The following is a 112579-nucleotide window of genomic DNA, read 5'->3' as shown; positions in this document are numbered from 1 at the left end:
ACCGCGGCGACATCATCCTCGACAACCGAACCGACGCCCTGCGCGACTGGACCAGCGTGCGCTACAATTTCTTCGCCCGGCAGTCGCAGACGACCCACGGCAAGTGGGAGCGCATCGTCGCCGCCGGCGCCTGACGCAGCAGCTCCTGGACGATCGATCCGCGCGGGTCAGGTCGGGAAACTGTAGCGGTCGGTGATCCGCCAGATATCGCGGTTTATGTTGGTGAGCGAGGCGATGCTGTCCGAAATGCGCTGCAATTCGGCATCGTCGAGAATCTCGGCCTTGCCGTAGCGCACCTCGTCCTTGCCGTCGACGATCCGCATGAGCTGGGTCATCGACGGCGCGCCTTCCTCGTCGAACGAATAGATGCAGTGATTGTACTTGTTGCGGAGCCGGGCCTCGGCCGATAGCCGGCGGGTGGCGTCGAGCACGTCCTTGCGGCAATCGGCCGGCGTTGCGTGCATCTTGGCGAGCCGCTCGACGAGATCGGTGCGCGCGCGCGTCGTGTTCAAGGTCAGGAAGATGATGATCGCGGTTTCCTTGTCGACCTTGGCAAGGCCCGCGATCATGTGGATGAGAAGGCTCTCGGTATTCGTCCACGTATAGTTGAGCTGGCCGACGAGAAGCAGAATGTCCTTCAGTCGATTGGCGGACATTTCGTCAATTCTGCGATGGCCTGTGCCCGTCGGAGCCGTTCGGACCTGCGACCTGACGCGCGAAGTAGATCGCTGCGGCCTCGGTCCTGTTGTGGACGCCAAGCTTGTTGATGATGTTGTGGATGTGAATCTTGACCGTGTGCTCGGACAGGCCAAGATCATTGGCGATGATCTTGTTCTGGCTGCCCTTGGCCACGTGGCCGAGGATCTGCCATTCGCGCGCCGTCAGTTCGCTCATTGCCCCATCTCTCTTTGTTCGCGCGGCCTGGCCGCTGTCGGCCAGGTGCGATCGAAACACGACCGATGGCACATATTCTCCGCCACTCAACAATATACGCAAGATCGAAAGTAAAATATCGAGGTTGCTGTTGGTTGGCACGACGCCCTGAACCATTCGCTGCTCGACGAGATTTGCGAGCCGGCCGTCCTGGTTCTCGTTCGGATCGGCCAGTACGGCGAACATGGCCTTGGGATGCCATGCGGAAAGATCGCCGTAATGATAGGCGAGGCCGCCGATCAGGCTGCGCTCGATGAGCACGAGGTCGACATTGGCGACAAGCGACGTGCAGGCTTCGTTGAGATCGGGCACGATGTGGACGCGCAGGAAGCGGAACTCGCACTCGATGGCGGCCAGGAGGGCGTTCGAGACGACGCCTGCCGAGGCGACCACAAGAAGTGCACGTTCGCGCGCACCGGTCCGTTGAGATGGAAACAAGTCTTCCGAACGGCTTTCGGAAGCATTCAGACGCACTTCACCGTTTCGACCGCTAAGCATAGCCGATACCCCCTCATTACGCCACTGACGGTTCGCCCGCCTCGTTAGGACTAAGTCATTCGCTTGCGTGACTAGCCCTTAGTTAACGTATCGTAACCGACATGCCATGAATTCGGAATAGACTGAACGGTCTATAATAGTTTGACGGCCTACCAACGAGATGAAAACGTCGTGATTGCGTTAATTTAGACGATTAACAAGTTATAGAAATCGCATCCCGTATTTAACACGCAAAATGCTGAACAGGTATGATTAACGCGTGTTCCAGTAGGATGTCGCAAAGATTTAGACCGATGTGTCATCTTACCGACGTCTGTCTGTCGAAGCACACTTCGATAGTTGATCGCTGGTCTGCTGTATCGTGTCGTCTCGATATGGGTAGCGTGTTCTCGAGATTTTGACCCGCCGATCGTCTCGCGCATGTTCTGCGTACCGCGCGAAGTGCCTGCAAAATCAACGGACGCCGGGTGAAGACTCCAATTAGATGTATGGCGGTCAAGCCTAAGCGTCCTCAACGGAGGACAGGGTAATGGTAACCATGGATCGACCGCATTGGTGGAAGAAGAACAACCAGGATCAGGATCAGGATCAAGACCAGCATCAGGGACAAGGCCAGGGCCAGCTTCAGGGACAGGGCCAGGGGCAGTATCAGCACGGCTCGTCCGAATCCGAAGCCTATTCGGGTGCCGGAGCGGGCGCTCTGGCAGGTGCCGGCGCGTTGTCGGCAAGCATCGGCCATAACGAGAACCACAATGGCAATGGCAATGCGAACCTGAACGGCAACCTCAGTGCCAACCTGAACGGCAACCTGAACCACAACAAGAACGATTCCGAAAACACCAACACGAATTCCAATACGAACTCGAATACCAGCACGACGACCGTGACCGTCGACGTGACCGCAAATCTCGGCCTCGAAGACTACATGCCGACCGATGACGACTTCGTCGATATCGACAATTCGAACATCGACGGTCTCTTCGCGACTGAAATCGACAACGTCATGAACAACGCGTTCCAGGGCGGCGGTACCGATGTCGGTAACGTCATCACCCAGAACGCGCACATCTCCGACAACGACCATCTCAACAATGCCAACCTGCAGAACAACGGGCAATTCCAGCAGAACGGAAGCGCCACGGGTGGCACCGCGACCGCCGATGACGGCATTGATGCCGGTGGCGGTGGCGGTGGCGGTGGCGGAACGGCCAAGGCCAATGGCGGCGATGGCGCCGAAGGCGGCTACGCCGATGGCGGCAAGGGCGATGGCGGCGATGGCACTGGCGGTCTGGCGTTCAGCAAGGCCTTCGGCGGCAATGGCAGCGGCGGCTCGGCGAGTGGTGGCAACGGTGACGGCGGCGACGGCACGTCCGGCTATGCCGACGGCGGCAAGGGCCGCGGCGGCGATGGCGCTGCCGGCGGTACTGCTTACGGCGTCGGTCTCGGACTGGGCGTAGGCCTCGGTGCAGGACTTGCGGCCGGCGGAGCTGGCGCTGCAGGCGGCAACAATGACGCCGGCAATGGCGGCAATGGCGGTAATGGCGGCGGCGGCGGTGACGGCGGCGACGTCAACAACTCCGGCAATGGCGGTTCCGCGACCGCTGGCGACGGCGTCGATGCCATGTTCGCCAAGATCCCGATCCTGAACATCGGTGGTGATACCGGTGCTGCCGGCAATGGCGGCAACCAGGGCACCGGCGGTGGCGGTGGCGGTGGCGGCGGCGGCGGCGGTGGTGCCGGCGGCGCGGCTACGGATGCCGGTGACGGCGGGGACGGTGGTGCTGCCCTCGGCGCAGGCTACGGCGCAGGCAATGGCGGCGGCGCAGGCTGGGCAGTCGGCGGTGCCGGCGGCAATGGCGGCGGCGGGACCGGTGGCGCTGCAACGAGCGGTGCGGCCAATGGTGGCGCCGGGAATGGCGGCCATGCCTGGGCAGAAGGTGGCGACGGCGGTGCTGCGCTCAGCGGCGCCTGGGCTGACGGAGCTGGCGGTGCCGGCTATGGCGGCTGGGCGCTAGGCGGTGCCGGTGGTGCCGGTGGTGCCGGCGGCACGGCGACGACGGGTGCAGGCGGCTACGGCGGGGCAGGTGGAACGTGGGGCTCGGACAATGGCGATGACGGCTACGTCACCGGCACGAGCAGCGCCTCCGCTGACGCCCTGATCGACACCAGTGCCTTCAACCAGTCGATCGTCATGGGTGCCAACCTGCAGCAGAACGCGATCGACATGACGGTTGTCGGCGGGTCGATGACCAACACGTCGTTTGGCGAAGACGGCAATACCGACGACGCCTGAACGGCTTCGTGAACCAAGCATCAAAGGGCTGCGCGGGTCATCCCGCGCAGCCCCAAAGTCAACAAGAAGATGACGAGGGGAGAAGCGTGCCATGTCCATGGACGGCGTCACCGAGATCATCGCGCATTTCGTTGGTCACTTTCACACGCTGATCGAACAAGCGCGCATGCGCGAGGCCTACGACAAGTTCCTGGCCGCTAAAGCCGACCAGCTCGACCACGAAGAACTGCCTTTCATCACAGCTCAGTTCGACGCGCGTTTCCAGTTGGGAAGCTACGTTCCCGAACTGGCCTACGAGCCGCCGGCACCCGAACTCGTGCCGGTCGTCCCATGGTCGTATGTGAGCTTCGTTCCGCCCGATCTGCCCGAACTGACGGGCAAGTTCTACGCGCAGTGGCCGGCTCTGCTTCAACTCGCCCCGGCCTCGATCGCGATCAGCTACATCACGAAGACGATCCTTCCAGATGTCGAGCCGCTTGGCTCCATCGGAAACTATCTCGTCCAGAAGATTTCGCTGACGGACAACGATTACTTCGGTGTCGGCGGCTCGGGCCTCGTCTTTTCGCCCGAAGCAGTCGGCAACGATCTCCTCCTCGACTTTGCCTCCCAGGCCTTGTCGATCTCGCCAATCGCCGACCCGGTCCTGCCGGGCTCCACCGATGCGGTGATCGACTTCATCTCGATTGCGATCGAGGCGTTCGAAAGTTACGACCCGTCATCGGCGCCTGAAGGCGCGAACGTGTTCGTGACGAAATCGACGACGCTCGAAGGCGACTATCTGAATGGCGAACTCGTCGACGAACTGCCGATCCTGAGCGACTATTACGATCCTGCGCTGCCCGGCGAAGAGATCGCGCCGGTCGGACAAAAATACGTGCAGGCCGAGGGAAACGTGCAGATCGAGGCGTCCGTGACGCTCGAAGCCGGCGGCAATGCGCTGGTCAATGCGGCCACGGTGACGAGCTTCTGGACCGCCGCGACGGTCACGGCGGTCGTCGGCAGCCATTTCGAACTGAATGCGATCATCCAGATCAATGCCTGGATGGACGAGGATGCGGTCTGCGAATCCGTTTCGGGCTGGCTCGATCCGGATGCGGCGGCGACCAAGGCCTTCAATCTGGCATCCTTCGCCCGTTACGACACGCATGAAGAGATGCGCCAGCCCGGCGACGACCCGACATTTCCCAAGCACTGGGTGGTCGAGCGCATCGATGGCGACGTGATGATCGTCAATTGGCTGCAGCAATTCGTCTTCATGTCCGACAACGACATCGGCATACTCGCCTCATCGGGCGTGACCACCAGCGTGATCGCTGGCGACAATATGTCGATCAATCAGATTTCGCTGTTCGAAATGGCGTTCGCCTACGACCTCATCGTCATCGGCGGCAATGTCTACGATGCCAACATCATCCAGCAACTCAACGTCCTGTTCGACAATGACGTGATCGGAGCGGTGAACGGGTTCACCACGACGGGAAACGGCACAGCTTCGACGTCCGGAAACCTCCTCTGGAACGAGGCGTCCATCAACAATGTCGGCGGTGCGACCCGGTTCGAGGGACTTCCCGACGCCTACAAGGCATTCGCCGACAGCCTCGCGCTCGGCGGCAAGGGTGCGGCGGGCGATGTCCTGACCGATTCTGCCTTCGCCGGTCTGGGGGCGCTTAAGGTGCTCTATATCAGCGGCGACCTGATCAAGCTCAATTATGTCGGCCAGACCAACATTCTGGGCGACAGCGATCAGATCGCTCTCGCCATGAACGCTCTCCATCCGGTGGCGGACGCCAACTGGACGCTCAAGACTGGCGACAATGCCCTGATCAACGTCGCGGCCATTTCGGACCTCGATTCACTGGGCAAGACTTACGTCGGCGGCGAGCAGTATTCGCAGGACATACTCATCCAGGCGGAGTTCATCTCCGCATCGCCCGATCTCCTCGGTGCGCGCGATCCCAATGCGCTGGTCAACGAGGCGGTCGCCTTCCTGGTGGACGACACGGCCGATGACTATGCCGACGGAAAATCCTCGCTTGACCCGGGCTATCACCCGCAGGATGCCGGTCAGACCGACGGCCTGCAAACCATGCTCGCATGAGCGGGGGGGACTGAGACATGACGCAGGAAGATCACGCAGCGCGTCCGCACCGGTCGGACGCGGAAGACGGGCGCGGCGAGCATTCTGCCGGCCGGATGCCGCATCTCGACGAGGTTGATCGTGCGATCGAGCGGATCGAGAAGAATGCCGCCGATGTCCAGCAGGCAGCCGCAACGGTGACGATCGAAACGCCGTCCGACCGCCCCGCGGGCAGGACGGAGGCGCCGCGCAAGCCCTCAGGAATGGTAACGATCGAGGCCGACAACGGGCCGATCGCCGCAGCGCCGGCACCGGGCAAGATCGCGGCGAATACCAACCGCTCGGAAGCCGGGTTCCACAAGCGCCTCGGCCCCGTCGACTTTGCCGCCCAGCTCAAGAACGGCATCAGCGCGGTCCGGCGGAACCTTGCCATCGTGATGGTGTTCACCGTTGCCAGCAACGTCCTGGTCCTCGCGATCCCGATCTATCTCTTCCAGATCTCCGACCGGGTTCTGACCAGCCGCTCGCTCGATACGCTCACGATGTTGACCATCGTGATCGTCGGCGCCGTCGTCCTTCAGGCCATCTTCGACGCGATCCGCCGCTTCATCCTGATGCGGACGGCCGTGGAGGTCGCGGCCCAGCTCGGCTCGCCCATCCTGTCGGCAGCCGCGCGCGCCTCGCTGACGGGGAACGGCAAGGAATATCAGACGCTGGGCGATCTTGCCCAAGTCCGTTCCTTCCTCGTCTCGCGCACGCTGATTTCGTTCCTGGATGCACCGATCGCGCCGATTTTCCTCCTCGCGGTTTTCCTGATCCACCCGCATCTGGGCTTCATCGTCGTGGGAACGGCCCTCCTTCTGCTGGTGATCACCGTCCTCAACCAGAAGGCGACGTCGGCCCCGTTCGGCGAGGCCAACACCGCGCAGGTGAAAGCCAACCTCCATCTCGATTCCATGTCGCGCAACTCGCAGATCATCAATGCGCTCGCGATGATCCCGGAGGCGGTGCGGATCTGGGGCAAGGACACGGCCGAATCCCTGCGCGCCCAAGTGGTCGCCCAGGACCGGAACATCATGTTTTCGGCCCTCTCCAAGGGGGCACGTCTGCTGACCCAGGTCGGTATGCTCGGCTGGGGCGCATATCTCGCGATCGAAGGCCAGATCACCGGTGGCATGGTCATCGCCGCTTCCATCATCGCCGGCCGCGCGCTGGCGCCGATCGAGGGCGCGATCGAAGGCTGGAACCAGTACACGCAGTCGAAATCCGCCTATGGGCGCATCACCGCGCTTCTCAATGCCTCGCCGCTGAATTTCGAGCGCCTGAACCTGCCACGGCCGGAAGGGCGGCTCGATGTGGAGCGCCTTCTCTACGTCCCCCAGGGCACCAAGCGCGTCGTTCTCAACGGGCTGACCTTTTCGCTCAACCCCGGCGATTCACTCGCGGTGATCGGCAATTCGGGCGCCGGCAAGACGACGCTCGGCAAGATGCTCGTGGGCTCCATCCTGCCGACATCGGGCAATGTGCGGCTCGATCTCATGGATTTGCGCAACTGGGACCAGCGCCAGTTCGGCGAAAACATCGGCTACCTGCCGCAGGACGTGCAGCTCTTCCCCGGTACGATCAAGGCGAACATCGCCCGCATGCGTGAGGACGCGACGGACGAGCAGATCTACGAAGCCGCAGTCCTGGCCGATGTGCATGAGATGATCTCCTCCCTGCCGCATGGCTACGAAACGATGGTCGCGGCCGACGGCACGCCGCTTTCGGGCGGCCAGAAGCAGCGCATCGCGCTCGCCCGCGCCTTTTTCGGCGGCCCGCGCCTCGTCGTGCTCGACGAGCCAAATTCCAACCTCGATCAAGCCGGCGACAACGCGCTGAAGCGGGCGCTCGAACACGCCAAGCGCGAAAAGATCACCGTCATCACCATCACCCAGCGTCCCGCGCTCCTGCAGAGCGTCGACAAGATCCTGCTGCTCGTCAACGGGACCGTGGCGCTGTTCGGCGTCCGCCAGGACGTTCTTTCCGCCCTGCAGACACGCGGCATTTCCGTCGAGCTCGGCTCGTTCGGCCACCAGTTGCAATAGGATCGCACCATGTCGGACATCGCCTCGGTTCATGACATTCAGTGGTATGCGGACGTCCCGCGGTCGATCTGGAAGCATACTGTATTCGGCATCGCGCTTCTGGGCGTCACCTTCGGCGGGTTCGGCGCATGGGCGCTGACGGCGCCTCTGGCCTCGGCGGTGATCTCGCAGGGCAGCTTCGTGGCCACCGGGCAGAACAAGATCGTGCAGCATTTCGGCGGCGGCGTTATCAAGGAACTGCTGGTGTCCGAAGGCGATGTCGTCCAGGCCGGCCAGCCTCTGGTTCTGCTGGACGAGACGGCGGCGCTGGCCAAGGATCGCGAACTGTTCCTTCGCCGCGCCCGCCTCGAGGCGATTGCCGCGCGGCTCTTGTCGCAATATCAGGGGCTCGATCAGATGAGCCTGCCCGGCTTTCTCGACGACCATCTCGGCGAGCCGGAGGTGATCGAGATCATCGAGAGCCAGAAGCTCAATTTCGACGCGCAGCGGATGAAGATCGAGGGCGAACTCAGCATCCTCGAACAGAACATGTTGTCGCTCGAATTCCGCGCCGAAGGCTACGACCGGCAGAAGGCCTCCTACGAACAGCAACTTGAACTTCTGCGCCAGGAGCATGAAGGCAAGGCGTCGCTGTTCGAGAAGGGATTGCTGCGCGGCACCGAATTGAAGGCGCTCGAGCGTGCCATGGCGGATGCCGAGGGACAGATCGGCCGCCTCGATTCCGAAATCGACCAGGCGACGGCGCAGGTCGAGCGCACGCGGCAGGAAATCACCCAGGCCGAAAGCGTCTATCGGGAAGATGCTCTCGACCGGCTGCAGGGCATTCAGGGCGAACTCGACGTGGTCCGCGAACAATCGCGCGAGGCCGAGAACGTCCTCCAGCGCGCTTCGATCGTCGCGCCCGTGTCGGGCACGATCGTTCGGGCCCACTATCACACCAATGGCGGCGTGATCGAAAGCGGCAAGGCCGTGATGGAGATCCTGCCCGACGACGTGCCGCTCCTGATCGAGGCGCAGGTGCCGCGCACGGACATCGACAGCGTGCGCGTCGGCCAGCCGGCGACAATCCGTCTCGTCGCGCTGAACCAGCGCACCACGCCGGTCCTGGAAGGTCACGTGATCTACGTTTCCGCCGACGCGCTTTCGGACCAGCAGTCGCCGGGCAGGTCACATGACGTCTACCTGGCGCGCATCGACATCTCGCCACGCGAGCTTTCGCGCGTCCGCGGTTTCCAGCCGACGCCGGGCATGCCCGCGGAGATCATGATCCAGATCGAGGAACGAACCTTCTTCAACTACCTGGCCAAGCCCATCACCGACTCGATGGCCCGCGCTTTCACCGAACGGTGACCTTGGTCCTACCCGCGGCGGTGGACAAGGCAGCACACATTTCGCCGCCGCCCATCAACTTGCCGCATTGGGGGTTGACTATTCCGCCCGCCCGGATAAAACGCGCCCACATCAGCGCGCTGCAAGCGCGTCGGTCTTGGGGAATAGGTTAACGGTAGACCCACGGACTCTGACTCCGTTAGTCCTGGTTCGAATCCAGGTTCCCCAGCCAATCTCTAAATCCCTGGAATCGGCAAGTTTTTCCGACTGCGCCGGCATGAGCCGTTGACACCTGTCTCTTGTGCCGCTCGCATTTTCCGTGATGTCGGCCCCGGCCGCTAGCGCCTGACTGCTCGACCGAGCCAGATCAGGATGCAGGCGCCGATGAACCCGGCGATGAGATAGCCGAGCCAGCCGCCGAAAGAGACGCCGAGAAAGCCGAAAAGAAAGCTGGCGATTGCTGCGCCGATGATGCCGAGAATGATGTTTGCGAAGATGCCGGTATTGCTCTTCATGAAGTTCGAGGCGATCCAGCCGGCAAGACCGCCGATGATGATTGCCGCGATCCAGCCTACGCTTGCGTCTTCCATCTGACCACTCCCGCTTCCTATGCTGACGATAGGTCAAATCATCCACGATGGTTCGATTCGAACAAGACGTCGGTTGGCCTTGTCCCCTGTAACTTTCACAAAGCCGGGCGACTTGGAATCGAAGTCGCGATCCGGCGATTGTCGACCGCGTCAGGCGGCGCGTGGTGCGGCGGTTCCCTCCGCGAGCAGCCTTGCGGCCCACATGCCTAGGAGCATGGCGGGGATGAAGGCGAGGGTGCCGGTGGCTCCGAGGCCGAGCGCGGTCAGTGCCGGGCCGGGGCAAAACCCGCCGAGCCCCCAACCGATGCCAAAGATGGCGGGACCGGCGATGATCGCTGCGCGTCGGCAGGTGGAATCGATCGCCGACGATGGGCTCGGCGCGCGCCAGCACCAGACGATAGCCGACGAAGGTCACCAGCACCGCACCGCCCATGACGAAGGCAAGCGATGGGTCCCAGGTTCCGAACAGGTCGAGGAAGTTCAAGACCTTCGCCGGGTCCGACATGCCTGAGACGACGAGGCCGGCGCCGAACAGGAGGCCGAGCGCAAGGTTGACGAGGAAGGACATTCGATCAGGCTCCGGTGACGTGGCGCACGAGGAAGACGGTGATGAAGGCCGTCGCCATGAAGATGCAGGTGGCGACGAAGGAGCGGGTCGACAGCCGCGACAGGCCGCAAACGCCATGGCCCGATGTACAGCCATTGCCCCATACGGAACCGAAGCCAACGAGGAGGCCGGCCGCGATCATCAGCGCAATGTTGGACGACACCGTCTGGCTGATCTCGATGCCGCCGAGCGCAACCATGACGAGCGGTGCGGCGACGAGCCCGATGACGAAGCCGAAGCGCGACGGGAACGCGCCGTCGCGGTAAGGCGGCAGCAACCGTCCGGCGATCCCAGAAATGCCGGCGATGCGACCCTCCCACAGCATAAGGAGTACGGCCGAAAGGCCGATCATCATGCCGCCGACAAGCGAGGCGAGGGGCGTGAATTCGGTCATGGGTTCGATCCTTTGGCCGGCGTTGCGCAGAACATGGCGTGCATCATCGAAATGAACTCGGACACGCGGCCATCTTCGAGCCGGTAGTACATGTGCTTGGATTCCTTGCGGCCGACGATGAAGCCGGCTTCGCGCAACTCGGCAATCTGCTGCGACAGGCCCGGCTGGCGGATACCGAGCGTATCTTCGAGGTCGCGCACCGCGCGTTCGCCATCGACGAGCGCGCAGACGATCATCAGCCGCGAGGGATGGGCGAGCTTCTTCAAAAACTCCGCCGCCTCGCCGGCATTTTCGACCATTTCCGCTGTCTCTTGCGACATTTCGCGAGCCATGACGGTCAGTCCCATGCCGCACCCTTCAGCGCGTCGAGCGGGAATTTGAGATAGCGCTTCCCGTTGGCTTCCGGCGCCGGCAGGCGGCCGCCATTCACGTTCACCTGCAGCGCGTGCAGGATCAGCTTGGGCATGGGCAGCGTCGCGTCGCGAGCTTCGCGGACCGCGACGAACTCGTCTTTCGTACGACACGTGGAAATGTGCGTGTTCGCCGCCTTCTGTTCGGCGACGGTCGATTCCCACCGCGGCTCGCGCCCGTCCGGCTGATAGTCATGACCGACGAAGATGCGGGTCTCGTCGGGCAGGGCAAGAATCTGCTGGATCGAATCCCAAAGGCGCGACGCGCTGCCGCCGGGAAAATCGCAGCGGGCCGTGCCCGAATCCGGCATGAAAAGCGTGTCGTGGACGAACGTAGGTGATCGAGGCCAGCGTGTGGCCGGGCGAGAACAGCACCTTGGCGTCGATCTTGCCGAGCTTGAACGTTTCGCCTTCGGCAAAAAGCTTGTCCCACTGCGAACCGTCGGCGGGAAAATCGGGCCAGTGATAGAAGCGCTTCCACAGCTTCTGCACCTCGACCACCTTCTCGCCGATCGCCGTTGGTGCGCCGGTCTTTTCCTTCAGGTACTGGGCGGCGGAAAAATGATCGGCGTGGGGATGCGTGTCGAGAATCCACTCGACCTCGAGCCCGTTCGATCTGATGTAGTCGAGAATGCGGTCGGCATTGATCGTCGCCGTCGCACCGGACTTCTCGTCGAAATCGAGCACCGGGTCGATGATCGCGCATCTGTTCGTGGCGGGATCGGAGACGACGTACTGGACCGAAAAAGTTCGCTTGTCGAAAAACGCCTTAACGTCAGGCTTGGCACTGGTGAGATTGGCTTCGTTGGCGTCGAGCCATTTGACTGCGCCCGAAAGGTCGATCCCAAGACGCGCGCCGAGCGGCACGACCTCGCTCTTCGCCATGCGGCCGTCGAGCACCTCGCCGATCGCGTGAAGCGTTGCCGAGCGTGTGCCGGTCTTGCAGTGAGCGAGAACGGGACCGTCCGCGTTTTCAAGCGCCGCCTGGAAATCCGCCACCTGACCCCTGGTGATCTGGCCGGGAACGACGGGAATGTGCGTGTAGCCGAGCCCCACCGTCGCTGCGACGCTGTGGTTCTCCGACGAGCTCGGCTGGCTCGCCTCCTCGCCATCCGGCCGATTGTTGACGATGGCGACGATCCCCTGCGCCTTGGCGGCATGGATGTCGGCGGCGGTGATCTGAGGGGCGATGTAGAGCTTGTCGGAAACCTGTTTCATGCGTCACTCCCGGTAAGCGGCCGAGCCGTCCGCTCGATAAAAAATATATAAAACGATTGCAAAAAATCGCAATGATAGAGTCTCGCTTCCGAAGCCGTCCTCCCGGCATGCTATGAGGGACGCTTTCCTGATTCTGTAGCTGAGGCCGATGACCGCCACCGCTCTCGAAATTCTCAAGACCGTCTATGGCTATGATGCGTTCCGTGGGCCGCAGGCGCGGATCGTCGAGCATGTCGTCGGCGGCAACAACGCCTTCGTTCTGATGCCGACGGGCGGTGGAAAATCGCTTTGCTATCAGATTCCCGCCATTGTCCGGCCCGGCATGGGGCTCATCGTCTCGCCGCTGCTGGCATTGATGGCGGATCAGGTGTCGGCCTTGCGTCAGGCGGGGGTGCGCGGCGCGGCGCTGAATTCGGATCTGCCGGCCGACGATCGACGCGCGCTGTGGCACGCCATCCACGAAGGCGAACTGGACCTTCTCTATGTGGCGCCGGAGACTCTTCTGCGCCCGGAGGTGCTGGAGCGGCTCGGCCGTGTGAAACTGTCGCTGATCGCCATCGACGAGGCGCATTGCCTGTCGCAGTGGGGGCACGACTTCCGGCCGTCCTATCGCCAACTCGACGCACTGGTGCGCCAGTTTCCGGATACGCCGCGCATGGCGCTGACGGCGACGGCGGACGAGCCGACGCGTGCGGAAATCCTGTCGCATCTCGACATCGGGCGCGATGACGCCTTCACCGCGGGTTTTGACCGTCCCAACATTCGATATGCGATCGAGGAAAAGGACAATCCCCGCGCGCAATTGAAGGACTTCCTCAAGCGTCATGAAGGCGAGAGCGGCATCGTCTACTGCCTGTCGAAGCGGAAGACGGAGGAGACCGCCGCCTGGCTGCGCGACCAGGGCTATGACGCGCTCGCTTATCATGCCGGCATGGACAAGGCCTCGCGGGAGGCCAACCAGACGCGCTTTCAGCATGGCGAAGCGGTCATCATGGTCGCCACCGTCGCCTTCGGCATGGGTATCGACAAGCCGGACGTGCGCTTCGTCGCTCATATCGACCTGCCGGGAAGCATCGAGGCGTATTATCAGGAGACGGGCCGGGCCGGGCGCGACGGACTGCCGTCCGACACACTGATGCTTTATGGCTCCGAGGATATCGCGCTGCGCAGCCGCTTCATCGAGGAATCGGATGCGCCGGACCAGCGCCGGCGCATGGAGCGCCAGAAACTCGATTCGCTGTTGGGCCTGGCGGAAACGGCGAATTGCCGCCGGCAGGCATTGCTGTCCTATTTCGGCGACGATTGCGACCCGTGCGGCAATTGCGACACCTGCGACAGGCCGCCGGAGCGCTTCGATGGCACGATCGCTGCACAAAAGGCACTGTCCTGCATCTACCGGACCGGCGAGCGCTTCGGGCAAGCCTACATTGTCGATGTACTGCTGGGGGTCGAAAACGAGCGGATCGCCCAGTTCGGCCATGACCGAATTTCGACGTTCGGCATCGGAACCGAGCACGACAATCGCATCTGGCGTGCGATCCTGCGCCAGTTGATCGCGCTTCGCCTGATCGACGTCGATCTTGCTGGCCATGGCGGCCTGTCGATCGCAACGGCAGGGCGTGATTTTCTGCGCGACAAGCCGCAATTGATGCTGCGCGTGCCGGCAGCGCCCCGCGCGCGCCGCCAGAAGGTCGAGCGGAGCACGGCACAACTCGCGATCAGCGACGCGGATCGTTCCCTGTTCCAGGCGCTGCGCCAGAAGCGCACGGAAATCGCGCGCCTTCAGAACGTGCCGCCCTACGTGATCTTCCACGACAAGACGCTGATCGAACTCGCTGCAGCCCGGCCCGGCTCGCGCGTCGAGATGGCGGACGTGCCCGGTGTCGGCGAAACGAAGCTCGATCGGTATGGGCCCGCTTTCCTGGCCGTCATCGCCGAACATCCCTAGGACCACCCGGCGATCACATGCGCGCAACTCCTGACGTCGTTGTGCGATGGCTATCGCTTGACTTTGACCGGTCATGGACGAAGGTCTCGACCGGGCACAATCTGAGGATCGGATGACCAGCAAGATAGATCTCGTGCGATCCGCGATCTGGGCGGAAGAACTGACCGACGATGTGATCGAGCGCGCGGCCCGGGGCATCAGCGAGCGCCATTACGTCAAGGACAGCTACATCTGCCATCGCGGCGACCGGCTCGATGCTTGGACGGGAGTGGTCACCGGTCTCGTCAAGATGAGTGCGGTCGCGCTCAGCGGCAAGGCGCTGACGTTTGCGGGCATCGGGGCAGGGGGCTGGCTCGGGGAAGGCTCGATGCTCAAGAACGAGGAGCGCAAATACGACCTCGTTGCGTTGCGCGATACGCACCTCCTCCTGATGAACCGAGCGACCTTTTCTTGGCTTTGCGAGAACAGCGTCGGCTTCAACCGGTTCCTCGTGCGCCAGCTCAACGAGCGGCTCGGCCAGTTCATCGCGGTCACCGAGCACGACCGCTCCTTCGACGCCAAGGCGCGCGTCGCGCGCAATCTGTCGTGGATCTGCAATCCCGTTCTTTGCCCCCAGGTGCGCGGCGTCATCGAGATCACGCAGGAAGAAGTCGGTCACCTCGCCGGAATATCGCGGCAGGTCGCCAACCGCTGCCTGAAGGAACTGGCCGATGAGGGATTGATCGCGCTCGAGCCCGGGCTCATTCGCCCGCTGGCGGTGGACAGGCTCGCCAGCTACGGCGCTTGAGAAGAGATATTGGCAGGGGCATCCTAGACTTCCACCCGAAATTCGTTGGTGGGTCACACGCGCTGCCGATTAAAGAGACAATCAGTCGATCTGTCTGTCAAGGCGCAAGTTGAACGCGTCTTCGATTCGTGGAACTTTCCTCGTCAAGAACAGGGGGCATACCCCGGGAGGAACGGGCGCAACGTCGTCCAAGGAGGAACGAGATTGGCTGAGGCTCAAACCTTGCCCGATACGTTTCCGAAATATCTTCTGCGCAATGCGGAGATGTTCGGGACGCGTCCGGCCATGCGCCACAAGGATCGCGGCATCTGGCAAAGCTGGACATGGAGCCAGCAACGCGACGCTATTCGCGATTTCGCGACCGGCCTCGCCACGCTCGGCGTCCGGCACGGCGACCGCGTCGCCATCATCGGCGCCAACCGGCCGAAGCTCTATTGGGCGGTTTGTGCCGTGCAGTCGCTGGGCGGCGTGCCAGTGCCGGTCTATGCCGATGCCGTCGCCGACGAATTGTCCTATGTCTTGTCGCACGCCGATGTGCGCTTCGCGGTCGTGCAGGACCAGGAACAGGTCGACAAGCTCAACAGCTTCGCGGACCGGCTGACCTCGCTTCAGGCCGTCATCTATGACGAACCGCGCGGCCTGACCGACTACGACAAGCGCGCCCTTCATGATTTCGAGGACGTCCAGGAGATGGGCCGGCGGGCGCAGTCGGTCGATGGGCAGGTCGCGGCGCGCTGGGAAGAGGCGATCCGCAGTGCCTCCGGCGAGGACGTCTCGATCATGCTCTATACGTCCGGCACGACCGGGCGCTCCAAGGGCGTGATGCTGAAGGCAAAGAGCGCGGTCAAGGCGGCGCAGGACACGGTCGCCTTCGACCGGCTGACCGAAAAGGACAGCGTCCTCGCCTATCTGCCGCTCGCCTGGGTCGGCGATCACTATCTGAACTATGCGCAAGGTTATGTCGCCGGCTTCTGCATGGCGTGCCCGGAAAGCAGCCAGACGGTCGCGCAGGATCTGCGCGAGCTGGCGCCGACCTTCTACTTCGCCCCGCCGCGCGTCTTCGAAGGGCTTTTGACGTCGATCACTATCCGAATGGAAGACGCCGGCAAGCTCAAGCAGCGCATCTACCGCCACTATATCGAGGTCGCGCGCAAATATGGCGAGGCGATCCTGGAGGGCCGCAGCGTTCCGGCATCCGCGCGTGCCTCCTACGCGATCGGCGAAATCCTCGTCTATGGACCGCTCAAGAACGTGCTCGGCCTGTCGCATATCCGCGTCGCCTACACGGCGGGCGAGGCGATCGGCTCTGACCTCTTCTCCTTCTTCCGCGCGCTCGGCGTCAACCTGAAGCAGCTCTACGGCCAGACCGAAGCGTTTCTCTACGTGACGTGCCAGAAGGATGGCGAAGTTCGCTCGGATACTGTCGGCCCGCCCGCACCCAATGTCGACATCCGAATTTCCGAGGATGGTGAAGTGCAGTTCCGCTCGCCCGGTATGTTCTCCGGCTATTATCTGGAAGACGAGAAGACCGCAGAGACGATGACGCCGGACGGCTATGTGAAGACCGGCGATGCGGGCTTCTTCGACACGGACGGCCAGCTCAAGATCATCGACCGCGCGAAGGACGTCGGCAAACTGTCGAGCGGCGCGCTGTTCGCGCCGAAATATCTCGAGAACATGTTGAAGTTCTTCCCCAACATCAAGGAAGCGGTCGCCTATGGCGACGGGCGCGAGTTCGCGACGGCCTTCGTCAATATCGATCTCCAGGCGGTCGGCAACTGGGCCGAGCGCAACAACATCGCCTATGCGTCCTATCAGGAACTCGCCGGCCACCCGCTCGTCTACGAGATGATCGCGCAGAACGTCGAGGAGACGAACCGGCGGCTTTCGGCCGAGCCGATGATGGCCGCCGCGCAAATCCGTCGCTTCCTGATCCTGCACAAGGAGCTGGACGCCGACGATGGCGAACTGACGCGCACACAGAAGGTGCGCCGTTCTTTCGTTGCCGAACGCTACGCACCGCTGATCGAGGCGCTTTACGACGGGTCGACGCAGAAATTCGTGGAGACCGAAGTGACTTACGAGGACGGTCGCAAGGGCAGGATCAGCGCCAATGTGAAGATCGTCGACGCGCCCGTCTTCGGCGCCGCCCAGCCCGTGCGGGAGGCCGCCGAATGAACGCCCATCCCGACCACCACATCATCGTCGCACCGGACGATGACGGCATCGCCAAGGGCGCCACGCTGATGGAGGTGAAAAACGTTTCGCTTTCCTTTGGCGGCGTCAAGGCGATCACCGACATCTCCTTCGATGTCCGCAAGGGCGAAATCCGCGCCATCATCGGCCCGAACGGTGCCGGCAAGACGTCGATGCTGAATGTCATCAACGGCTTCTACACGCCCCAGGTCGGCACCATCACCTTCCGCGGCCAGGAGCGGCGCGCGATGAAGCCGCACCACGCCGTGCGCCAGGGCATCGCGCGCACCTTCCAGAACGTCGCGCTCTTCAAGGGCATGTCGACGCTCGACAACATCATGGCGGGGCGCTCGGTCAAGATGAAGCGCTCGATCGGCTGGCAGATGCTCTGGCACGGTCCGGCGCTCGCCGAGGAGATCGAGCATCGCGAAAAGGTCGAGGAAATCATCGACTTCCTCGAGATCGAGCACATCCGTCGCACGCCGGTCGGCAAACTGCCCTACGGCCTGCAAAAGCGCGTCGAACTCGGCCGCGCGCTGGCGATGGAACCGTCCCTTCTTCTTCTCGACGAGCCGATGGCCGGCATGAATCTGGAGGAAAAGGAGGACATGAGCCGCTTCATCCTCGACGTGAACCAGCAGCGCGGAACGACGATCGCGCTGATCGAGCACGACATGGGCGTGGTCATGGACCTGTCCGACCGCGTCGTCGTGCTCGACTACGGCAAGAAGATCGCCGACGGGCCGCCCGAAGAGGTCAAGAACAATCAGGCCGTCATCGACGCCTATCTCGGCGTGCCGCATTGAGCGACCGGAAGGACTTTTGAATGGAACGCTTGCATTCGATCTTCGTGGCGCCTTTCGCCGACATGGTCGCCGCGCCCGACTTCTTCCTCCAGGTCGTCTGGGAGGGGCTCGTCTCGGGCGTCCTCTACGCGCTCATCGCGCTCGGCTTCGTCCTGATCTTCAAGTCCTCGCGCATCTTCAATTTCGCGCAAGGCATCATGGTCGTCTTCGCGGCGCTGACCCTCGTCGGCCTGCATGAGCGCGGCGTGCCAGCGCTACTCGCCGTCCCGCTGACGCTCGTCGTCATGTTCTTCCTCGCCGTCGCCATCGAGCGCGTCGTCCTGCGCCCGCTCGTGAACCAGCCCGACATCATCCTCTTCATGGCCACGATCGGCGTGACGCTGTTCCTGATCGGCCTCGGCGAAACGATTTTCGGCGGCGAAAACAAGGTGATGATCACCTCCGAACTCGGAATTCCCACCGGAAGCTGGATCATGGAACCCTTCGGCGGCTTCGTCTCGATCGAGCAGAAGGACGTGACGGCCGTCGTCGGCGCGGTGCTCCTCGTCATCGCGCTCCTCGTCTTCCTCAACAAGTCCAAGATGGGCCGCGCCATCCGCGCGCTCGGGGACGATCACCAGGCGGCGCTCTCGGTCGGCATCTCGCTGTCGACCATCTGGGTCATCGTCTGGTTCATCTCCGGCATCATCGCCCTCGCGACGGGTATCGTCTGGGGCGCGCGCGCCGGCGTCTCCTTCGCGCTGGAAGTCATCGCGCTGAAGGCGCTGCCGGTCTTGATGCTCGGCGGCCTCGAAAGCGTCACCGGCGCGATCGTCGGCGGCCTCGCCATCGGCGTCCTCGAAAAGGTCTTCGAAATCTACTGGGGCCAGCCGCTTCTCGGCGGCAACACGGAAGCCTGGTTCGCCTACGTTCTGGCGTTGCTCGTGCTTCTGGTGCGGCCGCAGGGCCTCTTCGGCGAAAAAATCATCGAGCGGGTGTAATCCATGTTTTATCGCGTCGCCGGCCAGTACAAGACCAGCTATCAGGCGGATTACGCCCTCTTTCCGGTCAAGCAGGATGCGTGGCTGCTCGCCCTCGTCCTGATCGTCGCCTTCGTCGTCTTCCCGTTGACGGCAAGCGACTTCATGTTCCGCGCGCTTTTGATCCCGGTGTTGATCTATGCGCTGGCTGCGCTCGGACTGAACATCCTGACCGGTTATGCAGGCCAGCTTTCGCTCGGAACCGGCGCGTTCATGGGCGTGGGCGCCTATGCCTGTTATAAGATCGTGACGATCTTTCCCGAGCTGAACATCATCGTCGCAATCGCCCTTTCCGGTTTCTTCTCGGCAGCGGTCGGCGTTGCTTTCGGCCTGCCGTCGCTCAGGATCAAGGGCTTCTACCTCGCCATCGCGACGCTCGCCGCGCAGTTCTTCCTCGTCTGGCTGTTCCAGAAATGGGGCTGGCTCTACAATTACAACGCCTCGGGCGCGATCCAGGTGCCGAACACGCAGATGTTCGGGATCACCGTCACGGGCGCGCGCGCCTCGGCAATGAGCCAGTATTTCGTCGTCCTGTCCGTCGTCTGCATCGTGACCTTTCTCGCGATCAACGTCACCCGCGGTCGCATCGGGCGCACCTGGAAGGCCGTGCGCGACATGGACATCGCGGCCGAGCTCGTCGGTATCAATCTGATGAAGGCGAAGCTCTCGGCCTTCTTTGTCTCGTCCTACATCGTCGGCATCGCCGGCGCGCTCTTCGTCTTCCTGTGGCGCGGCGCGGCCGAGGCCGACCTGTTCGACATCCAGCTATCTTTCCGGGTGCTCTTCATCGCCATCATCGGCGGGCTGGGCTCCATTCTGGGTAACTATCTCGGCGCGCTGCTGATCGTCGCGCTGCCGGTCATCATCGGCACGGTACCAGCCATGTTCGGCCTGCCGATTTCCTCGGCCATGGTCGAGCATCTGAACACCATGATCATCGGCGCGCTGATCATCGGCTTCCTGATCGTCGAGCCGCACGGGCTCGCGCGGTTCTGGGCCGTCATCCGTGAAAAGCTGATCATCTGGCCATTCCCGCACTGAGGAGAGAGCGGTGCGGGTTGATTGAGGCAAAGCCCGATACGGGCGAATGTGGAGGAGCGACTGATGAAAATGAAGCACGTAACGGCTCTTGCGGCCGGCATCCTTGCGGCCGGCATCGCCGCGCCGGCCTTCGCGCAGGAAGTGTTGAAGCTGCCCAACATGTCCTACCGGACCGGCCCGTTCGCGGCGACCGGCACGCCGCACATGAACGGCCAGCTCGACTACATGACCATGCTCAACGAGCGCGACGGCGGCATCGGCGGCGTCAGGATCGCGTTCGAAGAGTGCGAGACGGGCTACAACACCGAAAAGGGCGTCGAGTGCTACGAGAAGCTGAAGTCGGAAGGTGCGCTGGTCACGCAGCCCTGGTCGACCGGCATCACGCTTCAGGTGCTTCCGCGCACCAATGTCGACGAAATCCCCATGTTCGCGCCTGGCTACGGCTTCTCGGCCATGCAGGACGGCAAGACCTTCAAATGGGCATTCAACCCGCCGACATCCTATTGGGACGGCGCGTCGATGATCATGCAGGCCGTCGCGGACGGCAATCTCGACAGTCTCGACGGCAAGAAGATCGCATTCCTCCATCTCGACCATCCCTACGGCAAGGAGCCACTGCCGCTCCTCGAAGCGATGGCCGGAACCCACGGCTTCGAACTTCTGCCGATCCCGGTCGGCCTGACCGAGATGCAGAACCAGTCCGCCCAGTGGCTGCAGATACGCCGCGAGCGGCCCGACTTCGTCATCATGTGGGGCTGGGGCGCGATGAATGCCGGCGCCATCACCGAAGCTGTGAAGACTCGCTACCCGATGGAGCAGTTCGTCAGCGTCTGGTGGGGCGCGCATGAGCCCGACCTGAAGCTCGTCGGCGAACAGGCCAAGGGATACCGTGCCTTGTCGTGGAATTTCGTCGATTCCGAATCCAAGCTCATGCAGGACGTGAAGACGCACGTCGTCGATGCCGGCAAGTCGCAGCTCAACCAGGGCGCCGGCGAGTTCGACACCACCGCCTATCAGCGCGGCATCCTGATGTCGGTCATCCTGGCGGAGGCGGTGGAAGCCGCGCAGACGGAAGCCGGCACGCCGATGATCAACCAGGAGCAGCTCCGCAAGGGCCTGGAAAGCGTCAACCTCGACGAGGCCCGCCTTGCCGAGCTCGGCGCCGAGGAGATGATGGCGCCCTTCGCGATGAGCTGCTCGAACCACACCGGCCACGCCAGCGCCTGGATGATCGAGTGGGACGGCACCAAGTTCGTCAAGGTCTCCGACCTGATGACGGCCGATCGCGCCGTCATTGATCCGCTGGTCGAGAAGGCCTCCGCAGACTATGCCGCCGCCAACCAGCCCTGGCAGATGAACGACGACTGCGCGGAATAGGACAAGTCACGCGCGGCGGGGAAACCTCCTCGCCGCGCTTTTTTCCAGGTGATAGAAACAGCGATGACACCAATGACCGCACCCACGCCCGATACCGCCGAGCCGATCCTCGCGGTCAACAATATCGAAGTGATCTATGATCACGTCATTCTGGTGCTGAAAGGCGTCTCGCTGTCGGTTCCGCGCGGCGGCATCACCGCCATTCTCGGCGCCAACGGCGCCGGCAAGACGACGACGCTGAAGGCGATTTCCAACCTTCTCCATGCCGAACGCGGCGAGGTCACCAAGGGCTCGATCCTGTTCGAGGGGCAGGAGGTCCAGGCGCTGTCGCCCAATACGCTGGTGCGCCGCGGCTGCATTCAGGTGATGGAAGGCCGGCATTGCTTCGGCCATCTGTCGGTCGAGGACAATCTGATGACCGGCGCGTTCACCCGCAAGGACGGAGCGGCCGCAATCCGCGACGATCTCGAACTCGTCTACCAGTATTTCCCGCGTCTGCGGGAACGCCGCACCAGCCAGGCCGGATATACATCCGGCGGCGAGCAGCAGATGACCGCGATCGGCCGGGCACTGATGTCGCGGCCGAAGATGATCCTGCTCGACGAGCCATCCATGGGCCTCGCGCCGCAGCTCGTCGAGGAAATCTTCGAGATCGTGAAGAAGCTCAACGACGAGCAGGGCGTCTCGTTTCTGCTGGCCGAACAGAACACCAATGTCGCGCTGCGCTATGCCAAATATGGCTACATCCTCGAATCCGGCCGCGTCGTCCTCGACGGCGAGGCGAAGGCCTTGCGCGAGAACGACGACGTCAAGGAATTCTACCTCGGCGTCGGCGGCGAGGGGCGCAAATCGTTCCGTGACGTGAAGCATTACAAGCGCCGCAAGCGCTGGCTGGCCTGAGTTCATGAACCTGCAGGGAGACCGCATGGTCGAGCATCGAGACATCGCGCCGGGCGGCGACGCCGATCTTCTGGCGGCGATGCGGGCGCAGATTTCGCGCGCGGCAGAGCACCAGCCCTTCTGGGCCGCGCGCCTCGCAGGCGTCGATGTCGCGGCACTCACCTCGCGAGACGCGCTTGGCGCAGTCCCGGTCCTGCGCAAGTCGGAACTCGCCGAACTGCAGGCTAAGGCGCCCCCATTCGGTGGATTGACGGCAACGCCGGCCGGCAGGCTCGCACGCCTTTTTGTCTCGCCAGGCCCGATCTTCGACCCGGAAGGCCATGGCAGGGATTGGTGGGGCGCGGCAAAGGCTCTGGCGGCGGCCGGCGTCGGGCCGCAGGACATCGTCCTCAACACGTTTTCCTACCATCTGACGCCGGCAGGCGCGATGTTCGAAAGCGGAGCCCATGCGCTCGGCTGCGCCGTCATCCCGGCCGGACCCGGCAACACCGCCGACCAGCTCGTCGCGATGGTGCAGTTTCAGCCGACCGTCTATATCGGCACGCCTGATTTCCTGAAAATCCTGCTCGACAAGGCTCGCGAGGCGGACATCGCGTCTCCGATCCGTCGGGCCGTCGTGTCCGGCGCGGCGCTTCCGCCCAGCCTGCGCGCCGACCTCGTCGAACGCGGCGTCGCGGTCGTCCAGTGCTACGGCACGGCCGACCTCGGCATCGTCGCCTATGAGGATGGCGGGGAGGGCATGGCGGTCAATGACGGCGTCGTGCTGGAAATCGTCCGCCCCGGCACCGACGATCCGCTGCCCGACGGCGAGGTCGGCGAGATCGTCGTCACCCGCCTCAACCGTGACTATCCGTTGATCCGCTTCGCCACCGGCGACATGTCGCGCGCCTTGGCTGCGGTCGATGGCCGTCGCCGCATCGCCGGCTGGATGGGCCGTGCCGATCAGGCGACCAAGGTCAAGGGCATGTTCGTGCGCCCCGAGCAGGTCGCCGCTCTCGCCAGGGTGCTGGGCATTTCCGGTCGCATGCGCCTGGTGGTGACGCGTGCGGACGAGCAGGACGCGATGGTCCTGAAGATCGAACACGCGGACCAGTCGCTGGCCGCCGCTGCGGCGCAAAAACTCGCCGAGATCACCAAGCTCAAGGGCCGCGTCGAGATTGTGCCGGTCGGCGACCTTCCAAATGACGGCAAGGTCATTGCGGACGAGCGGACATAGCGCGGTTCCGGCATCCGGGACGCGCCGCGTCAGTCATCCGCCTCGATGCCATATCGGCGCATCTTCTCCCACAGCGTCGTACGCGAAACACCCAGGAGATCGGCCGCTTCCTTCGGCGAGTTGCCGGTCCTGGCAAGAGCCGCGACGATGTGCCTGCGCTCGGCAGCCTCGCGAATGTCCGACAGCGTACCGCTGGCGGGTCCCATGTCCAAAGAACCGGCCGGCTTGCTTATGCCATCGGGAAACAGGTCGCGCTCTAAAAGCGTCGACCCGTTTCCAAGCGCGACCGCACGGTCAACGCGATTGATCATCTCGCGGATGTTTCCCGGCCAGCCATGGGCGAGCGCGGCCTCGACGGCCGATGCATCGATCGCCGGCGCCGGGCGGCCCATGCGCATTGCAGCCGCCGCCGTGAAGCTTCGCAGCATGTCCGGAATGCCGTCGGCACGCTCGCGCAGAGGTGGAAGCGTGCAGCTTATGACGTTGATTCGGAACCAGAGATCTTCGCGGAACGACCCGTCCGCAACGAGGGCCTCGAGGTTTCTGTTGGTCGCGCAAACGATACGGCCCGAAAATGTCCGCATCTCGCTGCCTCCGAGACGGCGAAATTCGCGCGTCTCGAGAACGCGCAGCAATTTCACCTGAAGGCTGAGCGGCAGATCGCCGATTTCGTCGAGAAACAGCGTGCCCGCCTCGGCTTCCTCCAGAAAACCCCGATGCTGTCCGACCGCCCCGGTGAACGAGCCGCGCTCATGGCCGAAGATCATCGAATCGGCGAGTTCGCCGGGCAGCGCGCCGCAATTGACGGGCACGAAGGGCAGGGCCGCGCGAGGGCCCGTCCGGTGGAGATGGCGGGCGGCGACCTCCTTGCCGGTTCCCGTTTCGCCCAGAAGCAAGACGGGCAGGTCGATCCCCGCCGCGCGCGACAGCATCTCGCCGATACGGCGCATCGCGGCGCTCGTCGCGAACGGGTCCGAGTGCGGTTCACTGGCCATCGCGCTGCGGCTTGCCAGATCGCGAAGCGTATCGACGAGCCTATCGAGATCGAACGGCTTGGTGACATAGTCGAGCGCGCCGTCACGCACCAGCCGGACCGCCTGGTCGATATCGCCGAATGCCGTCATGAAAATCGTCGGAACGAGCCCGAGACGGTCGAAATGCCGGCGCATGACGGTCTCGCCATCGCCATCCGGCAGCCGGATGTCGGACAGGATGATCGCCGGCTCGATCCTCGACAGGCTGGCGAGCGCCTCGTCGGCCGTCCTCGCCCAGGACACGCGAAAACCCTCGAGTTCCAGCCGCTGGCGCAGCGAAGCCCCAAGTGTCGCGTCGTCTTCCACCAGAAGGATCAGAGGCTGGGTCATCGGTCTACACCTCCGCCGCCAAGGCGCTTTCGGGCAGCGCAATCCTGACCGTGGTCCCGACGCCATCCTCGCTTCGGATCGAAAGGTTCGCGCCGATGCGCTCGACCAGGTTGGCGACCACCCAAATGCCGATGCTGCGCTCGACGGGGATCTCCTCCATGCGGCCCGAGACGATCGCCGCGACCATCTCCGGCGGCATTCCCTTTCCCTGGTCCGCGATGCCGAGCGATATCGTCCGCTCATCGGCATCGCGTTCCAGCGTGATGGTGACAATGCCGTTCTCAGGCGACGCCCGCACGGCATTCAGCATCAGGTTGATCAGGATCTGGCGCAGCGCGTCCGCATCCGCATCGACTTTTGCCGTTTCGTCGAGTTTCCAGACGAGTTCGACGCCTGCCCGGCGCGCTTCCGGCTGGATCAGGAGATCGAGGTCGCGGATGTCCTGCGCGCCAAGCCGTGAAGGCCCCGAGCGGCGGCGGTAGGTCGACAAGGTGACGTCGACAACCCGGCCGATGCTGTCGAGGCCTTTTTCGATGAGATCGAGCGTCTGATCGCGAACTTCCGGCCGGTCGCCGAACCGCTTCAGCGTGGAAACGCCGTTCTTGAGGCCGGCAAGCGGATTGCGGACCTCATGGGCAATCCCCGCCGCCATGCGCGCAAGAAGCGCGTCGCGTTCCTGTTGCGCCATCTGTTCGAGGAGACGCACGCGCTCGGCCTCCGACTTTTCGCGCAGCGCAAGGGCGGTCTCGAGCTGTCGCAACTCGTCGCCCTGGCGCCATTGAGCGGGACCGGTCGTCAGCGCATCGTGTTCGGCGAGGCGGTTGATGAACCGGTCGAGAGGCGACAGGACCCTGCGGGTGATGGCATAGACGGCGATGGCAGCTAAGATTGCCACGAGAAAGTCGATGCCGAGCGCGATGTCGGCCGCGGCATCGGCCGCCTCGATGACGGGCATCGTGTCGAAGGTTGCGCTGAGATAAAGCACGATCTCGCCCATCGCATAGGTCCGAAGCACCACCAGAAGCGCCCGATCCTCCGCGGTTCGGAACGCCGTGGCGTCGACGCCGAGTGCGGCGGCCTCGTCGAGCGCCGCAGTCAGGATCGTGCGATGGTTCTCGCCGAGGACGACGGTCTGCGTCGTGCCCGACGCATCGATCCAGCGCGCTGCCATGGCTTCTTCGAGCAGCGCTGTGCGGTAGGTCAGCGATGCGGCGAGTTGCGCGCGCACCGCTTGCGGCGCCTCTTGAATTTCCGCCGCAACATTGCCGGCAACGGCATCCAGAAAGACCACCGCCTGGTCACGCAGGGCCGACTCCCCGCTGGACTGCAGCAACCGCACGCCGAGCTGCGTCGTGCCGACGGCGACCACGAACATCGCGATCGCCACGAAGAGCGGCAGCGCTGCGGTCAGCGGCAGGTTCTGGCGAAGGCGCGAGGGCATTGCCTGAGGCATTACCGTACTTTTGCGCTATTGTGCCAGACCTATGAGTCCAGACGTCTTCCCGGCGCTTCCATGATCAGGACGTCGCCCGTCATGCCCGGCGCGATCCGCGTGCGCCAGTGCGTGCCGAACCAGTTGGTCCGCAGCGGACGCGGCGTGCTGCCCAGGATGACGGCGCGCGCGTCGCCGAATTCGTCCGGTATCGCGCAATCCGCGCTTGCCGCTTCACGACGCTCGTACTCGCAGCTGAACCGGCCCGCGATGTCCTGCATGATGGAAGCGTCGCTATCTGGCTGCGTGACGTGAACGAGCCGCGCGACGGTCCAGATGCCGGTCAGGAGCGCCCATTCGACGAGCGCCGGCAGGTGGTCTTCGCCGCAATCGCGCACGACGAGCGTGATCGGCAGGCGCGACGGCTGGCGCGAGGCGGCGAAAAGAACAGGCCCGCAATGAACGCCGGGAAGGCGCAGCAGCCCGTCCGGCTCCCACGTCGTCAGCGACCGGCCGCCTTCCACCTGGTGATGGAACCAGCCTTCGCAGGGCACGACCAGCAGGACTTCGCCGGCCTGCGCGCAGGCTAGCAGACGTTCCGGGTCGCCCTCGTCATAGTTCAGCGCCGCGTCGGCGGCACCGGTGGAGCTTCTGAAGGCGTGGATCGCCTTGCTCGCCCGCTCGCGGATCAGGCGGCGCATCTGTGCCGGTTCGTCCGCGGTCTCGATCGCGTGGGTGTCGATGACGACATGCGCGGAAAGATCGGCGCCGGACAGTTTGGCGATCGCGCTCGCGCGTTCGGCGACGCGCTCGACATGGCCGTCGATCACGGTGAATCGAACAGCTTCCAGCGCAGGCAGGGCGACGACCTGAGTACGGCGCTGGCGCGCGACGATGCCGGGTTCGGCGGCGACTACGCTGCTCGCCCCTTCGGCGGGCAGCCAGCCCATGCGCTCGTCGAGCGGCCGGCTCGAGCGCTCCAGAATTCCATCGAGGGCATTGTCGCCCCGCAACGACAACTGCGCGCCCGATACGTAGGAAGCGCGGCCGAGGAGGTGCCCTGCGACGGGAACCGTCAGGAGCAGAAAGACGATCGTCAGGATTCCCGTCACCGTCGCGTCCGTCGCCCCTTGAGCGACGACCGACCCGAGGATGACGAGGCCCGCGCCAAGCGTTCCGGCCTTCGTTGCGGCATGCATGCGCTGGAAGGGGTCCGAAAGGCGCATGACGCCGACGCCCGCGATGACGAGGAAGGCGACGCCGGCGAGTTTCAGGGCGATCGAGATCAGGACGAGCATCAGTCGTCTCCCTTTTTCTTTTCGAGCAGCGCAGAAAGCGAGCAGGTCGCAAGGAAGCCGATCAGAGCGATGCCGAAGGCGATGTCGAGAAACTCCCGTCGCCCCGTCGCGATCATGGTGAGGCCGGCAATGGCGACGGCGATCCCTGTCAGCATGTCGAGCGCGATGAACCGGTCGGCATAGCCCGGTCCGGTGGCCATTCGCAGCGCGGAAAGGCCGAGCGGCACCATGAGCACGGTGATCAGGATCGTTGCGATGGTGGAAAGCGAACTGTCCAGAAACTCGATCATCCCTCGATCTCCTTGATGCGTGCCTCGAATGTGTTCTTGATGTCGGCGATCACCGTCTCGCTCGACGGGGCGTCGAGGACGTGGATGTAAAGCGTCTCCATGTCCTCGCTGACGTGGAGCGAGGTCGTGCCGGGTGTCAGCGTCACGCAATTGGCCAGCGTGGTGACGCCGGCCCGCGTCTTCAACGTGACGGGTACGGCGATGATCGCGGAGGAGGCGGCATCGCGTTCGCCGAGCACCGATCTTGCGACGGCGATCGACGAGACGACCAGTTCCCGAAGGAAGATGCCTGCCAGAAGGATGGCGGTCAGGACGCGATGAATAATGTTTTTCATGGCTGGACTCCTGCGATCTGGCGTTCGTTGAAGACGGCGGCGATGAACTGCGCCTGGTCCGCCATCGTCTCGGCGGCAAGTTGCGAGAACGCGACCAGCGGCTCGGGATTGAAGCCGATCGCCAGCGTGATCGCCCCGAGCGCGGCGATCGGCAGCAGCATGGCCACGGGAACGGCTCGCACGTGCACGATCTTGCGCGGGCTGTCCTTCCAGAAGGCCTCGATCCAGATCTTGCTCATCGAGAAGACGGTGAGCAGGCCGACGAACAAGGCAACGGCGCCGAGCCACGCCGCATCGCCGCGGAAGGAGGCGTCGATGACCATGAACTTCGCCCAGAAGCCCGACAGCGGCGGAATGCCCGCAAGCGAGAGCGCCGGAATGAGGAACAGGACGGCCAGGAGCGGCGAGGACTTCATCAACCCGCCCGTCTTGCGCAGGTCGAACGTGCCCGTCGCGCGGTGGATGGCGCCGGCGACGAAGAACAGGTTCGCCTTCACCACGATATGGTGGATGATGTAGAAGACCGCACCGGCCAGCGCGAGCGGTGTCGCGATGGCAAGTCCGAGCATGATGTAGCCGATCTGGCTGATGATGTGGAACGACAGGATGCGCCGCACGTCCCACTGGATCGCCGCACCGAACACGCCGAACACCATCGTTCCCGCCGCGAAGAACGCAACGAGCGGTCGGATGCCGCCATCCTCGACCTCGAAGAGCAAGGTGAAGACGCGGAAGCAGGCGTAGACGCCGACCTTCGTCAAAAGCCCCGCGAACACGGCCGAAACGATGATCGTCGCCGTGTGATAGGAGGCCGGCAGCCAGAAGAACATCGGGAAGAAGCCGGCCTTGATGCCGAAGGCGAGCAGGAACATCATCGCCGCGACGGTCAGCGCGACCGACCCTTCCGTATTGGGAAGGATCATCGCGAGGTCCGCCATGTTGAGCGTGCCGGTGACGCCGTAGAGCAGCCCGATCGCCATCAGGAACAGGATGGTGGAGAAGAGGTTCAGAACGGCATATTTGAGCGCCCCGTCGAGCTGCGCGCGGGTGCGGTCGAGCGTGATCAGGCCGAGCGTGGTGATCAGCATTACCTCGAACCAGACATAGAGGTTGAAGATGTCGCCGGTCAGGAAGGCGCCGTTGACCCCGACCATCAGGCCCTGGAAGAGCGGGTAGAATCCCGAACGCTCCTGCCGCCGGCGGATGTCTGCGGTGGCGAACACGCCGGCTGCCAGCGCCAGGATGCTGGAAATGACCACCATCGCGGCGCTGAACTGGTCGGCGACGAAGCTGATGCCGAAAGGCGGGGCCCAGCCGCCGAACTGCTTCACCTGAATGCCCTCGGTCATGACCGAGTTCAGGAGCACGAGCGAGGCGACCAGCGTCAGGCAGAGCCCGGCAAGATTTGCGGCACGCTGGGCCTTCGCGTTCGACCAGAGCGCGGCGCACAGAGCGGCCGTCGCGAGCGGGATAGCCAGAGGCCACAACAGGGCGGTTTGCGTCAGGAAATCAGGCATTGCGCGTGGCCTCCGCGTCGAACGGGCTACCGAGCGCCTCGGCATCGGTATGGCCGCTTGTGAGGACCGATCCGACGGCGCGATAGGTCTTGAGGACGAGCGCGGCGGCGAATGCCACGAGCGCAAACCCGATGACGATTGCCGTCAGGATCAGCGCCTGCGGCAATGGGTTGGCGGCTTCTGCGCCCAATGTCTGCGTGCCCTGGACGATGACGGGCGGCGCGGTGAAGACGAGGCCGCCGGCCACGAAGATCAGGAGGTTCGTCGCCGCCGAAAGCAGCACGACCCCGAGAACGATGCGCACCACATGGCGCGACAAGAGCAGATAGACGCCGCAACCCATCTGGACGGCGATCGCGAGTGCATAGACGAGGCTCATTGATCGACCTCTTCATAAAGGCGGAAGATGAGGCACAGCACGCCGCCGATGACGACGAAGTAGACGCCGATGTCGAACGTGGTCGCGGTGCCGAGGTGAAGCGAACCGATCTCGGCCCACCAGTGCGTCAGGAACGAGCGATCCGAGAGCAGCCCGGGCAGGCCGCTGGCGAAGGCGAGCAGCAGTCCGGCACCCATCAGCGCGACGGGATGAACCATCAGCGCCCGCCGCGCCGTCGCGACGTTTTCGGCAAGCGCCAGCAGGGCGAAGCCGAGCGCGGCGATCAGCCCGCCGACGAAGCCCCCGCCGGGCTCGTTGTGGCCTCGGAACAGCATGTAGATCGAGACGATCAGCATCAGCGCGAAGAACAGCCGCGACATGGTCGAGAAGATTATGGACATGGCGGTCTACTCCTTGGGGCCAGGTCTGGCGGCAGAACCGCGCAGAAGCGCCCAGGCCGCGATGGTGGCGAAGGCGACGACGGCGATCTCGCCGAGCGTGTCGATGGCCCGGTAGTCGACGAGGATGACGTTCACGACGTTGCGTCCATAGGCGTCGAGATAGCTCGTCTCGCCGAAATAGTCGGAGAGGCGCAGGTCGATCGGGATCGCGCTCATGCTGGCGACGGCGATGAAGATGACACCGCCGAAACATGTCGCCAGCAACGCGTCCCGCCGCCGTTCGGAGGTGGTGCGAGAGTGCTTCTGCCGGGCAGGCAGGCGCAGGAGAACCGCGGTCAGAAGGATGACGAGCAGCGTTTCGACCGCGATCTGCGTCAGTGCGAGATCCGGTGCCCCGTTCAGCATGAAGATGACCGCAAGCGCGAAACCCACGATCCCGACGCAGACGAGCCCTGCGATCAGCGAGCGCGCCTTGACCGTCGCCAGCGCTCCGGCTGCCGTAAGCAGCAGCACCAACACGAGCGATATGCGCAGCGCCCCTTCGGGCGAGGCGATCGAGATCGCGGCCGGACCGGCGACGAGCGCGATGGCGAGCCCGATGACGACGGTGGCGATGACGACGCTCGTATAGCGCCGCTGGTCGCCGTTCTGCAGCAGTCGGGTGGACCCGCGCGCCGCGCCGAGCACGCCGTCGAGAACCCGGTGATAGCCCCGGTCGCCCAGCAGCCGGTAGAGCCCGTCCTGCTGGCGCAGATAGGTATGGATCGCATCCCAGTAGATGACGATCGCAGTTCCGATGGCGACGACCGCGAAGCTCAGCACGAGCATCGGCGTCAGTCCGTGCCAGAGCTGGAACGATACGTCGATCGGGCTGCCGTAAAGCGCGGAAGCGGCCGGTCCGATCAGCGACTGGCCGATCGCATTCGGGAAGAGGCCGATCAGAATGCCGCCGCTTGCCAGAAGGAGCGGCCCGGCAAGAAGCCCCGGCGTCTCGCCATGCTTGACGGAGGTGACGCGATGGCTCTTGAAGTAGAACGGCCGGATCGAGACGACGCCGGCGACGCCTACCATGACCGCATTGACCGCGACCGCAACTGCGACAGGCACGATGTTCCAGTCATTGGTGAGCTGCGCTTCGAACAGATACTCCTTGGAGATGAAGCCCACGAAGGGCGGCAGGCCGGCCATGCTGAGGCTGGCAAGCACGGCGGCGACCGCCGTCACCGGCAGGAAGCGGGCAAGGCCGCCGAGCTTGCGCAGGCTCGCCTCGCCGGTGGCGTGGATCGCGGTGCCGGCGCAGAAGAACAGCGCGGCCTTGTAGAGTGCGTGGCTGAGGATGAATCCGACCGTCGCGACAGCCGCAACCTCGCCCTGCAAGCCGATCAGCATCACGAGAATGCCGAGCGACGCGACGGTCGATTGCGCGAGAACGGCCTTGAAGCCTTCGGCGCGCAGCGCCTGAAGCGCCGCGATCATCATCGTCGTCGAGCCGATGACAACCAGCGTCGCGCCGAACGCGGGCACCTCCGCGAAGACGGCATCGAACCGCGCAAGCAGGAAGACGCCGAGCTTCACCATCGTTGCCGAGTGCAGATAGGCGGAGGCCGGCGTCGGCGCAGCCATCGCGTTGGGCAGCCAGAAGTGGAACGGGAACTGCGCCGACTTGGTGAAGGCGCCGATCATGATCAGGACGACGACGACGCCGATCCAGGGGCTGGCGACCAACTCGTCCGAGCGCGCGAGCACTTCGGTGAACGAGAACGTCCCGAGCTCCATGCCGATGATGAGGATGCCGGCAAACAGCACCAACCCGCCGCCGCCGGTCACCAGCAATGACTGGATCGCGGACTTGCGTGCTTCCGCCTTGTGGGCGTCGAAGCCGATCAGCATGAACGAAGTGAGGCTCGTCAGTTCCCAGAAGACGAACATGACGATCAGATCGTCGGAGAGCACAGTGCCGAGCATCGCCGTCATGAAGAGCAGGATCAGCGCGAGGAACCGGCCGATTTCCCAATGCGGCTTGTCGGCGAAATAGGCCCCGGCATAAAGCGTCACGAGCGTGCCGATGCCGGTGATGAGCAATGCGAAGAGGAGAGAAAATCCGTCCAGCCTGAAGGCGAGGTCGACGCCCAGGGATGGCACCCATGAAAGATGCGCGATCACCGTCTCGCCGCCGGCGACCGTGCCGAGATGCTGGAAGAGGGACAGGAAGATCAGGAACGGCACGAGCGCCATCACCCAGCCCGTCCTGCTGCCCAGATAGGTAGCCGCCGGCCGTGCGATTGCCGCGCCGGCCAGTGCCATCAGAATGCTCCACTCGAAACTCACGGGATCGCGCTCCTTTCATTGCTTCCCGTAATGGTGCAAAGGGCGTGCCAGAGCCGAAGATCAAGCGGAAACAATGGCTTGTGAGAACGACCGGAATCGAAATGTTCGGAATTCCGAACGCGCCGGAAACGCCTGTCCGAAATTCCGAACGGCGACCTTCAGGGTGTGAGGCGAGCGATTGCAGGCTGAGTGAGCCCGCGTCAGGCCTCGACGGTCTTCGCCGTGCGCCGGCGCGTATAGGCGGCGAGCAGCGCCAGAAGCAGCGTTCCGACGATGAGCAGAAGTGCTGCGGCCGCGACCGCGGGCGAGATGTTCTCGCGGATGGAGGAAAACATCTGCCGTGCCAGCGTGCGCTGGTTTGGCCCGGCGACGAAGAGCGTCAGCACCACCTCGTCGAGCGAGGTCGCGAAGGCGAACACCGCTCCCGTCACGATGCCCGGCATCGCAAGCGGCATCGTCACGCGGCGAAACACGCGCGTCGGCGAGGCGCCGAGACTTGCTGCAGCCCGCTCGACGGTCGGGTTGATCCCCTGCAGCGCGGTCGACACCGAGACGATGACGAAGGGCACGCAAAGCACGGCGTGCGAGAAGATGACGCCGAGATAGCTGCTCGCCAGCCCGATTTGCGCCAGCGAAATCTGCAGTCCGACGCCCAGCACCACGGCCGGAACCACCATCGGAAGCAGGAAGATCGTGCGCAGGAGGTTGGGGAAGGGGATGCCACGTCCGCGAAGGCCAAGTGCCGCGAGCGTGCCGAGCACGACCGACAGAACGGTCGCGCCCGAGCCGATGATCAGCGAATTGACGATCGAATTGCGCCAGTGCGCGATCTGGCCGAGTTCGTTGAACCAGCGCAGCGAATAGCCGGGGATGGGGTAGTTCAGGAAGATGCTCGACGTGAAGGCGAGCGGCAGGATCGCGACGATCGGCAGGATCAGGAAGAGGGCGGCGGCAACGCCGAAAATGGCCTGGGCGACACGCAGCATCTCTAGGCTCCCGTCGGCGCGCCGCCGCGCGACAGCCGGCCATAGACCAGATAGAGCACGGTCGTGACCGCCAGCAGCAGGATGCCGAGCGCCCCGGCCATGCCCCAGTTGGCGGTCTGCAGCGCGTAGAAGGCGATGACGGACGAGATCATCTGGTCGTTCGGCCCGCCGACGAGCGCTGGCGTGATGTAGTAGCCGATCGCCACCATGAAGACGAGCAACGAACCGGCCAGCAGTCCGGGCATCGAAAGCGGCAGCAGCACCCGCCAGAAGGCGCGCAGCGGCCGCGCGCCGAGCGAGGCTGCCGCCGGCATCAGATTCTTCGGGATCGCCGAGACGACGGAGAAGATCGGCAGCACCATGAACGGCAACAGCACATGCGTCATGGCGATGACGACGCCGAGCCGGTTGAAGATCAGCGGCAGCGGCCCGTCGATCCAGCCGAGCCCCATCAGCGTCTTGTTGATGATCCCCTCGTTCTGGAGAAGGATGAACCAAGCGGCCGTGCGCACGAGCAGCGACGTCCAGAGCGGCAGCAGCACGGCAAGCAGCAACGCATTGCGCTTCCACCCCGTCACCGAGGCGGCGAGCATCGCATAGGGCAGGCCGATCAGCGCGCAGAGCAGCGTGACCGAGCCTGCGATGGCAAAGGTGCGCCAGATGATCAACCGGTTGGCCGACGCCGATGCGGGCATCGGCTCGATCTCGCCCGTATCCGCACGCTCGAGGTCGAGCGCGGCGAGCAGATTTCGATCCGTATAGGGCGCGACCGAAACCTGGATCGCCCGCCAGAAGCGCGGTTCGGCCCAGCGATCGTCGACCTCGACGAGATCGAGCGTTTGGCCCACCTCCAGGTCGCGCGCCGCGGTGGCCGTTCTGCCCATTAGGGTGCGGAAGCCGGAAACCTGACTGTTCAGCGTGCGTACCGCCGCGCCCAGCGTCGATTGGGAAGCCTCGCGCAGATCCTCGACCAGCGCGGCCTGCGTCTCGGCGTCCGGCGCCCCTTCGCCATCCCAGCTTCCGATCAGTTCGGACGTGCGTGGAAAGGCGCCGCCGATCGCGTCGTTGCGGATCGAGACATCAACCATCAGCCAGAGCGGCCACAGGAAGAAGACGCCGAGGAAAATCACCAGCGGGGCGATCAGCACCGCCGCCCGGCCGCGCTGCCGTGCCGAGACCGCGTTCATGCCGGAAATACCGAACAGTCGGCTGCAGCGAAGGAGAGGGTCACCGTCTCGCCGGGATGCCGCTCGGCCGCTCCGCGCTCAAGTCGCGCGACCAGCGACAGCGTGCCGGCATCCAGATGCAATCGCAGATGATCGCCCTGATAGACGACATCCGAGATCGTCGCCTCAAGCCGGTTCTCGCCGCTGCCGTCGAACCGCAGCCGTTCGGGCCGGATCGAGACAGAGACGCGGCTGCCTGCCGCATAGCCATGGTCGGGCGCGACAATCGTCGTCGCAATCGCAAGTTCGACGGCCGCCGGTTCCTTGACCACGCCGTCAAGCAGGTTCGTCTCGCCGATGAATTCGGCGACGAAGCGATTTTGCGGGCGGTCGTAGACCTCGCCCGCCGTGCCGATCTGCGCGATCTTGCCGGCGTCGAAAATCGCGATGCGGTCGGACATGGTCAGCGCTTCGGACTGGTCGTGGGTGACGAAGATGATCGTCAGCCCCAGCCGCCGGTGCAGTTCGCGGATTTCGAGCTGCATTTCTTCGCGCAGCTTCTTGTCGAGCGCGCCGAGCGGCTCGTCCATCAGGATCACCTTCGGCTCGTAGACGAGCGCGCGGGTCAGCGCCACGCGCTGCTGCTGGCCGCCGGAAAGCTGGTCCGGACGGCGATCGGCCAGATGGCCTAGCTGCACACGGTCGAGCGCGGCCTTCACGCGCGGCCGGGTCTCCGATTTCGGCACGCCGCGCATTTCGAGCGGGAAGGCGACGTTCTCGGCAACGCTCATATGCGGAAAGAGCGCGTAGTTCTGGAAGACGACGCCCATGCCGCGCCTGTAGGGCGGCAAATGGTCGATCTTCTCGCCGTCGAGCAGGATGTCGCCCGACGTCGCGCCCTCGAAGCCGGCGAGCATCATCAGGATCGTCGTCTTGCCCGAACCCGATGGACCGAGCAGGCTCAGGAACTCGCCCTTGCGGACTTCGAGATTGAGCCCTTCGACGACCGTGACCTGACCGAAGGTCTTGGACACGTCGCGAAGCTCGATGAAAGCGGTCATGCAGCCCCGTCGATTGCTGGACTGGAAGAAAAAAGGCGCACCCTTGCCGGGTGCGCCTTCGAGGCTCGATTACTGGGCGAGCCAGGCGTTGAAGCGCTCGTTCAGCTCTTCGATGTTGTCGACCCAGAAATCACCGTCGAGCGCGATCGCGCCTTCGAGGTTCTCGGGCGAAGTCGGCAGTTCCGCCGCGACTTCCGGTGCCAGCGCCGCCCCGGCTTCGACATTGGTCAGGCCGTAGGCGATGAATTCGGGCAGCTTGGCCTGGTTTTCCGGCTGGCTGGCGAAGTTGATGAACTCGAACGCCGCGTCCTTGTTGGGCGAATCCTTCAGCACCACCCAGGAGTCGATCGCGTAGATCGAGCCCGGCCAGACGATCTGGAAGTTGGTGCCTTCGGTCTTGTTGATGCCGGCGAGACGGCCATTATAGGCCGTCGTCATCACGACTTCGCCGGAAGCCAGAAGCTGGATCGGCTGCGCGCCGGCCTCCCACCACACGATGTCGCCCTTGATCTCGTCGAGCTTGGCGAAGGCCCGGTCGACGCCCTCGTCGGTGCCCAGCACTTCATAAACTTCGTCGACCGGCACGCCGTCCGCCATCAGGGCGAATTCAAGCGAGTATTTCGGGCCGCGGCGCAGGCCGCGCTTGCCGGGATATTCCTCGGTGTTCCAGAAATCCTCCCAGCCGGTCGGAGCCTCGGTGAACTTCTCCGCGTCGTAGGAGAGACCCGTCGTCCACACGATGGCGCCGACGCCGCATTCGTTGACGGCTGCGGGCAGGAACTTGTCCTCACCGCCCAGCGCTTCCCAGTCGACGGTCTCGTACATGCCGTCGGCGCAGCCGAGCGCGAGTTCTTCCGTCTCCACCTGCACGACGTCCCAGTCGGCCGGGCGCGTTTCCATCTTGGCCGCGATCACACCATAGCCGCCATCCCAGGATTCTTCCGTGATGGCGATGCCGGTTTCGGCGGTGAAGGGCTCGAAGTAGATTTCGCGCTGCGCGTCCTGATAGTTTCCGCCCCACGAGACCACGGTCAGGTTCCGGTCCTGAGCCGACGAGGAGGCGATGGCGAGAGCGGCGAAGGAGGAGGCGAGCGCAAGACGCTTGATTGTCGATTTCATTTTCTTCCCCTGCGTTATTGATTTTGGCTATCCAATCATAGAATTGGGCCGTTGAAACCGGCAATCCTTGGCCGGAAAGAATTATCACCAGAATCGTCAGTATGTCGGCGGTGTGATCGCCGACAGGATCGTGCTCTCGCCATCCGCCACGTTGCGAAAACGGTGGGGGAGGCGGCTGTCGAAATAGTAACCTTCGCCGGGCGTCAGCACGCGGCGCTCCTGACCCACCGTCACTTCGATCGCACCCGTCAGAACCATGCCCGCTTCCTGCGCCGAATGCGAAAAGGCCTCGCCCGTATCGCCGCCCGGCGCGTAGGATTCGTGCAGCATCAGGAGCTGCCGGTTCGGATGGTTGGCGCCGATCATCCGGTAGGAAATCGTATCGGCCCGGCCGATTTCGACCAGATCCGCCGCGCCGTAGAAGGGCGAGGCAGGCAGGTTCGATTGCAGGTCGAGAAAGAACCCCGTCAACGTCGTGCCGAGCGCGTCGAGAATGGCGGTCAGCGTATCGACCGAAGGGCTCATCCGGTCGCGCTCGATCAGCGAAATCGCCGAATGCGACACGCCGGAACGCTTCGCCACCTTGCGCACGCTCAGCGAGCGCCGGCGGCGCAGTTCATGCAGCTTGGTCCCGATCCTCGGCATGGCGCTCTCCCTCCATGCCAGACTATGCGTGGTGATTTTAATCGACAAGGCCTGTCCGCTCGCTTGTGGCGAACCCGGCCTCGGGCACAATGGCGGCGATCCTCTCCGGCGAAAGTTCCCCGATGCGCAAGCTCTCCGAAGCCCTGAAGGCCAAGATCGACCATTTGAAAGCACCGACGCGTGACGCCGTTGCCGATACGGGCGACGTCGAAAACACTGTCCGCGAAGTCCTCGCCGCCGTGAGCGACAGGGGCGACGCCGCCGTGCGCGAATACGGCCTTCGCTTCGACAAGCTCGACATCGAAACCCTCGAAGTCTCGGCTGCCGAGCGCAAGGCGGCGATCGACGGTCTCGACCGCCAGACCCGCGCCGACACCGAGTTCGCCATCGAGCGTGTCCACGATTTCGCCGATGCGCAGATGCAGACGATCAGGCCGCTCGACTACGAGGCGCTGCCGGGCCTCCATCTTGGCCACCGCGTCATCCCCATCGAGAAGGTCGGCGCCTATGTGCCCGGCGGGCGCTACCCGATCCTGTCCGCCCCGGTGATGACGCTCGTTCCCGCCAAGGTCGCCGGCTGCGCCGAAGTCGTCGCCTGCCTGCCGCCCGGCGCCCATCCGGCGATGATCGCCGGTTGTCACCTCTCCGGCGCCGACCGCATCTTCCGCATCGGCGGCGCGCAGGCGATCGCCGCGATGGCCTACGGCACCGAAAGCGTGCCGGGCGTCGACAAGATCGTCGGCCCGGGCAATGCCTATGTGAACGAGGCCAAGCGCCAGGTCTTCGGCGCGGTCGGCATCGACCAGCTCGCCGGTCCGAGCGAGATCTACGTCGTCGCCGACGCCTCCGGAGATCCGGAGATGATCGCGACCGACATGCTGGCGCAGGCCGAGCACGACGTGCGTACCCGCGTCGGCTTGATCACGACGGACCGCAAGCTCGCCGAGGCGACGCTTGCCGAAGTCGAGCGCCAGTTGAAAGACCTGCCGACGGCAGACGTCGCCGGCCCCGCCTTCCGTGACTATGGCGAGATCGTCGTCTGCGCCGACGAAGCCGCGATGATCGCCTATTCCGACTTCATCGCCGCCGAACACCTCCAGGTCCACACGTCCGACCCCCAGGCGACCGCAAGCAAGCTGCGCAACTACGGCTCGCTCTTCATCGGTCGCGAGGCGAGCGTCGTCTATTCCGACAAATGCTGCGGCACGAACCACACGCTGCCCACCATGGCGGCGGCTCGCTATACCGGTGGGCTTTGGGTCGGCTCCTATGTCAAGATCTGCACCCATCAGTGGCTCGACGCGCGCGGCGTCGCCGCCGTCGCGCCACCCGCCATCCGCCAGAGCGCGACCGAGGGCATGGAGGGCCACCGCCGCGCCGCGGCCCTCCGCTTGGCTTAAAGATCCGCCCTTGCTGGCTTGGCAGATACCCCCTTGCCAAGCCGGCAAACGCGATGTTACCCCTGCCGCCATTCCACAGGGGTGCTCCGTAATGCCGGGGCTGAGACGTGAAGCGACATGCTTTCGGACCCTCAAGCTGATCTGGGTAATACCAGCGGAGCGAGGCGGTTCATGTTTTCAGGTGCACAGCTTTCCCTTTATCCGATGTGCGACGATTTCGTCGCCGTCATCCTCGAGGCCGTCGACGCGCTCGAGCCATACCGGCCGCGCTTTCGCATCGAGACCGACGACGTCTCGACGCTGATCGTCGGCCCGCCGGAGGAAATCTTCCCGGCCATGCGCGATCTCTTCGCGTCTGCTGCCGGAACCGGCGTCCACTGCGTTCTCTCCGCCGCCGTCTCTCGCGGTTGCCCGGGCGAACCCGATGACGAAATCTGCACGTCCTCGGCCGATTTCGGCACGGCCGCGCCGCTCGACGAGCGCATCGCCGCCGCCCGTGAAGCGGTCGCGAAGGCAGGCATGACGGGCGTCGAAGTCGCGGCCCAGTTCTCGCTCTATCCGCTCGGCGGCAGCCACCATATGGACGAGATCTATGGCTGCATCGACTTCCTGAAGTCGTCGGGCGTGTTCGAGAAATCGAAGAATTTCTGCACCAAACTGCGCGGCGACGCCGGCCCGGTCTTCGCGGCGTTGAGCGAAGCCTTCCTCCGCTTCGGCGCGCCGAACGGTCATGTCGCGCTCGACCTGACCGTCTCTGCGAACAGCCCGACCAAGATCGGCTGATTTCGTCTCTCCGGCGTGCCGGAAAGGCGCGCCTCTCTTGCTCCAAGGAAACATCGTCATGCTGACCACTCGCGGCTGGACCCTGCGCGAAATCCTCATCGTCGCCGTTCTCGGCGCCGTCTTCGGCGTTCTCTATCTGGCCTGGGTGCAGGTCTGGCTGATCGCGCAGGCGATCTTCGGCGCCGTCACCATGGACGTAGTGATGGGCTTCTGGTTCATCGTCTCCATCATCGCCGCCGCGATCATCCGCAAGCCGGGTGCCGCGCTCCTGTCGGAAGTGCTGGCGGCTCTCGTTCAGGTGCTTCTCGGCAGCCCCGCCGGCCTTCTTCTGCTGGTCACCGGCCTCGTTCAGGGCGCTGGCGCGGAAGCCGTCTTCGCCGCGACGCGCTGGAAGAACTACCGCCTGCCGGTGCTGATGCTGGCTGGCGTTGGCGCGGCAGTCGCCTCCTTCGCCTACACCTGGGTCCGCTTCGACTACGGCGCGCTGGCGCCGGGCCTGCTCATCACCATGTTCGTGCTGCGCTGCCTCAGCGGCGCGATCCTTGGCGGCTTGGCCGGCCATCTCGTGGTCGAGGCGCTCTACAAGACCGGTGTTCTCTCGGGCCTGAAGATCGACCATGAACGTCGCCTTCAGCGCGCCTGAAGCAGCGCCGGCGGTCGCATGGCGAAAGGTCGCGGTTCGCTATCCTTACACCACCGCGCCAGCCGTCGGCCCGGTGTCGCTCGATCTGCGCAAGGGCGAACGGCTTCTGATCCTTGGCCCTTCCGGCTGTGGCAAGTCCACCTTGCTCAACACCGTGACAGGGCTGGTGCCCGCGACGATCCCCGCCGAAATCTCGGGCGAGGTCGCGACGCTGGGCGTCCCGGTGGCGAGCCGGTCACCCGCACAGTGGTCCGCTTCTGTTGCCCAGCTCTTCCAGGACGCCGACCAGACGCTTTGCGGAATGACGGTCAGCGACGAGGTCGCCTTTGCACTCGAAAACCGCGCGCTGCCGGAAGGCACGATCGCTGTCTGGGTGAGCCGCGCCCTCGATAGAGCCGGCGTCCCGCCAAGCTGGCGCGCGCGCCGCACCGCCTCGCTCTCCGGCGGCGAAAAGCAGCTCGTCGCGCTCGCCGCCGCGCTTGCGCAGGAGGCCGAGCTCTTCATCGCCGACGAGCCGACCGCGCATCTGTCGCCGCAAGCGGCCGCGCGGCTTCACGCTGTCATCGGCGGGGAGGGGCAGACTTTTCTCGTCGTCGACCACCGCCTCGACGGGCTGATCGACACGATCGACCGCGTCGCCATCATCGGCCGCGACGGCAGGCTCATCGCCGACGGCCCGCCGCGCGACATCTTCCGCGCCCATGGCGAACGTCTCGCACTGGAAGGCATCTGGCGCCCACTCGCATCCGACCTTGACCGGCTTTTGCTCGGAATCGGCATCGCGCTTGGCACACCGCCGCTGGCCATGTCCGAGATCATCGCCGACCTCGACGGTCTTTCGCCCGGCGACCGATCCGCCGCCGGAACTGTGATCCGCCATTTTCTATCGCAGCGCATCGCCGAACCGGCAGCGGCAACCGGCCAGCCGCTCGTCACGCTCGATCGCGCCGCCTGCGCGCCGCTCTTCGCCAAGCCCGTTCTTCAAGACGTCTCGCTCCAAATCCGCCCCGGCGAAACCATCGCGCTTCTGGGCCGTAACGGCGCCGGCAAGTCGACTCTCGGCGCAACGCTCGCCGGCCTGCTGCGCCTCAAGGCCGGAACCCGAACCGGCCCTGCCGGCGGCTTCGCTTTCCAGCGTCCCGAAACCCAGTTCACCGACGCCAGCGTTCGGGCCGAACTCGAATCAATCGCCGGCAAGGGCTCGGCGCATGTCGACACGCTTCTTACCGCCTGGCGGCTCGAAAGCGTTGCCGCCCAGCACCCGTTCGAACTTTCTCAAGGCCAGAAGCGCCGTCTCGCGCTCGCAACCTTGACGGCCGACAAGCGCTGGCCCTTCCTCATCCTCGACGAACCCACCGCAGGCCTCGATGCCGCTGCCAGCGACGAGATCGCTTCGCGCATTGCAAAGATCGCGGCGGAGGGCAGGGCGGTCGTCGTCATCACCCACGACATGGATTTCGCGCTCAAGACCTGTTCGCGCGGCGTCGTCCTTGATGGCGGTTCGGTCGCCGCCGACGCGCAGCTTCTCGACATCCTGCGCGACACCCAGCTTCTCGCCCATACCGGTCTGGTCGCGCCAGAAATCCTGAAGCTCGCCGAATGGATGGAGGCGGCGCCGTGCTGAGCACGCTTCATCCGCTGCCCAAGCTGATCGTCTGCCTCGTCTGGCTCGCCGCCTCGATCGCCGTCTTCGATCCCCGCTTCCAGGTCGGCATCGTCGTCCTTGCCGCGCTCATCCTGATCATCGTCGAGCGCCGCTCGCCGCTCCTCGTCCTGACGCTGATGATCCCGTTCGCGCTGTTCGGCTTCGGCTTCCTGACGACCGCGACGCTCTTTCGCGAGGAGAGCGATTTCGCCGCCCGCATGGCCGCCGAATCGCCATTCGGCTCGCCCGCTTTCTCTGCCGGCATCGTCCTCTTCCTGCGCGCCATCGCCTGCGGCATGGTCTCGGCCGTCTTCGTGTTGACGACCGAACCGGGCCGCTTCATCAAGGCGCTGATGGCGAATTGGCGCCTGTCGCCGCGCATCGGCTACGCGCTCTTTTCGGCGCTCCACCTCGTTCCGGACCTCGCTTCCGAAGCGCAGCAGATTCGCCTCGCCCGCGCGATGAAGAAGGGGCGCACTCCGCGCCGCATTCCCGGCCCCGTCGAGACCGCGTCGCTCGTCGTTCCCCTTCTCGCCTTTGCAATCCGTAGAGCCAACCGCGCCGCGATCGCCATGGAGGCGCGCGGCCTCGGGGCAGCAAGCACGCGAACCATCGTCGGCGCGCCGCAATCGCGTCCGGCAGACGCCATCTTCGTCATCACATCGCTCGCAATCCTCGCGATCCTTTTCATTCTGACATCCGGCGTCTGGCGGGCTTGGTGAACGCCCCAAGGGCTGTTACAGTTTGGTCAACGTGAAAGACAGGAGTGCCTGCTGCCGGCTTTGTTTGCTGGCGCGGCGCCGAAGGGAATAGAGTGACGGACCCCGAATACGGCAATGACGTGCCGTCGGACGGGGCGCGCCAGCCGCGCGGCGACGCCGGCAAAAGGCATTCGCGGCCACCACCAGGTGTTCGCGATGCAAATGCGCAGCCTCATGCGAACGGCCGACCCGACGATAAGACGGGCGAGAAGCCCGGCAAGTCGCGCAAAAGGCGCAAGCGCAAGCGTGGCCGCAAGGTTTTCGCACGCGATGACGCGCCCCAGAACAAGCCAGCCCCGCCCGAATCCATCCAGCCGCAACCAAAGCCGCCGGCGCCTCCACCCGTACCTGCCGCGGGCCGCTTCAACGGTCGCGACGTGGCGAGCGGCGGCGATGCGCCGGTCTATGCCGCGTTGGACCTTGGCACCAACAATTGCCGCCTGCTCGTCGCCATTCCCGGCAAGGGCGGCCAGTTCCGCGTCGTCGACGCCTTCTCGCGCATCGTCCGTCTCGGCGAGGGGCTGACCGCGTCGGGACGCCTTTCGAATGCCGCGATGGATCGCGCCGTCGAAGCGCTCAAGGTTTGCGCCGAAAAGCTGCGCAGCCGGCGCCTGAAGCGCGTTCGTCTCATCGCGACCGAAGCCTGCCGCTCGGCAGCGAACGGCGCGGAATTCATCGCCCGCGTCAGGCGCGAGACGGGCCTGTCGCTCGAGATCATCGACCGCAAGACCGAGGCGAGGCTGGCGGTGTCCGGCTGCGGCTCGCTCGTCGAACGCGGCACCAAGGGCGTCGTCCTCTTCGACATCGGCGGCGGTTCGTCGGAAATCGCGCTTGTCGACGTCTCGCGCCACCGCACGCCCCGCCTTGCCAACCACATCGTCTCGTGGACGTCACTCCCTGTTGGCGTGGTCTCGCTCGCCGAACGTTTCGGCGGCCGGCACGTCACGCGCGAGGTGTTCGATGCGATGGTGGACGACGTCGCCGACATGCTCGACCGTTTCGAGGGCCGCGACCGGCTTTCGCACGTCCTCGCCGATGACGGCTTCCACCTCCTCGGCACCTCCGGCACGGTGACGACGCTCGCTGGCATCCATCTCGGCCTCGAACGCTACGATCGTCGCCGGGTCGACGGGCTCTGGCTGCAAAACGACGAGGTCGACGCGATGATCGCGACCCTGCTCGATTGGGAATTCGAAAAGCGCGTCGCCAATCCCTGCATCGGTGCCGACCGCGCCGACCTCGTCCTCGGCGGCTGCGCCATTCTCGAAGCGATCCGTCGCGTCTGGCCGTCCAAACGCCTGCGCGTCGCCGACAGGGGCCTGCGCGAAGGCATGCTATCCGAACTCATGGCTGATGACGGCGTCTGGCGCCGGGCCCGCAAGCGGAGACCGCTCAACGCATGACGAAACCCGTCAAACCCGGCTCCGGCCCGACAGGCGCACGCGCGCTCAAGACCCGCGTCAAGAAGAAGCGCGGCCTCAAGAACTCGTCCCGCCGCTGGCTCGAACGCCATCTCAACGATCCTTACGTCCATCGCTCGAAGGCAGACGGCTACCGCTCGCGCGCGGCCTACAAGCTCATCGAGATCGACGACAAATACAATCTCCTGAAGCCCGGTCAGAAAATCCTCGATCTGGGGGCGGCGCCCGGCGGCTGGTGCCAGGTTGCGGCCGCCCGCGTGCAGTCGCCCCTCGACGCGCCCACGGTCGTCGGCATCGACTATCTCCATGTCGACCCTGTGCCGGGCGCTGCGCTTCTGGAGATGGACTTTCTCGACGACGAAGCCCCGAAGCGCCTGATGGAAACACTCGGCGGCGCGCCCGATCTCGTCATCTCGGACATGGCGGCCCCGACCACCGGTCATCGCCGCACGGACCACATCCGCACGATGCACCTGTGCGAAGTCGCTGCCGATTTCGCCATTTCGGTGCTGAAGCCGGGCGGCCACTTCCTCTCCAAGACCTTCCAGGGCGGGACGGAGAACGATCTGCTCGACCTCCTGAAACGCAACTTCCGCTCCGTCCATCACGTCAAGCCGCCGGCCTCGCGCGACGCGTCGGTCGAGCTCTTCATCCTCGCAAAGGACTTCAAGGGCCGCCAGGAAGTGCCGAAAACGGAAGATCACTCGCCGGGCAGCGAGGCCTGATCGTCCTTGTGCTTCTCAAGGCCGTGGCCGGACACCGTCCGGCCAGCGGTCCTGGACAGGCCGAGGATCGGCAAAATGGCGAGCGCGGCCAGCCCGCCGACCGCGAAGAAGGCGAACGAGAAGGCCTCGAGCCCGATCGGCTCACCGGTCCACAAATGATGCGCTTCCAGCAGCATGCCCGCCGCCGCCACACCCAGCGCGATCGAGATCTGCTGCGACACGGCCGCGATCGCCGTCGCCTGGCTGGCCTGGCTGTCGTCGATTTCGGCGAAGACGAGCGCATTGTTCGAGGTGAAGAACAGCGAGCGCAGGAAACCCGCGACGATCAGAGTTCCGATGATCACTGCATAGGGCGTCTGCGGCGTGAAGAACCCGTTGATCGCAATCAAGCTCGCCCCGCCGACGACCGCGGTCAGCAGCACCGTGCGAAAGCCGAAGGTGCGCAGCGCCTTGGTCGCCACGAACTTCAGCGAGATTGCGCCGATGGCGCTCGCAAACGTCAATAGTCCCGACTGAAACGCGTCGAGCCCGAAGGCGAGCTGAAACATCAGCGGCAACAGGAACGGCGTCGCGCCGACGCCGATGCGGAAGATCGAGCCCGAGAGGATCGCGATCCGCGGCACCGGATTGTTGAACAGTCGCAGATCGAGGATTGGCGACAGCGTCGCGCGTGAGTGGCGGACGTAGAGTACGGACGCCAAAATGCCGACGACGATGGTGGAAATCCCGATAACCGGGGGCAGGGCCGGCAGCGAAACGACGGACAGCCCAAAGACGATGCCTGCCGCCGCGATCGCCGCGAGGATGAATCCGCGCCAGTCGATCGGCGCGGCGATGCCGCCCGGCATTTCCGGCAGCACCCGCCCGGCGACGATGATCCCAAGGACGCCGATCGGCACGTTGATCAGGAAGATCCAGTGCCAGGTGAAATAGGTGGTGATGAAGCCGCCGACAGGCGGGCCGATGAGCGGCCCGATCAAGGCCGGCACGGTCAGCCACGCCATGGCCGAGACGAGCTGGTCGCGCCGCGTCGCGCGCACCAGCACCAGACGGCCGACCGGCGTCATCATCGCGCCGCCCATGCCCTGCAGGAAGCGCGAGCCGACGAACGCTTCCAGCGAATTGGCGAAAGCGCAGAAGATCGAGCCGACGACGAAGACGCCGATCGCGATGCGAAACACCCGCTTGGCGCCGAACCGATCCGCCATCCAGCCGGAAACGGGGATGAAGATCGCCAGCGCCACGAAATACGAAGTCAGCGCCAGTTTGAGAGTGATCGGGCTCGTGCCGATATCGGCCGCGATCGCCGGCAGCGACGTGGCGATGACGGTCGAATCCATCTGCTCCATGAACAGCGCAACCGCAAGGATAAGCGGAATGGTGCGGTTCAAGGCTGGCGTCCGGTGGAAGATCGCAGATGCGAATGCATGGCCGGGCACCTAGCATGCCTCGCCCCGCGCACACAATTGCACATGTGAACGGTTCACTTCTGTGTGAGAGCGTTTGCCGCGCTCGTGCTCTGGTCCATCTGATGCGGCATCGCTAAACAAAGCAGGGAGAAGGCCGATGACGGGCAAGACCGATCGTCGAACGATGTTCAAACTGGCTGGAGGCGCCGCGATGGCTCTGACCGCACCGCAAATCATGGTCCGCGCCGCAAGCGCGCAGATCGCGACCGCTTCCGAAGTCGCCAATCCCGGCTTCCACAATTTCAAGCTCGGCGATTTTCGCGTCACCACGATCCTCGATGGCGGACGTCCTTCGGATGGCCCGCATCCGATCTTCGGCGAGAACCAGGAGGCCACGGCCGTAGCTGAACTGATGGAGGCGAATTTTCTGCCTTCCGATCAGTTCGTCAACGGCTTCGCGCCGGTCATCATCGACACCGGAGCGGAAAAGATTCTGTTCGATACCGGCCTGGGTGAAGGCGCCCGCGCCAACGGGCTCGGCCAGTTGCGCGAGCGCATGCAGGCAGCCGGCCATCAGCCCGACGAGATCGACGTCGTCGTCCTCACGCACTTCCATGGCGACCATATCGGCGGCTTGATGGAGGGCGGCGAGCCGGCATTTGCCAATGCCCGCTATGTTACCGGGCAGGTCGAATACGACTTCTGGACGGCGCCCGAACGTGCCGAGGGCCAGACCGCCGACGCTGCTCAAGCCGTCGCGTCGAACGTCGTGCCGCTGGCGGAGAACATGACCTTTCTTGCCGATGGCGACGAGGTCGTGTCGGGCATATCCGCCGTCGCTGCCTTCGGACATTCGCCGGGCCACATGGCGTTTTCGGTCGAAAGCGGCGGTCGCCGCCTGATGCTGGTCGCCGATGCGGCCAACCACTACGTCGCCTCGCTGATGCGGCCGGACTGGCATGTTCGCTTCGACATGGACAAGGAGATGGCGACCGAAACCCGCATGCGCCTCTTCGACATGATCGCGACGGACCGGATTCCCTTCATCGGCTATCACATGCCCTTCCCCGCCGTCGGCTTCGTCGAAAAGATCGAGCCGGGTTATCGCTACGTTCCGGCGACCTATCAGTTCGATCTCTGATCCACGCGGCTGGTCGCATTGCCCAAGCTTCGCCTCAATCGCCCGGAAAAGGACGAGGCGATGACAGACATTGCGAACGGGCCATCATGACCGAAACGACGATCGACCGCCGCCGGCTTCTCATTCTCGGCGGCGGCGCTCTTGCGCTCGTGCCGTTTGCAGGCTGCATGTCGCGCGGCCCCTCTGGCGACATCGTCCGTATGACCCGCGACGGCGCTCCGCTCTTCGCCGATATTCGCAGTTCCAATTCACTCGGCGCGATCCGTGCCGACCGTGAACTGGAAACCGCGGCCGTCGTGCAGGCTGGCTACATGGCGCAGGCGGGGCGCATGGCGCACGACACCGGCATTGGCCGGTCGTTCCAGACCCGGATGGGCAATGTAAAGACCAATGGCGCGGCGGCCGAGAATCTGGCGCGGGGCCGCATGGATCTCGTTCGCGTCATGGACATCTGGATGAATTCACCCGGCCATCGCCGCAACATGCTCGAACCGAAATTCGCCCGTTTCGGGCTCGGCTATGTCACCGATCCGCGTGACCCCGCGCAGCGTTACTGGGCGATGGTGCTCGCCGCCTGATCTCTCGCGGCGAGGATTGCCTCGCCGATTGCATGGCTGCCTTGCACTGCAGCGCTTCCCATATGTCAGGGGACGTGTTACCAGCCGCCGCCAATCCCAGTTTCCCGGGCGAGGCAAGGCAATGGCGAAAATCATCGAATCCGCAACCGGCGCAATCGCGCTCACCTTCGACGACGTGCTCCTGCAGCCCGGCCATTCGAATGTGATGCCGGGACAGACGGATGTCTCCACCCGCATCGCCCGCGACATCGACCTGAACATCCCGATCCTGTCTGCCGCCATGGACACCGTGACGGATTCGCGTCTCGCCATCGCCATGGCGCAGGCTGGCGGCATCGGCGTCGTCCACCGCAATTTTTCGCCTGCCGAGCAGGCCGAGGAAGTGCGCCAGGTGAAGAAGTTCGAAAGCGGCATGGTCGTCAATCCGGTCACGATCGGCCCTGACGCAACGCTCGGCGACGCGCAGGCCCTGATGCGCGCGCACGGGATTTCCGGCATTCCGGTCGTCGAGAATGGCGGCACAGGCGGCCACCGCACCGGCCGTCTCGTCGGCATCCTGACCAACCGCGACGTGCGCTTCGCCTCCGATCCGGCACAGACCGTGCGCGAACTGATGACCCATCGCGACCTGATCACGGTCAAGGAGACGGTCAATCAGGACGAGGCCAAGCGCCTTCTTCACCAGCACCGGATCGAAAAACTGCTCGTCGTCGACGGCGACGGCCGCTGCGTCGGCCTGATCACGGTCAAGGATATCGAGAAGTCGCAGCTCAACCCGAACGCCTCGAAGGACGCGCAGGGCCGCCTGCGCGTCGCCGCCGCCACAAGCGTCGGCGATGACGGCTTCGAGCGCGCCGAGCGCCTGATCGATGCGGGCGTCGACCTGATCGTCATCGACACCGCCCACGGCCACTCGCAGCGCGTCCTCGACGCCGTCCTGCGCGCCAAGAAGATGTCGAACTCCGTGCGCATCATCGCCGGCAACGTCGCGACGGCCGAGGCAACCAAAGCGCTGATCGATTCGGGCGCCGACGCGGTCAAGATCGGCATCGGCCCGGGTTCGATCTGCACCACGCGCATCGTCGCCGGCGTCGGCGTCCCGCAGCTTTCGGCAATCATGGGCGCGGCAGAAGAAGCCGACAAGTCCGGCGTCGGCGTCATCGCCGATGGCGGCATCAAGTTCTCCGGCGATCTCGCCAAGGCGCTCGCGGCGGGTGCATCGGCCGCAATGGTGGGCTCGCTTCTGGCCGGCACCGATGAAAGCCCCGGCGAGGTCTACCTGCACCAGGGCCGCTCCTACAAATCCTATCGTGGCATGGGCTCGGTCGGCGCGATGGCGCGCGGCTCCGCCGACCGCTACTTCCAGGCCGAAGTGCGCGATACGCTCAAGCTCGTACCGGAAGGCATCGAAGGCCAGGTGCCCTACAAGGGCCCCGTCGCAGGCGTTCTCCACCAGCTCGTCGGCGGCCTCAAGGCGGCAATGGGCTATGTCGGCGCCCCGAACCTGACCGAATTGCGCGACCGCGCCACCTTCGTGCGCATCTCCAATGCCGGCTGGCGCGAGAGCCACACGCATGACGTGACGATCACGCGCGAAAGCCCGAACTATCCCGGCATGAGCTGACCTTCAGGCTGCCTTCAATTCATCGATACTGGCGATTTCCGACTGCTTCGCGGAAGCGGTGATCGCCAGGTCGAAGGCCGTCTGCATGTTCATCCAGAATGCGGGCGTCGTGCCGAAGAACTTCGCTAGCCGCAGCGCGGTGTCCGGCGTGATGGGCGAGGTTTCGGCGACGATGCGTTCGATCCGCGTGCGCGGGACATGCAGTCGCTTGGCGAGCGTGTATGGCTTCATGTCGAGCGGCACGAGATATTCTTCCCGCAGCACTTCACCGGGATGGATCGGGGGATTGAACTCGAACATGGCTTCACCTCAATCGTGATAATCGACGATTTCGACTTCGTCTGCATGACCGTCGATCCAGCGAAAGCAAATCCGGAACTGGTCGTTGATCCGGATCGAATGCTGTCCGCTTCGGTCGCCTTTGAGGGCCTCCAACCGGTTGCCCGGCGGCGATCGCAAATCGTCCGGCGCCGTCGCGGTATGCAGCATGAAAAGCTTGCGACGCGCCGCTTTGACGAGATCGGCCGGAAAGCCCTTCACCGACTTGCCCGCGATCAGCAATGGTATGCGCTTGTCTTTGCAGGAACCGATCAAAGGACATTCTCGTGCGTATCATCCCATGATACGTCCGCCCGCCGCTTGATGCAATCGCTGTTTTCGGTCCTTCTGGCGGCAGATAGATGATTCTCTCAAGCAAGAGGCGCTGATATGAACCAGACCGCAATCTTCTGGCCGATGTTGGCGCATGTCGCGCTCGTCTACGGCATTTATGTGCTGATGTTCCTGCGTCGCAAGGCGGCCGTTCAGGCCGGTTCGACCAAGATTTCGCAGTTCCGCGAGAACACCAACGAACCGCCCGAAAGCCTCTTCGTGCGCAACAATTTGGCAAACCAGTACGAATTGCCGGTCCTGTTTCACGTCTGCTGCCTGGCGCTCTATTCGGTCACCGCTGCCGGCCTCTTCGCCGTCGTCCTCGCCTGGATTTTCGTCCTCTCGCGCTACGTCCACGCCTATATCCACGTGACGTCGAACCGCATCCGCTACCGCCAGCCGGCCTTTTCGCTGGGCTTCCTGGTCCTGGCGATCATGTGGATCTGGCTGGCGCTCGCCATCATCTAGGGTGCGTTGAGATTCAGGGCTGTGCGTGCCGAAAGTGATGGGTTTCGAGAACCGGAGCGGAATGTACGTTCGGGTACATGAGCACCGGAAGCGCAGAAACCCGTCATTTGCAGGCCGCTCAGGCTTGAATATCAACGCACCCCAGCGAGTTTGCCGATCGTATCGGCGAGGGCGCGGAAATCCGCTTCGCGCCCCGCCCTTTTTCGCCACGCCATGCCGATCGTCCGCGAGGGAATGGGCGCCGAGAACGGAACGAACTTGACGCCCGGCAGCGCCCGCGAAGCGGTCAGCGCCATTTCCGGCACCAGCGTCAGTCCCTGGCCGTGCGCCACCATCTGCAATAGCGTCGTCAGGCTCGTTGCGCCGAAATTCGACATGGCGAGCGGCTTCACCGATCCGCAGATCGCGAGCGCCTGATCGCGCAGGCAGTGCCCTTCCTCAAGAAGAATCAGCCGCTCCAGTTCCGGGCTCTCCGGCGCCACCGGCGGCTCGATGAAGTTCGGGTCGTTCGCCGGGACGGCAAGCAGGAAGCCGTCTTCCAGCATCGGCTCGGACGCCAGCCGCGTATCCTCGAGGGGAAGGGCGGCGATGAATGCGTCGAGCCGGCCGGCAAGCGTCTCTTCGACGAGCGTCGAAGTCACCGATTCCTTCAATTCGAGCGACAGATCCGGAAAGCGGGCGCCGATCGCCGGCAGGATCGCGGGCAGGAGGTAGGGTGCCACGGTCGGGATGACGCCGAGCCTGAGACGCCCGGACATCGCCGCTCGCTCGCGCCGCGCAAGGGCCTCGATCTCCTGCATTTCGGCCAGCACCCGCTCGATGCGCGGCAGGATCAGCTTTGCATCATCGGACAAGGCCACGCCGCGCCGGGCACGCTCGAAGAGCCGCGTGCCGAGCTTGTCCTCCATCTCCGCGATCTGCGCCGAAAGCGCCGGCTGCGTGACCCCGGCAAGCTGCGCCGCGCGGCCGAAATGCAGCGTCTCGGCGAGCGCGACGAAATATTCCATCTGCCTGATGGTGACCTTGATCATAAGCGGAAACTATCGTCATTCTTAGAAATCGCAATTTGAAATTATCGAACTAGTCGAATATCTCCCTTGTCAAAGCCGCCTGGAACTCCGGTTCCCGGCTACCGAGCAATTTCGCCAGGGAGATATGACCATGGACGCCAAGGTTGACGACAAGGGCGCAGGCAAGTGCCCCGTTCCGCATTCGAAAGGCCGGCAGAACCGCGACTGGTGGCCGAACCAGCTCAATGTCAGCGTGCTGCACCAGAACACGCCCGACGCCGATCCGATGGGCGAGGCCTTCGATTATGTTGAAGCCTTCGAGAGCCTCGATCTCGATGCGGTCATCGCCGATCTGCACGCGCTGATGCGCGATTCGCAGGATTGGTGGCCGGCCGACTACGGCCATTACGGTCCGTTCTTCATCCGCATGGCCTGGCACAGCGCCGGCACCTACCGCGTCGGTGACGGGCGTGGCGGCGGCGGCCGTGGCCAGCAGCGCTTTGCGCCGCTCAATAGCTGGCCGGATAACGGCAATCTCGACAAGGCCCGCCGCCTGCTCTGGCCGATCAAGCAGAAATACGGCAGCAAGCTCTCCTGGGCGGATCTGATGATCCTGACCGGCAACGTCGCGCTCGAATCGATGGGCTTCAAGACCTATGGCTTCGGCGGCGGCCGCGCCGACACCTGGGAGCCCGAGAACCACGTCAACTGGGGCGCCGAGGACAAGTGGCTCGCAGACAGCTCGCATGAAAGCAGCCGCTATTCTGGCGACCGTGAGCTGCACGGCAATCTCGGCGCCGTCCAGATGGGCCTGATCTACGTCAATCCGGAAGGCCCCGACGGCAATCCGGACCCGATGAAGTCCGCCCGCGACATCCGCGAGACCTTCCGCCGCATGGCGATGAACGACGAGGAAACCGTCGCGCTGGTCGCCGGCGGGCACACCTTCGGCAAGGCGCATGGTGCCGGCCCCGCGAACCATGTCGGCTTCGAGCCGGAAGGCGCGGAGATCGAGAACCAGGGTCTCGGCTGGGCATCGACCTTCGAGAGCGGCATGGCCGGCCACACCATCACCAGCGGCATCGAAGGCGCGTGGACGCCGACGCCGATCACCTGGGACATGACCTTCTTCGACACGCTTTACGGCCACGAGTGGGAGCTGACCAAGAGTCCCGCCGGCGCGCATCAGTGGAAGCCGGTCGGCACGACCGGCGACGGCAAGGTGCCTGACGCCCATGACGGCCAGAAGAAGCATGCGCCGATGATGACGACGGCCGACATGGCACTGCGCACCGATCCCGAATACGACCGGATCTCGCGCCGCTTCCATGCCAACCCGCAGGAATTCGCACTGGCCTTCGCCAAGGCCTGGTTCAAGCTGACCCACCGCGACATGGGGCCGCTGAAGCTCTATCGCGGCAAGCTGGTTCCGAAGGAACCGCTGATCTGGCAGGACCCGATCCCGGAGGTCGACCACCCGCTCGTCGACGCATCGGACATCGCGCAGCTCAAGCAGAAGATCGCCGCCACCGGGCTCACCGTCTCCGAACTCGCATCGGCCGCCTGGGCGTCAGCCTCGACCTTCCGCGAATCCGACAAGCGCGGCGGCGCCAACGGTGCCCGCATTCGCCTCGCTCCGCAGAAGGACTGGGACGTGAACCGTCCGGCCGAACTCGCCAAGGTGCTCGGCGCGCTGGAAGCGATCCAGGGTGAGTTCAACGCGGGCGGCAAGAAGGTGTCGCTGGCGGACCTGATCGTGCTCGCCGGTTCGGTCGCGGTCGAGAAGGGGGCGAAGGATGCCGGCTACGATGTGACGGTTCCGTTCACGCCGGGCCGCATGGACGCCACGCAGGAGCAGACCGAGGTCGAATCCTTCGACTACATGGAGCCCAAGGCCGACGGCTTCCGCAATTATGTACGCAACCCGATCATGTCGGTCGAGGAGCATCTGGTCGATCGCGCCCAGTTGCTCCAGCTCACCGCGCCGGAGATGACGGTCCTCGTCGGCGGCCTGCGCGTCCTCGAGGTCGGCAGCCCCGAGCATGGCGTCCTCACCGACCGCCCGGGCAAGCTGACCAACGACTTCTTCGTGAACCTTCTCGACATGGGCACGAAGTGGAAGGGCATCGAAGGCTCGAACGGCGTGTTCGAGGGCCAGGACCGCCGGACGGGCGAGAAGCGCTGGACGGCAACCCGCGCCGACTTGATCTTCGGCTCGCACTCGCAGCTCCGCGCCTTCGCCGAAGTCTATGGCAGCGCCGACGCGAAGGAGAAGTTCGTCAAGAATTTCGTCGCCGCCTGGGTCAAGGTCATGGAGCTCGACCGCTTCGACCTGAAGGAAGAAGCGCGCCGCAAGGCCGCGTGATCGCCTTCGAATCAGATACATGGTGGAGGCCGGGCAGTGCCCGGCCTTTTCCTTTGGGGGCGGCATGAAGGACCATCCCGTTGCGGAGCGCTTGCTGGCAGTCGCACTCGCCGGTCTTGCAGGGTTCGTCGATGCCGTCGCGTTCATCGAACTCGGCGGCTACTTCGTTTCGTTCATGACGGGCAATTCCGTGCAGATCGGCACCGGCCTTGCCGATTATGCAGCCGCAGCGATTCTGCCGCTGTCGCTCGTCGCGCTCTTCGTTGCCGGCGTGGTCGCAAGCTCTCTGGCTGTCCACAAGGCGGGGCGGTGGCGGGCACCCCTGACGCTCCTGCTCGTCACCGCCCTCCTGTCCACGGCCGCCTATGCTGCTGGGCAAGGCTGGTCCGCGGTCGCCATTGCCTGCATGGCGCTGGCGATGGGCAGCGAGAACGCGGTCTTTCAGCGCAACGGCGAGGTGTCGATCGGCGTGACCTACATGACCGGCGCACTCGTCAAGATGGGGCAGGGCATGGCATCGGCCATTCGCGGCAACGGGCATTCGGGCTGGTTCTGGCACCTGTGCCTGTGGGGTGGCCTGACATTCGGGGCCGTCGCCGGGGCGTTCGCGTTTCGCGCATACGCCATGCAGGCGCTCTGGCTGGCGTCGGCGGTAGGCCTTGTTCTCGCCTTGGCTGCGCTGGTGCTCGTTCGGCCCGCCCAGGCTTCGGACTTGTGATCGGCGCGGCGACGCATTAGTCAGGCCGCATCCGGGCAACCGATTACAGGAAGACGACATGCGTTTGGGCGGCAGGCTGGCAGCAGCCATCGAGGTTTTGACCGACATGGAGGCCCGCCACAGGCCGGCGGCCGAGGCGCTGAAGGATTGGGGCCTGTCGCATCGTTTCGCCGGCGCCGGCGACCGAGCGGCCATCGGCAACATCGTCTACGATGCGCTGCGTCGCAAACGCTCGGCCGGCTGGCTCGCGGGCTCCGACACGCCGCGCGGCATGGCGCTTGGCGCGCTGGCGCTCGAAAACGGCATGTCCGCCGCCGACATCAGCGCCGCCGTCGAAGGCGACCGTTTTGCACCCGAACCGCCCACCGCCGTTGAGGCAGCGACTCTGTCGCAGCGCAAGCTCACTGACGCGCCCGCGCTCGTTCAGGCCGACTGTCCCGACTGGTGCGAGCCGCTCCTGCGCGAGACCTTCGGCGACGACTGGATCGCCGAAACCTCGGCGCTCGCCGCCCGCCCGCCGCTCGACATGCGCGTCAACACGCTCAAGTCCGACAGCGACCGCGTGCTTGCCGAGTTGAAGCCGACCGGCGCGCAGCCGACGGCCATCGCGCCGCTCGGTCTGCGCATCGCGCCGATCGAGGGCGCAGGGCGCCACCCGAACGTGCAGGTCGAACCCGCTTTCCAGAAGGGCTGGTTCGAGGTGCAGGACGAGGGCTCGCAGATGGCTGCCGCGCTCGCCGGCGCTGCACCCGGAATGCAGGTGCTCGACTATTGCGCAGGTGCCGGCGGCAAGACGCTGGCGCTCGCCGCCGCCATGGCGAACAAGGGCCAGATATTCGCCTACGATTCCGACAAGTCCCGCCTCGCGCCGATCTTCGACCGTCTGAAGCGGGCAGGGGTGCGCAATGCGCAGGTCGTCGCGGGCGCTGCCGGGCTCGCGGGCCACGAAGACCAGATGGACCTCGTCCTCATTGACGCGCCGTGCACCGGCTCGGGCACCTGGCGCCGTCGCCCCGATGCCAAATGGCGCCTCACCGACCGCCAGCTCGAAATCCGCACCGGCGAACAGGCCGAAATCCTGCAGAAGGCCGCGCGCTTCGTGAAGTCGGGCGGCCGTCTCGTCTACGTCACCTGCTCGGTCTTCGACGCCGAAAACGGCGCGCAGATCGATCGCTTCGTCGCCGCGAATCCCGACTTCACGCCAATCGATCACGCTGCCCATTTCGATCACACGTTCCCGGGCCAAGCGGACAAGGCGCGTATCGATCCCGCGCGCGGCATCATCCTCTCCCCGCACCGCACCGGCACGGACGGCTTCTTCGTTGCGGTGCTGGAGCGCAAAGCTTAAGCGTCTCAACTCACGTAATGGCTCCCGGCTCTGAGGCGAGAGCCTTTCCGTGACCTCTCACCGACAACTTCCCCCCAATTGACCTTTCCGTCGAAAGCGCCAGATGCTCGGCAATCACCGCCGGAGCCCATCATGACCCGATTCCTCACCCTTGCCCTCTTCGTCATTCTCGTTGTCGGCGGCGGCTCGCTGATCGGCATCAACAACGTCCCCGGCGAATGGTATCAGGCGCTGGCAAAGCCTCCCTTCAACCCGCCGAACTGGATTTTCGGCCCGGTCTGGACGATTCTCTACGTTCTGATCGCCGTCGCCGGCTGGCGGGTCTGGAACAGCCAGCGCACCAGCGGCGCAATGTCCGTCTGGTGGCTCCAACTCGGCCTAAACTTCCTCTGGTCGCCCGTCTTCTTCACCCTCAACCAAATCGGTCTGGCGTTTCTCATCATCGTCGTGCTGCTGGCTTCGATCCTCGCCTTCATCCGCATCAACTGGCACCGCGACCGCACGTCCGCGGTCCTGTTCCTGCCCTACGCCGCATGGGTCGCCTTCGCGACGCTCCTCAATGGCTCGATCTGGCTTCTGAACTGAAACACCACGTTACCGCCGCTCACTCTTCCGTGCGGCCTTCGCCTTCCCGATTGTGCTCGTACCGATGCTTGAGCGGAAAGGCCGGCAGCCACGATTCGCGCCGCACGGTCCACAATTCATAAGTCGGCGCGAACTGGTCGGGTGCATCGAGCGCCCCGAGGTTGACCTCCACCTCGTCCCCGCTGTGACCGAAGACGGGCGATCCGCATTCGGGACAGAAGCAGCGGCCATTGTAGTCGCGCGCCTCGCCCTCGACCGTTACCGCATCGGCTGGAAAGATCGCCGATGCGTGGAACAGCGCGCCGTGGTGCTTGCGGCAGGTCAGGCAATGGCAAAGGCCGACGCGGTAGGGACGGCCCGTTGCCGCGATCCTCAATTTGCCGCACACGCAGCTTCCCGTAACGCGGTCCATGTCGATGCTCCCTATTCTAACTGGCGGATGATACAGGCGCCGGGACGTGACGGAAGCCCGATTGCCAGTCCCATGCTGCTCTGCAATAAGCGCATCACAGCATGAAGGTGGAACATGACCGATCTCCTGAAGCCGGACGGTGATTTCGAGGAACGCGTGCGCGAGAGCTTCGCACGGCAAGAGGTGATGCGCACCATCGGCGCCGAACTGACGAGTGTCACGCCCGGCATCGTCGAGATCGAAATGGGCTACGACAACGCGCTGACCCAGCAACACGGCTATCTTCACGCCGGCATGATTTCCACCGCGCTCGATTCGGCTTGCGGCTATGCCGCCTATTCGCTGATGCCGGCCGACGCCGCCGTGTTGACGATCGAGTTCAAGGTCAACCTCCTGTCGCCCGGCAAGGGCGACCGCTTCCTCTTTCGCGGTTCCGTCACCAAGCCCGGCCGCACCATCATCGTCGCCGACGGACAGGCCTATGCGATCGATGGTGACCGCAACCCCAAGCTCATCGCCACGATGACCGCGACGATCATGGTGGTGTCGGGCCGCGCCGGCATTCGCGGATGAGCGCGGCGCGGCCGATCCCCGAGACGCTGATCGGCGACACACGCGTCCTTTTCCTCATGGCGGCATCGGCCGAATACGGCCCGCATCTGAAGCGCCGCTTCACACCGCTCATGACAGGCGTCGGTCCGGTCGAGGCAGCCGTCGCCACCGCTGCCGCGCTCGCGACGCTGAAGGCGCGCGACCGTCTGCCTGCGCTCGTCGTTTTGCTGGGTTCCGCCGGCAGCCGCACACTCGATCACGCAGGCATCTATCAGGCGCGTTCCGTCTCCTATCGCGACATGGACGCGTCCGCCCTCGGCTTCGAGAAGGGCCGCACGCCCTTCCTCGATCAGCCGGCCGAAATCACGCTGCCGCTGCGCATCCCCGGCATCGCCGAGGCACGGTTGTCGACTGGCGCCAATGTCGTCTCAGGCGCTGCCTACGACGTAATCGACGCCGACATGGTCGACATGGAAACCTTCGCGATCCTGCGTGCCTGCCAGGCCTTCGACCTGCCGCTGGTCGCACTGCGCGGCATCTCCGACGGCCGCGACTATTTGTCGAAGCTCTCCGACTGGACCGACTATCTCCATCTCGTCGACGAACGGCTCGCCGATGCCGTCGACCGGCTAGAGGCTGCCATCGTTGCAGGAACGCTGGAAAGCCGGTGAACACCATTGCGCCAAAGGGCGCTTTTCTCTAAAGGCCCGTCATGACGAACGAAGCCCATCCCGACACCGTCCTTATCATCGATTTCGGCTCCCAGGTCACGCAGCTCATCGCGCGCCGCGTGCGCGAAGCCGGCGTCTATTCCGAGATCGTCCCCTTCCAGCTCGCTGAAGACGCCTTCCACCGGATTGGCCCCAAAGCCGTCATCCTGTCGGGCGGCCCCGCCTCGACGACGGAGATGGGCAGCCCCCGCGCGCCGCAAATCGTGTTCGACGCCGGCATTCCGGTCCTCGGCATCTGCTATGGCGAGCAAACCATGTGCGCCCAGCTCGGCGGCAAGGTCGAGGGTGGTCACCACCGCGAATTCGGCCGCGCCTTCCTCGACATCGAGGACGAATGCGCGCTCTTCGCCGGCGTCTGGGCCAAGGGAACCCGCCATCAGGTCTGGATGAGCCACGGCGACCGCGTCACCGCCATTCCCGAGGGCTTTCGCGTCGTCGGCACGTCGACCGGCGCGCCCTTTGCGGCCATCGCCGACGAGAAGCGCAAATTCTACGCCGTCCAGTTCCACCCCGAAGTCGTCCACACGCCGGACGGCGCCAAGCTCCTGTCGAACTTCGTCCACAAGATCGCAGGCCTTGCCGGCGACTGGACGATGGCCGCCTATCGCGAGCAGGCCGTGCAGGCGATCCGCGATCAGGTCGGAGACGGCAAGGTCATCTGCGCGCTGTCGGGCGGCGTCGATTCTTCCGTCGCCGCGCTCCTGATCCACGAGGCGGTCGGCGAGCAACTGACCTGCATCCTCGTCGACCACGGCCTGATGCGCAAGAACGAGGCGGCAGACGTCGTCGCCATGTTCCGCGAGCACTACAATCTGCCGCTGATCCTCGTGAACGCGCAGGACCGCTTCATCGGCGCGCTCGAGGGCGAGAGCGATCCGGAAAAGAAGCGCAAGACCATCGGCCGGCTCTTCATCGAGGTCTTCGAGGAAGAGGCGAAGAAGCTCGGCGGCGCTGATTTCCTGGCGCAGGGCACGCTTTATCCCGACGTCATCGAAAGCGTATCCTTCACCGGCGGCCCGTCGGTCACGATCAAGTCGCACCACAATGTCGGCGGTCTGCCCGAGCGCATGAACATGAAGCTCGTCGAGCCGCTGCGCGAGCTTTTCAAGGACGAAGTGCGCGTCCTCGGCAAGGAACTCGGCCTCCCCGAGCACTTCATCGGCCGCCATCCGTTCCCTGGCCCCGGCCTTGCCATCCGCTGCCCCGGCGGCATCACCCGCGACAAGCTGGAGATCCTTCGTGAGGCCGACGCGATCTATCTCGACGAAATCCGCAAGGCCGGCCTCTACGACGCCATCTGGCAGGCCTTCGCCGTGCTGCTCCCGGTCCAGACCGTCGGCGTCATGGGCGACGGGCGCACCTACGAATTCGTCTGCGCGCTGCGCGCCGTCACCTCGGTCGATGGCATGACGGCGGATTTCTACCACTACGACATGGAATTCCTCGGCCGCGCCGCCACCCGCATCATCAACGAGGTCAAGGGCGTCAACCGCGTCGTCTACGACGTCACCTCCAAGCCCCCCGGCACGATCGAGTGGGAATGACCCGTTGACCGTCACGATCTACGGCATCCACAACTGCGACACGATGAAAAAGGCTTTCGCCTGGCTCGATGCCAACGGCGTCGCCTACGCCTTTCATGACTATCGCGTCGACGGCATCGGCAAGGACGACATCTCCCGCTGGTGCCAGGCGGCCGGCTGGGAGAAGGTGCTGAACAAGGGCAGCCGCACTTTCCGCGCCCTGCCGGCCGAGGCGCGTGAGAATCTCGACGAAGCCAGTGCGATTGCCCTGATGGCCGGCGAGCCGACCATGATCAAGCGGCCGGTCCTCGACATCGGCGACGCGGTCGAGATCGGCTTCAAGCCCGATCGCTACGCTGCGCTTTTCGGTCGCTGACCGGCTCCAGCGACCCAAAGCCGGTTTGTGCGATGATTTGTCATTGCGCCCTTGCCGCCCGCCGCTAATCTCTCCGCAGAATGCACGCTCCCGCTCTCCCCGTATCCCCCGTCCGTTTGGCCGTCGCCGGCATGCTGTCCATGGCCGTTGCGATGGGCATCGGCCGGTTCGTCTACACGCCGATCCTGCCGGGCATGATGGCCGCGCTCGGCCAGACGACGTCCGAGGCCGGCTTCATCGCCGCATCCAACTACACCGGCTATCTCGTCGGCGCGCTGATCGCCGGAGGCGGCTGGGCGCATGGATGGGAGCGGGCCCTGTCGCTGGCGAGCCTGGCGCTCAGCACCGCGCTGTGCCTCGCCATGGCGCTGACGGACGACTTCGCCGCCTTCCTGGCGATCCGCTTTGCGGCCGGCGTCGCCAGCGCCTTCGTCATGGTGTTCCTGTCGAGCATCATCTTCGCCGGCCTCGCGCGGCTCGATCGCAGCGATCTTCAGTGGATGCATTTCGGCGGCGTCGGCGTCGGCATTGCGCTGTCTGCGTCGATGGTGGCGCTGCTCGCATTCGGCCAATTCGGCTGGCGGGCGAACTGGATCGGCGCGGCCGGCCTGTCGCTTGCGGCCCTGGCCGCCGTCTGGCTGATCCTGCCGCGCCAAGGCGGGCAGGGCGGCTCCGCACCTAAGGAGCCGGCGCTCGTCTTCTCGCCCGCCTTGAAGCGTATCGTCTGGGCCTATGGCATCTTCGGCTTCGGCTATGTCGTGACGGCCACTTTCCTGATTGCCATCGTTCGCGACAACGAAAGCGGCGCGGTGCTCGAGGCCGTCGTCTGGCTGGTCACCGGCCTGGCCGTCATCCCGTCTGTCTATCTGTGGGCGCTGGCCGCGCGCCGGTGGGGCTTGCGGCCGGTCTTCGCGGTAGGCTGCGGCGTGGAAGCGGCCGGCGTCATGGCGAGCGTCGCGCTCGGCGGTATGACCGGCCCGCTTCTCGGCGGCATCCTCCTCGGCAACACCTTCGTCGCCATCACCGCGCTCGGCATCCAGATCGGCCGCAACCTTGCCGGCCCGTCGCCCCGCAAGGTGCTCTCGGTCATGACCGCCGCCTTCGGCCTCGGCCAGATCGTCGGCCCTGTCGTGGCCGGCATGGTCGCCGACTGGACCGGCGGCTTCTTCTGGCCGTCCGTCCTCGCCGCGCTGGCGCTCGCCATTTCCGCGTGGCTGGCCCTGTCGTCGAAGACGGCAGCGCGCTCCTGACCCTGTCGCCGGCGCGAACGACACTCTAGAATGGTCAGGCAAAGGGGCGCGCGATGCTGATTCTCATCCTCGGATTGATCCTCTTTCTCGGCATCCACTCGGTGCGAATTTTCGCACCTGACCTTCGTAACGCGCAGATCGCCGCCCGCGGCCTCGGCCCTTGGAAGGGGCTCTATTCGCTGGTCGCCCTTGCCGGCCTCGTGCTCATCATCTGGGGCTACGGCATCGCCCGGCAGACGGCACCGATCCTCTACGAGCCGCCGGTCTGGACGCGCCATCTCAACCTTCTCCTGATGGTCTTCGCCTTCATCGCGCTCGCCGCCTCGCAATTGCCGGCCGGCCGCATCAAGGCGGCGCTCAGGCATCCGATGCTGGTTGCCGTCAAGATCTGGGCACTCGGCCATCTTCTTGCCAATGGCGATCTGGCGGCGCTGCTGCTGTTCGGCACGTTCCTCGCATGGGCGGTCCTCGACCGTATTTCGGTCAAGCGGCGCGGCGACGCCGGTCCCTTGCCCGGACCGGTCAAATGGGATGTCGCCGCGATCGTCATCGGCCTCGTCGCCTATGCACTCTTCGCATTCGTGCTGCACGAATGGCTGATCGGCGTTCCCGTCATCGCGTGATTTTGCCGCCCTTTCCCCAGTGGCAGGGATTTCCCCTTCCATGAATGCGATTTTCGGCTAAAACGCTCGCCAATGTGGGCGCCGCCGTCGCGCCCTGTCTCTGGAAATGGTTGTGCTTGATGTCCGACGACAGTTTTATCCGCGAGGTCAACGAGGAGCTTCGACAGGATCGCGCGCGCCAGATCTGGGACCGCTACGGCCTCGCCGCGCTCGGTGTTGCCGCAGTCGTCATCACCGCCACTGTGCTCTATGTCGCGTGGGACTGGTGGACGACACGCCAGGCCAATGCGTCCGGTGACCGCTTCTCTCAGGCGCTGAACCTCGCCAATAGCGGCCAGAACGAGCAGGCCCTTGCCGAACTTTCCGCCCTTCAGGAAGATGGCTTCGGCGCCTATCCGGTGCTCGCCCGCTTCCGCACTGCTACCGTCCAGTCCGACGCCGGTGACCATGCGGCCGCCATCGCTTCGTTCGACGCCGTGGCGAGCGACAATGCGATCCCGCAGGCGATCCGCGACACGGCGCGGTTGCGTGCCGGCTACCTTCTTATCGATCACGGCTCCTATGACGACGTCGCCGCCCGCGTCGAGGCGATGACCGCCGACGACAACGCAATGCGCCATTCCGCGCGCGAGGCGCTTGCGCTCGCGGCGTGGAAGGACGGCCAGTCGGAAGAGGCGCTGCGTCTTTTCGATCTCATCGTCGGCGACGAGCGCGTTTCGGGCAATATGCGCCAGCGCGCCCAGATGATGGCCGAACTCATCCGCGGCACGCAGGAACCTTCGTGAGCTTCAAACTCGCCATCATCGGCCGGCCGAATGTCGGCAAGTCGACGCTTTTCAACCGGCTGGCCGGGCGCAAGCTCGCGCTCGTCGACGACACGCCTGGCGTGACGCGCGACCGCCGCTCGCACACCGCCAAGCTCTACGATCTCGAATTCGAGGTGATCGACACGGCCGGCCTCGAAACCGCCGAGGCGGCGAGCCTCGCCGGCCGTATGCGTCAGCAGACGGAAACGGCCATCGAGGAGGCGGACCTCATCTGCTTCGTCGTCGATGCCAAGACCGGCTTGATGCCGGATGATCGCGCCTTCGCCGACATCGTTCGCCGCTTCGGCAAGCCGGTCGTGTTGGTCGCCAACAAGGCCGAAGCGAAGGGCGCGCAATCCGGCTTTCTCGAAGCCTGGGAATTGGGTCTGGGCGAGCCCATCGGCGTCTCGGCCGAGCACGGCGTCGGCATGGTCGATCTGCGCGATGCGATCGTCGCGGCGATCGGCGAGGAGCGGGCGTTCGGCGAGGACGAGGACGAAGACGAGGCTTTCGCGGCACAGCCTCTGATCGGCGAGGATGTGTCCGACGAGGACGAGGAAGCGATCCCTGCCTATGACGCGACGAAGCCGCTGCGCATTGCCGTCGTGGGACGGCCGAATGCCGGCAAGTCGACTCTGATCAATTCGCTCGTCGGCGAAGATCGCCTCCTGACCGGCCCCGAAGCCGGCATCACCCGCGACTCCATTTCCGTCGACTGGGATTGGAACGGGCGCAAGATCAAGCTGTTCGATACGGCCGGGTTGCGGCGCAAGTCGCGCGTGCAGGAGAAGCTGGAAAAGCTGTCCGTCGCCGATGGGCTGCGCGCGATCCGTTTTGCGGAAGTGGTCGTCATCGTGTTCGATGCGACGATCCCGTTCGAAAAGCAGGACCTGACCATTGCCGATTTGATCATCCGCGAGGGCAGGGCGCCCGTGCTGGCGTTCAACAAGTGGGACCTGATCGAGAACCGGCAGGAATTGCTCGCCGAACTGCGCGAAAAGACGACCCGGCTCCTGCCACAGGTTCGCGGACTGCAGGCCGTGACGATTTCTGCCGAGACCGAACGCGGTCTCGACAAGCTCATGGACGCGATCGAGAAGACGCATCGTGTCTGGAACACGCGCATCTCGACCGGCCGTCTCAATCGCTGGCTGGAAGGCGTCATTGCGCATCACCCGCCGCCCGCCGTTGCCGGACGCCGGCTGAAGATCAAGTACATTACCCAGATCAAGACGCGCCCGCCCGGCTTCGTTTTGTCCTGCACGCGCCCCGAAGCCGTGCCGCAAAGCTATATCCGCTACCTGACGAACGAGCTTCGTCAGGCATTCGACATGCCCGGCGTTCCGATTCGCATGGTGCTGCGCGCTTCGGAAAATCCCTTCGCGGGCCGGGCCAAAAAGAGAACATGACGGGCCGTTCGACCTTTCATGGCCTCTACTGCCTCTAGGTCACATTCACGCCTTACTCCTTGGCGAAACGCCATCCATCGGGTGATTTGAGGGGACGGGCGACCGTCGATGATCACCGGGGACATGATCTGGACGCCGGGCGCTGACCCTGCGGCATTAACCGCCCATAAAGGTTAATCGATCATTTTTGGCCGGTCTTGGTATTTGCCGGTTTCGGTTTTTTGGAATGCGTATGGAGCGGGTCCATTGCAGGTAGGGCGTTTGTCGCGTCGCTTGAAGCGTATGTTGGAGGGCAGGTCGGTTTTGACGCCTGCGCTGTTCGGCATCGGCATCTGGCTGGCCTTTCCCACCGCATCCGCCTTCCAGGACATGACGAGCTTCGTTTCCGGACTTGAGACCGGCTCCGGTCGGTGGGGTGCGGTGGTCGAGCAGGCACAGGCCGGCTCGGTCCAGCAGGCGGAACTTCCTTTCGTCGATGCGACCGTGACCGGCGCGATTGCCGGCGCTGGCTTCAAGGTCCCGGGCCTCGGCACCGTCGCGCTGCGCTCGCAGGATGGTGAAAAGAACAGCCGGCCGGACGAGGACCGCGTCAATCGCACCGGCAAACAGGGCCGTCTGTTGAAGATCGCCCCCGTATCGCCGCCGAAATTTTTCAATGCCGGCTCCATCCTGGAGCGCACCTCCTCGCTGCACGACGTCGAACCCGAATTCGCGATGGCATTCGTGAAGCCCGAGATCGAGGGCAAGGAACTCGACATCGCGTTCGCTTTCCACCCGACGCACCGGCCCATCGACAACGACATGCCGGTGATGCTCGCCTCGCTGGTCACCAACGAGAAGGCCGATATTCTGGCGACGGCCTATGCGCCGGCCGAGCCCAACTACGCGACGGCGTCGCCCTTCGCGAGCCTCCTCAAGGGCGAAGACCCGTCCGATGGCCGCTTCATTCCGCCGATGGCGCCGGGCGATCACGCCTGGATGAAGATGCCGCTTCCCGCCCATGTCTTCTCCGACAAGGAGCAGAAATGCCTCGCCGAGGGCATCTATTTCGAGGCGCGCGGCGAGGAAGTGAAGGGACAGGCGGCCGTTGCGCAGGTGATTCTGAATCGCGTTCGCGCGCCGGCCTATCCGAACACGATCTGCGGCGTGGTTTATCAGAACCGCTCCTGGCGCAACCGCTGCCAGTTCTCGTTCGCTTGCGACGGCACCAAGCCGCGCGTGACGAGCCAGCGACATTACAAGCTTGCCTCGGACGTCGCGATGGCGGTCACGGCCGGCAAGATCTTCCTGCCCGAGGTCGGCTCCTCCACGCACTATCATGCCACCTATGTCAGCCCACGCTGGGCGCGCACCATGGACAAGGTGAAGAAGATCGGCCTTCACATCTTCTACCGCACCAAGGGCGGCGGCTGGAGCTGATTGCGGGCAGGCTCGCGCGGTCCGGCGGGGCGATTCTCTCCGCGGCCGCCTGCGCGCATTGTCGCAGCCTGCTAATCTCATGATTTTCCTACCAAAATAGCTCCCGATTCAATCCCCGTCCGTGGCTTGACTGGCGCGGGTGCCCTGAATATGTTGCGCGCGACTTTGAAGCGGTAAGCCAATATGGATGCCAGGCGGGTCAGGAGGTTGCGATGGCCGACATGAACGGGCCAGGCGGAACCGGCCGGACCGGCCCGGAGCCGGATGGCAGCGGAGACGATCTCGAACGTCGCCGCCGCGAGCTCGACGCCAAGCTGGCGGTGAAGCGACCGGCGAAGGGCGTCGAGGCGAGCGGTCCGAGGACCGGCGGAATGGCCGGGATGGGCAAGGCCCTGCGACTGTCGAGCGAGTTCATCGCCGGCATCGTGGTCGGGGCGGCCATCGGATGGTTCATCGACACGGCGGCGGGTACGACCCCTTGGGGTCTCGTCGTCTTTCTGCTGCTCGGATTTGCCGCCGGGGTCCTGAACGTCCTTCGTTCCGCCGGTGTCGTGGCAGAGCGCGGGGTTGAGCCGCCGGTAAGCGGCCGGGACCGACACGAAACGTAGCTTTATCCGGCGCGCTGGCGCCGACATCTATATCGAGGGGCGCCTGATGGCCGAAGATCCGATCCACCAGTTTCAGATCTCCAGATTGATTCCGATCGAGATCGGTGGGCTCGACTTCTCCTTCACCAATTCCTCGCTCTTCATGGTCGCCACCGTGGTGACCGCGGGTGCGTTCCTCTACCTCACGACGTCGAGCCGCGGCCTGGTGCCGAGCCGCACGCAATCCGTATCGGAAATGTCGTACGAGTTCGTCGCCAACATGCTGCGCGACGCGACCGGCCCGCAGGGCATGCGCTTCTTCCCGCTCGTCTTCTCGCTCTTCATGTTCATCCTCGTGGCGAACATGTTCGGAATGGTGCCGTATTTCTTCACGGTGACGAGCCATCTCATCGTCACCTTCGCACTTGCCATGATCGTCATGCTGACGCTCGTCGGCTACGGCCTCAAGACCCATGGCGCGCGCTTCTTCAAACTGTTCGTGCCGCATGGTGTGCCTGGAGTGCTGGTGCCGCTGGTCGCCTCGATCGAGGTCATCTCGTTCCTGTCGCGCCCGATCAGCCTTTCGGTTCGTCTGTTCGCCAACATGCTCGCCGGTCACATCACGCTGAAGGTCTTCGCGGGCTTCGTCACCACCTTGAGCGGCCTTGGCGCGTTCGGCGTCATCGGCGCGGTGCTGCCGCTGCTCCTGACCATCGCGATCACCGGTCTCGAATTCCTCGTCTCGTTCCTGCAGGCCTACGTCTTCGCGGTGCTGACCTGCATGTACCTGAACGACGCCGTCCATCCCGAGCATTGATCGGACGGGGTTAGCCATCACCGGCCCCCGGGCCGACCATCTTCCAACCGGCATGAATGATGCCAAAGCGAATCCAAAAAGGAGTTTCAAAATGGAAGTAGAAGCAGCACGCGCTCTCGGCGCAGGCATCGCCTGCCTCGGCATGGCCGGCACCGCCCTCGGTCTCGGCAACATCTTCGGCAGCTACCTCTCGGGCGCACTGCGCAACCCGTCGGCAGCCGACGGCCAGTTCGGCCGCCTGATCTTCGGCTTCGCCGTGACGGAAGCTCTGGGCATCTTCTCGCTCCTCATCGCTCTCCTCCTCCTCTTCACGTAAGATGAGGTCCGGCCGGCGGGCGCATCCGCGCCCGCTCGCGCCGTCATTTGCGAGTGCTGAGACCCGCCGGTCGACATCGTTGGCCGGCAACATGAGCAGGGGATGCACATGTTCGTAACGCCTGGATACGCGCAGGAGACCGCTCCCGCCGAAGGCGAATTGCAGACCGAGATCGTCCACGAGGAAGGCCACGGCGAAGCGGGTTTCCCCCCCTTCGACACCTCGACCTACCCGTCCCAGCTTCTGTGGCTGGCGATCACTTTCGGCCTGTTCTACCTCTTCTTGCAGAAGGTCGTCCTCCCGAGGATCGGAAACATCCTCGAGGTGCGCCGCGACCGCATTGCTCATGATCTCGATCAGGCAGCGCGCAACAAGGAAGAAGCCGACGCCGCGGTTGCTGCCTACGAGCAGGAACTGGCCGATGCCCGCGCCAAGGCGCACGGTATTGCGCAGACGGCGCAGGACGCTGCCAAGGCCGATGCCGAGGCCGAGCGCAAGTCGGTCGAGGCCGATCTCGAGCGCAAGCTCGTCGAAGCCGAGCGTCGCATCGCCACTGTCCGCGAAGCGGCCATGAAGGATGTCGGCACGATCGCCGAGGAAACAGCCGGCGCCATCGTCGAGGCGCTCATCGATCGCAAGCCCGATGACGCGGCAGTTGCCGCAGCCGTCGGCCAGGTTCGATAGGAGCCCGCCATGGACGCCACTTTCTGGGCAACAGTCGCCCTCGTCATCTTCATCGGACTGATCGTCTTCCTGAAGGTGCCGGGCAAGATCGGCGGAACGCTCGACCAGCGCGCCGAGCGCATCCGCAACGAACTCGAAGAGGCACGCCGCCTGCGTGAAGAAGCGCAGCAGCTCCTCGCCGAGTATCAGCGCAAGCGCAAGGAAGCCGAGCAGGAAGCCGGCGACATCGTCGCCGCCGCCAAGCGCGAAGCCAACCACCTGGTCGAGGAAGCCAAGGCACGGACGCAGGAATACGTCGCCCGTCGCACCACGCTCGCCGAACAGAAGATCGCCCAGGCCGAGCGCGACGCCGTCAACGCCGTCCGCTCCAACGCGGTCGACATCGCGGTCGCCGCTGCGGCCAAGCTGCTCGACGAACGCGCCGACGCCGATGTCAAAGCGCAGCTCTTCAAGTCGTCCCTCGACGACGTGAAAGCCCGCATGAACTGACCCGGGTCAGAGCAGAACGTTGAAAAACCCCGCTCCGGCGGGGTTTTTTGTTGCCTAGTCAGTTGCGCGATTTGATGAAGGCGTTTCCTCTCCCCCATGAAATGGGGGAGAGGTGGCTCGGGCAAAGCCCGAGACGGAGAGGGGGCTGCGACCTCCACCGAAAAGCGACGCTACTCCGCCGCATCCAGCCGAAACGGCGCAAACGACAGCCGGTGCAGCCGCGCTGCCGGTCCGTGCACCTCAATGGCTGTCCGGTGGCGCGCGGTCGCATAGCCCATATGCACCTCGAACCCGTACGAGACATGGATCGTTGCCGTTCGCGACATCATCCGGTCACGCGTCACCTTGGCGATGATCGACGCCGCCGCGATCGACTGCGAGCGCTGGTCGCCCTTGACCACCGCCTTGCCGTCGCACTTGAGCCCCGGTGGGATGTCACGGCCGTCGGCGAGCACCAGCTTCGGCTCGACCGCCAGAAGCGTCACCGCCCGGCACATGGCTTCGAGGCTCGCCTTGCGGATGTCGGAACAATCGATCGAATCGGCCGAAACCGACGCCACCGAAACCGCCAGCGCCTTCTTCAGGATTTCGTCGAAAAGCGTCTCGCGCTCGCCATGCGTCATCCGCTTGGAATCGTCGAGCCCCTTGGGGATACGCTTCGGATCGAGGATCACGGCCGCCGCGACCACCGGTCCGGCGAGCGGACCGCGTCCGGCCTCGTCTGTCCCGCAGACGGGCCACAGGCCCTCGCGCTCGGCAGCGCGTTCCATCCGGAAATCCGGGCGGACGGGCAGGTCGAAAAGCAGCGGAGAATCGGAGCGCGGGCGAGCCATGTTGCGGCAATGCTCGCATTGCGTCCGATTCTCCGCAAGTCCTTCCCGGCCGTGGGGCGGGACGGGAAGGACACCGTCGGGCAATGATTGGGGACAAGCCGGACGGAACAGAAAACGACGGTAGGAGTGCAATCTTCAGAGGAGCGTCAACTGCTCCCCTTGCTTCAAGGGTGGCACGAACAGGTCGGTGCGCAGCTTCAGCCTTTGCGTGTTGAGCCCGAGCCGCTTGGCGGCAAGTTCGAACCGCCGCCCGATCTGCCAGGCATAGGGACCCGCGCCCTTCATCCGCTTGCCGAACTCGGCATCGTAATCCTTGCCGCCTCGCATCGAGCGCACCAGCGACATCACGTGCCGATAGCGGTCGGGATAGTGCTGCAACAGCCAGTCCTTGAAGATCGAGCTCACCTCCAGCGGCAGCCGCAGGATGACGTAGCCAGCTTCCCTCGCGCCGGCCGCCGCGGCCGAATCGAGGATGCGCTCGATCTCGGCATCGTTGAGGCCGGGAATGACCGGGCCGATCATCACCGAAGTCGGGATGCCGGCTTCCGACAGCGCCCGCACGGCCTCCAGCCTGCGCGGCGGCGTCGCTGCGCGCGGTTCCATGGCCCGCGCCAATTTGCGGTCGAGCGTCGTCACCGACAGCGCCACCTTGGCGAGACCCTTCTCCGCCATCCGCGACAGGATGTCGATGTCGCGCATGACCAGCGCCGATTTGGTCACGATGCCGACCGGATGGTTGTGCCGCTCGAGCACTTCCAGCAACTCGCGCATGATGCGCCATTCCTTTTCGATCGGCTGGTAGGGGTCCGTGTTGGTGCCGATCGCGATGGTCTTCGGCTGGTAGCCGTCCTTCGCCAGCTCCCTCTCCAGAAGGCGCGGCGCATCAGGCTTGGCGAAGAGCTTCGATTCGAAATCCAGCCCCGCCGAAAGCCCCATATAGCTGTGCGTCGGCCGCGCGAAGCAATAGACGCAGCCATGCTCGCAACCGCGGTAAGGATTGATGGAGCGGTCGAAGGAAATGTCGGGCGAATCGTTGCGGGTGATGATCGTGCGCGGCTTCTCGATCTGCACGTCCGTCTTGAACGGCGGCAGGTCCTCGAAAGAGTTCCAGCCATCGTCGAAGACGTGGCGCTCGAACTTCTCGAAGCGCCCGCTCGGATTGACGCCGGCTCCACGCCCGCGCCGCCTGTCCGGCACCACGCGCAGGCCGCTTTCCTCGATCATCGCATTGGCCATATGCGCATCTCCGCTTGTGAAAGCGGCAACGTCGGCTCGTCTGATCTGTTCCATGTCGCTCTCCTGGCGCCGCGTCGCGGGCGCTCTGGGAATCGGCGTTTCGATGAAACAATTCCTATCTATGGAAAAAGAACAAAGCAAGAACTTTCTTCGCGTTCGCGCATCTGGCCACGTCATTCAGACTGCGCTAATGAAGGGCATGATCTCCGTACTGATCGAGACGAAAAACGACGAGGAGCGCCTGGCGAAGACGCTCGCCTCGCTCGTGACTGGCGCCGTCGAGGGTCTGGTGCGCGAGGTCATCGTCTGCGATCTAGGCTCGTCGGACGGCACCGAAACGGTGGCCGAACATGCGGGCTGCGTCTTCCTCGCGGAAACACGCGGCGAAGACGCCTTGGCCAAGGCGCGCAGCGACTGGGTCCTGCTGCTGAAGCCCGGCGCGCGTCTCGTTCCCGGCTGGGTCGAGGCCGCGCGTGAGCATGTCGCGGTTGCCAACGGTCCGGCGACCTTCTCGCGCTCGCGTCAGACGGAATTGCCGTTTTGGTCGAATTGGCTGACGCGGCGCGAACGCATCGCCGAGGGCCTTCTCATGCGAAAAAGCGTTCCGACGAGGGGCAGGCCGCTTCGCCTGCGCGCCGAAATCCACGCCGTCTGATCAGACGATCTGGCCTGCGCCGCGTTTCAGGTGCTCATCGAGACGCGGCATGATCTCCACGAAATTGCACGGCATGTGGCGATAGTCGAACTGGTCCTTCAGTATGCCGTCCCAGGCGTCCCGGCAGGCACCGGGCGAGCCCGGCAGGACGAAGACAAAGGTCTGGTTCAAAAGCCCCGCCGTCGCCCGGCTCTGGATCGTCGAGGTGCCGATCTTGTCGGCCGAGATCTTGTGGAACAGCGCCGAGAACCCGTCCATGCGCTTTTCGAACAGCGGTTCGAGCGCTTCGGGTGTCACGTCGCGCCCGGTAAAACCGGTGCCACCCGTGGTGATGATCGCGTCGATCGCTTCATCTCTGGCCCACGAATTCACCTTGGCGCGGATTGCGGCGATGTCGTCCTTGACGATGTCGCGCTGCGCAACCTCGTGGCCCGCAACCTTGATCCGCTCGACGAGCGTCACGCCGGACTTGTCCTCGTCGAGGCTGCGCGTGTCCGAAACCGTGAGCACGGCGAAGGTGACGGCGATGAAGGGGCGTTCGCTCATGGTTCGATCCGTCTCCTGAATGTTCCCGAGGCATGGCTTTGCGTGGCGACCACGAACCACGAACCCTTCTCGGTCCGCATTCGTTCCGCCGCCCGTTCGGCCGCGTCATCGTCTGCGAATACGCCGAAACACGTCGCGCCTGAGCCAGACATCCGCGCGAAGTCGGCGCCGGATCGCTCCAGCATATCCAGGCACTCGCCGATCTGCGGCGCATAGGCGATTGCCGGCGCCTGCAGATCGTTACGCGTTCCACGCAGCCATTCGACCACGTCACCTTCCGGCAGACCCGGCAAAGGCGCATTGTCGGGCGAGGGCAGGCGGCGGAAAATTTCGGAAGTCGGCACCTCGACGCCGGGATTGGCAAGCACCAGCGAAAGCGCGGGAAAGCCCGGCAGAAGCTCGATCCGCTCCCCGATCCCCCGCGCGCGCAGCGGCTCGGCAGCAAGGCACATCGGCAGGTCCGCTCCCAGCCTCAGCCCGATCTCCGCAAGATCGCCCTTCGCCATTCCGGCAAGACAAGCCGCCGCATCGCTCGACCCGCCGCCGATGCCCGAAGCCGGCGGTAAATTCTTCGTCAGCCGCAACGCCAGCGGCCCGCGCACGCCTTGTGCTTGGCGAATTGCATCGCGCGCCTTGATGACGAGATTGCTTGCGTCCGTCGGAACGCCTGTCGCAAGCGGCCCCTGGACATGGAAACTGTCCGCCGCGGCCGGCCCGATCTCCAGTTCGTCGCCGAACCGCGTAAACACGACAAGCGAATCGAGCAGATGATACCCATCCGCCCGCCTGCCGGTGACATGCAGCGCAAGGTTGATCTTCGCGGGGGCGCGCAAGCGCAGCCGCTCGGTCACGCTGGCCGTGTCAGGCTCAGTCCTTGGCAACCCGGTACTCGCCGGTCGCCGGGTCCTTGACGAGCGTCCCGATCGCGCCGGTACGCGCTTCGCTCTCGTTGCGCCGCGCGCGCGCCGTGATCTTCTCGGCTTCGCGGATGAAGCGCCGGTAGCCGAGCACCGCTGCGGCTCCGACGGCCGCGAAGAAGAGTAGCTGGGGCATCGCGTTCATCCGCTCCGATCATCACGCAGTGGCATGACAGAACACATACTAGGCATTTTCGTGATCGCGATCAAAGCCCGTAGCGGCTCCAAAGAGCCCGTTCGCTCGCCGTGTCGGCAATGCCCTGCGCTGCCGAATGCGCGATTTCCTGGCTCAGCCCGCCAAGGCCGAGCTTCCGGCCGAAAAGCCCGCGCGGCATGGTGATGAGCTGCATCCGCGTCTTGTCGCCGTAGCGTTCCTTCAGCACCTGTCGCATATCGCCCAGATGGTCGACGAGGCCGAGCTCCAGCCCCTTGCGCCCGGTCCAGAAGAGCCCGGTGAAGAGGTCGGGATGATCGGCCAGCTTCGCCCCGCGCCGCTCGCGCACCAGGTCGATGAAAGTCTCGTGAACCTCGAGCTGCAACGCCTTCAGCTTCTCGATGTCCTCGGGGCGCTCCGGCTTGAACGGGTCGAGCACAGACTTGTTCTGCCCGGCCGTATGCACACGCCGTTCGACGCCGATCTTCTTGATCAGGTCCTGGAAGCCGAAGGAGGCGGAGACGACGCCGATCGAGCCGACGATGGAGGAGGGGTCGGCGAAGATCTCGTCGCCGGCGCAGGCGATCATGTAGCCGCCCGATGCCGCCACATCTTCGACGAAGACGAGGACGGTCTTGTTCTTCTCGATCGCCAGGTCACGGATGCGCTTGTAGATCAGCCGCGACTGGACGGGCGATCCACCCGGCGAGTTGATGGAGATCGCAACGGCCGGCGCATCCTGCACGGCGAACGCCTTTTCGATCAGCCCAGCCGTCGTCGCCAGCGACAGGTTCTGCCTGAGCGGGCTCGCGCCTGACATGATCGCGCCATGCAACCGGATCACCGGGATGGTGACGGCGGTGGAGCGAAGGGATTTCGGAAGGATCTTGTTGACGAGGCGTCGCACGTTCGGTCGGTCTCCTGTTGCCCTCTCCATGTAGGGCTGACGCACGGTTGCGCAATGCAACGCATGGGGAGCCGTCGGGATGCGCCAGTCAGGCGAACAGCGCGCGCTCGCCATTGATCGCCGTGTCCGCCTCCGGCGTGAACCCGTTGCCGGTTTCGCCGTGCAGCGTCAGAGCCGGCAGCATCGAGAGCGTGCCGCGCTGCCCCCGCCAGGCGCGCATCACGATGCGGATCGCCGCCTTTCCGGGCCGCGGGCGGATGGCCATGAGTTCCGCGCTGCCGAACCGGCCATCGATCGCCGCCAGCATGGCAGCGAGCGACGCCGGGCGCGCAATGATCGCCAGCCCCCCGCGCGGTCGCACGATGGCCGCTGCCGTGCGAACCCATTCCTCGAACAGCCCGTCCGTCATCACATGCGCCGCTTGGCGCAGCGCGTCCGGCGAAGCCCGGTCGGCGGCGTCGTTATAGGGCGGGTTCATGATGGCGAAGTCGCAGCAATTGTCGCCGAGCCCGGCCGCGATCCGCGCCTTGCCGCGCAAGCTCACATCGGCCTCGATCACGATTGCCCGGCTTTCACATGCCGCATTCTCCGACAGTTCCAGCGTCGCGCGCGCAAATGCCGCCATGTCGCCTTCACGTTCGACGAGCATCGCCGCAGCATCGGGACACCGTGCCAGCACTGCCAGCCCGGCCGCTCCGGCGCCGGCTCCGAGATCGGCCACGCGCCCCGCAAACCCGTCCGGCACCGCCGCCGCCAGCAGCATGGCGTCAAGCCCGGCGCGATGCCCGCGACCGGCCGGCTGCACCAGATGAAAGCGCCCGCGGTGGAACGCGTCGACCGTCTTCGATGTCACGGCTTCAGTTCGTCGACGATGCCGGCATCGGTCAGCACGCGCCGTGCCTGTGCGTGGTCGTCATCCGTCACCATCACCCTGCGCGGCAGGATGCCGATCGAGCCTTCCAGGATGCTCATGTTCTGGTCGGCGACGAAGAAATCGATGTCGGCGTCGCGCAGGAGACTCTCCACGAACGAGATCAGGACGATATCGTTGGTGCGCATCAGTTCCTTCATGGCTTCCCTCGGCTCGTTTCCACTCTATGTAGCGGGCGTCCGGGTGGCCTGAAACCCCAGCCTTGCGCCAATTCGCCTCTTGCCCGCAATAAGGCGCCGCCATAAGGTCCGCGCCGACCCCGGCAGGCCGTCCGGCAGATCCCTTGGGAGACGATTTTGAGCGTAGTAGTGAATATCGGCAGCACGCGCGGGCACATGGCATCGATCGATGCGCTGCTGGAACTCACGCGCGCCGATATGGCCAAGGTGAACGAGCTGATCCTCGCCAAGGCCGGCTCCAATGTCGAGATGATCCCGCAGATCGCCAATCACCTCATCTCGTCCGGCGGCAAGCGCCTGCGGCCGATGATGACGCTCGCCGCGGCCCAGATGTTCGGCTACGCCGGAGACGGACACGTCAAGCTGGCCATGGCGGTCGAGTTCATGCACACCGCGACGCTTCTTCACGACGACGTGGTCGACGAAAGCGCGCTGCGCCGCGGCCGCAGCACGGCGCGCATGATCTGGGGCAACCAGGCGAGCGTCCTCGTCGGCGATTACCTGCTCGGTCAGGCCTTCCGCGTCATGGTCGATGTCGGCTCGCTCGACGCGCTCGATGTCCTGTCATCGGCCGCCTCGGTCATCGCCGAAGGCGAGGTCATGCAACTCGGCGTCGCCAAGAATCTCGAGACCACCGAAGACGACTATCTCGCCGTCATCAAGGCCAAGACCGCAGCGCTCTTCTCGGCAGCCGCCGAAGTAGGCCCGATCATCGCCGGCGCCTCGAAGGCGGACCGCGCGGCCCTGCGCTCATACGGCGTCAATCTCGGCCTTGCCTTCCAGCTCGTCGACGATGCGCTCGATTATGGCGGCAACGCCAAGGACCTCGGCAAGAATGTCGGCGACGATTTTCGCGAGGGCAAGGTCACGCTGCCCGTCATCCTGAGCTTCCGCCGCGGCACGCCCGAAGAGCGCGCCTTCTGGAAGAGCGCCATCGAGAATGCCGAGAGCGACGACGCCGCGCTCGAAAAGGCGCGCGGCCTGATGGTGAAATATGGCGCCATCAACGACACCATTGCCCGCGCCCGCCATTTCGGCGCCATCGCGCATGACGCGCTCGCCCCGCTTCCCGACGGTGCGCAAAAGCGCGCGCTCGTCGACGTCATCGATTTCTGTATCAGCCGCGTTTCCTGACCTCGTTTCGCGGTCGGGTGACCGGAACGTGAAAGCGGGGCGATTGAAGCGTGACCCCAAAAAGGCCATGCTTTGCATGAACGCCTAGCCCTCGGACTGGGTAACTCGATCAGGAAGGGAAGCGATGCCGCGCTCCACCGATAAAGTCCTTGCAGCCCTTGCACTTGCATTCGGGCTGACGACTGCGATCCCTGCATTTGCGCAGGACGGCGCCGCCGGGCAGGACCGAATCAGCGTCAATTCCTTTGCCGGAGCCTACCTCGCCGCGCGTGCGGCCGAGGTCGACAATGACGTGAACCGCGCGATCGCCTATTATCAGCGCGCGCTGGCCTTCAATCCGACCGACGAGGCGATCCAGCAGAGCCTCATGGTGCTCCTGATTTCGCGCGGCGATTTCGAGGACGCGCTGACGCTTGCCGAGGATCTGCGCGATACCCCGGAGATCGAACGCTTCTCGAAACTTGCGCTGGCCGTCGATGCGATCCGTACGGACCGGCCCGACGACGCCCTTGAACTGCTCGAGTTCTCGCAGGAATCCGATCTCGACCGGCTGATCACCTCGATCATGCGCGCCTGGGTCGAGGCTGGCTCGGGCGAGGTCGATTCGGCGCTGGCCCGGCTCGACGGCGTCGAAGGCCCGCCCTGGTATGCGCTTTTCGTGAACTATCACCGCGCGTTGATCGCCGCCGAGGCCGGTCGCGACGACGTGGCCGAACAGGCCTTTTCCGCGACCACGATCAGCCTCGAGGCAGGCGGCGCTGCGCCCGAAGTGTTCCTGCGCGCCCACGAGGCCTACGCCCGCTTCCGTGCCGCGAACGGCGACAGGGACACCGCCCTGAACATCCTTGCCAAGGCCGACGAACTTGCGTCCGACCGGGTGACGGTCGTCGCATTGCGCCAAGAGATCGAGGCCGGCGAGGAAATCGATCCGCTGGTCGCCGGCACCCAAGCTGGCGCCGCCGAAATCCTGCTCAACCTGTCGACCGCGCTCAACCGCGGTGGCGGCGAGGCATTCGTGCGCCTCTATCTGCATTATGCGCTGGCGCTTCAGCCATCGAGCGACGCGGTTCTCCTCCAGCTCGGCGGCATCGCCGAAATGCAGCGCAATTCCGAGGAGGCGATCGAAATCTACGGTCGTATCCCGCAGGATTCGCCTATCCGGCAGATCTCCGAATTGCAGGTGGGCCTGAATCTCGCGGATCTCGACCGGCATGACGAGGCGGTCGAACATCTTGAACCGCTTCTGGAGGCGGCGCCCGACGACCGTCGCGCCTATCTTGCGCTCGGCGGCGTTTACGCCTCGCAGCAGAAGTTCGCGGAGGCGGCCGAGGTCTATGACCGCGCAGTCGCCCGGATCGACACGCCCGAGGAGGCCGACTGGAACCTCTACTACCAGCGCGGCATCGCCTATGAGCGCATCAAGCAGTGGGACAAGGCGGAGCCGAACTTCAACCAGGCACTCGAACTCTACCCCGACCATCCGCAGGTGCTGAACTATCTCGGCTATTCCTGGGTCGACATGAACATGAACCTGGAGGAGGGGCTCGCCCTCATTCAGAAGGCTGTCGACCTTCGCCCGAGTGACGGGCACATCGTCGATTCTCTCGGCTGGGCCTATTACCGTCTCGGCCGCTACGAAGAGGCGGTGACGGAACTCGAGCGCGCCGTCAGCCTGATGCCGAGCGACGCGATCCTGAATGACCATCTGGGGGATGCCTACTGGCAGGTCGGACGTCGCCTCGAAGCGACGTTCCAATGGAGCCACGCACGCGACCTGGAGCCTGAAGAAGACCTGCTCGAGGACATCAATCGCAAGCTGCGCGAAGGTCTGGTAGAGGCGGCCGCCGAGCCGGAAGAAGAGCAGGACTTCGCCAGCCTCGCGCCCGAACCCGAAGCCCCGGCCGAGCCCGAATCACCTGCCGCGCAGGTCGCGACCACCGCCCCCGTCGCGCCCGCATCAACGCAGGCGACCCATGCAGTCGGTCCGGGCCAGTCCCTCTGGGACATCGCCCGCGAACGCCTTGGCGACGGCAATCGCTACGGCGAAATCCTCGACCTGAACCCGGATTTGCGCGGCAACCCGAACCTGCTGCGGCCGGGCCAGACGTTGGTTTTGCCGCAGAATTGAGGAGCGGCGCTCGGATCGAAGACGAGGTGCGACTGAGGTAACGAGGCCTGGATTCCTGTGACAAGCACAGGAATGAAGATTTGGAGATCTTCGCGCGAGACTTAGGCTTTTCGGGGTGGCATCATCTTTGATGCCGTCATTCCTGTGCTCGTCACAGGAATCCATGCGATACGCTCTCCGCCCACTCGGCGGCTCCTAACTCGCGCCAGCTCCAACCTCGCGCCGAGCCTACCCACCATAACGCGGCGGAACCGGGCACTGCACCCACTGCCCATTCTCGCGGATCGAGCACTGAAGCCGTGTCTCGGAAAGATTGCGCGCCGCCGGATTCGTCTTCGAACAAACGCAGTTCGTTTCCGGCAGCCGAACCACGTCGCAGGCCGGCGTCACGCACAGATAGCCGGTGACCGGGTCGTTCTGGTAGCCATCGGTGCCCCCGGACGGAAAGTTCTGCGCCAGCGCTGCGCCACCGATCAGGATTCCGGCCGCAAGGGTCGCGAGAAATGTCGTTTTCATTGGATGCCTCCTGTCTGTCCCGCCAGAATTGGCGCGGTCGGCTCAACTTGCAAGCGCCGTCGCGATCAACTGGACGTGCGCCGCCTCGATGCTGTAGACCTCACCGCAATCACGCAGGCGAATACGAAGAGTTTCATGACAGCTCCCCATATGAACCCCTCGCGCTCCTTCCAGGGGCTCATCCTGGCCCTGCACAATTACTGGGCCGAGTATGGCTGCGTCGTGCTGCAGCCCTACGACATGGAGGTCGGCGCGGGCACCTTTCACCCTGCCACCACCTTGCGCTCGCTGGGCCCGAAGCCGTGGAACGCGGCCTATGTCCAGCCCTCGCGCCGGCCGAAGGACGGGCGCTACGGGGAAAACCCGAACCGGCTGCAGCATTACTACCAGTATCAGGTGATCCTGAAACCGAACCCGTCGAACCTGCAGGAACTCTATCTAGGCTCGCTGAAGGCTATCGGCCTCGATCCGCTTCTCCACGACATCCGCTTCGTCGAGGATGACTGGGAAAGCCCGACGCTCGGCGCCTGGGGCCTTGGCTGGGAATGCTGGTGCGACGGCATGGAAGTCTCGCAGTTCACCTATTTCCAGCAGGTTTGCGGCATCGAATGCGCGCCGGTTTCCGGCGAACTGACCTACGGCCTCGAACGCCTCGCCATGTATGTCCAAGGCGTCGACAACGTCTACGACCTGAATTTCAACGGCCGCGAGGGCACGGAGAAGGTGACTTACGGCGACGTTTTTCTGCAAGCGGAACAGGAATACTCGCGCCACAATTTCGAGCACGCCAACACTGCAATGCTCTTCAAGCATTTCGAGGATGCCGAAGGCGAATGCCGGGCTCTGCTCGATGCCGGCGCGCCGAAGGCTGCCGAAAATACGACGCTCCACACGATGGTCCTGCCGGCCTACGACCAGGCCATCAAGGCCTCCCACGTCTTCAACCTTCTCGATGCGCGCGGGGTGATCTCCGTCACCGAGCGCCAGAGCTACATCCTGCGCGTGCGCAATCTGGCCAAGGCCTGCGGCGAGGCGTTTCTCCTCACCGACGCCGGTGGCGCCAATCTCAACTTGGAAGTCGCATAAGATGGCAAAGACCCTGCTCGAACTCGCCGGCGCCAATTTGACGCCGCCCGCTCTGTCCGAAACCGCGCTCGTCATCATCGACGCGCAGCGCGAATATGTCGACGGCAAGCTGCCGCTGCCGGGCGCAGCGCCGGCGTTGGCGAACATCGCCCGCCTTCTGAGCAAGGCCCGCGCGGCGGGCGCGCCGGTCATCCATGTCCAGCACAAGGGCAAGGCCGGCGGCCTTTTCGATCCCGCGACGACCTCCTTCGCGCTCGCAGATGAAGCTGCGGCGACGGACGGCGAAACGGTCGTCGAGAAGGGCCTGCCCAATGCCTTCGCCGGAACCAATTTGAAGGACGTGCTCGAAGCCACCGGCCGCAAGCGCCTCGTCCTCGCCGGCTTCATGACGCACATGTGCGTCTCGTCGACGGCCCGCGCCGCGCTCGACCTCGGCTTCCAGACGGTCGTCGTCTCCGACGCCTCCGCCACCCGCGACCTGCCGGTCCCCGGCGCCGAAGGCGAAGTGCTGACGGCCGACGATCTCCACCGCGCCGAGCTCGCCATGCTCGCGGACCGCTTCGCCATCGTCTGCACCACGGACGATCTGGCAGGCTGAAAGCCCGGCTTTCCAAGCCCTTGCCGATGATCTAGCCTGCGCCGTCGCCAACGAGGACGCGCAGCATGGATTTCGGCATCGGCACGATACTTCTCATTCTTCTGGTGCTGGTCGCCGGCTATGCGATCGTCACCTATAACGGCCTCGTACGTGCCCGCCAGCTCGTGCGCGAGGCGTGGAGCGGCATCGACGTCCAGTTGAAGCGCCGCGCCGATCTGATCCCGAACCTGATCGAAACCGTGAAGGGCTACGCCGCCCACGAGCGCGGCACCTTCGAGGAGGTGACGGAACTGCGCGCCCGCGCCCAGAGCCTTCCCGCCGGCGACGTCGCCGGGCGCGCGCAGGTCGAAGGCATGCTCTCCCAGGCGCTCGGCCGCCTGCTCGCCGTCGCCGAGGCCTATCCGGACCTGAAGGCCAACCAGAACTTCATGCAGCTCCAGACGACGCTGGAAACGCTCGAAGGCGAAATCCAGATGTCCCGCCGCTACTACAACGGCGCCGCCCGCGATTTGAACATCAAGGTCGAGAGCTTCCCCTCCAACCTCGTCGCCGGCGCCTTCGGCTTCGAAAAGGCCGAATATTTCGAGATCGAGAACCCGGAAGATCGCGTCGTTCCCAAGGTCTCCTTCTCCTGAGCCCTGGCATGACCCGCATCTTCGCCTCACTCCTCGTCCTCCTTGCCCTTGCCTCCGCTGCTTTGGCGCGCGAAGAGATCACCGCCTTCCGCGCCGACATCGACATCGCCGCCGATGGCACGATCGAGGTCACCGAGACGATCACCGTCAACGCCGAAGGCAACCAGATCCGCCGCGGCATCTTCCGCGACTTCCCCCTCCGTTTCGAAGATGCGGACGGCAATGAGCGCGAAGTCGATTTCGACATCCTCTCCGTCACCCGCGACGGCGATGCCGAGCCCTACGCCACCGAGCGCGGCTCGGGCATCGTGCGTATCCGCATCGGCGATGCCGACACGCTTTTCGCCCCCGGCCTCCACACCTACGAGATCACCTACGAGACCAGCCGCCAGATCCGCTTCTTCGACACCCATGACGAATTTTACTGGAACGTCACCGGCAATGGCTGGGATTTCCCGATCCGCGACGCCGTCGCCGACATCCGCCTGCCGCAAGGCGTCTCGGCCGACGACGTCACCTTCTACACCGGCGCCTTCGGCTCGACGGCACAGGACGCCTCCGCGCAAACGCTAGATGGCGGCAGCCGCATCGTCGTCGAGGCAGATCAGACCATGGCGCCGCGCGAAGGCCTGACCGTCGCCATCGCCATGCCAAAGGGCTCCATTGCGCCGCCCACCGCCGCGCAGGAGCGTGAATGGTGGCTGCGCGACAACCGCGCGCTTCTCATCGGCGCGCTCGGCCTCGCCGTGGTGCTCGCCTACTACCTCTGGGCCTGGACCCGCGTCGGCCGCGATCCGCCAGCCGGGGTCGTCGTGCCGCGCTGGGAGCCGCCACAGGGCATCTCGCCGGCGCTCACGAACTATATCGACAAGCGCGGCTTTCGCGGGCAGGGCTGGGATGCACTCTCCGCCGCGACGATCAACCTCGCGGTCAACGGCTATGTCGAACTCGACGATCTCGACGGTGACCTCACCATCCGCCGCACCGCAAAGCCCGCCGCCAACCTGCCGGTCGGCGAAGCGGCCATCCTCGGCCATCTGCCGCAGGAGAGCGACACCCTCACCGTCGACAAGGCGAACGGCACGCGCGTTATCGCCGTCGGCTCTTCCTTCCGCTCCGCGATGGAAAAGGAGCACCGCAACCGCTTCTACCGTCACAACCGTGTCTATGTCTTTGCCGGAGTTGCTCTTTCCGTCCTGACACTCGTCGCCTTCATCGCTTTTGGCGGACTCAGCGAAGGCCTCCTCGGCCTGATGTTCGCCGGCGCGATCCCGGCCATCGTGCTTTCCGTCTTCGCCGTCAATTTCGGCCGCCGCCTGCGCAGCGCCACATCGCTCGGCGGGCGTCTCATGGCGGTCGTCATGATGGGCTTTGCCGGCTTCGTCGTCTTTTCCGGCCTCAGTACCACCATCCTCTCGGTCATCCTCGATCCCGGCGATGTCATGCCGATCGCGGCTATCCTCGGCATCGTCATGGTCAACGTCATCTTCCTCTTCCTGATGGGCGCGCCGACCCCGCTCGGCCGCAAGTCGATGGATGAGATCGCCGGCCTCAGGCAATATCTGACGGTCGCCGAGGAAGAGCGGATGAACATGCAGGGCGCGCCGCAGATGTCGCCCCGTCATTTCGAGACCCTGCTTCCCTATGCCGTCGCGCTTGGCGTCGAAAAGCCGTGGTCGCGCGCCTTCGACGCCTGGCTGGTGACCGCGGCCGCAACCGGCGCCGCCGCCGGCTATCTCGCGCCGTCCTGGTATCACGGCGGCAGCTTCGACGGCGGCTCCATCGGCTCCACCATGGGCGGCCTCGCCGGCTCGCTCTCCGACAGCTTCACCGCCTCGTTGCCCGCACCGTCGAGTTCGTCCTCCGGATTCGGCGGCGGGGGAGGTGGCGGCGGCTTTTCCGGCGGCGGTGGCGGCGGGGGAGGCGGCGGCGGCTGGTAATTTCCGCCGCAGCCCATGACAAAGCGCGGCAAGCTTGGTAGAGCCGCGTCAATCATCTCAACAGCATCGCGACCCGTCCCATGCCCGACCTTCTGCTCGAACTTCGCTCCGAGGAAATCCCCGCCCGCATGCAGCGCAAGGCGGCGGGCGATTTGAAGAAGATGGTCACGGACGGTCTGGTCGAGGCGGGCCTGACCTACGAGGCCGCGACCGAATACTGGACGCCGCGCCGTCTGACGCTGGACATTCGCGGCCTTACCGCCCGGTCGAAGGACGTGCGCGAGGAGATCAAGGGCCCGTCCGTTTCCGCGCCCGAACAGGCGATCCAGGGCTTCCTGCGCAAGGCCGGCCTCACCGATGTCGCTCAGGCCCACACCCACACCGATCCGAAGAAGGGCGCGTTCTACGTCGCCCATCTGGTCAAGCCCGGCCGCGGTGCGGAAGAGATCATCGCCGAGATCGTGCCCGCAATCGTGCGCGCCTTTCCCTGGCCGAAATCGATGCGCTGGGGCGCGGCGTCCTCGAAGCCCGGCTCCATGCGCTGGGTCCGCCCGCTGCAATCCATCGTCTGCACCTTCGGCCCCGAAACCGAGGAGCCGGTCGTCGTCGATTTCGAGATCGACGGCATCCGCTCGGGCAACGTCACCTACGGCCACCGCTTCCACGCGCCGGACGCTATCACCGTGCGCCGTTTCGATGACTACGTCGCCAAGCTCGAAGCCGCCAAGGTCGTGCTGGACGCCGAGCGTCGCAAGCGCATCATCCTCGAAGACGCCAAGAACCTCGCCTTCGCCTCCGGGCTGGAACTCGTCGAGGACGAGGGGCTTCTGGAGGAAGTCTCGGGCCTCGTCGAATGGCCGGTCGTGCTGATGGGCGAGTTCGAGCAGGATTATCTCGCCATCCCGCCGGAAGTCATCCGCCTCACCATCCGTGCCAACCAGAAATGCTTCGTCGCCCGCCCGCAAGGCGCTGCCGATGGCCTCGCCAACCGCTTCCTGCTCACGGCCAATATCGACGCGACCGACGGCGGCAAGGAGATCGTCCACGGCAACGGCAAGGTCGTGCGCGCGCGCCTCTCCGACGCCGTCCATTTCTGGAAGACCGACCAGGCCGACCTGCCGGATTTGAAGCAACTCGGCGCATCGGCCGAAAAGTTCGGCCTCGACCTGTCAAAGCCGCTCGACCAACGCATGGCCCGCCTCGACCATCTCGGCGTCACATTCCATGCCAAGCTCGGCACCCAGGGTGAACGCGTCGCGCGCATCGCCAGACTAGTGCGCGAACTCGCCCCGATCGTCGGCGCCGATCCCGACCTAGCCGCCCGCGCTGCCGTCTTGGCCAAGGCCGATCTGACGACCGAGATCGTCGGCGAATTCCCCGAACTCCAAGGCGCCATGGGCCGCAAATACGCGCTGCTGCAAGGCGAAGACGCGTCAGTCGCCGCCGCCCTCGAAGACCACTACAAGCCCCAGGGCCCCTCCGACACAGTCCCCACCGACCCCGTCGCCATTGCAGTGGCACTCGCCGACAAGCTCGACACGCTGGTCGGCTTCTGGGCCATCGACGAAAAGCCGACAGGCTCGAAGGACCCCTATGCGCTGCGTCGGGCGGCGCTGGGCGTGATCAGGATCGTTGTGGAGAATGGGGTGCGATTGGATCTTATCAAAGTGATTGCGCAGACATACCAGCCAATTGAGAAGTTTGCCTCCATTCATCTCCTGATGGTTGCCGCGACCCTTCCCTTATTTTTCCACGACCGCTTAAAAGTCTACATGCGCGACAAGGGCGCGCGTCACGACCTCATCGACGCGGTACTGTCGACCGGTGCATACCCCTCATCCGACCCTTCGGGCCACCTTCTCCCACAAGGGGAGAAGGAAGGGCGCGGCGGCGCGGCAGCCTTCCCCTCGCCCCTTGTGGGAGAGGGTGGATCGGCGCGCAGCGCCGAGACGGGTGAGGGGTATTCGTCGAGCGACGACCTTCTCCTCATCGTCTCACGCGTCGCAGCCCTCGGCATCTTCCTCGATTCCGAAGACGGCAGGAACCTTCTCGCCGGCACCAAGCGCGCCGCGAACATCCTCGCCGCCGAGGAAAAGAAGGGCACCGCAATCGCCGTCGCCGTCGATCCGTCGCTCTTCCGCCAGCCGGAGGAAACCGCGCTCTTCGAAGCGGTGAACCACGCCGAAAAGAACGCGACGCAAGCGATTCAAACGCAGGACTTTTCCGCCGCCATGCTGGCACTGTCGGTGCTGCGCGTTCCGGTCGATGCCTTCTTCGAGGCGGTTCTCGTCAATGACGAGGATCAGGCCGTGCGCGCCAATCGCCTCGCGCTGCTTGCTCGAATTCGGGCGGCGACGGGTGCCGTTGCCGATTTCTCGAAGATCGCAGGTTGAGCCTTACTCGAGTTCGCCGCCATTCGTTTCGGCGTCGAACTCGGCCTCCGGCGCCTGCGAAGCGGTGGGTATCAGAACCGGCGAGGCATCCCCGGAAATCCCGCCACGCATGACCATCGGCGTCACCACGCGCATTTTCTCGGCCTTCGTCGGAACCACGGCCTCGACCGTCGGCTCCACCGCCGTTCCGCGCTCGATGATCGATGGCGTGCCCCCTTTCAGTTCCTGAAGAACGCTGATCGACCCCGCCTGGGCGGCGATCGGTAGGGCGGCAAGAAGGGACGTGGCAAGAAGAATGCGTGACATGGGCTTCCCGGCAATCGGACTGGCTGAGGGCGCCATCACGGCACGAACTCCTTAACATTTGCGGTGCGCTTTGCCCTTGCGGCATGGATTTTGCGCGTTTAAGCCCGTCGCCGAAAAGGAATCCCGGATCAACGACTTCGCCGGGAAAGATGAATCGGAAGATTGATTTGGCGGACATCGTGAAAGGCGAGGCGGGGCTGTCCCGCGCGGTGGAGTTGCTGGCGGCAGGCGAGGCGGTCGCCCTGCCGACCGAGACCGTCTACGGCCTTGCCGCTGACGCCACCGATGGCGAGGCGGTCGCGAAGATTTTCGAGGCCAAGGGCCGCCCGCGCTTCAATCCGCTCATCGTCCACGTCGCCGATATGAAGATGGCCGCCGACATCGCGATCTTCGACAGCCTGTCGCGCAAGCTCGCCGCCGCCTTCTGGCCGGGCCCGCTGACCATCGTCCTGCCTCTCCGCATCGGCCACAAGATCCACCCACTAGTCTCCGCCGGGCTCGATACGGTCGGCCTGCGCATGCCTGATGGCCTCGCGCATGAGGTGATCGCGCGGCTGGACCGACCGCTCGCAGCCCCCAGCGCCAATTCCTCCGGCCGCATCAGCGCAACCAGTGCCGCAGCAGTTGCGGCCGACCTCGGCCCAAAAATCCCGCTCATCCTCGATGGCGGCCCAACGCCGGTCGGCGTTGAATCGACCATCGTCAAGATCGAGGACGGCATGGTGCGTCTCCTGCGCCCCGGCGGCGTCTCGGCCGAAGACATCGAGGCCGTCGTCAACACGCCGCTCCTGCGCGGCCCGTCCGAGAAAATCGAGGCGCCCGGCATGCTCGCCTCGCACTATGCGCCCGCCGCTGCGGTCCGGCTCGGCGCAACGGCACTGATGCCGGGCGAAGCGCTGCTCGCCTTCGGCTCCTTCGCCATATCCGGCAGCCCGCTCGCCACCCGCAACCTGTCGCCCTCCGGCGATTTGCGCGAGGCGGCCGCCAACCTCTTTTCCCATCTCGCCGAGCTCGACGCCTCCGGCGCGTCCACCATCGCCGTCACGCCGATCCCAAAACACGGTCTCGGCGAGGCGATCAACGACCGTCTCGCCCGCGCTGCCGCGCCGCGTGACAATCCGGCCACCGCCAAATAGGCTCCGGCCATGTTGACCACGCCGCCGATCGATTCCGCCCTCCTTTCCAGATTCACCGCCATCGTCGGCGATAAATACGCGATCACCGAACCCGATTCGCTCGCGCCCTATCTCGTCGAGCCGCGCGGACGCTATGCCGGCACGTCGCCGCTCGTCCTGCGCCCCGGCACGGTCGAAGAGGTCTCGGCAATCCTCAAGCTCGCCACTGAAACGAAGACGCCTATCGTCCCGCAAGGCGGCAATACCGGCCTCGTCGGCGGTCAGATGCCGGATGGCACCGGCCGCGAGATCATCCTCTCGCTCGGCCGCCTCAACCGCATCCGCGAAATCGACCTTCAGTCGAACACGATGACGGTAGAAGCGGGCGTCATTCTCCAGACCAGCCAGGAAACGGCCGACGAGAACGGACGCCTCTTCCCCCTCTCGCTCGGCTCGCAGGGCACCTGCCAGATCGGCGGAAACCTCTCGTCCAATGCCGGCGGCACCGGCGTCCTTGCCTATGGCAACGCCCGCGAACTCTGCCTCGGCGTCGAGGTGGTATTGCCCACCGGCGAAGTGCTGGACGATCTGCGCAAGCTGAAGAAGGACAACACCGGCTACGATCTGAAGAACCTCTTCGTCGGCGCCGAAGGCACGCTCGGCATCATCACCGCCGCCGTCCTCAAGCTCGTCCCGAAGCCCAAGGGCCGCGAAGTCGCTTGGATCGGCCTCGAAAGCCCGCAAGCCGCGCTCGACCTCTTCGCTATAGCCTCGGATCGCGCCGGCGCAGGCCTCACCGCCTTCGAACTGATCCAGAAGCGCGCGCTCGACTTCACCTTGAAGCACATCCCCGACACGATCGACCCGCTCTCCGGCCCGCAGCCCTGGCACGTCCTGATGGAAATCTCCTCCGGCAGCTCGGCGGAGGACGCCCGCACGCTGATCGAGGAAATCGTCGGCGAAGGGCTTGAAGCCGGCCTCGTCGCCGACGCCACGCTCGCCATGAACCTCGCCCAGGGCGAGGCCTTCTGGAAGCTGCGCGAATCCATGTCGTGGGCGCAGGCGCCCGAAGGTGGCTCGATCAAGCACGACATCTCGGTGCCCGTCGCCGCGATCCCCGCCTTCATCGAAGAGGGCGCCTCCGCCGTCCGCTCCGTCGTGCCCGACGCGCGCCTCGTCTGCTTCGGCCACATGGGCGACGGCAATCTGCACTTCAACGTCACCCAGCCGGAAGGCGGCGACAGGGACGCGTTCCTCGCCCGCTACCGCGAGATGAACGACGCCGTCCACGCCGTCGTGCGCGCCATGCACGGCTCCATCTCCGCCGAACACGGCATCGGCCGCATGAAGCGCGACGAACTCATCGCCACCGCGCCGCCCGTCGCCATCGACCTGATGCGCCGCATCAAGGCCGCCTTCGATCCCGCCGGCATCATGAATCCGGGCAAGATCATCTGATCCTAACGGCTTGGAAAGGGAGCTTTCTCAATCCTTTCATGAGGTTGGAAAGCGATAACCATCCGGCGCATCCAGACAAATTTAACCGAAAATCTAAGGCCGACGGTAACAGCCCGCGCCTAGTCTCCAATCCAACGAGGCGGAAAACCGCCCGCGAGAAACCGCCAAAGGCGGCTCTCAGGAGAGACAGGAAGGCGAAACATGAATACGGGGCTGAAACCAGCCTGGGCGGGCCGCGACATGCGGCTCGATCCCTTCAGGCTGCCGCAAGCGACGACCTACGCAACCCAGGACGCCTTCGGCGACGTCTCCTTCGAGATCGACTGCCGCCGCGTGACGATCCACCGGATTCTGGAAAAGAGCCAGCTTCCCGTCACCGTCGTCCTGCCGGCCAATGCCTTCAAGGGCGTCGCCGCCCGCGCGATCGAGGACGGCGAGGGCCAGGTCACGGTCACGCTGGAACTGATGCACAACGACCCGATGCTCTCCGTCCCGCTGCTCGTCGCCCACGACCTCGACGACGTCGCCGCCGACTGGCGCGCCTGGGCCGAAGCCTACCAGCTTCCCATGCTCCTTTTTGAGGCCGACGGCGTCGCCCGTTCGCTGGAAGAATCGCTCGGCGCGGTGAAGACGGCTCCCGCAAAAGAGCGTCGCAAGCGCCGCGACTCCCTGCACAAGCGCCCGCGCTTCCTCGCCCGCCGCAAATTTGGCAATCTCGGCATGCGCCTCGTGGTCAATGGCGACGAGATCATCGCGCGTCGATAGAGCGCTGATCCTCCCCCGTTTACGGGGGAGGTGGCCCGCCAGGGCCGGAGGGCGCGCAGCTTAGATGGCCGCCGCCACGCTCCCCAGCACCAGCCCGCCGAAGATCAGCCACCCGACCGTCGAGTTCGACTTGAACAGCCTGAGACACTGGTCGCCGTCATCGATGTCGGCGACCACGATCTGCCGCGTCATATGCGCGGCCGCCGCCGCAAGCCCGAGATAGGCCGGCCACGCGACCTGCGCCACGACGAAAGCCGCTGCAAACAGCGCCAGCGCCCCCGAATAAAGCGCCACCAGCCAAGGCTTCGTATTTTCGCCGAACAACCGCGCCGTCGAACGCACCCCGACCAGCGCATCGTCCTCCCGGTCCTGATGCGCATAGAGCGTGTCGTAGCCGATCACCCACAGGATCGACCCGAGATAGAGCAGCGCCGGCGCCAGCGAAACGGAGCCGAAATACGCCGCCCAGCCCATCCAAGCGCCCCATGAAAACGCAAAGCCGAGAAAGAGTTGCGGCCAGTCCGTATAGCGCTTCATGAACGGATAGATCGCCACCGTACCGAGCGAAGCGATGCCCATCCCGACCGCGAACCAGTTGAATTGCAACAGCACGATCAGCCCGACGAGACACTGCCCGATCAGAAACGCCCAGGCCTGCCGGCGCGTCACCTGTCCGGAAGGCAACGGCCGCGAGCGCGTGCGCGCTACCATCGCATCGATGTCCTCGTCGACGATGTCATTATAGGTGCAGCCCGCGCCCCGCATCGCGATCGCGCCGATCATGAACAGCGCCAGATGCCAGATCGACGGCAGTTGCGCCGCGACGCCGTCGCCCGCTTCGAAATACGCCGCCCCCGCCAGCGCCGCCGACCACCAGCATGGCCACAGCAGCAGCCACCAACCGATCGGTCGGTCCCACCGCGCCAACTGCGCATAGGGCCAGACCCCCTGCGGCAGCGCGCGATAGACCCAGTGGCCGGACGGCGCATCGGCCACGCGCCCGCGCGCGCCTTTGGATTGGATCGTTTCCATCGCCTTCGATTGGCAGTGCGGGCCGGCAGCGTCAAGCAATCCGTTTGCGCGATTTCCAATGTACGACTATATGTACATCTAATCGGAGACCACCGCCATGATCGTCGCCAATCTCACCGAGTTCCGCGCCAACATCGCCCGTTACATCGAGAAGGTACTTGACGATCGCGACAAGCTCATCGTCACCCGCCGCAACCGCGAGCCGGTCGTCGTCATGCCCTTGTCGGAATGGGAGGGAATGCAGGAAACGCTGCATCTCCTATCCTCTCCCGCCAACGCCGAGCGCCTGCGCGCCTCCATGGCTGAACTCGATGCAGGCAGAGGCTTCGAGCGCGAGCTGATCGAGCCGTGATCGTCATCTTTTCCGGACGGTCCTGGGAAGACTACATCCATTGGCAATCCCACGACCGCGATACTCTCGAAAAGATCAACACGCTGATTAAGGACGCACGCCGCAGCCCCTTTCGCGGCCTCGGCAAGCCCGAGCCTCTGCGCAACGACATGGCCGGGTGGTGGTCGCGTCGCATCGACAACGAGCATCGCCTGGTCTACCGCGTCACCGGCAAGGGCGATGCGCAGGCGTTGGAAATCGCAGCCTGCCGGTTCCATTACGGCCGCTGACTTGACCTCGCTTCCGCCACCCCCTATCGCCGCCTCTTGAAGCTGAAACGAGGGCGGTCATGAACATTCTTCTCATCGGTGCTGGCGGACGCGAGCACGCGCTGGCCTGGAAGATCGCCGCCTCGCCGATGCTGACCAAGCTTTATGCCGCGCCAGGCAATCCCGGTATCGCCGAGCATGCCGAATGCGTGACGCTCGACCTCTATGACCACGAAAGCATCGCTACCTTTGCCAAGCTGATGGCGATCGATCTCGTCGTCGTCGGCCCTGAGGCGCCGCTCGTCGCCGGCCTCGCCGACGTGCTCGCCAGCCACGGCATCCGCGTTTTCGGCCCCTCCGCCGCCGCCGCCCGTCTCGAAGGTTCGAAGGGCTTCACCAAGGATCTGTGCGCCCGCTACGACATCCCCACCGCCGCCTATCAGCGCTTCAACAACGCCCCCAAGGCGAAGGCCTATATCCGCCAGCTCGGCACGCCGATCGTCATCAAGGCGGATGGCCTCGCCGCCGGCAAGGGCGTCACGGTGGCAATGACGCTCGACGAGGCGCTGGCCGCCATCGACGACTGCTTTGAGGGCGGGTTCGGGGAGGCGGGCGCGGAAGTCGTCGTCGAGGAATTTCTCGAAGGCGAGGAGGCCTCGTTCTTTTGCCTGTGCGACGGCAAGACCGCGCTGCCCTTCGGCACCGCGCAGGACCACAAGCGCGTCGGCGATGGCGACACCGGGCCGAATACCGGCGGCATGGGCGCCTATTCGCCGGCGCCAATCCTCACGCCCGCCATCATCGACGAGGTGATGCGAACGATCGTCGAGCCGACCATGAAGGGCATGGCCGAGATGGGCGCGCCGTTTGCAGGCGTACTCTACGCCGGTCTCATGCTGACGAAGGACGGCCCCAAGCTGATCGAATACAACACCCGTTTCGGCGATCCCGAATGCCAGGTCCTGATGATGCGGCTGAAGGAGGATCTCCTGATTCTGCTCAACGCCGCTGCCGACGGCCAGTTGGCGCACATGTCGGCGCGCTGGCGCGATGAGGTTGCGCTCACCGTCGTGCTCGCCGCCGAAGGCTATCCGGCGACGCCGAAGAAGGGCAGCGTCATTCGCGGCCTTGACAAGGTCGGCGACGACGTCGAAATCTTCTACGCTGGCACCGCCAGGAAAGGCGAGGACATCGTCGCCAATGGCGGCCGCGTCCTCAACGTCACCGCCATGGCCAGGACCGTTCGCGACGCACGAGAAAAGGCCTACGCCGCCATCGACCGGATCGACTGGCCCGAAGGCTTTTGCCGCCGCGACATCGGCTGGCGCGAGGTCGAGCGCGAGGCCCGCTGACGTCGATCTTTCGTCGCGTCGCCACATGCTCATCCCATGTCGCATTCCAGCTTCCTAAGCCGCCGCGCGAATGCTTCAATGCAGCTAGTTCAGGTGCCGCCTTCTGACCGAGGTGGAGAATTGGGAAGCCGGTGAAAAGCCGGCGCTGCCCCCGCAACGGTAAATGGAGTGACGTCGCAACGGGAGCCACTGGGCATGTCTGCCTGGGAAGGTGTTGCGGCAGGTCGATGGAGCGATCCATAGACCGGCTCTTGAGCCCGGAAACCAGCCTGAACCTGTAAAGAACCGACTGATCGCGGTGGGCGGTCAAGGGGCGGATGTGCGCGCGGATCGCTCCGTTGCGCCTTTCTCCTTCGAAATCTCCACCAGTTCAGTCCTTGCATGAAGGCAGGACAGGACATGGATGCGCGCAACGAAATGCTGGACCGGCTCCAGCGCCGTAAACCCGGCTACAGCCTCGAACAGGCGTTCTACACCGATCCGGATTTCTACCGGCTCGATCTCGATCTGATCTGGTATCGCGACTGGCTCTTCATCGGTCATGATTGCGAATTGCCGAAGCCCGGCAGCTATTTCACCGTGCAGATTGGCGATTATCCCGTCGTCGTGGTGCGCGACGCCAAGGGCGCGATCCGCGCCTTCCACAACACCTGCCGCCATCGCGGCTCGCGCGTCTGCACGGCGGCAAAGGGCACGGCAGCCAAGCTCGTCTGCCCCTACCATCAGTGGACCTACGATCTCGACGGCCGCCTCGTCTTTGCCCGCCAGATGGGCGCCGGGTTCGACGCTTCGCAATTCGGCCTGAAGCCGGTCGCCTGCGAAAGCGTTGCCGGATATCTCTTCATCTGCCTCGCCGATGAGCCTGCCGACTTCGCGCCCGTCCGCGCGCAGGTCGAACCCTATCTCGCGCCGCACCGGCTGATGGAAACGAAGATCGCCTTCGAATCGACCATCATCGAAAAGGGCAACTGGAAGCTCGTCTGGGAGAACAACCGCGAGTGCTATCACTGCGCGGGCAACCACCCCGAGCTATGCAAGACCTTCCCCGAAGCGCCGACAGTCACCGGCGTCCAGGCCGCCGAAAGCGACCCGGAAATCGTCGCGCATTGGCAGAAGTGTGAGGCAGCAGGCCTGCCGTCCAGATTCGAAATCGCCGCCACCGGCCAGCACCGCGTCACCCGTGTCCCGCTCCTGCGTGATGCCGTCAGCTACACGATGACGGGCAAGCGCGCGGTGAAGAAGAACCTCTCCGACACCGTCACCACCGACCGCATCGGCTCGCTCCTGCTTTTCCATTATCCAACGACCTGGAACCACGTTCTCGGCGACCACGCCGTCACCTTCCGCGTCCTGCCGATCAGCGCGACTGAGACGGCCGTGACGACCAAATGGCTCGTCCACAAGGATGCCGTCAAGGGCGTCGACTACGACCTTGCCGAACTCACCCATGTCTGGACCGAAACCAACGACCAGGACCGCCGCATCGTCGAAGAAAACGCCTTCGGCATCGCCTCGCCGGCGTATCGGCCGGGGCCGTATTCCGAGGAGCACGAAGGCGGCGTCATGCAGTTCGTGGATTGGTACTGCCGCTTCGCCGAGGAGAGGCTGACGGGCGGCGCCAAGCCCGCGCTGCGGTCGGTGGCGTGAGCGACATGTTCAACGTATCCGCCAGCACCCCCCTCTGTCCTGCCGGACATCTCCCCCTCAAGGGGGGAGATCACGCGATGGCAATGGAAGCGCCGTTCTTGCAACGTTGCAGAACGCGTTCGATCACAACGAGATTGATCTCCCCCCTTGAGGGGGAGATGTCCGGCAGGACAGAGGGGGGCGCGACGAAGCTCGAACTTCAAGGTCAACACCCATGACCGCCCACCTCTACAAATACCTCGACGAAATGACCCCCTGGGACGACCGGCTCCAGGTGCTCGAATGCCTGCGCGTCGTCGACGAGGCGCCCGACGTCAAGACCTTCACCTTCCGCTCAGACAGCCAGACCTGGTTCCGCTACCAGCCCGGCCAGTTCATCACGCTCGAACTCCCCGCCGCGCCCGATCCGCTGATGCGGACCTACACGCTGTCCTCCAGCCCCTCCCGGCCCTTCTCCATCGCCGTCACGGTCAAGGCGCAGAAGGATTCGCTCGGCACGCGCTGGATGTTCGATCACCTGCGGCCCGGCGATCATATCCGCGCCTTCGGCCCGTCCGGCACCTTCTCGCTGCACAACCACCCGGCGGCAAAATACCTCTTCATCTCGGCCGGTTCCGGCATCACGCCGATGATGTCCATGCTGCGCTGGCTGAACGATTTCACCCCGCAGACCGATGTCGCCTTCGTCAACTGCGCACGGCGGCCCGAAGAGATCATCTTCCGCAAGGAACTCGAGCTTCTGGGCGCGCACATGCCCGGCCTGTCGCTGGGTTTCCTGATCGAGGAGCGGTCGAGCCGCGAAAGCTGGTTCGGTCACATGGGCCGCATCGATGCGGTGCGCTTGCCCTTGCTGGCGCCCGATTTCCGCGAGCGCGAGATTTTCTGCTGCGGCCCCGACCCCTTCATGCGCGCAGTGCGCGAGATGCTCGAGGTGGCCGGTTTCGACATGGCGCACTATCACCAGGAAAGCTTCGGCGCGCCGGCGATCGAGCGCATCCAGGCGCCGTTCGAGGAGGAGATCGCCGCCGAACCGCCGGCCGATGCACAGCCGGTGCGCTTCGCGCTCTCCGACGTCGAGGCGCCGTGCCTGCCCGGCCAGACCGTCCTCCAGACAGCCCGCGCGGCCGGCATCCGCATCCCGGCAGCCTGCGAGTTCGGCCTCTGCGGCACCTGCAAGACCATGAAGATTTCCGGCGAGGTCGAGATGAGCCACAATGGCGGCATTCTCGATCACGAGATCGAGGAAGGCTACATCCTCGCCTGCTGCTCGCGTCCGCTCGGACCTGTCACGGTGGAGGCTTAGGATGGGTCAGGCACGCCAGTTCGGCCTGACGCCGGCACCCTCGCGTCCCGCACTCGTCCCGCGCCGGCAACCTGAGCCCGAGGAGGTCTTCCTCGCCTGGCTGATGTGGCTCCCCGCCGACGCCGACCGGCAGCAGGCCGCGGCACGGGAGGTCAGCCGCATCGACGCGAGCGATGCGAAAGGCGAGGGACCGACAAGGCTCCGCGCCCTCTTCGCCGACCTCGCCGCCGGCTGATCAGCCCCGCGCCTCCTCCAGCGCAAAGGGCAACTCGCGCTCGAAGATATCGATTTCGGCCGCCGGTCCGACGGAAACGCGGATACAACGGTCGAGCCCCGGCGCCATCGGCTTGCGCACGAAAACGTCGCGCGAAATCAACGCCTGCATGACCTTCAGCGCGAAGGGACCGTCGCTGCCGCAGTCGATCGCGACGAAATTGGTGGCGGATGGGATCGACGCGAGGCCGTTGTCGGCGGCGATCTTCGTCAGCCTGTCGCGGCACGCGGCGACCTGCGAAATGACGCTTTGCAGATAGTCATCGTCGTCGAGTGCGGCCAGGGCGGCAACCTGCGCCATGCGGGTCATGCCGAAATGATTACGCACTTTCTCGAACGCATTGATCGTCGTCGTCTCGCCGATCGCGTAGCCGCAGCGCAGGCCGGCGAGCCCGTAAGCCTTTGAAAAGGTGCGCATGCGCACCACGTTCGGCCGCGTCACGTCGAGCGGCGGCAAGGTGCCCTCCGGCGCCGTCTCGCCATAGGCTTCATCGAGGACAAGCATCGTCGTTTCCGGCAGCTCGTCGATGAAACGCTGGATGTCCACCGCCGGCCACCAGGTGCCCATTGGGTTGTCCGGATTGGCCAGATAGACCAGCGGCGCATTCTCGCGTTTCACCGCGTCGAGGAGCGCCGAAAGGCTCTCGCGGTCGTCCTCGTAAGGCACGGTGACAAGCCGCGCGCCGAACCCGGCGACATGGTAGTTGAAGGTTGGATAGGCGCCGAGCGAAGTGACGACAGGGGTGTTTTTATCGGCCCAAAGTCGCACGATCAGCCCCAAAAGCCCGTCAATTCCTTCGCCAATGACGATGTTTTGGGCTGAAACTTCGTGCTTTTCAGCCAGCCTTTTGCGTAATTCGGCACTTTCCGGGTCGCCATACATCCACATTTCGCCCGCTGCCGCCGCGATGGCGGCCTGCACTTTCGGCGACGGACCGAACCCGCTTTCGTTGGCTCCGATCCGCGCCTTGAAGGCCTTGCCGCGGGCGCGCTCCTGCGCTTCGGGCCCGACGAACGGCACGGTGGCGGGCAGCGTTTCGGCGAGCGGTGTGAGGTGAGGGCGGATCATGCGGCGGGCTCCTGAATCTGTGCCGTCGCACTACTCCCCAACATGTTGAATGACAACAAAAAAGGCCCGCCGAGTCGCCTCGGCGGGCCAGGTCTGGGAGGTGCAGGCTAAGAAATCAGCGACCGCCGCCGAACTGACCGCCGGCGAACATCTCGCGAACCGAGTTGAACGAGGTGTCGAAGGACACCGATGCCACGAAGTATTCGCGGTTGAAATCGGAGTCGTGGTAACGGACGTCGAAGGTGACCAGGTCGGCGTAGGTGTAGGAAAGGCCTACGTTCCAGTCGACTTCGTTGCCGTCCTGAAACTGCCGGCCGATGCCGCCCGACAAGGTGAAGTCGTAGGGCAGTTCGACAGCGGCGGTGGCAACGCCGTACGTCGCGTCGCTTTCGAAGTCATGGTAGAGTTCGAGACCTGCCGAGAACTCGTCGGTGAACTGGTAGCTCGGCTTGATGTAGGCTTCGCCGCAGCACTCGCCGGTCTCGTCGTAGAAGTAGTGCACATAGCCGATGTCGACCGTCAGATTGCCGAAGGTCGGGCGGATACCGCCGTAAACGTCGATCTCGACGTTGTCCGGATCGGCATTGATGCCGGAAACACCCGATGCCCAGACGCCGACATACGCCCAATCGTAGGAAGCCTCGACATAGCCCTGCAATGTCGGGCCGTCGGTGTAGGCGACGCCGCGCGAGACATAGCGCGAGGTGAAGGTCGCGCCGAAGGCGATGTCGATCGCCGAAGCGACTTCTTCTTCGAGAACCACCGGCGCCTCATAGACGACGGCATCGGCTGCGAATGCGGGCAGGGCGGAGACGGCGGCGATTGCGATGGCTGCCGCCGAAGTACGGATCAGGTTCATTGGACCCCCAGAGAGCTGTCATGATGACATCACGCTCGCCAACCCCTCCGGTCTTCTGCGCCATGTCGCTGAACCAACTGTGGCGCAAAACTTCGTCGGCGCAATTGCGAACAGGTGTAGGATATTGCGTTGCAGTGCCGTGTTGCGTTGCTGCAACGAAATCTGCGCACCCAGTAGGCAGTGGGGCCCTGCGTTAGGAAAATGCTAACCGATCTGCCGATCGCTTAGGCAATATCCAGGCCGCGCGCGAGCTGCCCGAGCGCGGCAATTTCCCGTGCAGTCGCCAGATCCTCGCTCGCATCGGGCCGTGAGGACGTTTTCGCGATGGTGATTCGGCTGACTGGATCGACCCAAACCCACTGACCGTGAATGCCCACTCCGCAGAAAGAGCCGCGATCGTCGCCCACCTGATACCAGCAGGAGCGGTAGCGGCCATCGGCGAACATGTCCGCGAAATTGCCGTCGACCCATGCCTGGCGGTTGCCGTTGGCGTGCATGTCTTCGATCCAGCCGGCCGGAATGATCTGTTGGACCGCCGCATTGCGCCCGCCCATGCGCACGAGATCGCCCAGCCGCGCGAGGTCCTCGACGGTGATGCAGATACCGCCGGCGGCCCGCGCCGTGCCGACCCGGTCGACCGTGACATAGGACGCACCGGTCATTCCCATCGGCTTCAACAGGCGTTCGGCGAGATAGTCGTGGTAGCGCCGCCCGACCGCCCGTTCGATGACGAGGCCAAGAAGATCGGTGTTGGGCGAGGCGTAGTAGAAGCGCTTGCCGTGATCGCCGCTATTACGCGCGGGCAGGGTGGCGAGGAATTGTTCCATCGTCTGCGCGACGGTGTCGGCCCGTTCCGGGTTCCAGAGCATCGCGCGGCGGTAGCGATCGAAGGCGCTGTCCTTGTCCGTGTATTCCTCGTCGAAATCGAGATCGACCGTCATGTCGAGAAGGTCGCGCACCCGGGCGCTGCCATAGGCGCTGGAGGCGGGCATGGGAACATAGTCGGTGATCGGCGCGTCGGCATCGAGCAGCCCGTCATCGACGGCGATGCCCGCAAGCATTCCCGTTACGGATTTCGAGATCGAGAAGATGACATGCGGTCGGTTGAGGTCGGCATGGGGCGCATGCCAGTCGGCGATGACCTTGCCGTCGCGCAACACGACGAGCGCATCGGTCCAGGAGGCGCGCAAATAATCGGATAGGTTTGTGGCGTTACCGTCGATCTGCAAGGTGATGCGGTCGATCGCGGCGCTGCCGACGAGATCGCGCGGCCGCTCGTGCGCGGAAGTCATCATGGCAGTGGGAACGAATTCGCTGACCGACTGGAAGCTCAACGTGCTGAACGGATGTTCGCGCCAATTGGCGAGCGTCACTTCGTTGCGCGAAACCTGGTCGATCGTCATCTGCTTCTCCGTCCTGTGTCGTTCCGTCAAACGCGCAACAGCCCGCCCCAGTCAAGTCGTCCGGCATTGGTCCAGGCGATCGGGCAAGTTTGCCGCGTCGCGATAAGGCGACCTTTACCTCCGGATGATAGTCACGGCGACGCGAAGTTCCGGCGCATTCGCGCGGCCGGACGGATGACGGTTTTCGGGCGGGGTGATGCGATGAGAATTTCGGTATTCGGACTTGGCTATGTCGGCACCGTCTGCGCGGCATGCCTGGCGCAGCGCGGCCACGAAGTGATCGGCTGCGACGTCAGCGAGACGAAGGTCGATCTCGTCAATGCAGGCCAAAGCCCGATCATCGAAAAGGACGTCGGCGAACTGGTCGCCTCCAACGTCGCCTCCGGCCGGTTGCGGGCAACGATGTCGACCGCCGAGGCAATCGCGAATTCCGACATCTCGCTGCTCTGCGTCGGCACCCCGTCCAAGCAGAACGGTTCGCTCGATCTCGGCCATGTCGAAGCGGTCTGCGAGCAGATTGGCGAGGCTTTGAAGGCCAAAGCCGGATTTCACTCGGTCGTCATGCGCTCGACCGTTCTGCCCGGCACGCTGGAAACGCTGGCCGTGCCGGCTCTCGAGCGGAGTTCGGGCAAGAAGAACGGCGAGGGTTTCGGCGTCGCGTCGAACCCTGAGTTCATGCGCGAAGGGTCGGCCGTCGCAGACTTCGACAATCCGGCCAAGACCGTGATCGGCGCGAGCGACGACGAAACGCGCGACCGGCTGAAGGCGCTCTACAAGGGCCTGCCGGGCAAGCTGATCCTGACCGATCCGCGCGTCGCAGAACTCGTCAAATACACCGACAACACCTGGCATGCGCTGAAGGTCGCGTTCGGCAACGAGATCGGCAATGTGTGCAAGGCGGCCGGCGTCGACAGTCACGAACTGATGCAGATTTTCTTCGCCGACGACAAGCTCAACATTTCCAACGCATATCTCCTGCCCGGTTTCGCCTTTGGCGGCTCGTGCCTGCCGAAGGACGTGCGCGCCATCAACGCGTTCGCGGTGGAAAAGGATGTCGAAACGCCGCTTCTGCGTTCGCTGATCCCGTCCAACAAGCAGCAGGTGGAACGCGCGCTCGACTGGGTGCTGCGGCAGGGCAAGAAAAAGGTTGGCTTCCTCGGTTTCTCGTTCAAGGCCGGCACCGACGACTTGCGCGAAAGCCCTTATCTGGAACTCATCGAACGACTGATCGGCAAGGGCTGCGACGTACGCGTCTTCGACAAGAACGTGTTTGTGGCCCGCCTCGTCGGCGCCAACAAAGCGTATCTGATGAACGCCATCCCGCATGTCACGCAGTTGATGGTGTCGTCGCTCGACGAGATCGTCGATCATTCCGAGATCATCGTCGCCACCAACCGCGCACCCGAATACGAGTCGATCGTCACCGCGATGCGCCCCGAGCAGGTGCTGCTGGACATGGCGCGCCTGCCGAATGTCGCCGCGGCGACGGGCCGTGTGGACGGGATCAACTGGTAGGCGGCCCTCTTGAGTTTTGTAATTTATAGATTACGATTGTCGTGGTGGCGGTCAAGCAGACGGAAACGTTCCTCCGTTGGGAACGTCGCCTTCGCGACCCCAAGGCGCGCGCGATCATTGCCGCGCGTGTCTATCGGTTGGCGAACGGAATCATTGGTGATGTTTCACCGGTCGGCGAAGGCGTCAGCGAGTTGCGCATCCACTATGGCCCTGGCTACCGGCTCTACATAAAGCAGCGCGGTCTGGAACTGGTCATCCTGCTCTGTGGCGGCGACAAGGGCTCGCAAGCGCGAGACATCGACCTGGCAAAGAAGATCGCGCGGGACCTGGAGAACGAAGATGGCTGAACGGCTGACCGACTACGATCCGGCGGATGCGTTGAAGTCCGACGAGGCGATCGAGATTTTCCTCAATGACGCGTTCGAGACTGGCGATGCGCGCTACATCGCCAAGGCTTTGGGCGTCGTCGCCCGGGCCAAGGGGATGACGAAGATCGCAAAGGAGACCGGACTTGCGCGCGAGCAGCTCTATCGTTCGCTGAGCGAGAACGGGAACCCGACTTTGGAGACGACGCTGTCCGTGCTGAAGGCGATCGGCTTTGAACTGACTGGCAAGCGCCACGCAGCGTAGTCGGCGTCAATAGCGGCTGAGATCAAGCCGCTGGTCGATGAAGGCGCGCTTGCCCTGGCTGCCGCAGGCGAGGCAGTCCACGCGCTCCAGCTTGAACGTTAAATGACCGTCGGCCTTCGCCTCGAGCGCGGCGCGGATACGTTCGGCATCTCGCAGGGTGCCATTCTTGGCCGCGACGTAGCGGATCACGGCCTTGCCCGGCTCCGACTGGACGAACTGGAATTCGCTCATGCCGCGGAAGAAGGCCGGGTCCTGCGGCGGAAAGTTCGTCGCGACGATGCGATTGCCCGCCTTGCCGATGAAGAAACCCGGCTTGCGGCGCGGGGAGATGGCCTCGACTTTCATGCGCCAGCCATTTGCGCGTGTGCCCGGCTCGACGAGGCGCGCGCGGTCTTCGGTGTCGTAGCGGATGAAGGGCATGCCGTGGGTGATGAAGCCGGTGCCGATAAGGCGGCCCTCGGTGCCAGGCTCCGTGACCGGCGCGCCATCGTCGTCGACGAGTTCGGCGAGGCCGTAGAGCGGTTCGAACTCGTAGATGTCGTCCGCGACTTCGCGAGCGAAAAGCGCTTTCTCGCTGAGGCCGTAGAACGGAGCGAAGGCGACGTCGCCGAGCGCCTGGCGGATCGTGGCGCGCTGGTGGTCGTAGAGCGGTTCGGAGATCGGCAGGATGCCTCTGATCGGCATGCGGAAGCTGCGGCCGAGCGCCAGCATATGGCGGCAGAAGAGTTCGATCGCCGATGGATAACCGTGCAGGAAGCGGATCTGGCGCGCATCGATCAGGTCGATATAAAGCGCGACGTCGGCTTCGGTCATCGGGAAGACGCAAAGGCGCAACTCGTTCAGCGCCGGCTCCCATTCGAACAGGCGATCCTCCGCGCCCTTCATGCGAAAGCCCTTGAGGACACAGCGCGTCTCATCGCGCGTGTAGCCGGCCCGTGCCCAGGCATCGTTGACGAAAGCGAATTCGCGCACCGAGCGATCGCGGTCGACATAGAAGGCGAAGGGCTCTTCACCATTGGAGCCGCTGGTGCAGTTGCGCACGAGGCTTTTCGCGGGCCGGGTGAGGGCAACTGCGCCGGCGGCGCGCAGGTCGCCTTTCGTCAGGATCGGCAGGCGGGCGAGGTCTTCGACTTCCATCTGCCGTGCATCGAAATCCTCACCGAAGGCGGTTTCGAAACGTGCACGATGGAACGGGCTCGCATGGATTGCGGTGCCGGCCAGCGAGCGCAGGGCCGCCGTGGTTGCGGCAGTGGAGAAGTCGCTATCGGTCCGCGCGCGAACGATGTCGCGGCGCCACCGCTCGTAGACCGCGCCGTAGCGAAGCGAGAGGGGGACCATGGAAATCAGCGGCGCGACCGACCGGCGCAGGCCAGGCGGGCTTTTCACATAGGCGCTGCGCGCGATGTCCAGCAGGCGCAAGGCCGTTCCCCCTGAAGAATGCGATCACCAATCTGTCATCGGGCGCTTAAGATTCGGCTAAGCTAGAGGAAGGCGATGCACTCGCCGATGAGCGTGTATTCGCGCGGGCGCAGGCCCCGCTTGAAGGTGGAATAGCCGGTGTTGGGGTCGAGCCCGCCGAGATCGAGCATTACGACGCCTTGCGATTTCATGTGCCGGATCGCCTGCCACAAGAGGTAGTTGCCGGCATTGATCGCGCGCCCGTCAGGGCCGAACCAGGCGACGAAATATTCCGCGCCGAGCCCGTAGCGGATGACGGAGATGCCGGCGACGGGCCGGCCTTCGTGGATCGCCTGCAGGATCGTGAAATCGTTGCCCGATGCGTCGCGCAGGACGCGCAGGAACCGGTCGTCGACGGCGGCGAATTCCTTGTCGCGCTTGTTCTCCTCGTGCCGCGCGATCATCCACTCGACGAGTTCGGGTTCGTTGCCGACGCGAAGCGAAATGTCGAGCTTGTCGCATTTGCGCAGCTTGTTGCGGAAGTTCGGCTGAAAGGAGCCGATGATTTCCTCCTCGCTGCGGGTGAGGTCGACCTGCGCCGAAACCCAGCCGGTTTCCCCATGGATGCGAAACCCGGCAGCGCGCATCAAAGCAAGGTTTTCGGGCGTGCTTTCGAGCGACGGCGCGACGACGAGCGCGCCCTTGCCGATGCGGCCCCAGCCGCGCTTCAGAGCGCGATAAACGGCGAGGATGGTTTCAGGCGGCGGCGCGGCATCGAGGAAGAGCGGCCCGCGGCTGACGCGCGAGAGGAGACGCATACCGGCGATGCGCTTCTCGAGGATCTGGCAGATCGCGACGGTCCGTCCGCCAGCCTCGAAGGCGACGCGCGTCGGGGTCCAGCCATTGCTGCGCCGCGCCTCTCCATAGGCATGGGCCTGCGTCAGGTGCGGCGCGGGAACACCTGCCATCAGGCGCTGCCAGTCGGCGAGCGAGGGGATCGGGCGGACCGTGATTGGCTTTGATTGCGATGAAGCGGCGATCCGGGCGGGAGAGACAGTAATGTCGGTCATGCGCGGCTCACCGGTTTTTCGACGAGATGGATTTTGGTGGCGAGCGGTCGGTCCGAGAGGCCCCGCCAGGACAGGCGCGGGGCGGGAGCCTTCGCGCCGAAGGACGGCGAGACCCAGCCGCCATCGAAGCGGTCTTCGCCGATGGCGATGTCGAAGTGTGCGTCCGGCAGTGTGAAGACGACGATTGGTGTCCCGACCTTCCAAATCGTCGCAGTCGCGCCATCGACAAGAATGTCGAGGCCGGGGGCGAACTGGAAGACGAGTTCGACGGGCTGGGGCTTGCCTGAAACCTCGTCCTCGATGCGCAGGCCGTCTTCGGTGACGCGGACGTGCCGGCGGTGGGTGGCAGCGAGGCGCTTCGCGTAGCCGTCATGTTCGGCAAGGAGCGCGGTATCGGATGCTTCGACCAGCCGCGCCTTGGCCTTGTGCGACCAGTTGAAGGCACCGGACATGACGCTCTGGTCGGCACCGGCGATGGTCAGCGTGTTGTGCGCGCGCGTCGAGCGGAACCAGTCCCGCCACGCGCCGCCCGAATGGTAGAGGTAGGTGCCCGGATCGACGAGGACCGGCTCACCGTCGATGGAAAGCAGCACTGAAAGCGCGTCGGCGTGGCCGTGGGCGGCGATGGAGAGGTAGCCGAGCGGGCCGTGGTCCATGACGAGCTTGAAGCGGGCGCCGTCGAGGACGCTGTAGCCACCGTCGGGGAATGTGGTCAGGCCGCTTGCGGTTCGAGCGTCGCCTTCGGCAGCCTCGCCGAAGATCGCATCGCGCAGGTGTGGTTCGGCGGGGGAAACGGGCGACGGCGTGCCGAGATACGCCATCGCGGCGTTGGCGATCGAGGCGGGGTAGCGCGGCTCAGGCTCACACATGGCGATGACGCGGCCCTCGTCGTCGTCGCAGAACGCGGGTGCGGTTCCGTTGGACGAAGTCGCGGCCAGCCAGTTGGCGAAGGCGATCAGCCGTGTTTCGAAGACCGGGCCGAACGGCTCGCCCAGATTGCGCGCGGCGAGCGCGGCCAGAAGCGCGAACTCGATCGAGAACGCGCCGTAGGTCGGCGACTGCTCGGCCGGGACGCCGTCGGGAAGGATTTGCTTTTCGATTTCGGTTTCGAGGGTCTTGCGCGCCTTCGCCGCCATCGTGTCGGCGCCGACGAGGTCGGGCATGGCGATGCCGATCAGGTACTCGCCTGCGGCCTCGGCAATGAGGTGGTTGTTGGCTGAGGAGAAGCGCGAGGGAAATCGCGTCAGCCAGAAGGCGTGCGCGGCGAGGATTTCGCGAATGCGGCGGATCGTGTCGGGCGACAGATGCGAGCCGCAGATGCTGCAGACGACGAGGAGCGAAATCGCGCGCAGGGCAAGCTCGATGCCCGAGTTCCAGACGAGCCCGCGAAACGGCGGATGGGCGCGGTGCCAGCTTTCGATGGCGGCCTCGATGGCGCGGCGGGCATCGGCATCGTCGTCGAGCGCGAGCTTGGCTGCGAGCGGCTGGAGAAACTGCAGCCGGTTGAACTCCCAGACATATTTGACGTCGCCGAGGCGTGTCTCGTGGCGGTAGGCGATGTCGAAGCAATAGGCGTCCGCGCCCGGCCAGGAGAGCCCCGAGACAGGGTCCAGCCGCCAGACTTCGACCGGAAAGAGCGCATCGGCCGGTCGTTTTGGCCACTCGACGCCGAGCGCGGAAAAGCGCCCATCGAGCAGCGCCGAACAGGTGCGGTCGAGCGCTTCGCGCACGGCGGGCGATGCCTGCAGGACGACCTCGTTCAGCCCCGGGATCCGGGGGATGTCGTCGTTTTGCTGCGCAAATCGCGCCCAGCTTTCGTGCCGGCCCTTCGAGGACAGCTTGCGGCGCTTCTCGACGACCCGATGCGCGACCTCACCGGGGCTCATATTGCGCAGGCGATTGACGTACCAGCCAAGCGACATCGGCGCCTCAGAGCTTGAAAATCTTGCGATAGGCCGCAATCAGCGCGGGCACCTGATGATCCCAACTGAACTGGTTCTCGACGCGCGCGCGCCCGACGCGGCCCATTTCGGCGCGACGTTCCGGGTCGGCGAGAAGAAGCTCGATCTGCTCGGCCATGTGGACCGGATCGTTGGGCCGCGCATAGGTCGATGCGCTCTGCGCCGAATAGCGACCCTCGACGACTTCGTATTGCACGATCGGCTTTTCGAAGGCCATGTATTCGAGGATCTTGTTCATGGTCGACTTGTCGTTCATCGGGTTCACCCGGTCGGGATTCACGCAGACATCCGACGTCGACAGAACCTCGAAAAGCGTCTCGTCGCTGGCCCGGCCGGTGAAGGTGACGAAGTCGTCGAGGCCCATGGCCGTGGATTGAGCCTTGAGCTCGTCCAGTGCCGGCCCGCCGCCGACGAGGCAGAACTGGATGTCCGTGCGGCCCTTGTCGTGGACGAGATGCGAGACGGATTCGAGCAGCAGGTCGATGCCCTCCTGCTGGCCCATGACGCCGACATAGCCGACGAGATGCGCGCGGCCCTTCTTCCAGGTCGGGTTCGGCGCAACGCGCTGCAGCTTGTCGAGATTGGGGCCGGAACGCACGACATAGACGTCTTCTGGCGCCATGTTACCGCGCTCGATGGCGATGTCGCGATAGGAATTGTTGGTCGCGATGGATACGTCGGCGAGGCCGAAGGTCAGCCGCTCGGCGAGTACCATCAGCCGCCAGAAGAAACCGCGCTTGCCGAACTTGGCCTCGTAGAGTTCCGGGTTGATGTCGTGATGGTCGAACATGAACTTCTTGCCGAAAGGCTTGAAGAGCGCGGCGACGAGGAAGATCAGGTCCGGAGGATTGCAGGCATGGATGGCGTCGAAGCCGTGCCGGCGAAGCACGCGGAAGGCGAGCACCGTTTCCCAGAAAAGTGCTGCCGAATATTCCGCGAGATAGCCGAGCGCGCCGTGTGCGTCGAGCGGCAGCTTGTGGCGATAGACGTGGATGCCGTCGATCGTCTCGTGCGGGGCGTCGAAACCCTTGCCGGTCGGGCAGATGACGCTGACCGTCGCGCCGGCCTTCTGCAACGTCGTCGCCTCCTGCCAGACACGGCGGTCGAACGGCACCGGCAGGTTCTCGACGATGATGAGAATGCCTTTTCCCGTCAACGGCTTGGCGGCGAGGATTGACTCGGCGCGCTCACGCGCCTCAGCGGCGCTGCGTGCCGACGGTGTCGGCTTGGCGACGATCGTCGTCGATCGTTCCTGTCTTGGAAGAGCGGTCATGCGACCTCCTTGCGGGTCTGTTCGGAAACGCCTCGCTGGGCGATGCGCCGGAAAAGTTCGAGATAGCGGGCCGCGCCGGCGGCTTCGGAGAAGGATGCGCCGCGCTGACGCAGTTCTTCGCGGTCCCACGAGCGGTCGAGCGCGTCGCCGATGGCGGACGCCATGGCCGCCGGATCAGCCACGGGAACCAGGATTCCGTACCGGCTGCCCTCGAGAATTTCCGCGGGGCCGTGCTTGCAGTCGGTCGAAACGACCGGCGTGCCGCAGGCCAGCGCCTCGGCGACGACGTTGCCAAAGCCCTCGTGGCGCGAGGAGAGGACGAACAGGGAGGCGCGGGCGAGGTGGGCGAAGGGCGTGTCGACGAAGCCGGGCATGGCGACGTCGCCGGTGATGCCGAGATCTTGCGCCTGGGCCTCGAGCGCAGGCCGCAAAGGCCCGTCGCCAAGAATGACGAGCCGCGCCGGTCGCAACTGCCGGACGCGCGCGAAAGCCGTCAGCAGCGTCGCGAAATCCTTCTGCTCGACCATGCGCCCCATGGCGACGATGGTGGGGACGCCTGTCGGATAGAGCGCCGGGTCGACCGGAGCGACCATGCGTGCTGCCAGATCGTCCGGCACGATGCCGTTGTGGATGACGTCGATGCGCTCGCGCGGCAGGTGGCAACTGACGGCAAGGTCGTCAGCAACGCCCGACGAGACCGCGACGATGGCGTCGGCCTGGCCGAAGAGGGCGCGGTAGAGAAGAGGCACCGGACCGAACTTGGCGCCGCGGGTGTCATTCGCCGACAGCGTGTTGTGCTGGCTGGCGACGATGCGGGTCCTGCCCGTCCGTGCAAAGCCGGCGGCGCACAGCATGATGTTGTTGTGGTCGTGCCCGGCCATGACGACGTTCGGCCGCGAGCCTCGCAGATAGCGGATGAGGGCGGGAACCGAGGCCGCCTGCCGGCGCACGCCGAGATCGACGATGCGCACGCCATGGGGCACGTCGCCCAGAAGCTCGCCGCGCCTTTCGTTGAGTGCCAGTTCGACCAGATGGCCGCGTTCGATCCACTGGCGGGCGAGGCCGAGATAAAGCCGCTCGATGCCGCCGCCTTCGAGGCTGGGAAGATAAAGCCCGATACGCATCTACGCCCGCCTCAGCCGAAGATTGGTCATCAGCAACCGCGCCTCCTGGCGATGGAGAAGCGCGACGAGCGCCAGGAAGGCGATGCCGCCGGCAGCGCCCGCGAGGACGAGGCGGATGAGCACCCATTCGTCGGCCGTCCACTGCCGCACGATTGCGGTGGCGACGAAGACGCCGAGCGCGACGGCGAGGGCGCGCAGGAGATCGCCGAGCGCGATGGGCAGTCTGAGAAGGCGCGACGACATCGCGATGCTGGTCAAAAGCCCGATGCCGCAGGCCGCGAGATAGCCCCACGCCGCGCCGAGCGCCGCATAGCTCGGGATCAAATAGAGGCTGAGCGCGATGCCGATGATCGCGCCCGGCAGAAGCGAGGCCGATTGCAGCCAATTGCGCTTGTGCGCGTGGAAGACGTTGTCGAAGACGAAGACCTTGAAATTGAAGAACACGACCGATGCGACGACGACCGGGAACACGGCAGACGCGTCGGCGTGGTAGCTCTCCGGCAGCACGAGGCCGACGATGTCCGGGCCCAGCACGATGAGAAACGCAGCCGCCGGCAGGATCAGCATGGCGATCAGATTAAGCTGCTGGACGATGAACGCGCCTGCCGCCGCGGGCCCGCGCGCATCGAAAATCGACACCATTTCGGGAAAGGCGCCCTGGTTGATGGCGTTGCCGAGAATGTCGATCGGCTGGCGCGCGAGCGCATAGGCGGCGGCGTAGACTGCGACGACGCCGGCATCGTGGAAGAGCTTCAAGAGCGGGCGCTCGATGGCGTCGAGGCCGAAGCTGATGAGCGCCAGAACGATGAGCGGCACGCCGAGCGAGAAGAGTTCGCCATAGGAGAAACGGGCCGGGCCCCGTTCGACCTTCGAATAAGCGATCCGCAGGCCCACCAACCCGCAAAGAAGCGTGCCGAGGCTGGTCGCAAGCGAGGCGGCGAGGAAGGTCGGCTCGATGAGGAGCACCGTGCTGATGGGCAGGACGATGACGCAGATGGAACGTGCGAATTCTATCGTCGTATAGGTGACGCGCCTTTGCTGCATCTGGAGGATGCAGAGCGCGTGGCGCGAGACGCTACCGGCAACGATGTAGGCGGAAACGGCGAGCGCGAATTCGCTCGCGCGTTCCGGGACGATGAGGAACGAGGCGAGGATCGCGATGAGGATGGCGGTGAGCGACGTGCCGATGAGCACGGTCGTCGCGCGTTTCAGGCTGCCGGAAGCGATGGTGCCGGTGCCGCCGAGGCGCAGCAGCGCGATGCGCAGCCAGTTGGACACGGCCGCATCCGTCATTTCGCCGATGGCGACGACGAGCGCGAGGAGGCCGTATTCCGTCTGGCTGACGAGCCGCGTCATGACGATCAGAAGCAGGATCGCCGAAATGCGCGGCAAAAGGATTGCCGGCAGATAGATGATCGTGGATCGGATCAGCATTTGGGAGCGCGCGCCTGTTCGACTTCGGCTGCAACCTAAGCGAGACAAGGCCAAGCAATGGTGAACGTGGCCGGCTTTCAGCCAATTGGGTTACCAAGCGGTTGATCGTGGCGGGCAGCGCATGGCGGGCGCGTTAGCGGTCTCGACATGGTTTCGCGCTAGGGTCGCGGCGTCCTTGCAGGAGCCAGCCATGCCCGTCTTACCACGCATCGCCTATTGCGGCCCGATTGCCCAACCGGGCGAGCCCGCGCGTGGCGGCTATGAATCGGCCAATCGCCGGCTGATCGACGATCTGCGGGTACATGGGCTGAGCGTCGCCGAATATCCTTACGCGCCGGAACGTGCGACGCCGGCCGGCAAGGCGGTGGCCTATGCCTCCAACTTCGCCGGGACGGCGGCGCGGGTGCTGGCCGAGGCGGCCCGGTTCGACATCCTCCACATCACGCCGCTGCGCCGCCATTTCATCCTGCCCGAGGCGGTGATCTGCATGAATGCCAAGGCGCGCGGGCTCAAGCTGGTCGTCGACATCCGCGCGGGCTGCTTCATCGACGAGATGGACGAGGGTGCGATGGGCGCGCGCGTGCAGGCCAGGCTGCTGCGGCATGCGGACCTGGTGACGGTCGAAGGGCTCGAATATGTCGATTTCGCCCGGCGCTTCACCGATGCGCCGGTACATTACCTGCCGAATTACGTTTCGCGGGGACCGGAGGGGTTGGCGGAGCATATTTTGACCAATCCGATCCGGCTCGTCTTCCTGGCCCGCATCGTGCCGGAAAAGGGCATCGAGACGGCCATCGAGGCGGTGCGGGTGCTGAAAGAAGGCGGGCTCGATGTACGGCTGGAGGTGCTCGGCCGGGCATCGCCGGACTATGCGAAGAGGCTCGATGCGCTGGCGGCGGGGCTGCCGGTCGCGTTCAAAGGTGCGGTGAATGCCGAGCAGGTGCGCGAGACGATCCGCGGCGCGCATTTCTTCATCTTTCCGACGCGCCATGACGGGGAGGGCCACTCCAACGCGCTGACCGAGGCGATGGCGGAAGGACTGGTGCCGCTTTGCGCCGACAACGGGTTCAACCGCTCGGTCGTCGCCGATTGCGGGCGCGTCTTCGACCGCGAGGCAGATGGCGCTGTCTATGCCACGGCGGTGCGAGAGCTCGCAGCGAGCGGGGCGTGGGCTGAACTGTCGCGTCGTACCGCCGAGCGGATCGCGCGGAACTATACCGCTGAGGCAGTGGTACCGGGGCTGATCGAGCGCTATCGCGAAATCATGGAAGGCGGGCGCAAAGCCGCCTAGACCGATAGCCGCTGGTCGATGAACGGGCGCTTGCCGTTTTTGCTGGCGACGAGCGTGTCGACCTTTTTCGGCTCGAACCGAATGGCGTCTCCGGCCTTGCGCTGGAGAGCGACGACGATCTCAAGGGCCTGTTCGGCCGTGCCGCTTTCGCTCGGCACATACTTCATCACGCAGACCCCCGGCGTGTCCTGATAGAACTGGAATTCCTTGATGCCTTCGAAGAAGGCGGGGTCGGAGGGCGTGAAATCGGTCGAGACGATGCGCCGTCCGTCGCGATCGACGAGCCAGGCGGGCTTGCGGCGCGGCGTTATGTTCGACACGCGCATGCGCCAGCAATTCTCGCGCGTTGCGGTGCGCACGAGCGTGGCGCGATCCTCGGTGTCGTAGCGGATGAAGGGCATGCCGCGCGTGATGAAGGAGGTGCCGATGAGCCGGCCCTCACGGCCGGGCTCGGTTATCGGCACGCCTGCGTTGTCGACGAGTTCGGCGATGCCGTAGAGCGGTTCGCACTCATAGGTGTCCGGCTCGCCCTCGACCTCGCCGGCAAAGATCGCCTTCTCGCTCATGCCGTAGAAGGGCTGGATGGCGACGTCGCCGAAAGCGGTGCGGATCGTCTCGCGCTGGTGGGCGAAGATCGGCTCGGAGATCGGAAAGACACCCTTGAGCGGCAGGCGGAGCCTGCGGCCGGTCGCGAGCATGTGCCGCGCGAGCATTTCCATCGCTGACGGAAAGCCGTGGAGGTAGCGGATGCCGCGCTGGTCGATCAGGTCGAGATAGAGGTCCATGTCCTGCGGCGTCATCGGGAAGACGGAGAGGCGCAGTTCGCCCAGCGCCGCCTCCCATTCATGGATGAAGCCCTTGCGGTCGTAAAGATAGGCGTCGCGCAGCATGGCGCGCGGCTCGCCGGCCTTAAAGCCGCAGCGGCTCCAGACATGGTGGATGAAGGCGATCTCGCGGACCGAGCGGTCGCGGTCGAGATAGAAGCCGAACGGGGCTTCGCCGTTCGATCCGCTGGTGTTGCCGGCATCGAGCGCTGATCTCGGAACGGCGAGCGCGCTCGTGCCGGCCCTGACGAGATCCTCCTTCGTCAAAACGGGGAGGCGGGAAATGTCCTCTGGCTCAGGGGCCGTGCCGCCCAGAATACCTCGATAGAACGGGCTTTTCGACGCGATGGCCAGGAGTTCGGCGAAGGCCCGGCGGCGCTCGGCATCGACGAAGTCGGCATCTTGGACGCTGCGGGCGACATTGCTGCGCCAAGTTCGATAGGCGCGGCCATATTTCAGCGAAGTCGGGACCATCGCCATCAGGGGCGCGATCGACCGACGCAAACCGACCGGACTGCCGACATAGGCACTGCGCGCAATGTCCAGAAGGCGCACGATGTTCTCCGCTGCGATGTTTCCTCGCCTCCCGCATACAGGGTTCGGCTTAAAGAAGGTTGAAGTCAGCTTCTCGCAACCGGTCGTTGCATGAAGGCGACCAGCATCACGACGATCATGGTGACGGTCGCCATCTTGGTCGACAAATGGTTGTTGGACAGCGCGACGATGAAGAAGATCGCGATTCCGATCGCCGCCGCACGTCCGTTGAGCCGCAA

110 protein-coding genes, 1 tRNA gene, 3 pseudogenes and 2 riboswitches (2 of these 116 cut by a window edge) are annotated in these 112579 nt (G+C 64.8%); of the genes and pseudogenes, 65 read left to right on the top strand and 49 right to left on the bottom strand.

Annotated features, from left to right (window positions below; genetic code table 11):
• Window positions 1-134: the 3' portion of a transglutaminase-like cysteine peptidase gene (locus tag ALII_RS0105830; protein WP_024586386.1), read on the top strand. The gene continues 478 nt to the left of window position 1, outside the view; 134 of the gene's 612 nt are visible here — the last part of the coding sequence; the start codon falls outside the window, past its left edge; the stop codon is at window positions 132-134.
• Window positions 135-167: 33 nt separating this feature from the next.
• Here ALII_RS0105830 and ALII_RS0105825 read toward each other — a convergent pair whose 3' ends face one another.
• On the bottom strand, window positions 168-656 hold the full coding sequence (locus ALII_RS0105825) for a hypothetical protein (RefSeq protein WP_024586385.1): 489 nt from the start codon (window positions 654-656) through the stop codon (window positions 168-170).
• A 4-nt stretch (window positions 657-660) separates the two neighbouring features.
• On the bottom strand, window positions 661-1326 hold the full coding sequence (locus ALII_RS0105820) for a response regulator transcription factor (RefSeq protein WP_024586384.1): 666 nt from the start codon (window positions 1324-1326) through the stop codon (window positions 661-663).
• A gap of 634 nt (window positions 1327-1960) precedes the next feature.
• Between ALII_RS0105820 and ALII_RS22645 the strand changes: the two genes are divergently transcribed.
• The 5 genes from ALII_RS22645 to ALII_RS0105795 all read left to right on the top strand — a co-directional run bounded on the left by ALII_RS22645 (window position 1961) and on the right by ALII_RS0105795 (window position 9449).
• Window positions 1961-3724, top strand: a complete 1764-nt coding sequence (locus ALII_RS22645; protein ID WP_024586383.1) for a hypothetical protein — start codon at window positions 1961-1963, stop codon at window positions 3722-3724.
• Window positions 3725-3815: 91 nt separating this feature from the next.
• Entirely contained in the window at window positions 3816-5822 is a 2007-nt protein-coding gene (locus ALII_RS0105810) for a hypothetical protein (RefSeq protein WP_029660247.1), read from the top strand.
• A gap of 17 nt (window positions 5823-5839) precedes the next feature.
• The gene (locus ALII_RS0105805) at window positions 5840-7888 is read left to right on the top strand and encodes a type I secretion system permease/ATPase (RefSeq protein ID WP_024586381.1); all 2049 of its coding nucleotides are present in this window, start codon (window positions 5840-5842) and stop codon (window positions 7886-7888) included.
• Between the two features lie 9 nt (window positions 7889-7897).
• A complete protein-coding gene (locus ALII_RS0105800; RefSeq protein ID WP_024586380.1) occupies window positions 7898-9238 on the top strand; it encodes an HlyD family type I secretion periplasmic adaptor subunit in 1341 nt (446 codons plus the stop codon).
• 137 nt (window positions 9239-9375) lie between these two features.
• A tRNA-Gln gene (locus tag ALII_RS0105795) sits at window positions 9376-9449 on the top strand.
• Between the two features lie 106 nt (window positions 9450-9555).
• Here the strand turns inward: ALII_RS0105795 and ALII_RS0105790 are convergent.
• The 6 genes and pseudogenes from ALII_RS0105790 to ALII_RS23270 form a co-directional block, all read right to left on the bottom strand.
• The gene (locus ALII_RS0105790) at window positions 9556-9807 is read right to left on the bottom strand and encodes a GlsB/YeaQ/YmgE family stress response membrane protein (RefSeq protein ID WP_024586379.1); all 252 of its coding nucleotides are present in this window, start codon (window positions 9805-9807) and stop codon (window positions 9556-9558) included.
• 150 nt (window positions 9808-9957) lie between these two features.
• A pseudogene (locus tag ALII_RS23065) lies at window positions 9958-10375 on the bottom strand (DUF6691 family protein).
• A gap of 4 nt (window positions 10376-10379) precedes the next feature.
• The gene (locus ALII_RS0105780; protein ID WP_024586377.1) at window positions 10380-10808 is read right to left on the bottom strand and encodes a YeeE/YedE family protein; all 429 of its coding nucleotides are present in this window, start codon (window positions 10806-10808) and stop codon (window positions 10380-10382) included.
• On the bottom strand, window positions 10805-11140 hold the full coding sequence (locus ALII_RS0105775) for a metalloregulator ArsR/SmtB family transcription factor (RefSeq protein ID WP_024586376.1): 336 nt from the start codon (window positions 11138-11140) through the stop codon (window positions 10805-10807). Before ALII_RS0105775 ends, ALII_RS0105780 begins: the two co-directional genes overlap by 4 nt.
• A 5-nt stretch (window positions 11141-11145) precedes the next feature.
• Window positions 11146-12061, bottom strand: a pseudogene (locus tag ALII_RS21035) (MBL fold metallo-hydrolase).
• A 36-nt stretch (window positions 12062-12097) separates the two neighbouring features.
• Window positions 12098-12436: pseudogene (locus ALII_RS23270) on the bottom strand (TIGR01244 family sulfur transferase); the annotation flags it as partial.
• A gap of 148 nt (window positions 12437-12584) precedes the next feature.
• Here ALII_RS23270 and recQ point away from each other — a divergent pair.
• The 9 genes from recQ (at window position 12585) to ALII_RS0105725 (ending at window position 23726) form a co-directional block, all read left to right on the top strand.
• A complete protein-coding gene (recQ, locus tag ALII_RS0105765) occupies window positions 12585-14384 on the top strand; it encodes a DNA helicase RecQ (RefSeq protein ID WP_024586375.1) in 1800 nt (599 codons plus the stop codon).
• Between the two features lie 112 nt (window positions 14385-14496).
• Window positions 14497-15171 (top strand): Crp/Fnr family transcriptional regulator, encoded by a 675-nt coding sequence (locus ALII_RS0105760; protein ID WP_024586374.1) that lies wholly within the window; start codon window positions 14497-14499, stop codon window positions 15169-15171.
• 264 nt (window positions 15172-15435) lie between these two features.
• The gene (locus ALII_RS0105755) at window positions 15436-17349 is read left to right on the top strand and encodes an AMP-binding protein (protein ID WP_051375783.1); all 1914 of its coding nucleotides are present in this window, start codon (window positions 15436-15438) and stop codon (window positions 17347-17349) included.
• The gene (locus tag ALII_RS0105750; RefSeq protein WP_024586372.1) at window positions 17346-18173 is read left to right on the top strand and encodes an ABC transporter ATP-binding protein; all 828 of its coding nucleotides are present in this window, start codon (window positions 17346-17348) and stop codon (window positions 18171-18173) included. The genes ALII_RS0105755 and ALII_RS0105750 overlap by 4 nt, the downstream gene beginning before the upstream one ends.
• Before the next feature lie 20 nt (window positions 18174-18193).
• Window positions 18194-19153 (top strand): branched-chain amino acid ABC transporter permease, encoded by a 960-nt coding sequence (locus ALII_RS0105745; protein ID WP_024586371.1) that lies wholly within the window; start codon window positions 18194-18196, stop codon window positions 19151-19153.
• Between the two features lie 3 nt (window positions 19154-19156).
• Window positions 19157-20233 (top strand): branched-chain amino acid ABC transporter permease, encoded by a 1077-nt coding sequence (locus tag ALII_RS0105740; RefSeq protein ID WP_024586370.1) that lies wholly within the window; start codon window positions 19157-19159, stop codon window positions 20231-20233.
• A 69-nt stretch (window positions 20234-20302) separates the two neighbouring features.
• A complete protein-coding gene (locus ALII_RS0105735) occupies window positions 20303-21610 on the top strand; it encodes an ABC transporter substrate-binding protein (RefSeq protein ID WP_024586369.1) in 1308 nt (435 codons plus the stop codon).
• A gap of 72 nt (window positions 21611-21682) precedes the next feature.
• Window positions 21683-22510, top strand: coding sequence for an ABC transporter ATP-binding protein (locus tag ALII_RS0105730; RefSeq protein ID WP_173401395.1), 828 nt, complete (start codon window positions 21683-21685; stop codon window positions 22508-22510).
• A 25-nt stretch (window positions 22511-22535) separates the two neighbouring features.
• The gene (locus ALII_RS0105725; protein WP_024586367.1) at window positions 22536-23726 is read left to right on the top strand and encodes an AMP-binding protein; all 1191 of its coding nucleotides are present in this window, start codon (window positions 22536-22538) and stop codon (window positions 23724-23726) included.
• A 29-nt stretch (window positions 23727-23755) separates the two neighbouring features.
• Here ALII_RS0105725 and ALII_RS0105720 read toward each other — a convergent pair whose 3' ends face one another.
• From ALII_RS0105720 to ALII_RS0105655, 14 genes are all read right to left on the bottom strand, one after another.
• Window positions 23756-25090 (bottom strand): sigma-54 dependent transcriptional regulator, encoded by a 1335-nt coding sequence (locus ALII_RS0105720; RefSeq protein WP_024586366.1) that lies wholly within the window; start codon window positions 25088-25090, stop codon window positions 23756-23758.
• A 4-nt stretch (window positions 25091-25094) separates the two neighbouring features.
• On the bottom strand, window positions 25095-26543 hold the full coding sequence (locus tag ALII_RS0105715; RefSeq protein ID WP_244437322.1) for an ATP-binding protein: 1449 nt from the start codon (window positions 26541-26543) through the stop codon (window positions 25095-25097).
• Window positions 26544-26572: 29 nt separating this feature from the next.
• The gene (gene mnhG, locus ALII_RS21030; protein ID WP_024586364.1) at window positions 26573-27820 is read right to left on the bottom strand and encodes a monovalent cation/H(+) antiporter subunit G; all 1248 of its coding nucleotides are present in this window, start codon (window positions 27818-27820) and stop codon (window positions 26573-26575) included.
• Window positions 27820-28110, bottom strand: a complete 291-nt coding sequence (locus ALII_RS0105705) for a monovalent cation/H+ antiporter complex subunit F (RefSeq protein WP_029660243.1) — start codon at window positions 28108-28110, stop codon at window positions 27820-27822. The genes mnhG and ALII_RS0105705 overlap by 1 nt, the downstream gene beginning before the upstream one ends.
• Window positions 28107-28445: a Na+/H+ antiporter subunit E gene (locus ALII_RS0105700; protein ID WP_024586362.1), complete on the bottom strand. Its 339-nt coding sequence runs from the start codon at window positions 28443-28445 to the stop codon at window positions 28107-28109. Before ALII_RS0105700 ends, ALII_RS0105705 begins: the two co-directional genes overlap by 4 nt.
• The gene (locus ALII_RS0105695; RefSeq protein WP_024586361.1) at window positions 28442-29962 is read right to left on the bottom strand and encodes a Na+/H+ antiporter subunit D; all 1521 of its coding nucleotides are present in this window, start codon (window positions 29960-29962) and stop codon (window positions 28442-28444) included. The genes ALII_RS0105700 and ALII_RS0105695 overlap by 4 nt, the downstream gene beginning before the upstream one ends.
• Window positions 29955-30341 (bottom strand): NADH-quinone oxidoreductase subunit K, encoded by a 387-nt coding sequence (locus ALII_RS0105690; RefSeq protein WP_024586360.1) that lies wholly within the window; start codon window positions 30339-30341, stop codon window positions 29955-29957. Before ALII_RS0105690 ends, ALII_RS0105695 begins: the two co-directional genes overlap by 8 nt.
• Window positions 30338-30742, bottom strand: a complete 405-nt coding sequence (locus tag ALII_RS0105685) for an MnhB domain-containing protein (RefSeq protein ID WP_024586359.1) — start codon at window positions 30740-30742, stop codon at window positions 30338-30340. Before ALII_RS0105685 ends, ALII_RS0105690 begins: the two co-directional genes overlap by 4 nt.
• Window positions 30743-30748: 6 nt before the next feature.
• Window positions 30749-33046, bottom strand: coding sequence for a hydrogen gas-evolving membrane-bound hydrogenase subunit E (mbhE, locus tag ALII_RS0105680; protein ID WP_029660242.1), 2298 nt, complete (start codon window positions 33044-33046; stop codon window positions 30749-30751).
• Between the two features lie 224 nt (window positions 33047-33270).
• Entirely contained in the window at window positions 33271-34056 is a 786-nt protein-coding gene (locus ALII_RS0105675; RefSeq protein WP_024586357.1) for an ABC transporter permease, read from the bottom strand.
• A 2-nt stretch (window positions 34057-34058) separates the two neighbouring features.
• Complete coding sequence (locus ALII_RS0105670) at window positions 34059-35243, bottom strand: ABC transporter permease (protein ID WP_024586356.1); 1185 nt, start codon at window positions 35241-35243, stop codon at window positions 34059-34061.
• The gene (locus ALII_RS0105665; RefSeq protein ID WP_024586355.1) at window positions 35240-36283 is read right to left on the bottom strand and encodes an ABC transporter ATP-binding protein; all 1044 of its coding nucleotides are present in this window, start codon (window positions 36281-36283) and stop codon (window positions 35240-35242) included. The genes ALII_RS0105670 and ALII_RS0105665 overlap by 4 nt, the downstream gene beginning before the upstream one ends.
• A 69-nt stretch (window positions 36284-36352) precedes the next feature.
• Complete coding sequence (locus ALII_RS0105660) at window positions 36353-37402, bottom strand: ABC transporter substrate-binding protein (RefSeq protein ID WP_024586354.1); 1050 nt, start codon at window positions 37400-37402, stop codon at window positions 36353-36355.
• A 96-nt stretch (window positions 37403-37498) separates the two neighbouring features.
• Window positions 37499-38047: a cupin domain-containing protein gene (locus tag ALII_RS0105655; protein WP_024586353.1), complete on the bottom strand. Its 549-nt coding sequence runs from the start codon at window positions 38045-38047 to the stop codon at window positions 37499-37501.
• 122 nt (window positions 38048-38169) lie between these two features.
• Here ALII_RS0105655 and hisD point away from each other — a divergent pair, with 122 nt between their 5' ends.
• The 7 genes from hisD to ALII_RS0105620 all read left to right on the top strand — a co-directional run bounded on the left by hisD (window position 38170) and on the right by ALII_RS0105620 (window position 45425).
• Window positions 38170-39447, top strand: coding sequence for a histidinol dehydrogenase (gene hisD / locus ALII_RS0105650; RefSeq protein WP_024586352.1), 1278 nt, complete (start codon window positions 38170-38172; stop codon window positions 39445-39447).
• Window positions 39448-39514: 67 nt separating this feature from the next.
• Window positions 39515-39628, top strand: a riboswitch (TPP riboswitch).
• Window positions 39619-40230 (top strand): YkoF family thiamine/hydroxymethylpyrimidine-binding protein, encoded by a 612-nt coding sequence (locus ALII_RS0105645; RefSeq protein ID WP_024586351.1) that lies wholly within the window; start codon window positions 39619-39621, stop codon window positions 40228-40230. (Overlaps the previous riboswitch by 10 nt.)
• 58 nt (window positions 40231-40288) lie before the next feature.
• A complete protein-coding gene (locus ALII_RS0105640) occupies window positions 40289-40873 on the top strand; it encodes an ECF transporter S component (protein WP_024586350.1) in 585 nt (194 codons plus the stop codon).
• Window positions 40848-42497 (top strand): ATP-binding cassette domain-containing protein, encoded by a 1650-nt coding sequence (locus ALII_RS0105635; RefSeq protein WP_024586349.1) that lies wholly within the window; start codon window positions 40848-40850, stop codon window positions 42495-42497. The genes ALII_RS0105640 and ALII_RS0105635 overlap by 26 nt, the downstream gene beginning before the upstream one ends.
• Window positions 42491-43240, top strand: coding sequence for an energy-coupling factor transporter transmembrane component T (locus ALII_RS0105630; RefSeq protein ID WP_029660241.1), 750 nt, complete (start codon window positions 42491-42493; stop codon window positions 43238-43240). The genes ALII_RS0105635 and ALII_RS0105630 overlap by 7 nt, the downstream gene beginning before the upstream one ends.
• A gap of 92 nt (window positions 43241-43332) precedes the next feature.
• A complete protein-coding gene (locus ALII_RS0105625; RefSeq protein WP_024586347.1) occupies window positions 43333-44682 on the top strand; it encodes a Ppx/GppA phosphatase family protein in 1350 nt (449 codons plus the stop codon).
• Window positions 44679-45425: an RlmE family RNA methyltransferase gene (locus ALII_RS0105620; protein ID WP_024586346.1), complete on the top strand. Its 747-nt coding sequence runs from the start codon at window positions 44679-44681 to the stop codon at window positions 45423-45425. The genes ALII_RS0105625 and ALII_RS0105620 overlap by 4 nt, the downstream gene beginning before the upstream one ends.
• Here ALII_RS0105620 and ALII_RS0105615 read toward each other — a convergent pair.
• Window positions 45401-46816, bottom strand: a complete 1416-nt coding sequence (locus tag ALII_RS0105615; RefSeq protein WP_024586345.1) for an MFS transporter — start codon at window positions 46814-46816, stop codon at window positions 45401-45403. The genes ALII_RS0105620 and ALII_RS0105615 overlap by 25 nt on opposite strands.
• A 175-nt stretch (window positions 46817-46991) precedes the next feature.
• Between ALII_RS0105615 and ALII_RS0105610 the strand changes: the two genes are divergently transcribed.
• From ALII_RS0105610 to guaB, 3 genes are all read left to right on the top strand, one after another.
• A complete protein-coding gene (locus ALII_RS0105610) occupies window positions 46992-47975 on the top strand; it encodes an MBL fold metallo-hydrolase (RefSeq protein WP_024586344.1) in 984 nt (327 codons plus the stop codon).
• Window positions 47976-48061: 86 nt separating this feature from the next.
• Window positions 48062-48553: a CAP domain-containing protein gene (locus tag ALII_RS0105605; protein WP_024586343.1), complete on the top strand. Its 492-nt coding sequence runs from the start codon at window positions 48062-48064 to the stop codon at window positions 48551-48553.
• Window positions 48554-48674: 121 nt separating this feature from the next.
• Complete coding sequence (gene guaB / locus ALII_RS0105600; protein WP_024586342.1) at window positions 48675-50177, top strand: IMP dehydrogenase; 1503 nt, start codon at window positions 48675-48677, stop codon at window positions 50175-50177.
• Between the two features lie 3 nt (window positions 50178-50180).
• Here guaB and ALII_RS0105595 read toward each other — a convergent pair whose 3' ends face one another.
• Together ALII_RS0105595 and ALII_RS0105590 are read right to left on the bottom strand one after the other, a co-directional pair.
• Window positions 50181-50477: a HigA family addiction module antitoxin gene (locus ALII_RS0105595; protein ID WP_024586341.1), complete on the bottom strand. Its 297-nt coding sequence runs from the start codon at window positions 50475-50477 to the stop codon at window positions 50181-50183.
• 9 nt (window positions 50478-50486) lie between these two features.
• Window positions 50487-50738 (bottom strand): type II toxin-antitoxin system RelE/ParE family toxin, encoded by a 252-nt coding sequence (locus tag ALII_RS0105590; protein WP_280113755.1) that lies wholly within the window; start codon window positions 50736-50738, stop codon window positions 50487-50489.
• Between the two features lie 147 nt (window positions 50739-50885).
• Between ALII_RS0105590 and ALII_RS0105585 the strand changes: the two genes are divergently transcribed.
• The gene (locus tag ALII_RS0105585; protein WP_024586339.1) at window positions 50886-51296 is read left to right on the top strand and encodes an MAPEG family protein; all 411 of its coding nucleotides are present in this window, start codon (window positions 50886-50888) and stop codon (window positions 51294-51296) included.
• 131 nt (window positions 51297-51427) lie between these two features.
• Here ALII_RS0105585 and ALII_RS0105580 read toward each other — a convergent pair whose 3' ends face one another.
• Entirely contained in the window at window positions 51428-52327 is a 900-nt protein-coding gene (locus ALII_RS0105580) for a LysR substrate-binding domain-containing protein (RefSeq protein ID WP_024586338.1), read from the bottom strand.
• A gap of 130 nt (window positions 52328-52457) precedes the next feature.
• Between ALII_RS0105580 and katG the strand changes: the two genes are divergently transcribed.
• From katG to ALII_RS0105560, 4 genes are all read left to right on the top strand, one after another.
• Window positions 52458-54671 carry a catalase/peroxidase HPI gene (gene katG / locus ALII_RS0105575; protein ID WP_024586337.1) on the top strand — a complete coding sequence of 738 codons (2214 nt, stop codon included), beginning with the start codon at window positions 52458-52460 and terminating at the stop codon, window positions 54669-54671.
• Window positions 54672-54735: 64 nt separating this feature from the next.
• On the top strand, window positions 54736-55389 hold the full coding sequence (locus tag ALII_RS0105570; protein WP_024586336.1) for a YoaK family protein: 654 nt from the start codon (window positions 54736-54738) through the stop codon (window positions 55387-55389).
• A gap of 58 nt (window positions 55390-55447) precedes the next feature.
• Window positions 55448-56737 (top strand): RsmB/NOP family class I SAM-dependent RNA methyltransferase, encoded by a 1290-nt coding sequence (locus ALII_RS0105565; protein ID WP_024586335.1) that lies wholly within the window; start codon window positions 55448-55450, stop codon window positions 56735-56737.
• A 132-nt stretch (window positions 56738-56869) separates the two neighbouring features.
• Window positions 56870-57322, top strand: a complete 453-nt coding sequence (locus tag ALII_RS0105560; protein WP_024586334.1) for a TspO/MBR family protein — start codon at window positions 56870-56872, stop codon at window positions 57320-57322.
• Window positions 57323-57341: 19 nt separating this feature from the next.
• Here the strand turns inward: ALII_RS0105560 and ALII_RS0105555 are convergent, their stop codons facing one another.
• Window positions 57342-57734: a GFA family protein gene (locus tag ALII_RS0105555; protein WP_024586333.1), complete on the bottom strand. Its 393-nt coding sequence runs from the start codon at window positions 57732-57734 to the stop codon at window positions 57342-57344.
• 114 nt (window positions 57735-57848) lie between these two features.
• Here ALII_RS0105555 and ALII_RS0105550 point away from each other — a divergent pair, with 114 nt between their 5' ends.
• The 14 genes from ALII_RS0105550 (at window position 57849) to ALII_RS0105485 (ending at window position 69316) form a co-directional block, all read left to right on the top strand.
• Entirely contained in the window at window positions 57849-58307 is a 459-nt protein-coding gene (locus ALII_RS0105550; protein WP_024586332.1) for a PaaI family thioesterase, read from the top strand.
• The gene (locus ALII_RS0105545) at window positions 58304-58957 is read left to right on the top strand and encodes a 5'-methylthioadenosine/S-adenosylhomocysteine nucleosidase (RefSeq protein ID WP_024586331.1); all 654 of its coding nucleotides are present in this window, start codon (window positions 58304-58306) and stop codon (window positions 58955-58957) included. Before ALII_RS0105550 ends, ALII_RS0105545 begins: the two co-directional genes overlap by 4 nt.
• Window positions 58958-58998: 41 nt before the next feature.
• The gene (guaA, locus tag ALII_RS0105540) at window positions 58999-60561 is read left to right on the top strand and encodes a glutamine-hydrolyzing GMP synthase (protein WP_024586330.1); all 1563 of its coding nucleotides are present in this window, start codon (window positions 58999-59001) and stop codon (window positions 60559-60561) included.
• 4 nt (window positions 60562-60565) lie between these two features.
• On the top strand, window positions 60566-60916 hold the full coding sequence (locus ALII_RS0105535; protein WP_024586329.1) for an arsenate reductase: 351 nt from the start codon (window positions 60566-60568) through the stop codon (window positions 60914-60916).
• A gap of 140 nt (window positions 60917-61056) precedes the next feature.
• Window positions 61057-62166, top strand: a complete 1110-nt coding sequence (locus ALII_RS0105530) for a YbfB/YjiJ family MFS transporter (protein ID WP_244437320.1) — start codon at window positions 61057-61059, stop codon at window positions 62164-62166.
• A 53-nt stretch (window positions 62167-62219) separates the two neighbouring features.
• Window positions 62220-62789, top strand: a complete 570-nt coding sequence (locus tag ALII_RS0105525) for an NnrU family protein (RefSeq protein ID WP_024586327.1) — start codon at window positions 62220-62222, stop codon at window positions 62787-62789.
• Window positions 62790-62908: 119 nt separating this feature from the next.
• The gene (locus ALII_RS0105520; RefSeq protein WP_024586326.1) at window positions 62909-63574 is read left to right on the top strand and encodes a tetratricopeptide repeat protein; all 666 of its coding nucleotides are present in this window, start codon (window positions 62909-62911) and stop codon (window positions 63572-63574) included.
• Entirely contained in the window at window positions 63571-65004 is a 1434-nt protein-coding gene (gene der, locus ALII_RS0105515) for a ribosome biogenesis GTPase Der (RefSeq protein ID WP_024586325.1), read from the top strand. The genes ALII_RS0105520 and der overlap by 4 nt, the downstream gene beginning before the upstream one ends.
• 261 nt (window positions 65005-65265) lie before the next feature.
• Window positions 65266-66423: a cell wall hydrolase gene (locus tag ALII_RS0105510; RefSeq protein ID WP_024586324.1), complete on the top strand. Its 1158-nt coding sequence runs from the start codon at window positions 65266-65268 to the stop codon at window positions 66421-66423.
• Between the two features lie 212 nt (window positions 66424-66635).
• Window positions 66636-67031 carry an AtpZ/AtpI family protein gene (locus ALII_RS0105505; protein WP_024586323.1) on the top strand — a complete coding sequence of 132 codons (396 nt, stop codon included), beginning with the start codon at window positions 66636-66638 and terminating at the stop codon, window positions 67029-67031.
• 46 nt (window positions 67032-67077) lie between these two features.
• Window positions 67078-67827 carry a F0F1 ATP synthase subunit A gene (locus tag ALII_RS0105500; protein WP_024586322.1) on the top strand — a complete coding sequence of 250 codons (750 nt, stop codon included), beginning with the start codon at window positions 67078-67080 and terminating at the stop codon, window positions 67825-67827.
• A 91-nt stretch (window positions 67828-67918) separates the two neighbouring features.
• On the top strand, window positions 67919-68143 hold the full coding sequence (locus tag ALII_RS0105495) for a F0F1 ATP synthase subunit C (RefSeq protein ID WP_024586321.1): 225 nt from the start codon (window positions 67919-67921) through the stop codon (window positions 68141-68143).
• Between the two features lie 108 nt (window positions 68144-68251).
• A complete protein-coding gene (locus ALII_RS0105490; protein ID WP_024586320.1) occupies window positions 68252-68827 on the top strand; it encodes a F0F1 ATP synthase subunit B in 576 nt (191 codons plus the stop codon).
• Between the two features lie 9 nt (window positions 68828-68836).
• Complete coding sequence (locus tag ALII_RS0105485; RefSeq protein ID WP_024586319.1) at window positions 68837-69316, top strand: F0F1 ATP synthase subunit B; 480 nt, start codon at window positions 68837-68839, stop codon at window positions 69314-69316.
• A gap of 170 nt (window positions 69317-69486) precedes the next feature.
• Here the strand turns inward: ALII_RS0105485 and ALII_RS0105480 are convergent, their stop codons facing one another.
• The gene (locus tag ALII_RS0105480; RefSeq protein ID WP_024586318.1) at window positions 69487-70149 is read right to left on the bottom strand and encodes a ribonuclease HII; all 663 of its coding nucleotides are present in this window, start codon (window positions 70147-70149) and stop codon (window positions 69487-69489) included.
• 135 nt (window positions 70150-70284) lie between these two features.
• Complete coding sequence (locus ALII_RS0105475) at window positions 70285-71439, bottom strand: PA0069 family radical SAM protein (protein WP_024586317.1); 1155 nt, start codon at window positions 71437-71439, stop codon at window positions 70285-70287.
• A 136-nt stretch (window positions 71440-71575) separates the two neighbouring features.
• On the opposite strand from ALII_RS0105475, the gene ALII_RS0105470 reads away from it, so the two are divergent.
• A complete protein-coding gene (locus ALII_RS0105470; RefSeq protein ID WP_051375782.1) occupies window positions 71576-72040 on the top strand; it encodes a glycosyltransferase in 465 nt (154 codons plus the stop codon).
• On the opposite strand, the gene moaB is transcribed toward ALII_RS0105470, so the two are convergent.
• The 6 genes from moaB to ALII_RS0105440 form a co-directional block, all read right to left on the bottom strand.
• Window positions 72041-72586: a molybdenum cofactor biosynthesis protein B gene (moaB, locus tag ALII_RS0105465; protein WP_024586315.1), complete on the bottom strand. Its 546-nt coding sequence runs from the start codon at window positions 72584-72586 to the stop codon at window positions 72041-72043. It lies immediately after the preceding gene.
• Window positions 72583-73467 carry a 4-(cytidine 5'-diphospho)-2-C-methyl-D-erythritol kinase gene (locus ALII_RS0105460; protein ID WP_244437318.1) on the bottom strand — a complete coding sequence of 295 codons (885 nt, stop codon included), beginning with the start codon at window positions 73465-73467 and terminating at the stop codon, window positions 72583-72585. The genes moaB and ALII_RS0105460 overlap by 4 nt, the downstream gene beginning before the upstream one ends.
• Window positions 73454-73639 carry a hypothetical protein gene (locus tag ALII_RS0105455; RefSeq protein WP_024586313.1) on the bottom strand — a complete coding sequence of 62 codons (186 nt, stop codon included), beginning with the start codon at window positions 73637-73639 and terminating at the stop codon, window positions 73454-73456. Before ALII_RS0105455 ends, ALII_RS0105460 begins: the two co-directional genes overlap by 14 nt.
• A 70-nt stretch (window positions 73640-73709) precedes the next feature.
• Complete coding sequence (locus ALII_RS0105450) at window positions 73710-74564, bottom strand: S49 family peptidase (protein ID WP_024586312.1); 855 nt, start codon at window positions 74562-74564, stop codon at window positions 73710-73712.
• A gap of 88 nt (window positions 74565-74652) precedes the next feature.
• On the bottom strand, window positions 74653-75417 hold the full coding sequence (locus tag ALII_RS0105445; RefSeq protein ID WP_024586311.1) for a methyltransferase: 765 nt from the start codon (window positions 75415-75417) through the stop codon (window positions 74653-74655).
• On the bottom strand, window positions 75414-75635 hold the full coding sequence (locus ALII_RS0105440; RefSeq protein ID WP_024586310.1) for a DUF2007 domain-containing protein: 222 nt from the start codon (window positions 75633-75635) through the stop codon (window positions 75414-75416). Before ALII_RS0105440 ends, ALII_RS0105445 begins: the two co-directional genes overlap by 4 nt.
• A gap of 195 nt (window positions 75636-75830) precedes the next feature.
• Between ALII_RS0105440 and ALII_RS0105435 the strand changes: the two genes are divergently transcribed.
• Both ALII_RS0105435 and ALII_RS0105430 read left to right on the top strand, forming a co-directional pair.
• Window positions 75831-76808: a polyprenyl synthetase family protein gene (locus ALII_RS0105435; protein ID WP_161632243.1), complete on the top strand. Its 978-nt coding sequence runs from the start codon at window positions 75831-75833 to the stop codon at window positions 76806-76808.
• A gap of 124 nt (window positions 76809-76932) precedes the next feature.
• Complete coding sequence (locus tag ALII_RS0105430) at window positions 76933-78936, top strand: tetratricopeptide repeat protein (RefSeq protein WP_024586308.1); 2004 nt, start codon at window positions 76933-76935, stop codon at window positions 78934-78936.
• Between the two features lie 228 nt (window positions 78937-79164).
• Here the strand turns inward: ALII_RS0105430 and ALII_RS0105425 are convergent, their stop codons facing one another.
• On the bottom strand, window positions 79165-79452 hold the full coding sequence (locus ALII_RS0105425; RefSeq protein ID WP_024586307.1) for a hypothetical protein: 288 nt from the start codon (window positions 79450-79452) through the stop codon (window positions 79165-79167).
• Window positions 79453-79587: 135 nt separating this feature from the next.
• Here ALII_RS0105425 and ALII_RS0105420 point away from each other — a divergent pair, with 135 nt between their 5' ends.
• The 5 genes from ALII_RS0105420 (at window position 79588) to glyS (ending at window position 86104) form a co-directional block, all read left to right on the top strand.
• On the top strand, window positions 79588-80538 hold the full coding sequence (locus tag ALII_RS0105420) for a glycine--tRNA ligase subunit alpha (protein WP_024586306.1): 951 nt from the start codon (window positions 79588-79590) through the stop codon (window positions 80536-80538).
• Between the two features lies 1 nt (window position 80539).
• Complete coding sequence (locus ALII_RS0105415; RefSeq protein WP_024586305.1) at window positions 80540-81136, top strand: cysteine hydrolase family protein; 597 nt, start codon at window positions 80540-80542, stop codon at window positions 81134-81136.
• A 65-nt stretch (window positions 81137-81201) separates the two neighbouring features.
• The gene (locus ALII_RS0105410) at window positions 81202-81771 is read left to right on the top strand and encodes a LemA family protein (RefSeq protein WP_029660236.1); all 570 of its coding nucleotides are present in this window, start codon (window positions 81202-81204) and stop codon (window positions 81769-81771) included.
• Between the two features lie 8 nt (window positions 81772-81779).
• Window positions 81780-83711: a DUF2207 domain-containing protein gene (locus ALII_RS0105405; protein ID WP_024586303.1), complete on the top strand. Its 1932-nt coding sequence runs from the start codon at window positions 81780-81782 to the stop codon at window positions 83709-83711.
• A gap of 80 nt (window positions 83712-83791) precedes the next feature.
• Window positions 83792-86104: a glycine--tRNA ligase subunit beta gene (gene glyS / locus ALII_RS0105400; RefSeq protein WP_024586302.1), complete on the top strand. Its 2313-nt coding sequence runs from the start codon at window positions 83792-83794 to the stop codon at window positions 86102-86104.
• A 3-nt stretch (window positions 86105-86107) separates the two neighbouring features.
• Here the strand turns inward: glyS and ALII_RS0105395 are convergent, their stop codons facing one another.
• The gene (locus tag ALII_RS0105395) at window positions 86108-86410 is read right to left on the bottom strand and encodes a hypothetical protein (protein WP_024586301.1); all 303 of its coding nucleotides are present in this window, start codon (window positions 86408-86410) and stop codon (window positions 86108-86110) included.
• A 167-nt stretch (window positions 86411-86577) separates the two neighbouring features.
• On the opposite strand from ALII_RS0105395, the gene ALII_RS0105390 reads away from it, so the two are divergent.
• From ALII_RS0105390 to ALII_RS0105380, 3 genes are all read left to right on the top strand, one after another.
• The gene (locus tag ALII_RS0105390) at window positions 86578-87546 is read left to right on the top strand and encodes an L-threonylcarbamoyladenylate synthase (protein WP_024586300.1); all 969 of its coding nucleotides are present in this window, start codon (window positions 86578-86580) and stop codon (window positions 87544-87546) included.
• Between the two features lie 9 nt (window positions 87547-87555).
• Complete coding sequence (locus ALII_RS0105385) at window positions 87556-88983, top strand: FAD-binding oxidoreductase (RefSeq protein ID WP_029660234.1); 1428 nt, start codon at window positions 87556-87558, stop codon at window positions 88981-88983.
• Between the two features lie 201 nt (window positions 88984-89184).
• Window positions 89185-89748 (top strand): DUF6101 family protein, encoded by a 564-nt coding sequence (locus ALII_RS0105380; protein ID WP_024586298.1) that lies wholly within the window; start codon window positions 89185-89187, stop codon window positions 89746-89748.
• 60 nt (window positions 89749-89808) lie between these two features.
• Here the strand turns inward: ALII_RS0105380 and ubiA are convergent, their stop codons facing one another.
• Window positions 89809-90780: a 4-hydroxybenzoate octaprenyltransferase gene (gene ubiA, locus ALII_RS0105375; RefSeq protein WP_024586297.1), complete on the bottom strand. Its 972-nt coding sequence runs from the start codon at window positions 90778-90780 to the stop codon at window positions 89809-89811.
• Between the two features lie 97 nt (window positions 90781-90877).
• Between ubiA and ALII_RS0105370 the strand changes: the two genes are divergently transcribed.
• The 6 genes from ALII_RS0105370 to ALII_RS0105345 all read left to right on the top strand — a co-directional run bounded on the left by ALII_RS0105370 (window position 90878) and on the right by ALII_RS0105345 (window position 95917).
• On the top strand, window positions 90878-91132 hold the full coding sequence (locus ALII_RS0105370; RefSeq protein WP_024586296.1) for a type II toxin-antitoxin system prevent-host-death family antitoxin: 255 nt from the start codon (window positions 90878-90880) through the stop codon (window positions 91130-91132).
• Entirely contained in the window at window positions 91129-91401 is a 273-nt protein-coding gene (locus ALII_RS0105365; protein WP_024586295.1) for a Txe/YoeB family addiction module toxin, read from the top strand. Before ALII_RS0105370 ends, ALII_RS0105365 begins: the two co-directional genes overlap by 4 nt.
• A 59-nt stretch (window positions 91402-91460) precedes the next feature.
• Window positions 91461-92732 (top strand): phosphoribosylamine--glycine ligase, encoded by a 1272-nt coding sequence (purD, locus tag ALII_RS0105360; RefSeq protein WP_024586294.1) that lies wholly within the window; start codon window positions 91461-91463, stop codon window positions 92730-92732.
• Window positions 92733-92806: 74 nt separating this feature from the next.
• A riboswitch (cobalamin riboswitch) is annotated at window positions 92807-93020 on the top strand.
• A 111-nt stretch (window positions 93021-93131) separates the two neighbouring features.
• Entirely contained in the window at window positions 93132-94379 is a 1248-nt protein-coding gene (locus tag ALII_RS0105355; RefSeq protein ID WP_024586293.1) for an aromatic ring-hydroxylating dioxygenase subunit alpha, read from the top strand.
• A 214-nt stretch (window positions 94380-94593) separates the two neighbouring features.
• Window positions 94594-95682 carry a hybrid-cluster NAD(P)-dependent oxidoreductase gene (locus ALII_RS0105350; RefSeq protein WP_024586292.1) on the top strand — a complete coding sequence of 363 codons (1089 nt, stop codon included), beginning with the start codon at window positions 94594-94596 and terminating at the stop codon, window positions 95680-95682.
• A 1-nt stretch (window position 95683) separates the two neighbouring features.
• Entirely contained in the window at window positions 95684-95917 is a 234-nt protein-coding gene (locus tag ALII_RS0105345; protein ID WP_024586291.1) for a hypothetical protein, read from the top strand.
• Here the strand turns inward: ALII_RS0105345 and ALII_RS0105340 are convergent, their stop codons facing one another.
• The 3 genes from ALII_RS0105340 to ALII_RS0105330 all read right to left on the bottom strand — a co-directional run bounded on the left by ALII_RS0105340 (window position 95918) and on the right by ALII_RS0105330 (window position 99286).
• Entirely contained in the window at window positions 95918-97024 is a 1107-nt protein-coding gene (locus tag ALII_RS0105340; protein WP_029660233.1) for a pyridoxal phosphate-dependent aminotransferase, read from the bottom strand.
• Window positions 97025-97139: 115 nt separating this feature from the next.
• Window positions 97140-97883 carry a TorF family putative porin gene (locus tag ALII_RS0105335; protein WP_024586289.1) on the bottom strand — a complete coding sequence of 248 codons (744 nt, stop codon included), beginning with the start codon at window positions 97881-97883 and terminating at the stop codon, window positions 97140-97142.
• Between the two features lie 224 nt (window positions 97884-98107).
• Window positions 98108-99286 carry a serine hydrolase gene (locus ALII_RS0105330; RefSeq protein WP_024586288.1) on the bottom strand — a complete coding sequence of 393 codons (1179 nt, stop codon included), beginning with the start codon at window positions 99284-99286 and terminating at the stop codon, window positions 98108-98110.
• 201 nt (window positions 99287-99487) lie between these two features.
• On the opposite strand from ALII_RS0105330, the gene ALII_RS0105325 reads away from it, so the two are divergent.
• Genes ALII_RS0105325 through ALII_RS0105315 form a run of 3 tightly spaced genes read left to right on the top strand, consistent with a single transcriptional unit; the run spans window position 99488 to window position 101431 of the window.
• The gene (locus tag ALII_RS0105325) at window positions 99488-100801 is read left to right on the top strand and encodes a UDP-glucose/GDP-mannose dehydrogenase family protein (RefSeq protein WP_024586287.1); all 1314 of its coding nucleotides are present in this window, start codon (window positions 99488-99490) and stop codon (window positions 100799-100801) included.
• A gap of 41 nt (window positions 100802-100842) precedes the next feature.
• Window positions 100843-101148 carry a type II toxin-antitoxin system RelE/ParE family toxin gene (locus tag ALII_RS0105320; protein ID WP_024586286.1) on the top strand — a complete coding sequence of 102 codons (306 nt, stop codon included), beginning with the start codon at window positions 100843-100845 and terminating at the stop codon, window positions 101146-101148.
• Window positions 101141-101431, top strand: coding sequence for an addiction module antidote protein (locus ALII_RS0105315; RefSeq protein ID WP_024586285.1), 291 nt, complete (start codon window positions 101141-101143; stop codon window positions 101429-101431). Before ALII_RS0105320 ends, ALII_RS0105315 begins: the two co-directional genes overlap by 8 nt.
• Window positions 101432-101437: 6 nt before the next feature.
• Here the strand turns inward: ALII_RS0105315 and ALII_RS0105310 are convergent, their stop codons facing one another.
• The 6 genes from ALII_RS0105310 to ALII_RS0105285 form a co-directional block, all read right to left on the bottom strand.
• Window positions 101438-102850: a hypothetical protein gene (locus tag ALII_RS0105310; RefSeq protein WP_024586284.1), complete on the bottom strand. Its 1413-nt coding sequence runs from the start codon at window positions 102848-102850 to the stop codon at window positions 101438-101440.
• A 62-nt stretch (window positions 102851-102912) separates the two neighbouring features.
• The gene (locus tag ALII_RS0105305; protein WP_024586283.1) at window positions 102913-103899 is read right to left on the bottom strand and encodes a GNAT family N-acetyltransferase; all 987 of its coding nucleotides are present in this window, start codon (window positions 103897-103899) and stop codon (window positions 102913-102915) included.
• A complete protein-coding gene (locus tag ALII_RS0105300; protein WP_024586282.1) occupies window positions 103896-105821 on the bottom strand; it encodes an alginate lyase family protein in 1926 nt (641 codons plus the stop codon). Before ALII_RS0105300 ends, ALII_RS0105305 begins: the two co-directional genes overlap by 4 nt.
• Before the next feature lie 7 nt (window positions 105822-105828).
• On the bottom strand, window positions 105829-107133 hold the full coding sequence (locus tag ALII_RS0105295) for a glycosyltransferase family 4 protein (protein WP_024586281.1): 1305 nt from the start codon (window positions 107131-107133) through the stop codon (window positions 105829-105831).
• Window positions 107130-108257 carry a glycosyltransferase gene (locus ALII_RS0105290; RefSeq protein ID WP_051375780.1) on the bottom strand — a complete coding sequence of 376 codons (1128 nt, stop codon included), beginning with the start codon at window positions 108255-108257 and terminating at the stop codon, window positions 107130-107132. The genes ALII_RS0105295 and ALII_RS0105290 overlap by 4 nt, the downstream gene beginning before the upstream one ends.
• Complete coding sequence (locus tag ALII_RS0105285) at window positions 108258-109691, bottom strand: polysaccharide biosynthesis C-terminal domain-containing protein (RefSeq protein WP_051375779.1); 1434 nt, start codon at window positions 109689-109691, stop codon at window positions 108258-108260.
• Between the two features lie 190 nt (window positions 109692-109881).
• Here ALII_RS0105285 and ALII_RS0105280 point away from each other — a divergent pair, with 190 nt between their 5' ends.
• Window positions 109882-110982 carry a glycosyltransferase family 4 protein gene (locus ALII_RS0105280; RefSeq protein ID WP_024586280.1) on the top strand — a complete coding sequence of 367 codons (1101 nt, stop codon included), beginning with the start codon at window positions 109882-109884 and terminating at the stop codon, window positions 110980-110982.
• Here the strand turns inward: ALII_RS0105280 and ALII_RS0105275 are convergent.
• Window positions 110979-112361: a hypothetical protein gene (locus ALII_RS0105275; RefSeq protein ID WP_024586279.1), complete on the bottom strand. Its 1383-nt coding sequence runs from the start codon at window positions 112359-112361 to the stop codon at window positions 110979-110981. The genes ALII_RS0105280 and ALII_RS0105275 overlap by 4 nt on opposite strands.
• Before the next feature lie 65 nt (window positions 112362-112426).
• A protein-coding gene (locus tag ALII_RS0105270) for a VpsF family polysaccharide biosynthesis protein (RefSeq protein ID WP_024586278.1) crosses the window boundary here: on the bottom strand, window positions 112427-112579 show its final stretch. It continues 1092 nt past the right edge of the window; only the last 153 of its 1245 coding nucleotides appear in the window; the start codon falls outside the window, past its right edge; the stop codon is at window positions 112427-112429.

The sequence above is a fragment of the Aliihoeflea sp. 2WW genome, assembly GCF_000497755.1.
Taxonomy (GTDB): Bacteria; Pseudomonadota; Alphaproteobacteria; order Rhizobiales; family Rhizobiaceae; genus Aliihoeflea.
The sequence above is the reverse complement of the archived record's forward strand: the minus strand, read 5'-3'. Positions and strand labels throughout refer to the sequence as shown.

Bases quoted from the DNA above. Each gene is read 5' to 3' on its own strand.
- ALII_RS0105750 (WP_024586372.1), top strand. From the start codon at position 17,346: ATGAACGCCCATCCCGACCACCACATCATCGTCGCACCGGACGATGAC.
- ALII_RS0105645 (WP_024586351.1), top strand. From the start codon at position 39,619: ATGTTTTCAGGTGCACAGCTTTCCCTTTATCCGATGTGCGACGATTTC.
- ALII_RS0105410 (WP_029660236.1), top strand. From the start codon at position 81,202: ATGGATTTCGGCATCGGCACGATACTTCTCATTCTTCTGGTGCTGGTC.
- ALII_RS0105665 (WP_024586355.1), bottom strand. From the start codon at position 36,283: ATGACCGCTTTCATCGAGCTTCGCGACGTGTCCAAGACCTTCGGTCAG.
- ALII_RS0105415 (WP_024586305.1), top strand. From the start codon at position 80,540: ATGGCAAAGACCCTGCTCGAACTCGCCGGCGCCAATTTGACGCCGCCC.
- ALII_RS0105565 (WP_024586335.1), top strand. From the start codon at position 55,448: ATGCGTTTGGGCGGCAGGCTGGCAGCAGCCATCGAGGTTTTGACCGAC.
- ALII_RS0105610 (WP_024586344.1), top strand. From the start codon at position 46,992: ATGACGGGCAAGACCGATCGTCGAACGATGTTCAAACTGGCTGGAGGC.
- ALII_RS0105725 (WP_024586367.1), top strand. From the start codon at position 22,536: ATGGTCGAGCATCGAGACATCGCGCCGGGCGGCGACGCCGATCTTCTG.
- ALII_RS0105735 (WP_024586369.1), top strand. From the start codon at position 20,303: ATGAAGCACGTAACGGCTCTTGCGGCCGGCATCCTTGCGGCCGGCATC.
- hisD (WP_024586352.1), top strand. From the start codon at position 38,170: ATGCGCAAGCTCTCCGAAGCCCTGAAGGCCAAGATCGACCATTTGAAA.
- ALII_RS0105670 (WP_024586356.1), bottom strand. From the start codon at position 35,243: ATGAACGCGGTCTCGGCACGGCAGCGCGGCCGGGCGGCGGTGCTGATC.
- ALII_RS0105480 (WP_024586318.1), bottom strand. From the start codon at position 70,149: ATGGCTCGCCCGCGCTCCGATTCTCCGCTGCTTTTCGACCTGCCCGTC.
- ALII_RS0105355 (WP_024586293.1), top strand. From the start codon at position 93,132: ATGGATGCGCGCAACGAAATGCTGGACCGGCTCCAGCGCCGTAAACCC.
- ALII_RS0105760 (WP_024586374.1), top strand. From the start codon at position 14,497: ATGACCAGCAAGATAGATCTCGTGCGATCCGCGATCTGGGCGGAAGAA.
- ALII_RS0105740 (WP_024586370.1), top strand. From the start codon at position 19,157: ATGTTTTATCGCGTCGCCGGCCAGTACAAGACCAGCTATCAGGCGGAT.
- ALII_RS0105350 (WP_024586292.1), top strand. From the start codon at position 94,594: ATGACCGCCCACCTCTACAAATACCTCGACGAAATGACCCCCTGGGAC.
- ALII_RS0105595 (WP_024586341.1), bottom strand. From the start codon at position 50,477: ATGTTCGAGTTCAATCCCCCGATCCATCCCGGTGAAGTGCTGCGGGAA.
- ALII_RS0105330 (WP_024586288.1), bottom strand. From the start codon at position 99,286: ATGACGATCGACCAGGTTTCGCGCAACGAAGTGACGCTCGCCAATTGG.
- ALII_RS0105800 (WP_024586380.1), top strand. From the start codon at position 7,898: ATGTCGGACATCGCCTCGGTTCATGACATTCAGTGGTATGCGGACGTC.
- ALII_RS0105525 (WP_024586327.1), top strand. From the start codon at position 62,220: ATGCTGATTCTCATCCTCGGATTGATCCTCTTTCTCGGCATCCACTCG.
- ALII_RS0105370 (WP_024586296.1), top strand. From the start codon at position 90,878: ATGATCGTCGCCAATCTCACCGAGTTCCGCGCCAACATCGCCCGTTAC.
- ALII_RS0105780 (WP_024586377.1), bottom strand. From the start codon at position 10,808: ATGACCGAATTCACGCCCCTCGCCTCGCTTGTCGGCGGCATGATGATC.
- ALII_RS0105385 (WP_029660234.1), top strand. From the start codon at position 87,556: ATGTTGACCACGCCGCCGATCGATTCCGCCCTCCTTTCCAGATTCACC.
- ALII_RS0105805 (WP_024586381.1), top strand. From the start codon at position 5,840: ATGACGCAGGAAGATCACGCAGCGCGTCCGCACCGGTCGGACGCGGAA.
- ALII_RS0105700 (WP_024586362.1), bottom strand. From the start codon at position 28,445: ATGAAAAACATTATTCATCGCGTCCTGACCGCCATCCTTCTGGCAGGC.
- ALII_RS0105730 (WP_173401395.1), top strand. From the start codon at position 21,683: ATGACCGCACCCACGCCCGATACCGCCGAGCCGATCCTCGCGGTCAAC.
- ALII_RS0105430 (WP_024586308.1), top strand. From the start codon at position 76,933: ATGCCGCGCTCCACCGATAAAGTCCTTGCAGCCCTTGCACTTGCATTC.
- mnhG (WP_024586364.1), bottom strand. From the start codon at position 27,820: ATGCTCGTCCTGATCTCGATCGCCCTGAAACTCGCCGGCGTCGCCTTC.
- ALII_RS0105755 (WP_051375783.1), top strand. From the start codon at position 15,436: ATGTTCGGGACGCGTCCGGCCATGCGCCACAAGGATCGCGGCATCTGG.
- ALII_RS0105435 (WP_161632243.1), top strand. From the start codon at position 75,831: ATGGCATCGATCGATGCGCTGCTGGAACTCACGCGCGCCGATATGGCC.
- ALII_RS0105720 (WP_024586366.1), bottom strand. From the start codon at position 25,090: ATGACCCAGCCTCTGATCCTTCTGGTGGAAGACGACGCGACACTTGGG.
- recQ (WP_024586375.1), top strand. From the start codon at position 12,585: ATGACCGCCACCGCTCTCGAAATTCTCAAGACCGTCTATGGCTATGAT.
- ALII_RS0105555 (WP_024586333.1), bottom strand. From the start codon at position 57,734: ATGGACCGCGTTACGGGAAGCTGCGTGTGCGGCAAATTGAGGATCGCG.
- ALII_RS0105585 (WP_024586339.1), top strand. From the start codon at position 50,886: ATGAACCAGACCGCAATCTTCTGGCCGATGTTGGCGCATGTCGCGCTC.
- ALII_RS0105300 (WP_024586282.1), bottom strand. From the start codon at position 105,821: ATGTCGCTTGGCTGGTACGTCAATCGCCTGCGCAATATGAGCCCCGGT.
- ALII_RS22645 (WP_024586383.1), top strand. From the start codon at position 1,961: ATGGTAACCATGGATCGACCGCATTGGTGGAAGAAGAACAACCAGGAT.
- ALII_RS0105290 (WP_051375780.1), bottom strand. From the start codon at position 108,257: ATGCGTATCGGGCTTTATCTTCCCAGCCTCGAAGGCGGCGGCATCGAG.
- ALII_RS0105455 (WP_024586313.1), bottom strand. From the start codon at position 73,639: ATGCCCCAGCTACTCTTCTTCGCGGCCGTCGGAGCCGCAGCGGTGCTC.
- ALII_RS0105520 (WP_024586326.1), top strand. From the start codon at position 62,909: ATGTCCGACGACAGTTTTATCCGCGAGGTCAACGAGGAGCTTCGACAG.
- ALII_RS0105280 (WP_024586280.1), top strand. From the start codon at position 109,882: ATGCCCGTCTTACCACGCATCGCCTATTGCGGCCCGATTGCCCAACCG.
- ALII_RS0105550 (WP_024586332.1), top strand. From the start codon at position 57,849: ATGACCGATCTCCTGAAGCCGGACGGTGATTTCGAGGAACGCGTGCGC.
- ALII_RS0105305 (WP_024586283.1), bottom strand. From the start codon at position 103,899: ATGACCGACATTACTGTCTCTCCCGCCCGGATCGCCGCTTCATCGCAA.
- ALII_RS0105705 (WP_029660243.1), bottom strand. From the start codon at position 28,110: ATGATCGAGTTTCTGGACAGTTCGCTTTCCACCATCGCAACGATCCTG.
- ALII_RS0105655 (WP_024586353.1), bottom strand. From the start codon at position 38,047: ATGCCGAGGATCGGGACCAAGCTGCATGAACTGCGCCGCCGGCGCTCG.
- ALII_RS0105580 (WP_024586338.1), bottom strand. From the start codon at position 52,327: ATGATCAAGGTCACCATCAGGCAGATGGAATATTTCGTCGCGCTCGCC.
- ALII_RS0105420 (WP_024586306.1), top strand. From the start codon at position 79,588: ATGACAGCTCCCCATATGAACCCCTCGCGCTCCTTCCAGGGGCTCATC.
- ALII_RS0105775 (WP_024586376.1), bottom strand. From the start codon at position 11,140: ATGGCTCGCGAAATGTCGCAAGAGACAGCGGAAATGGTCGAAAATGCC.
- ALII_RS0105485 (WP_024586319.1), top strand. From the start codon at position 68,837: ATGGACGCCACTTTCTGGGCAACAGTCGCCCTCGTCATCTTCATCGGA.
- guaA (WP_024586330.1), top strand. From the start codon at position 58,999: ATGACGAACGAAGCCCATCCCGACACCGTCCTTATCATCGATTTCGGC.
- ALII_RS0105620 (WP_024586346.1), top strand. From the start codon at position 44,679: ATGACGAAACCCGTCAAACCCGGCTCCGGCCCGACAGGCGCACGCGCG.
- ALII_RS0105295 (WP_024586281.1), bottom strand. From the start codon at position 107,133: ATGACCGCTCTTCCAAGACAGGAACGATCGACGACGATCGTCGCCAAG.
- mbhE (WP_029660242.1), bottom strand. From the start codon at position 33,046: ATGGCACTGGCCGGCGCGGCAATCGCACGGCCGGCGGCTACCTATCTG.
- ALII_RS0105825 (WP_024586385.1), bottom strand. From the start codon at position 656: ATGTCCGCCAATCGACTGAAGGACATTCTGCTTCTCGTCGGCCAGCTC.
- ALII_RS0105345 (WP_024586291.1), top strand. From the start codon at position 95,684: ATGGGTCAGGCACGCCAGTTCGGCCTGACGCCGGCACCCTCGCGTCCC.
- ALII_RS0105335 (WP_024586289.1), bottom strand. From the start codon at position 97,883: ATGAACCTGATCCGTACTTCGGCGGCAGCCATCGCAATCGCCGCCGTC.
- ALII_RS0105545 (WP_024586331.1), top strand. From the start codon at position 58,304: ATGAGCGCGGCGCGGCCGATCCCCGAGACGCTGATCGGCGACACACGC.
- ALII_RS0105695 (WP_024586361.1), bottom strand. From the start codon at position 29,962: ATGCCTGATTTCCTGACGCAAACCGCCCTGTTGTGGCCTCTGGCTATC.
- ALII_RS0105395 (WP_024586301.1), bottom strand. From the start codon at position 86,410: ATGTCACGCATTCTTCTTGCCACGTCCCTTCTTGCCGCCCTACCGATC.
- ALII_RS0105505 (WP_024586323.1), top strand. From the start codon at position 66,636: ATGGCCGACATGAACGGGCCAGGCGGAACCGGCCGGACCGGCCCGGAG.
- ALII_RS0105440 (WP_024586310.1), bottom strand. From the start codon at position 75,635: ATGAAGGAACTGATGCGCACCAACGATATCGTCCTGATCTCGTTCGTG.
- ALII_RS0105635 (WP_024586349.1), top strand. From the start codon at position 40,848: ATGAACGTCGCCTTCAGCGCGCCTGAAGCAGCGCCGGCGGTCGCATGG.
- ALII_RS0105490 (WP_024586320.1), top strand. From the start codon at position 68,252: ATGTTCGTAACGCCTGGATACGCGCAGGAGACCGCTCCCGCCGAAGGC.
- ALII_RS0105500 (WP_024586322.1), top strand. From the start codon at position 67,078: ATGGCCGAAGATCCGATCCACCAGTTTCAGATCTCCAGATTGATTCCG.
- ALII_RS0105340 (WP_029660233.1), bottom strand. From the start codon at position 97,024: ATGATCCGCCCTCACCTCACACCGCTCGCCGAAACGCTGCCCGCCACC.
- purD (WP_024586294.1), top strand. From the start codon at position 91,461: ATGAACATTCTTCTCATCGGTGCTGGCGGACGCGAGCACGCGCTGGCC.
- ALII_RS0105560 (WP_024586334.1), top strand. From the start codon at position 56,870: ATGACCCGATTCCTCACCCTTGCCCTCTTCGTCATTCTCGTTGTCGGC.
- ALII_RS0105530 (WP_244437320.1), top strand. From the start codon at position 61,057: ATGGCCGTTGCGATGGGCATCGGCCGGTTCGTCTACACGCCGATCCTG.
- ALII_RS0105405 (WP_024586303.1), top strand. From the start codon at position 81,780: ATGACCCGCATCTTCGCCTCACTCCTCGTCCTCCTTGCCCTTGCCTCC.
- moaB (WP_024586315.1), bottom strand. From the start codon at position 72,586: ATGAGCGAACGCCCCTTCATCGCCGTCACCTTCGCCGTGCTCACGGTT.
- ALII_RS0105790 (WP_024586379.1), bottom strand. From the start codon at position 9,807: ATGGAAGACGCAAGCGTAGGCTGGATCGCGGCAATCATCATCGGCGGT.
- ALII_RS0105325 (WP_024586287.1), top strand. From the start codon at position 99,488: ATGAGAATTTCGGTATTCGGACTTGGCTATGTCGGCACCGTCTGCGCG.
- ALII_RS0105660 (WP_024586354.1), bottom strand. From the start codon at position 37,402: ATGAAATCGACAATCAAGCGTCTTGCGCTCGCCTCCTCCTTCGCCGCT.
- ALII_RS0105745 (WP_024586371.1), top strand. From the start codon at position 18,194: ATGGAACGCTTGCATTCGATCTTCGTGGCGCCTTTCGCCGACATGGTC.
- ALII_RS0105640 (WP_024586350.1), top strand. From the start codon at position 40,289: ATGCTGACCACTCGCGGCTGGACCCTGCGCGAAATCCTCATCGTCGCC.
- ALII_RS0105495 (WP_024586321.1), top strand. From the start codon at position 67,919: ATGGAAGTAGAAGCAGCACGCGCTCTCGGCGCAGGCATCGCCTGCCTC.
- ALII_RS0105470 (WP_051375782.1), top strand. From the start codon at position 71,576: ATGAAGGGCATGATCTCCGTACTGATCGAGACGAAAAACGACGAGGAG.
- ubiA (WP_024586297.1), bottom strand. From the start codon at position 90,780: ATGGAAACGATCCAATCCAAAGGCGCGCGCGGGCGCGTGGCCGATGCG.
- ALII_RS0105570 (WP_024586336.1), top strand. From the start codon at position 54,736: ATGAAGGACCATCCCGTTGCGGAGCGCTTGCTGGCAGTCGCACTCGCC.
- ALII_RS0105285 (WP_051375779.1), bottom strand. From the start codon at position 109,691: ATGCTGATCCGATCCACGATCATCTATCTGCCGGCAATCCTTTTGCCG.
- ALII_RS0105685 (WP_024586359.1), bottom strand. From the start codon at position 30,742: ATGTCCATAATCTTCTCGACCATGTCGCGGCTGTTCTTCGCGCTGATG.
- ALII_RS0105715 (WP_244437322.1), bottom strand. From the start codon at position 26,543: ATGCCTCAGGCAATGCCCTCGCGCCTTCGCCAGAACCTGCCGCTGACC.
- ALII_RS0105675 (WP_024586357.1), bottom strand. From the start codon at position 34,056: ATGCTGCGTGTCGCCCAGGCCATTTTCGGCGTTGCCGCCGCCCTCTTC.
- ALII_RS0105315 (WP_024586285.1), top strand. From the start codon at position 101,141: ATGGCTGAACGGCTGACCGACTACGATCCGGCGGATGCGTTGAAGTCC.
- guaB (WP_024586342.1), top strand. From the start codon at position 48,675: ATGGCGAAAATCATCGAATCCGCAACCGGCGCAATCGCGCTCACCTTC.
- glyS (WP_024586302.1), top strand. From the start codon at position 83,792: ATGCCCGACCTTCTGCTCGAACTTCGCTCCGAGGAAATCCCCGCCCGC.
- ALII_RS0105380 (WP_024586298.1), top strand. From the start codon at position 89,185: ATGAATACGGGGCTGAAACCAGCCTGGGCGGGCCGCGACATGCGGCTC.
- ALII_RS0105690 (WP_024586360.1), bottom strand. From the start codon at position 30,341: ATGAGCCTCGTCTATGCACTCGCGATCGCCGTCCAGATGGGTTGCGGC.
- katG (WP_024586337.1), top strand. From the start codon at position 52,458: ATGGACGCCAAGGTTGACGACAAGGGCGCAGGCAAGTGCCCCGTTCCG.
- ALII_RS0105475 (WP_024586317.1), bottom strand. From the start codon at position 71,439: ATGGAACAGATCAGACGAGCCGACGTTGCCGCTTTCACAAGCGGAGAT.
- ALII_RS0105810 (WP_029660247.1), top strand. From the start codon at position 3,816: ATGTCCATGGACGGCGTCACCGAGATCATCGCGCATTTCGTTGGTCAC.
- ALII_RS0105605 (WP_024586343.1), top strand. From the start codon at position 48,062: ATGACCGAAACGACGATCGACCGCCGCCGGCTTCTCATTCTCGGCGGC.
- ALII_RS0105425 (WP_024586307.1), bottom strand. From the start codon at position 79,452: ATGAAAACGACATTTCTCGCGACCCTTGCGGCCGGAATCCTGATCGGT.